108 protein-coding genes, 1 tRNA gene and 3 pseudogenes (2 of these 112 cut by a window edge) are annotated in these 111,489 nt (G+C 69.5%); 46 read left to right on the top strand and 66 right to left on the bottom strand.

Annotated elements, in window-relative coordinates:
• The 18 genes and pseudogenes from ftsZ to ACOFKS_RS14625 form a co-directional block, all read right to left on the bottom strand.
• A pseudogene (ftsZ, locus tag ACOFKS_RS14710) lies at positions 1-1,019 on the bottom strand (cell division protein FtsZ); it reaches 440 nt to the left of the window's first position.
• A gap of 100 nt (positions 1,020-1,119) precedes the next feature.
• Positions 1,120-2,373 carry a cell division protein FtsA gene (ftsA, locus tag ACOFKS_RS14705; protein ID WP_419810008.1) on the bottom strand — a complete coding sequence of 418 codons (1,254 nt, stop codon included), beginning with the start codon at positions 2,371-2,373 and terminating at the stop codon, positions 1,120-1,122.
• A 1-nt stretch (position 2,374) separates the two neighbouring features.
• Complete coding sequence (locus tag ACOFKS_RS14700) at positions 2,375-3,319, bottom strand: cell division protein FtsQ/DivIB (protein ID WP_419810007.1); 945 nt, start codon at positions 3,317-3,319, stop codon at positions 2,375-2,377.
• Positions 3,316-4,248 (bottom strand): D-alanine--D-alanine ligase, encoded by a 933-nt coding sequence (locus ACOFKS_RS14695; RefSeq protein WP_419810006.1) that lies wholly within the window; start codon positions 4,246-4,248, stop codon positions 3,316-3,318. Before ACOFKS_RS14695 ends, ACOFKS_RS14700 begins: the two co-directional genes overlap by 4 nt.
• Entirely contained in the window at positions 4,245-5,150 is a 906-nt protein-coding gene (murB, locus tag ACOFKS_RS14690; protein WP_419810005.1) for a UDP-N-acetylmuramate dehydrogenase, read from the bottom strand. Before murB ends, ACOFKS_RS14695 begins: the two co-directional genes overlap by 4 nt.
• A 71-nt stretch (positions 5,151-5,221) precedes the next feature.
• Positions 5,222-6,634 carry a UDP-N-acetylmuramate--L-alanine ligase gene (murC, locus tag ACOFKS_RS14685; RefSeq protein ID WP_419810004.1) on the bottom strand — a complete coding sequence of 471 codons (1,413 nt, stop codon included), beginning with the start codon at positions 6,632-6,634 and terminating at the stop codon, positions 5,222-5,224.
• Between the two features lie 157 nt (positions 6,635-6,791).
• Entirely contained in the window at positions 6,792-7,949 is a 1,158-nt protein-coding gene (gene murG, locus ACOFKS_RS14680) for an undecaprenyldiphospho-muramoylpentapeptide beta-N-acetylglucosaminyltransferase (protein WP_419810003.1), read from the bottom strand.
• Positions 7,934-9,151: an FtsW/RodA/SpoVE family cell cycle protein gene (locus ACOFKS_RS14675; protein WP_419810002.1), complete on the bottom strand. Its 1,218-nt coding sequence runs from the start codon at positions 9,149-9,151 to the stop codon at positions 7,934-7,936. The genes murG and ACOFKS_RS14675 overlap by 16 nt, the downstream gene beginning before the upstream one ends.
• A complete protein-coding gene (gene murD / locus ACOFKS_RS14670) occupies positions 9,148-10,452 on the bottom strand; it encodes a UDP-N-acetylmuramoyl-L-alanine--D-glutamate ligase (RefSeq protein ID WP_419810001.1) in 1,305 nt (434 codons plus the stop codon). Before murD ends, ACOFKS_RS14675 begins: the two co-directional genes overlap by 4 nt.
• Complete coding sequence (gene mraY, locus ACOFKS_RS14665; RefSeq protein ID WP_419810000.1) at positions 10,449-11,519, bottom strand: phospho-N-acetylmuramoyl-pentapeptide-transferase; 1,071 nt, start codon at positions 11,517-11,519, stop codon at positions 10,449-10,451. The genes murD and mraY overlap by 4 nt, the downstream gene beginning before the upstream one ends.
• Entirely contained in the window at positions 11,519-12,895 is a 1,377-nt protein-coding gene (locus tag ACOFKS_RS14660) for a UDP-N-acetylmuramoyl-tripeptide--D-alanyl-D-alanine ligase (protein ID WP_419809999.1), read from the bottom strand. Before ACOFKS_RS14660 ends, mraY begins: the two co-directional genes overlap by 1 nt.
• Positions 12,896-13,046: 151 nt before the next feature.
• Positions 13,047-14,462 (bottom strand): UDP-N-acetylmuramoyl-L-alanyl-D-glutamate--2,6-diaminopimelate ligase, encoded by a 1,416-nt coding sequence (locus tag ACOFKS_RS14655; RefSeq protein ID WP_419809998.1) that lies wholly within the window; start codon positions 14,460-14,462, stop codon positions 13,047-13,049.
• The gene (locus tag ACOFKS_RS14650) at positions 14,459-16,174 is read right to left on the bottom strand and encodes a peptidoglycan D,D-transpeptidase FtsI family protein (protein ID WP_419809997.1); all 1,716 of its coding nucleotides are present in this window, start codon (positions 16,172-16,174) and stop codon (positions 14,459-14,461) included. Before ACOFKS_RS14650 ends, ACOFKS_RS14655 begins: the two co-directional genes overlap by 4 nt.
• Before the next feature lie 5 nt (positions 16,175-16,179).
• Positions 16,180-16,806, bottom strand: a complete 627-nt coding sequence (locus ACOFKS_RS14645) for a hypothetical protein (RefSeq protein ID WP_419809996.1) — start codon at positions 16,804-16,806, stop codon at positions 16,180-16,182.
• A gap of 1 nt (position 16,807) precedes the next feature.
• Entirely contained in the window at positions 16,808-17,740 is a 933-nt protein-coding gene (gene rsmH / locus ACOFKS_RS14640; protein ID WP_419809995.1) for a 16S rRNA (cytosine(1402)-N(4))-methyltransferase RsmH, read from the bottom strand.
• Complete coding sequence (locus tag ACOFKS_RS14635) at positions 17,737-18,237, bottom strand: division/cell wall cluster transcriptional repressor MraZ (protein ID WP_419809994.1); 501 nt, start codon at positions 18,235-18,237, stop codon at positions 17,737-17,739. The genes rsmH and ACOFKS_RS14635 overlap by 4 nt, the downstream gene beginning before the upstream one ends.
• Before the next feature lie 405 nt (positions 18,238-18,642).
• A complete protein-coding gene (locus ACOFKS_RS14630) occupies positions 18,643-18,918 on the bottom strand; it encodes a hypothetical protein (protein WP_419809993.1) in 276 nt (91 codons plus the stop codon).
• 42 nt (positions 18,919-18,960) lie between these two features.
• The gene (locus ACOFKS_RS14625) at positions 18,961-19,929 is read right to left on the bottom strand and encodes a cysteine synthase A (protein WP_419809992.1); all 969 of its coding nucleotides are present in this window, start codon (positions 19,927-19,929) and stop codon (positions 18,961-18,963) included.
• A gap of 99 nt (positions 19,930-20,028) precedes the next feature.
• Here ACOFKS_RS14625 and ACOFKS_RS14620 point away from each other — a divergent pair, with 99 nt between their 5' ends.
• The gene (locus tag ACOFKS_RS14620; RefSeq protein WP_419809991.1) at positions 20,029-20,304 is read left to right on the top strand and encodes a type II toxin-antitoxin system VapB family antitoxin; all 276 of its coding nucleotides are present in this window, start codon (positions 20,029-20,031) and stop codon (positions 20,302-20,304) included.
• A complete protein-coding gene (locus tag ACOFKS_RS14615; RefSeq protein WP_419809990.1) occupies positions 20,301-20,702 on the top strand; it encodes a type II toxin-antitoxin system VapC family toxin in 402 nt (133 codons plus the stop codon). The genes ACOFKS_RS14620 and ACOFKS_RS14615 overlap by 4 nt, the downstream gene beginning before the upstream one ends.
• On the opposite strand, the gene ACOFKS_RS14610 is transcribed toward ACOFKS_RS14615, so the two are convergent.
• Positions 20,699-20,992, bottom strand: coding sequence for a metal-sensitive transcriptional regulator (locus ACOFKS_RS14610; RefSeq protein ID WP_419809989.1), 294 nt, complete (start codon positions 20,990-20,992; stop codon positions 20,699-20,701). The two genes, ACOFKS_RS14615 and ACOFKS_RS14610, sit on opposite strands and share 4 nt — an antisense overlap.
• A 64-nt stretch (positions 20,993-21,056) precedes the next feature.
• On the opposite strand from ACOFKS_RS14610, the gene ACOFKS_RS14605 reads away from it, so the two are divergent.
• The 4 genes from ACOFKS_RS14605 (at position 21,057) to aat (ending at position 25,232) form a co-directional block, all read left to right on the top strand.
• Positions 21,057-22,496: a hypothetical protein gene (locus ACOFKS_RS14605; protein ID WP_419809988.1), complete on the top strand. Its 1,440-nt coding sequence runs from the start codon at positions 21,057-21,059 to the stop codon at positions 22,494-22,496.
• Between the two features lie 112 nt (positions 22,497-22,608).
• Complete coding sequence (locus tag ACOFKS_RS14600) at positions 22,609-23,916, top strand: type VI secretion protein ImpB (protein WP_419809987.1); 1,308 nt, start codon at positions 22,609-22,611, stop codon at positions 23,914-23,916.
• Between the two features lie 55 nt (positions 23,917-23,971).
• Entirely contained in the window at positions 23,972-24,358 is a 387-nt protein-coding gene (locus ACOFKS_RS14595) for a hypothetical protein (RefSeq protein ID WP_419809986.1), read from the top strand.
• Between the two features lie 163 nt (positions 24,359-24,521).
• Positions 24,522-25,232, top strand: a complete 711-nt coding sequence (gene aat, locus ACOFKS_RS14590) for a leucyl/phenylalanyl-tRNA--protein transferase (RefSeq protein ID WP_419809985.1) — start codon at positions 24,522-24,524, stop codon at positions 25,230-25,232.
• 35 nt (positions 25,233-25,267) lie between these two features.
• On the opposite strand, the pseudogene ACOFKS_RS14585 reads toward aat, so the two are convergent.
• The 5 genes and pseudogenes from ACOFKS_RS14585 to ACOFKS_RS14565 form a co-directional block, all read right to left on the bottom strand.
• A pseudogene (locus tag ACOFKS_RS14585) lies at positions 25,268-25,501 on the bottom strand (DUF2155 domain-containing protein); the annotation flags it as partial.
• A gap of 197 nt (positions 25,502-25,698) precedes the next feature.
• The gene (locus tag ACOFKS_RS14580; protein ID WP_419809984.1) at positions 25,699-26,091 is read right to left on the bottom strand and encodes an NADH:ubiquinone oxidoreductase subunit NDUFA12; all 393 of its coding nucleotides are present in this window, start codon (positions 26,089-26,091) and stop codon (positions 25,699-25,701) included.
• Between the two features lie 235 nt (positions 26,092-26,326).
• Entirely contained in the window at positions 26,327-26,815 is a 489-nt protein-coding gene (locus ACOFKS_RS14575; protein ID WP_419809983.1) for a DUF192 domain-containing protein, read from the bottom strand.
• The gene (locus ACOFKS_RS14570; RefSeq protein ID WP_419809982.1) at positions 26,812-27,372 is read right to left on the bottom strand and encodes a cold-shock protein; all 561 of its coding nucleotides are present in this window, start codon (positions 27,370-27,372) and stop codon (positions 26,812-26,814) included. The genes ACOFKS_RS14575 and ACOFKS_RS14570 overlap by 4 nt, the downstream gene beginning before the upstream one ends.
• 69 nt (positions 27,373-27,441) lie before the next feature.
• Entirely contained in the window at positions 27,442-27,993 is a 552-nt protein-coding gene (locus tag ACOFKS_RS14565; protein WP_419809981.1) for a RecX family transcriptional regulator, read from the bottom strand.
• Between the two features lie 97 nt (positions 27,994-28,090).
• Between ACOFKS_RS14565 and ACOFKS_RS14560 the strand changes: the two genes are divergently transcribed.
• Together ACOFKS_RS14560 and ACOFKS_RS14555 are read left to right on the top strand one after the other, a co-directional pair.
• On the top strand, positions 28,091-29,875 hold the full coding sequence (locus ACOFKS_RS14560; RefSeq protein WP_419809980.1) for a fatty acyl-AMP ligase: 1,785 nt from the start codon (positions 28,091-28,093) through the stop codon (positions 29,873-29,875).
• A 101-nt stretch (positions 29,876-29,976) separates the two neighbouring features.
• Positions 29,977-32,343 (top strand): putative bifunctional diguanylate cyclase/phosphodiesterase, encoded by a 2,367-nt coding sequence (locus ACOFKS_RS14555; RefSeq protein WP_419809979.1) that lies wholly within the window; start codon positions 29,977-29,979, stop codon positions 32,341-32,343.
• A 14-nt stretch (positions 32,344-32,357) separates the two neighbouring features.
• On the opposite strand, the gene ACOFKS_RS14550 is transcribed toward ACOFKS_RS14555, so the two are convergent.
• The 3 genes from ACOFKS_RS14550 to ACOFKS_RS14540 all read right to left on the bottom strand — a co-directional run bounded on the left by ACOFKS_RS14550 (position 32,358) and on the right by ACOFKS_RS14540 (position 36,011).
• Positions 32,358-32,702 carry a DUF3140 domain-containing protein gene (locus ACOFKS_RS14550; protein WP_419809978.1) on the bottom strand — a complete coding sequence of 115 codons (345 nt, stop codon included), beginning with the start codon at positions 32,700-32,702 and terminating at the stop codon, positions 32,358-32,360.
• A 161-nt stretch (positions 32,703-32,863) separates the two neighbouring features.
• On the bottom strand, positions 32,864-34,258 hold the full coding sequence (lpdA, locus tag ACOFKS_RS14545; protein ID WP_419809977.1) for a dihydrolipoyl dehydrogenase: 1,395 nt from the start codon (positions 34,256-34,258) through the stop codon (positions 32,864-32,866).
• Between the two features lie 418 nt (positions 34,259-34,676).
• Positions 34,677-36,011, bottom strand: a complete 1,335-nt coding sequence (locus tag ACOFKS_RS14540; protein ID WP_419809976.1) for a pyruvate dehydrogenase complex dihydrolipoamide acetyltransferase — start codon at positions 36,009-36,011, stop codon at positions 34,677-34,679.
• A 105-nt stretch (positions 36,012-36,116) separates the two neighbouring features.
• On the opposite strand from ACOFKS_RS14540, the gene ACOFKS_RS14535 reads away from it, so the two are divergent.
• Both ACOFKS_RS14535 and ACOFKS_RS14530 read left to right on the top strand, forming a co-directional pair.
• Positions 36,117-36,572: a universal stress protein gene (locus ACOFKS_RS14535; RefSeq protein ID WP_419809975.1), complete on the top strand. Its 456-nt coding sequence runs from the start codon at positions 36,117-36,119 to the stop codon at positions 36,570-36,572.
• A gap of 116 nt (positions 36,573-36,688) precedes the next feature.
• Positions 36,689-37,990, top strand: coding sequence for a M20/M25/M40 family metallo-hydrolase (locus ACOFKS_RS14530; RefSeq protein ID WP_419809974.1), 1,302 nt, complete (start codon positions 36,689-36,691; stop codon positions 37,988-37,990).
• A gap of 39 nt (positions 37,991-38,029) precedes the next feature.
• Here ACOFKS_RS14530 and ACOFKS_RS14525 read toward each other — a convergent pair whose 3' ends face one another.
• The 5 genes from ACOFKS_RS14525 to ACOFKS_RS14505 form a co-directional block, all read right to left on the bottom strand.
• Entirely contained in the window at positions 38,030-39,130 is a 1,101-nt protein-coding gene (locus ACOFKS_RS14525) for an RcnB family protein (protein ID WP_419809973.1), read from the bottom strand.
• 101 nt (positions 39,131-39,231) lie between these two features.
• Positions 39,232-39,774 (bottom strand): GAF domain-containing protein, encoded by a 543-nt coding sequence (locus ACOFKS_RS14520; protein ID WP_419809972.1) that lies wholly within the window; start codon positions 39,772-39,774, stop codon positions 39,232-39,234.
• Positions 39,775-39,784: 10 nt separating this feature from the next.
• Positions 39,785-40,150, bottom strand: a complete 366-nt coding sequence (locus tag ACOFKS_RS14515; RefSeq protein ID WP_419809971.1) for a DUF2809 domain-containing protein — start codon at positions 40,148-40,150, stop codon at positions 39,785-39,787.
• Positions 40,147-40,545 carry an alternative ribosome rescue aminoacyl-tRNA hydrolase ArfB gene (gene arfB, locus ACOFKS_RS14510; protein WP_419809970.1) on the bottom strand — a complete coding sequence of 133 codons (399 nt, stop codon included), beginning with the start codon at positions 40,543-40,545 and terminating at the stop codon, positions 40,147-40,149. The genes ACOFKS_RS14515 and arfB overlap by 4 nt, the downstream gene beginning before the upstream one ends.
• The gene (locus ACOFKS_RS14505) at positions 40,538-41,200 is read right to left on the bottom strand and encodes an RluA family pseudouridine synthase (RefSeq protein WP_419810172.1); all 663 of its coding nucleotides are present in this window, start codon (positions 41,198-41,200) and stop codon (positions 40,538-40,540) included. The genes arfB and ACOFKS_RS14505 overlap by 8 nt, the downstream gene beginning before the upstream one ends.
• Positions 41,201-41,249: 49 nt before the next feature.
• Between ACOFKS_RS14505 and ACOFKS_RS14500 the strand changes: the two genes are divergently transcribed.
• Entirely contained in the window at positions 41,250-41,924 is a 675-nt protein-coding gene (locus ACOFKS_RS14500) for a M15 family metallopeptidase (RefSeq protein WP_419809969.1), read from the top strand.
• Between the two features lie 111 nt (positions 41,925-42,035).
• Here ACOFKS_RS14500 and wrbA read toward each other — a convergent pair whose 3' ends face one another.
• Together wrbA and ACOFKS_RS14490 are read right to left on the bottom strand one after the other, a co-directional pair.
• Positions 42,036-42,638, bottom strand: a complete 603-nt coding sequence (wrbA, locus tag ACOFKS_RS14495) for an NAD(P)H:quinone oxidoreductase (protein WP_419809968.1) — start codon at positions 42,636-42,638, stop codon at positions 42,036-42,038.
• Positions 42,639-42,671: 33 nt separating this feature from the next.
• Positions 42,672-43,388 (bottom strand): pirin family protein, encoded by a 717-nt coding sequence (locus ACOFKS_RS14490; RefSeq protein WP_419809967.1) that lies wholly within the window; start codon positions 43,386-43,388, stop codon positions 42,672-42,674.
• Between the two features lie 119 nt (positions 43,389-43,507).
• On the opposite strand from ACOFKS_RS14490, the gene ACOFKS_RS14485 reads away from it, so the two are divergent.
• The 4 genes from ACOFKS_RS14485 (at position 43,508) to ACOFKS_RS14470 (ending at position 47,366) form a co-directional block, all read left to right on the top strand.
• Entirely contained in the window at positions 43,508-44,422 is a 915-nt protein-coding gene (locus ACOFKS_RS14485) for a LysR family transcriptional regulator (protein ID WP_419809966.1), read from the top strand.
• Positions 44,423-44,632: 210 nt separating this feature from the next.
• Positions 44,633-45,814 carry an AI-2E family transporter gene (locus tag ACOFKS_RS14480; protein WP_419809965.1) on the top strand — a complete coding sequence of 394 codons (1,182 nt, stop codon included), beginning with the start codon at positions 44,633-44,635 and terminating at the stop codon, positions 45,812-45,814.
• A 98-nt stretch (positions 45,815-45,912) separates the two neighbouring features.
• Positions 45,913-46,614 carry a response regulator transcription factor CtrA gene (ctrA, locus tag ACOFKS_RS14475; protein WP_419809964.1) on the top strand — a complete coding sequence of 234 codons (702 nt, stop codon included), beginning with the start codon at positions 45,913-45,915 and terminating at the stop codon, positions 46,612-46,614.
• Between the two features lie 122 nt (positions 46,615-46,736).
• The gene (locus ACOFKS_RS14470) at positions 46,737-47,366 is read left to right on the top strand and encodes a PEPxxWA-CTERM sorting domain-containing protein (RefSeq protein ID WP_419809963.1); all 630 of its coding nucleotides are present in this window, start codon (positions 46,737-46,739) and stop codon (positions 47,364-47,366) included.
• 7 nt (positions 47,367-47,373) lie between these two features.
• Here the strand turns inward: ACOFKS_RS14470 and ACOFKS_RS14465 are convergent, their stop codons facing one another.
• Both ACOFKS_RS14465 and ACOFKS_RS14460 read right to left on the bottom strand, forming a co-directional pair.
• Entirely contained in the window at positions 47,374-47,670 is a 297-nt protein-coding gene (locus ACOFKS_RS14465) for a putative quinol monooxygenase (RefSeq protein ID WP_419809962.1), read from the bottom strand.
• A complete protein-coding gene (locus tag ACOFKS_RS14460; protein WP_419809961.1) occupies positions 47,667-49,319 on the bottom strand; it encodes an amidohydrolase in 1,653 nt (550 codons plus the stop codon). Before ACOFKS_RS14460 ends, ACOFKS_RS14465 begins: the two co-directional genes overlap by 4 nt.
• Positions 49,320-49,374: 55 nt before the next feature.
• Here ACOFKS_RS14460 and ACOFKS_RS14455 point away from each other — a divergent pair, with 55 nt between their 5' ends.
• Positions 49,375-50,637 carry a threonine ammonia-lyase gene (locus tag ACOFKS_RS14455; protein WP_419809960.1) on the top strand — a complete coding sequence of 421 codons (1,263 nt, stop codon included), beginning with the start codon at positions 49,375-49,377 and terminating at the stop codon, positions 50,635-50,637.
• 37 nt (positions 50,638-50,674) lie between these two features.
• Here the strand turns inward: ACOFKS_RS14455 and ACOFKS_RS14450 are convergent, their stop codons facing one another.
• The gene (locus tag ACOFKS_RS14450) at positions 50,675-50,929 is read right to left on the bottom strand and encodes a hypothetical protein (RefSeq protein ID WP_419809959.1); all 255 of its coding nucleotides are present in this window, start codon (positions 50,927-50,929) and stop codon (positions 50,675-50,677) included.
• A 183-nt stretch (positions 50,930-51,112) separates the two neighbouring features.
• Here ACOFKS_RS14450 and ACOFKS_RS14445 point away from each other — a divergent pair, with 183 nt between their 5' ends.
• Positions 51,113-51,886 (top strand): arginyltransferase, encoded by a 774-nt coding sequence (locus ACOFKS_RS14445; protein WP_419809958.1) that lies wholly within the window; start codon positions 51,113-51,115, stop codon positions 51,884-51,886.
• 129 nt (positions 51,887-52,015) lie between these two features.
• Here ACOFKS_RS14445 and ACOFKS_RS14440 read toward each other — a convergent pair whose 3' ends face one another.
• The 4 genes from ACOFKS_RS14440 to ACOFKS_RS14425 all read right to left on the bottom strand — a co-directional run bounded on the left by ACOFKS_RS14440 (position 52,016) and on the right by ACOFKS_RS14425 (position 57,245).
• On the bottom strand, positions 52,016-52,822 hold the full coding sequence (locus ACOFKS_RS14440) for a transglutaminase family protein (RefSeq protein WP_419809957.1): 807 nt from the start codon (positions 52,820-52,822) through the stop codon (positions 52,016-52,018).
• A complete protein-coding gene (locus ACOFKS_RS14435) occupies positions 52,822-53,757 on the bottom strand; it encodes an alpha-E domain-containing protein (protein ID WP_419809956.1) in 936 nt (311 codons plus the stop codon). Before ACOFKS_RS14435 ends, ACOFKS_RS14440 begins: the two co-directional genes overlap by 1 nt.
• Positions 53,750-55,246, bottom strand: coding sequence for a circularly permuted type 2 ATP-grasp protein (locus ACOFKS_RS14430; protein WP_419809955.1), 1,497 nt, complete (start codon positions 55,244-55,246; stop codon positions 53,750-53,752). Before ACOFKS_RS14430 ends, ACOFKS_RS14435 begins: the two co-directional genes overlap by 8 nt.
• A 70-nt stretch (positions 55,247-55,316) precedes the next feature.
• Complete coding sequence (locus tag ACOFKS_RS14425) at positions 55,317-57,245, bottom strand: protein-disulfide reductase DsbD family protein (RefSeq protein ID WP_419809954.1); 1,929 nt, start codon at positions 57,243-57,245, stop codon at positions 55,317-55,319.
• A gap of 81 nt (positions 57,246-57,326) precedes the next feature.
• Between ACOFKS_RS14425 and ACOFKS_RS14420 the strand changes: the two genes are divergently transcribed.
• The gene (locus ACOFKS_RS14420; protein ID WP_419809953.1) at positions 57,327-59,012 is read left to right on the top strand and encodes an alkaline phosphatase family protein; all 1,686 of its coding nucleotides are present in this window, start codon (positions 57,327-57,329) and stop codon (positions 59,010-59,012) included.
• Positions 59,013-59,193: 181 nt separating this feature from the next.
• Positions 59,194-60,099, top strand: a complete 906-nt coding sequence (locus tag ACOFKS_RS14415) for a PEPxxWA-CTERM sorting domain-containing protein (RefSeq protein ID WP_419809952.1) — start codon at positions 59,194-59,196, stop codon at positions 60,097-60,099.
• Between the two features lie 50 nt (positions 60,100-60,149).
• Here the strand turns inward: ACOFKS_RS14415 and metH are convergent, their stop codons facing one another.
• The 4 genes from metH to ACOFKS_RS14395 form a co-directional block, all read right to left on the bottom strand.
• Complete coding sequence (metH, locus tag ACOFKS_RS14410) at positions 60,150-62,735, bottom strand: methionine synthase (RefSeq protein ID WP_419809951.1); 2,586 nt, start codon at positions 62,733-62,735, stop codon at positions 60,150-60,152.
• A 151-nt stretch (positions 62,736-62,886) separates the two neighbouring features.
• Positions 62,887-63,933, bottom strand: coding sequence for a homocysteine S-methyltransferase family protein (locus tag ACOFKS_RS14405; protein WP_419809950.1), 1,047 nt, complete (start codon positions 63,931-63,933; stop codon positions 62,887-62,889).
• 145 nt (positions 63,934-64,078) lie between these two features.
• Positions 64,079-65,020, bottom strand: coding sequence for a methylenetetrahydrofolate reductase [NAD(P)H] (gene metF, locus ACOFKS_RS14400; protein ID WP_419809949.1), 942 nt, complete (start codon positions 65,018-65,020; stop codon positions 64,079-64,081).
• Positions 65,017-65,964: an ArsR/SmtB family transcription factor gene (locus ACOFKS_RS14395; RefSeq protein WP_419809948.1), complete on the bottom strand. Its 948-nt coding sequence runs from the start codon at positions 65,962-65,964 to the stop codon at positions 65,017-65,019. The genes metF and ACOFKS_RS14395 overlap by 4 nt, the downstream gene beginning before the upstream one ends.
• Before the next feature lie 103 nt (positions 65,965-66,067).
• On the opposite strand from ACOFKS_RS14395, the gene ACOFKS_RS14390 reads away from it, so the two are divergent.
• The 6 genes from ACOFKS_RS14390 (at position 66,068) to ACOFKS_RS14365 (ending at position 69,606) form a co-directional block, all read left to right on the top strand.
• Complete coding sequence (locus tag ACOFKS_RS14390) at positions 66,068-66,445, top strand: hypothetical protein (protein ID WP_419809947.1); 378 nt, start codon at positions 66,068-66,070, stop codon at positions 66,443-66,445.
• A 47-nt stretch (positions 66,446-66,492) separates the two neighbouring features.
• Positions 66,493-66,663, top strand: coding sequence for a hypothetical protein (locus ACOFKS_RS14385; protein WP_419809946.1), 171 nt, complete (start codon positions 66,493-66,495; stop codon positions 66,661-66,663).
• Positions 66,660-67,613: an aldo/keto reductase gene (locus ACOFKS_RS14380; protein ID WP_419809945.1), complete on the top strand. Its 954-nt coding sequence runs from the start codon at positions 66,660-66,662 to the stop codon at positions 67,611-67,613. The genes ACOFKS_RS14385 and ACOFKS_RS14380 overlap by 4 nt, the downstream gene beginning before the upstream one ends.
• Before the next feature lie 95 nt (positions 67,614-67,708).
• A complete protein-coding gene (locus tag ACOFKS_RS14375; protein WP_419809944.1) occupies positions 67,709-67,864 on the top strand; it encodes a hypothetical protein in 156 nt (51 codons plus the stop codon).
• Between the two features lie 103 nt (positions 67,865-67,967).
• On the top strand, positions 67,968-68,936 hold the full coding sequence (locus tag ACOFKS_RS14370; RefSeq protein WP_419809943.1) for a cation diffusion facilitator family transporter: 969 nt from the start codon (positions 67,968-67,970) through the stop codon (positions 68,934-68,936).
• Positions 68,937-68,967: 31 nt separating this feature from the next.
• On the top strand, positions 68,968-69,606 hold the full coding sequence (locus tag ACOFKS_RS14365) for a hypothetical protein (protein ID WP_419809942.1): 639 nt from the start codon (positions 68,968-68,970) through the stop codon (positions 69,604-69,606).
• Here the strand turns inward: ACOFKS_RS14365 and ACOFKS_RS14360 are convergent.
• Positions 69,603-70,370 carry a 3-hydroxybutyrate dehydrogenase gene (locus ACOFKS_RS14360; RefSeq protein ID WP_419809941.1) on the bottom strand — a complete coding sequence of 256 codons (768 nt, stop codon included), beginning with the start codon at positions 70,368-70,370 and terminating at the stop codon, positions 69,603-69,605. The genes ACOFKS_RS14365 and ACOFKS_RS14360 overlap by 4 nt on opposite strands.
• Before the next feature lie 101 nt (positions 70,371-70,471).
• On the opposite strand from ACOFKS_RS14360, the gene ACOFKS_RS14355 reads away from it, so the two are divergent.
• Positions 70,472-71,368 (top strand): neutral zinc metallopeptidase, encoded by an 897-nt coding sequence (locus ACOFKS_RS14355; RefSeq protein ID WP_419809940.1) that lies wholly within the window; start codon positions 70,472-70,474, stop codon positions 71,366-71,368.
• Positions 71,369-71,439: 71 nt separating this feature from the next.
• Here the strand turns inward: ACOFKS_RS14355 and ACOFKS_RS14350 are convergent, their stop codons facing one another.
• Positions 71,440-72,465, bottom strand: a complete 1,026-nt coding sequence (locus ACOFKS_RS14350) for a DUF2171 domain-containing protein (protein ID WP_419809939.1) — start codon at positions 72,463-72,465, stop codon at positions 71,440-71,442.
• Between the two features lie 184 nt (positions 72,466-72,649).
• Positions 72,650-72,725, bottom strand: a tRNA-Ala gene (locus tag ACOFKS_RS14345).
• Positions 72,726-72,842: 117 nt separating this feature from the next.
• On the opposite strand from ACOFKS_RS14345, the gene ACOFKS_RS14340 reads away from it, so the two are divergent.
• From ACOFKS_RS14340 to ACOFKS_RS14330, 3 genes and pseudogenes are all read left to right on the top strand, one after another.
• Positions 72,843-73,601, top strand: a complete 759-nt coding sequence (locus ACOFKS_RS14340; RefSeq protein WP_419809938.1) for an NUDIX hydrolase — start codon at positions 72,843-72,845, stop codon at positions 73,599-73,601.
• Positions 73,601-74,302 (top strand): extensin family protein, encoded by a 702-nt coding sequence (locus ACOFKS_RS14335; RefSeq protein WP_419809937.1) that lies wholly within the window; start codon positions 73,601-73,603, stop codon positions 74,300-74,302. The genes ACOFKS_RS14340 and ACOFKS_RS14335 overlap by 1 nt, the downstream gene beginning before the upstream one ends.
• A gap of 79 nt (positions 74,303-74,381) precedes the next feature.
• Positions 74,382-75,361, top strand: a pseudogene (locus ACOFKS_RS14330) (IS481 family transposase).
• Between the two features lie 56 nt (positions 75,362-75,417).
• Here ACOFKS_RS14330 and ACOFKS_RS14325 read toward each other — a convergent pair.
• From ACOFKS_RS14325 to ACOFKS_RS14305, 5 genes are all read right to left on the bottom strand, one after another.
• Positions 75,418-75,633: a hypothetical protein gene (locus ACOFKS_RS14325; protein WP_419809936.1), complete on the bottom strand. Its 216-nt coding sequence runs from the start codon at positions 75,631-75,633 to the stop codon at positions 75,418-75,420.
• A 116-nt stretch (positions 75,634-75,749) separates the two neighbouring features.
• Positions 75,750-76,292 (bottom strand): hypothetical protein, encoded by a 543-nt coding sequence (locus tag ACOFKS_RS14320; protein ID WP_419810171.1) that lies wholly within the window; start codon positions 76,290-76,292, stop codon positions 75,750-75,752.
• A gap of 204 nt (positions 76,293-76,496) precedes the next feature.
• Positions 76,497-76,778: a hypothetical protein gene (locus ACOFKS_RS14315; protein ID WP_419809935.1), complete on the bottom strand. Its 282-nt coding sequence runs from the start codon at positions 76,776-76,778 to the stop codon at positions 76,497-76,499.
• Between the two features lie 54 nt (positions 76,779-76,832).
• Positions 76,833-77,612, bottom strand: coding sequence for a transglutaminase-like domain-containing protein (locus ACOFKS_RS14310; protein WP_419809934.1), 780 nt, complete (start codon positions 77,610-77,612; stop codon positions 76,833-76,835).
• Between the two features lie 69 nt (positions 77,613-77,681).
• Positions 77,682-78,428, bottom strand: coding sequence for a Bax inhibitor-1/YccA family protein (locus ACOFKS_RS14305; protein WP_419809933.1), 747 nt, complete (start codon positions 78,426-78,428; stop codon positions 77,682-77,684).
• A gap of 121 nt (positions 78,429-78,549) precedes the next feature.
• On the opposite strand from ACOFKS_RS14305, the gene thpR reads away from it, so the two are divergent.
• Both thpR and ACOFKS_RS14295 read left to right on the top strand, forming a co-directional pair.
• The gene (thpR, locus tag ACOFKS_RS14300; protein ID WP_419809932.1) at positions 78,550-79,116 is read left to right on the top strand and encodes an RNA 2',3'-cyclic phosphodiesterase; all 567 of its coding nucleotides are present in this window, start codon (positions 78,550-78,552) and stop codon (positions 79,114-79,116) included.
• On the top strand, positions 79,116-79,643 hold the full coding sequence (locus ACOFKS_RS14295; protein ID WP_419809931.1) for a superoxide dismutase family protein: 528 nt from the start codon (positions 79,116-79,118) through the stop codon (positions 79,641-79,643). The genes thpR and ACOFKS_RS14295 overlap by 1 nt, the downstream gene beginning before the upstream one ends.
• A gap of 166 nt (positions 79,644-79,809) precedes the next feature.
• On the opposite strand, the gene ACOFKS_RS14290 is transcribed toward ACOFKS_RS14295, so the two are convergent.
• Positions 79,810-80,451: a hypothetical protein gene (locus ACOFKS_RS14290; RefSeq protein WP_419809930.1), complete on the bottom strand. Its 642-nt coding sequence runs from the start codon at positions 80,449-80,451 to the stop codon at positions 79,810-79,812.
• Positions 80,424-81,644 (bottom strand): TIGR04063 family PEP-CTERM/XrtA system glycosyltransferase, encoded by a 1,221-nt coding sequence (locus ACOFKS_RS14285; protein WP_419809929.1) that lies wholly within the window; start codon positions 81,642-81,644, stop codon positions 80,424-80,426. The genes ACOFKS_RS14290 and ACOFKS_RS14285 overlap by 28 nt, the downstream gene beginning before the upstream one ends.
• 105 nt (positions 81,645-81,749) lie before the next feature.
• On the opposite strand from ACOFKS_RS14285, the gene ACOFKS_RS14280 reads away from it, so the two are divergent.
• From ACOFKS_RS14280 to ACOFKS_RS14265, 4 genes are all read left to right on the top strand, one after another.
• Positions 81,750-82,922: a PPC domain-containing protein gene (locus ACOFKS_RS14280; RefSeq protein WP_419809928.1), complete on the top strand. Its 1,173-nt coding sequence runs from the start codon at positions 81,750-81,752 to the stop codon at positions 82,920-82,922.
• 81 nt (positions 82,923-83,003) lie between these two features.
• Positions 83,004-83,132: a hypothetical protein gene (locus ACOFKS_RS14275; RefSeq protein WP_419809927.1), complete on the top strand. Its 129-nt coding sequence runs from the start codon at positions 83,004-83,006 to the stop codon at positions 83,130-83,132.
• Positions 83,125-84,501 (top strand): DUF5935 domain-containing protein, encoded by a 1,377-nt coding sequence (locus ACOFKS_RS14270; RefSeq protein ID WP_419809926.1) that lies wholly within the window; start codon positions 83,125-83,127, stop codon positions 84,499-84,501. The genes ACOFKS_RS14275 and ACOFKS_RS14270 overlap by 8 nt, the downstream gene beginning before the upstream one ends.
• The gene (locus ACOFKS_RS14265; protein WP_419809925.1) at positions 84,501-86,246 is read left to right on the top strand and encodes a hypothetical protein; all 1,746 of its coding nucleotides are present in this window, start codon (positions 84,501-84,503) and stop codon (positions 86,244-86,246) included. Before ACOFKS_RS14270 ends, ACOFKS_RS14265 begins: the two co-directional genes overlap by 1 nt.
• Here the strand turns inward: ACOFKS_RS14265 and ACOFKS_RS14260 are convergent.
• Positions 86,243-87,166 (bottom strand): right-handed parallel beta-helix repeat-containing protein, encoded by a 924-nt coding sequence (locus ACOFKS_RS14260; protein WP_419809924.1) that lies wholly within the window; start codon positions 87,164-87,166, stop codon positions 86,243-86,245. The genes ACOFKS_RS14265 and ACOFKS_RS14260 overlap by 4 nt on opposite strands.
• Positions 87,167-87,328: 162 nt before the next feature.
• Between ACOFKS_RS14260 and ACOFKS_RS14255 the strand changes: the two genes are divergently transcribed.
• A complete protein-coding gene (locus ACOFKS_RS14255; protein ID WP_419809923.1) occupies positions 87,329-88,348 on the top strand; it encodes a DNA topoisomerase IB in 1,020 nt (339 codons plus the stop codon).
• Between the two features lie 18 nt (positions 88,349-88,366).
• Positions 88,367-89,566, top strand: coding sequence for a mechanosensitive ion channel family protein (locus ACOFKS_RS14250; protein ID WP_419809922.1), 1,200 nt, complete (start codon positions 88,367-88,369; stop codon positions 89,564-89,566).
• A 6-nt stretch (positions 89,567-89,572) separates the two neighbouring features.
• Here ACOFKS_RS14250 and ACOFKS_RS14245 read toward each other — a convergent pair whose 3' ends face one another.
• On the bottom strand, positions 89,573-90,481 hold the full coding sequence (locus tag ACOFKS_RS14245; protein ID WP_419809921.1) for a DUF2167 domain-containing protein: 909 nt from the start codon (positions 90,479-90,481) through the stop codon (positions 89,573-89,575).
• 260 nt (positions 90,482-90,741) lie between these two features.
• Between ACOFKS_RS14245 and ACOFKS_RS14240 the strand changes: the two genes are divergently transcribed.
• The 4 genes from ACOFKS_RS14240 to ACOFKS_RS14225 all read left to right on the top strand — a co-directional run bounded on the left by ACOFKS_RS14240 (position 90,742) and on the right by ACOFKS_RS14225 (position 94,261).
• Positions 90,742-91,200, top strand: coding sequence for a MaoC family dehydratase (locus ACOFKS_RS14240; protein ID WP_419809920.1), 459 nt, complete (start codon positions 90,742-90,744; stop codon positions 91,198-91,200).
• 84 nt (positions 91,201-91,284) lie between these two features.
• A complete protein-coding gene (locus tag ACOFKS_RS14235; protein ID WP_419809919.1) occupies positions 91,285-92,460 on the top strand; it encodes an acetyl-CoA C-acyltransferase in 1,176 nt (391 codons plus the stop codon).
• 78 nt (positions 92,461-92,538) lie between these two features.
• Positions 92,539-93,279: a PEPxxWA-CTERM sorting domain-containing protein gene (locus ACOFKS_RS14230; RefSeq protein WP_419809918.1), complete on the top strand. Its 741-nt coding sequence runs from the start codon at positions 92,539-92,541 to the stop codon at positions 93,277-93,279.
• A 505-nt stretch (positions 93,280-93,784) separates the two neighbouring features.
• On the top strand, positions 93,785-94,261 hold the full coding sequence (locus ACOFKS_RS14225) for a pyridoxamine 5'-phosphate oxidase family protein (protein WP_419809917.1): 477 nt from the start codon (positions 93,785-93,787) through the stop codon (positions 94,259-94,261).
• A gap of 109 nt (positions 94,262-94,370) precedes the next feature.
• On the opposite strand, the gene ACOFKS_RS14220 is transcribed toward ACOFKS_RS14225, so the two are convergent.
• Positions 94,371-95,603, bottom strand: a complete 1,233-nt coding sequence (locus tag ACOFKS_RS14220) for a polyhydroxyalkanoate depolymerase (RefSeq protein ID WP_419810170.1) — start codon at positions 95,601-95,603, stop codon at positions 94,371-94,373.
• Between the two features lie 96 nt (positions 95,604-95,699).
• Between ACOFKS_RS14220 and ACOFKS_RS14215 the strand changes: the two genes are divergently transcribed.
• The gene (locus tag ACOFKS_RS14215) at positions 95,700-97,490 is read left to right on the top strand and encodes an ABC transporter transmembrane domain-containing protein (protein ID WP_419809916.1); all 1,791 of its coding nucleotides are present in this window, start codon (positions 95,700-95,702) and stop codon (positions 97,488-97,490) included.
• Between the two features lie 102 nt (positions 97,491-97,592).
• On the top strand, positions 97,593-98,750 hold the full coding sequence (locus ACOFKS_RS14210; protein WP_419809915.1) for a saccharopine dehydrogenase family protein: 1,158 nt from the start codon (positions 97,593-97,595) through the stop codon (positions 98,748-98,750).
• 196 nt (positions 98,751-98,946) lie between these two features.
• Here ACOFKS_RS14210 and ACOFKS_RS14205 read toward each other — a convergent pair whose 3' ends face one another.
• Complete coding sequence (locus ACOFKS_RS14205; protein ID WP_419809914.1) at positions 98,947-101,475, bottom strand: ribonuclease R family protein; 2,529 nt, start codon at positions 101,473-101,475, stop codon at positions 98,947-98,949.
• A gap of 161 nt (positions 101,476-101,636) precedes the next feature.
• On the opposite strand from ACOFKS_RS14205, the gene glpD reads away from it, so the two are divergent.
• Complete coding sequence (glpD, locus tag ACOFKS_RS14200; protein WP_419809913.1) at positions 101,637-103,109, top strand: glycerol-3-phosphate dehydrogenase; 1,473 nt, start codon at positions 101,637-101,639, stop codon at positions 103,107-103,109.
• A gap of 62 nt (positions 103,110-103,171) precedes the next feature.
• On the opposite strand, the gene ACOFKS_RS14195 is transcribed toward glpD, so the two are convergent.
• Both ACOFKS_RS14195 and ACOFKS_RS14190 read right to left on the bottom strand, forming a co-directional pair.
• Positions 103,172-104,254: a potassium channel family protein gene (locus tag ACOFKS_RS14195; protein ID WP_419809912.1), complete on the bottom strand. Its 1,083-nt coding sequence runs from the start codon at positions 104,252-104,254 to the stop codon at positions 103,172-103,174.
• Positions 104,254-105,786 (bottom strand): aminoacyl--tRNA ligase-related protein, encoded by a 1,533-nt coding sequence (locus ACOFKS_RS14190; protein WP_419809911.1) that lies wholly within the window; start codon positions 105,784-105,786, stop codon positions 104,254-104,256. The genes ACOFKS_RS14195 and ACOFKS_RS14190 overlap by 1 nt, the downstream gene beginning before the upstream one ends.
• 112 nt (positions 105,787-105,898) lie before the next feature.
• On the opposite strand from ACOFKS_RS14190, the gene ACOFKS_RS14185 reads away from it, so the two are divergent.
• Complete coding sequence (locus tag ACOFKS_RS14185; protein WP_419809910.1) at positions 105,899-106,810, top strand: DMT family transporter; 912 nt, start codon at positions 105,899-105,901, stop codon at positions 106,808-106,810.
• A gap of 10 nt (positions 106,811-106,820) precedes the next feature.
• Here the strand turns inward: ACOFKS_RS14185 and ACOFKS_RS14180 are convergent, their stop codons facing one another.
• On the bottom strand, positions 106,821-107,351 hold the full coding sequence (locus ACOFKS_RS14180) for a CcdC protein domain-containing protein (RefSeq protein ID WP_419809909.1): 531 nt from the start codon (positions 107,349-107,351) through the stop codon (positions 106,821-106,823).
• Positions 107,352-107,464: 113 nt separating this feature from the next.
• Between ACOFKS_RS14180 and ACOFKS_RS14175 the strand changes: the two genes are divergently transcribed.
• Positions 107,465-107,890, top strand: coding sequence for an organic hydroperoxide resistance protein (locus ACOFKS_RS14175; RefSeq protein WP_419809908.1), 426 nt, complete (start codon positions 107,465-107,467; stop codon positions 107,888-107,890).
• Here the strand turns inward: ACOFKS_RS14175 and ACOFKS_RS14170 are convergent.
• The 4 genes from ACOFKS_RS14170 to gcvH all read right to left on the bottom strand — a co-directional run.
• The gene (locus ACOFKS_RS14170) at positions 107,887-108,324 is read right to left on the bottom strand and encodes an ABA4-like family protein (protein WP_419809907.1); all 438 of its coding nucleotides are present in this window, start codon (positions 108,322-108,324) and stop codon (positions 107,887-107,889) included. The two genes, ACOFKS_RS14175 and ACOFKS_RS14170, sit on opposite strands and share 4 nt — an antisense overlap.
• A 67-nt stretch (positions 108,325-108,391) precedes the next feature.
• Positions 108,392-109,981, bottom strand: coding sequence for an aminomethyl-transferring glycine dehydrogenase subunit GcvPB (gcvPB, locus tag ACOFKS_RS14165; protein ID WP_419809906.1), 1,590 nt, complete (start codon positions 109,979-109,981; stop codon positions 108,392-108,394).
• Positions 109,978-111,348, bottom strand: coding sequence for an aminomethyl-transferring glycine dehydrogenase subunit GcvPA (gcvPA, locus tag ACOFKS_RS14160; protein WP_419809905.1), 1,371 nt, complete (start codon positions 111,346-111,348; stop codon positions 109,978-109,980). Before gcvPA ends, gcvPB begins: the two co-directional genes overlap by 4 nt.
• A 102-nt stretch (positions 111,349-111,450) precedes the next feature.
• Positions 111,451-111,489 carry the end of a glycine cleavage system protein GcvH gene (gene gcvH, locus ACOFKS_RS14155; protein ID WP_419809904.1) on the bottom strand. It continues 333 nt past the right edge of the window, so only the last 39 of its 372 coding nucleotides appear in the window; its start codon lies off the right edge, out of view — the gene reads right to left on this strand; it ends in the stop codon at positions 111,451-111,453.

Raw genomic sequence — 111,489 nt, 5'->3', positions numbered from 1 at the left:
AGAAACCGCGCGCGCCGACATCGGCCTGCACCGGCGCCTGCCCGGTGCGCGGCTGCGCCTCGATCCCGGTGGCGACCACCGACACGCGGATCTTGCCCTCCAGGTCCGGGTTGAACGCGGAGCCCCAGATGATGTTGGCGTCGGGATCGACCAGGTCGCGGATGTGGTTCGCCGCCTCGTCGACCTCCAGCAGGCGCATGTCGTCGCCGCCGGTGATCGAGATGATGACGCCCTTCGCGCCCTGCATCGACACGCCGTCGAGCAGCGGGTTGGCGATCGCCTTTTGCGCCGCCTCCAGCGCGCGGTTGTCACCGCTCGCCTCGCCGGTGCCCATCATCGCCTTGCCCATCTCCTGCATCACCGAACGGACGTCGGCGAAGTCGAGGTTGATGAGGCCGGGCATGACCATCAGGTCGGTGATGCCGCGTACGCCCTGCTGCAGCACCTCGTCCGCCATCTGGAACGCTTCGCGGAAGGTGGTGTTGGCGTTGGCGATCAGGAACAGGTTCTGGTTGGGGAATGACGATCAGCGTATCGACATACTTCTGCAGCTCTTCGATGCCCTGATCCGCCGCCTTGGCGCGGCGGTTGCCCTCGAACGCGAAGGGCTTGGTCACGACACCGACGGTCAGGATGCCCATGTCGCGCGCCGCCTTGGCGATGACGGGGGCCGCGCCGGTGCCGGTGCCGCCGCCCATGCCGGCGGCGATGAAGCACATGTGCGCGCCCTCCAGCCGCTTGGCGAGGTCGTCGATCGTCTCCTCGGCCGCCGCGCGCCCGATCTCCGGCCGCGCGCCCGCGCCCAGACCCTGCGTGATCTTGGCGCCCAGCTGGATGCGCGTCGGCGCGGTCGACTGTTTCAGCGACTGCGCGTCGGTGTTCGCGACCAGGAAGTCGACCCCCTGCACGTCGGCGTTCATCATGTTGGCGATGGCGTTGCCGCCCGCGCCGCCGACGCCGATCACCGCGATGCGCGGGGTCAGCTCGTCCACTTCCGGTGCCAGGAACTCGATGCTCATACGCTGTAACTCCGCCCCCGAACGTCACCGCCGCAGTGACTTGATTAACCTTTTTGCACCATCGATTCCGGTCATTCCAGCCGAAAAGCGAATCGCCGCATTAATAGTTCGCGCGCGCCGCCTGGATCAGCTTGCGGACCAGGCCCGCGCCCTTGGGCCGATGCACCGTCTGCACCGGCGCCACCGTCCGCAGGTCGACCGGATCGGCCGCGGCATAGAAGGCGAGACCCGCTAGAGTGGCGAACGCCGGCCCGCTATGCGCCTCCGGCAGGCCGGTCAGCCCGCGCGGCCGGCCGAGCCGGACCGAACGGCCCAGCGCCGCCTGGGCATAGTCGGCGACGCCCTTCAGCTCCGCACCGCCGCCGGTCAGCACCACCTGCCGCCCGATCGGCCCCTCGAACTTCAGCTGCGCCAGCGCCTTGCGGACCTCCGCCATCTGATGCTCCAGCCGTTGGCGGATCACGCCGATCAGCTGCGCCTTGGTGATCTGCGAGCCGTCGGCCTCGTCTTCGCCGACGCTCGCGAGCGGGATCATCTCGTGATTGTCGCGGGGGCTCGCGTTGGCGGAGCCGTGGAAGCACTTCATCCGCTCCGCCTGCTGACGCCGCGTGCCGAACGCCGATGCGATGTCGTCGGTGATGTCCGCCGCGCCGAACGGCAGAGAGGTCAGTCCGACCAGCATCCCGCCCGCGAACAGCGATACGTTGGTGATGCCCGCGCCCAGCTCGACCAGCGCCACGCCCAGCTCGCGCTCCTCGTCGGACAGGCACGCCAGCCCGGTCGCGACCGGCGCGGCGATGATCGACTTCACCTCCAGATGCGCCGACCGGACGCACAGGTCCAGGTTGCGGACCGGCGAGCCGTCGGCGGCGACGACGTGGATGTGGACGCCCAGCCGGTCGGCATGGAGGCCGAGCGGCTTCTTGACCCCGGTCAGCCCGTCCAGCGTGTAGAGCGCCGGTTGCGCGTGCAGCACCATCCGCCCCTGCGGGTCGATCGCGTTGCGCCCCGCCGACAGCAGCGCGTCGATGTCGCCCTGTTCGACGCGATGGCCGCCCAGCTCGAACTCGACCTCGGCGACGTCGCTGACCAGCCCGCCGGCGGAGAAGCCTACCCAGACATTCTCGATGTTGAGGCCCGCGATCCGTTCCGCCTGCTCCACCGCCTCGCGCACGGCGGCTTCGGTCGCGCCCATGTCGGCGATGTAGCCGCGCTTGACGCCGCGGCTCTCGCGCTGGCCGGTGCCGAGCACGATCAGCTCGCCACCGTCGCCGGGCTGCGCGATCATCGCCGACACCTTGGACGAGCCGATGTCGAGCGCGGTGATGAGTCCCTCGGGTGCCGCCTTGGCCATGTCAGCCCTCCAAACCACGGTTGTCGTTACGCGCGCCAACCGGCTGGTCGCGGGGTAGTTCGCGGGGCGGATCGCCGGGATCGGCGACCTGCCGCTCGGCGCCGGTCTCAGGCTTTCGCACCACCATCCGCCCCGGATTGCGCAGGTCGAAGCCGAGCCAGCCACGCCCCAGCAACGGGTGCGCGCCGTCGCGCTTGGCGAAATCGAGCAGCGCCGCCTCCGCGCCTTCCTCGGGCAGCTTCAGCGTCTCGCCCGAATCGAAGCGCAGATCCCAGCGGCGATTGCCGACCCAGGTCGCCGCCACCACGCGCGGCTTCAGCGCGGGCGCGGCGGCGAGCAGCCGCTGATAGCCCGGCGCCTGCATGTTCGCGCCCGGCCCGATCACCAGCGGCAGCTCCGGCATCGCATCGCGGCTGACATTGTCGAGCAGCACGCCGTCGGCGTCGATCAGCGTCAGCTCGCCGTTGTTCTGCCACACCGCGGCGGCGGCGCGTTCGGTGATGCGGACCAGGATCTTGTTGGGATAGCGACGCGACACCGCCGCGTCCTTGACCCAGCCATACGCCATCAGCCGCTGACGGATCCGATCCAGATCGATCAGCGGCAGCGCGCGGGTGGGCTGTTCCAGCACCACCGCGTTCACCGTCATGAAGTCCATGTGGTTGAGGCCGGGTGCCTGCACCTCGTCGACGCGGAACCCCGCGCGCCCCGCCGCTTCGCCCAGCCCGGTGCCGACGATCGCGGGCACGCCCGCCCACGCCGCCGCCGACAGCACGGCCGCGCCGCCGATCGCGAGAAAGCCGCGCGTCGCCCAGCGCTTGAGCGTCGCCTCCTCGACCGGGATGCGATGCACCAGCCGGTCGAGCCGCGACTGTTTGGGTGCCGTGCGGCGCTTCACCGTCGGGCGGCGGGCGGGCTGACCACGCTTGATCGTCCGCGTCGTCATTGCGATGCCTCCCCGTCCAGGGCTTCGTCGACGATCATCTGCACCAGCGTCGGATAGTCGATACCGTTGTGCCGCGCCTGTTCCGGGACGAGGCTGAGCGGCGTCATGCCGGGTTGCGTGTTGACCTCCAGCAGGAACAGCCCGTCGACGCCGCGCTCGTCGTCCCAGCGGAAGTCGGCGCGGCTGGCACCCCGGCACCCGAGCAGGCGGTGCGCCTCCAGCGCGACGTTCTCGCATGCGCGCGCGACGTCGTCGGGGATCGGCGCGGGATAGAGATGCTCGGTCATTCCCTCGGTATATTTCGCGTCGTAGTCGTAGAAGCCTGAGCGCGGGCGCAACTCGGTAACCCCGAACGCGCGTCCGCCGAGCACCGCGGTGGTCAGCTCGCGCCCACGGATGAACGGCTCGGCCAGCAGCTCGTCGAAATCCTGCCACGGCCCCGCCACGTCGCGCCCGATCGGATCGCCGTAATTGCCGTCCGCGGTGACGATCGCGACGCCGACCGACGACCCCTCGTTGACGGGCTTGAGCACATAGGGCCGCGCCAGCGGATCGCCCTCGAACAGGTCGGCCGAGCGCACCATCCGCCCGCCCGGCATCGGGATGCCGTGCGGCACCAACACCTGCTTGGTCAGCTGCTTGTCGACCGCGATCACCGAGGTCGCCATGCCGCTATGCGTATAGCGCAGCCCCATCAGGTCCATCATGCCCTGAATGCTGCCGTCCTCGCCGGGCGTCCCGTGCAGCGCATTGAACACCAAGTCGGGCTTCGCCTCGGTAAGCAGCGCCGCGATGTCGGGCGCCATGTCGATCCGGGTGACGCGATGCCCGCGCGATTCGAGCGCATCGGCGACGCCCGCCCCAGACATCAACGACACCTCGCGCTCGGCGGACCAGCCGCCCATCAGGACGACGATGTGGAGGCTCATGCTCCCTCTCCCCTCTGGGGTGCAGGCAGAGGGTTGCCCACGCGCTGTATCTCCCATTCCAATTCGATCCCGCTCGCGGCCTTCACCTTCGCCCGCACTTCCTCGCCCAACCCCTCGATGTCGGCGCTCGTCGCCGCGCCCAGGTTGAGCAGGAAGTTGCAATGCTTCTCGCTCACCTGCGCCCCGCCCCGCCGCAAGCTACGACAACCGGCGGCATCGACCAGCGACCAGGCCTTCTCACCCGGCGGGTTCTTGAAGGTCGATCCGCCCGTCTTCGACCGCAACGGCTGCGACGCCTCGCGCGCGGCGGCGATGCGGTCCATCTCCGCGCCGATCGCATCGGGGTCACCGGGAGATCCACGGAACACCGCCTCCACGACCACCGCACCCTCGGGCAACGCGGAGTGGCGATAGGTGTAGGCGAGCCTGGCGGCGGACCAGGTCTCGACCGCGCCGTCACGCGTCACCACCGTCGCCTCGAGCAGCATGTCGGCGACCTCGCGCCCGTAAGCGCCGCCGTTCATTCGCACGAAGCCGCCGACCGTGCCGGGGATCGAGCGGAGGAACTCGACACCCGCAATGCCGGCATCGCGGGCGGTGGACGAGACGAGGATGCCGCTCGCTCCGCCGCCGCAGCGCAGCGTCGTCGCGTCGATCCGCTCGACCATCGCGAATGCTTTGCCGAGCCGCACCACCACGCCCGGCATGCCGCCGTCGCGCACGATCAGGTTGGAGCCGAGCCCGAGCGGATAGATCGGAACGGCGGGGTCGAGCGCGCGGAGGAACGCGACGAGGTCGTCGCGATCGGCAGGCTCGAACAGCCATTCGGCCGAACCGCCCGACTTGAACCAGACCAGCGGCGCGAGCGGCGCGTCGGGCGTTAGGCGGCCACGGACCGCCATGTGCTCCCGCGAAGGCGGGAGCCCAGCCTGGGCTCCCGCCTTCGCGGGAGCACATGGAACGGCCAAGCTGCTCACGCGGACACCTGCCGCGCGGCGATCGCGTCCGCCAGCCCGGCCGCCCATTTCGTGATGTCGCCGGCACCCAGGCAAACCACCTGATCGCCCGCACCCAGCGTCCCCGCCAGCATGTCCGCCAGCGCGTCGGCGTCCGCCACCGTCGTCGCCTGCCGATGCCCGCGCCGCTTCAGCCCCTCGACCAGCGCGTCGGCGGACACGCCCTCGACCGGCGCCTCGCCCGCCGGATAGACCGGCGTCACCAGCACCCGGTCGGCGTCGTTGAACGCGGTCTGAAAGTCTTCCATCAGATTGCCGAGCCGCGAATAGCGATGCGGCTGCACCACCGCGATCACCTGGCCAGTCGCTCCCTCGCGCGCCGCCGCCAGCACCGCGCGAATCTCGACCGGATGGTGCCCGTAATCGTCGATCACCGTCGCGCCACCTACCTCGCCGACCTTGGTGAAGCGCCGCTTGACCCCCCCGAACGCATGGAAGCCGCGCTGGATCGTCGCGTCGTCGATGCCCAGCTCCAGCGCCACGCCGATCGCGGCCAGTGCGTTCTGGACGTTGTGGCGGCCGGGCATCGGCAGCTCGATGCCCTCGATCGAGCGTGTGCGCCCGTCGCGCTCGCGCACGATCACCTCGAACGTGTTGCCGCCGCCGTTCGGCTGGACGTTGACGCCACGCACGTCCGCCTGCGCGGAAAAGCCATAGGTGACGATCCGCCGGTCGCGCAGCCGCGGCAGGATGCCCTGCACCTCCGGGTGATCGAGACACAGCAACGCCGCGCCATAGAAGGGCACGTTCTCGACGAACTCGACGAACGCATCCTTGACCGCATCGAACGAGCCGTAATGGTCGAGGTGCTCGGGATCGATGTTGGTCACCACCGCGACCGTGCCGTCCAGCCGCAGGAAGCTGCCGTCGCTCTCGTCCGCCTCGACCACCATCCAGTCGCTGGCGCCCAGCCGAGCGTTCGAGCCGTAGCTGTTGATGATGCCGCCGTTGATGACCGTCGGATCGACTCCGCCCGCGTCGAGCAGGGCGGCGATCATGCTGGTTGTCGTCGTCTTGCCATGCGTGCCCGCGACCGCGACGGTGGACTTGAGCCGCATCAGCTCGGCGAGCATCTCCGCGCGCCGTACGACCGGGATGCGGCGTTCCAGCGCGCTCTCCACCTCCGGGTTCGACCGCACGATCGCGGTGGAGGTGACGACCACCGCCGCGTCGCCGAGGTTCGCGGCGTCATGCCCGATCGCGACCGCGATGCCCCGATCGCGCAAGCCCTGCACGACATAGCCCTCCGCCACGTCGGAGCCCTGCACGCGATAGCCGAGATTGTGCATCACCTCCGCGATCCCGGACATGCCTATGCCGCCGATGCCGACGAAGTGGATCGTGCCGATATCGGTCTGCAGCGATTTCATCGCACATTCCTCCCCGCTTGCGGGGAGGGGGACCGCCGCGCTTGCGCGGTGGTGGAGGGGGCGGGCCGCGCACGATATCGCCCGAGGAGAGCCCCCTCCGTCAGCCGCTTCGCGCCTGCCACCTCCCCGCTAGCGGGGAGGATCGGAACGAACCCCCTCACGCCCAAGCCTCCGTCGCCTTGACCGGCGCCACCACCGGCAGCCGCGACACCGGTGCGTCCAGGCTCTCGACCAGATCGGCCAGGTCGCCCACCGCGTTCGGCTTGCCGACGCTCTTCGCCCGTCCCGCCGCGTTCTCCAGCGCCGCCGGGTCCAGCCCCAGCTTCTGCATCTGCTTGGCCAGCTCGACGGCGGTGAACCGATCCTGCGGGATCGTCCGCGCGCCGCCCGCCGCCGTGATCTCGCGCGCGTTCGCGGTCTGGTGGTCGTCGGTGGCACCCGGCAGCGGCACCAGGATCGCGGGGCGACCGGCGGCGGTCAGTTCCGCGATCGTCGACGCACCCGCGCGCGCGATCACCAGATGCGCCCAGCCGAGCTGCTCGGGCAGGTCGGGCAGATAGGTGGCGAGGTCGGCCGCGATCTGATGCGCGGCATAGCTGGCGCGCGCCGCGTCGATATCCTCGATCCGCGCCTGATGCGTGACCTGCAACCGGCGGCGGAACTGGATGGGCAGCATCGCCAGTCCGTCGGGCACGACCTGCGACAGCACGCTCGCGCCCTGCGATCCGCCGGTGACGAGCACGCGGAAGATGCCGTCTTCCTCCAGCAGCGGGAAGGGCTTGGCGCGCAGCCCCAGCACCGATTCACGTACCGGATTGCCGACGACATGGACCTTGCCTGCCAGCCTGGCCGACAGCCGCGTGGTCGCGTCATAGGAAGTCGCGATCGCGTCGACCCGGCGCGCCACCAGCCGGTTGACGCGCCCCAGCACCGCGTTCTGCTCGTGGACGGCGGTCGGGATGTCGTCGGCGAATGCGGCGAGCAGCGCCGGCATCGCGGGATAGCCGCCGAACCCGATCACGGCGGCGGGCCGAAACGTCCGATACAGCTCGCGCGCCATCGCCCGCCCGCGCCACATCTCGCGCGCGGCGGGCGCCCAGCCGAGCGGCCGCTTCACCTGAAACCGCCCGGCCGGCAGGACATGCGTCTGGATGCCCTCGAAGAGCCCCGGAAACCGCACCCCGCGCGCATCGGAGATCAGCGCCACGCGATGCCCGCGCCTGGTCAGCTCGGCGGCGAGCGCGGCGGCCGGCACCATGTGCCCGCCGGTCCCGCCGGCGGCGAGGACGTAGTGCTTGCTCACCCCTGCCCCCATTTCACAACGTATGGGCTGCGCGTCAGGAACGGGTTGCGCCGGGTGAACGCCAGCAACAGCCCCATGCCGATCGACAGCGCGATCATCGACGACCCGCCATAGGAGATGAAGGGCAGCGTCATCCCCTTCGACGGTGCCAGCCCGGTGTTGACCGCCATGCTGACCAGCGCCTGCGCCCCGAACTGCACCGCCAGGCCGGACGCGGCGAGCAGCTTGAACTCGTCCTGCTCGTCCAGCAGCTTGACGAAGACGCGCACCACGATCGCCAGGAACACCATCGCGACGACCATGCACGCGATCAGCCCGAACTCCTCGCCGATGACAGAGAAGATATAGTCGGTGTGCGCCTCGGGCAGCCCGAACTTGGCGTGGCCGCCGCCCGGCCCCGTACCGGTCCAGCCGCCCGCGGTCAGCGTCGCGTGCGCGGCGTCGGTCTGGAAATGGTCGGCAGCGCCCTCGCCCTCGACGCCGGGAAACAGAAAGGCGTCGATCCGCTGCCGCGCGGTCGAATAGAACAGATAGGCCGCGACCAGCCCGGCGGGCGCGCAGGCGGCGAGGCCGACCAGCACCCGCGTCGGCGTACCGGCGATGCAGAGCAGCGCGAACCAGACGACGCAGAAGATGATCGTCTGCCCGAAATCGGGCTGCATCATCAGCAGCCCGGCGACCGTGCCGGTCAGCGCCAGCGTGATCGGCACCACCGGCAGCTCCTCGTCCCGGCCCCGCAGCGACAACAACCAGGCGACCGCGACGATGAAGAAGGGCTTGAGGAACTCGGACGGCTGGAACTCGGCGAGGCCGACGCCGATCCAGCGCCGCGCGCCGTTATGCACCGCGCCGATGAACGGCGTCACCGCGAGGAGCGCCAGGAACACCGCCGCGCCGATCAGCGCCAGCCGTCGCGCGGTCGCCACCGGCAGCATCGAGACGCCGATCAGCACCGGCAGCGACACGCCGACCCAGATCAGCTGGCGCCAGAAATAATGCAGCGGCGCCAAATGATGCGTGGCGCCCGAATAGCGCGTCGCCGTCGCCGGGCTCGCCGCCGCCACCGCGACCAGCCCGATCAGGATCAGGAACAACGCCAGTCCGAGCAACATCCGGTCGATGTCCCAGAACCAGGTGCCGAGCGGCGACCGGTCGCCCCGCCCGCCACGCCGCTTCACCTTGGCGACGAAACTCGCGCGCGCCGTATCACTCATGGCAGCGCCTCCACCAGCCGGCGAAAAGTGTTGCCGCGTTCCTCGTAATCGCGGAACTGGTCGAAGCTGGCGGCGGCGGGGCTGAGCAGGACCGTATCTCCCTGTGTCGCGTTCGCGACGGCGCTGGTGACGGCGTTGTCGAGCGTGCCCACCTCCTCGACCGGCACCTTGCCGGCGAGCGCGCGGGCGAACACCGCCCCCGCCTCGCCGATCGTATAGGCGCGCGCGATGCGGCCGAAATGCGGGGCGCAGGCGTCCAGGTCGTCGCCCTTCGCGCGCCCGCCGACGATCCAGTGCACCCGCCCATTGCCTTCGGCGAACGCGGCGAGCGCCGGGGCGGTGCTCTCCGGATTGGTCGCTTTGCTGTCGTCGACGAATGCCACGCCGCGGCGCGTCGCGACACGCTCCATCCGGTGCGGCAGCCCGGCGAAGCTCGCCAGCCCGCGATCGATGTCCTGCTCGGCCACACCCAACGCCTTGGCGACCGCGATCGCGGCAAGCGCGTTCTGCGCGTTGTGCGGCCCCTGCAACGCCGGCCATTTCCGCTGGTCGAGGCACACGCCCGGCGCGATCTTGGTCAGATGCTCGGCGCGGCCGGCGAGCCCGCGCGCGATCTTCGCGGACGCGATGTCACCGATCCCGATCACCGCCTCGTGCCCGGCGGACTGCATAGCGAACAGCCGCGCCTTCGACGCCGCATACGCCTCGAACCCGTCATAGCGGTCGAGATGATCGGGCGTGACGTTGAGCAGCACCGCGACCTCACAATCGAGGCTCTGCGTCAGGTCGAGCTGATAGGAGGACAGCTCCAGCACATAGACGCCACCCGCCAGCAAAGGCTTCTGCGCCAGGATCGGCAGCCCGATATTGCCGCCCATCAGCGTCGGCACACCCGCTGTCGTGAGGATGTGGTGGACCAGCGCGGTCGTGGTCGACTTGCCGTTGGTGCCGGTGATGCCGACGACCTTGTGCGCCGGCAGCTCGGCGCGCGCCTGCGCGAACAGCTCGATGTCGCCGATCACCGGCACGCCCGCGTCGCGCGCCATCGCTGCCAGCGGATGCGTGTTGAGGGGCACGCCCGGTGTCACGACCAGCCCGGCGGCGCCGCCCAGCCGCAGCTGCGCCGGATCGTGGACGACCACGCCGTCGATCGGCTCGGCCTCGGCGCGCGCCGCCGGGCTCGCGTCCCACGCGACGACATGCGCGCCCACCGCCGCCAGCGCGCGCACCGTCGCCAGCCCGGACCGCGCCAGCCCCAGCACCGCGTAGCGCTTGTTCGCCCAGGTGCGCGAGGTAATCACCGTAGCTTCAACGTCGACAGCCCCGCCAGCGCCAACACCAGCGACACGATCCAGAACCGGATCACCACCGTCGGCTCGCTCCAGCCCAGCTGCTCGAAATGGTGATGGATCGGCGCCATCCGGAACACGCGCCTGCCCGTACGCTTGTACCAGAACACCTGCACGATCACCGACAGCGCCTCGACCACGAACAGCCCGCCGATGATGCCGAGCACGATCTCGTGGTGCGCGACAACCGAGATCGTGCCCAGCGCGCCGCCCAACGCAAGGCTGCCGGTATCCCCCATGAACACCGCCGCCGGCGGCGCGTTATACCACAGGAATGCGAGGCCGGCGCCCACCACCGCCCCGCACAGGATCGCCAGCTCGCCCGCGTGCGGCACGTGCGGGATGCCGAGGTAGTGCGCGAAACGCGCATTGCCGACGAGATAGACGATGACCATGAACGCCACCGACGCGATGATGACCGGCATCGTCGCCAGCCCGTCGAGCCCATCGGTCAGGTTCACCGCATTGCCGAACGCCACGATCGTAAAGGCGGCGAAGATCGGGTACACCCAGCCGATCTCGTAATATTCGCGCGACGTGAACGGCAGGTACAGGTGCGCGCCGTTCTGGCCCATGATGATCCACGCCGCGATCCCGGCGATGACGAATTCCAGCAGCAACCGCACGCGCGCCGGTACGCCCGCCGTGGTCGCTTTGCGCACCTTATCGTAATCGTCGAGGAACCCGATCGCGCCGAACCCCAGCGTCACGAACAGGCATGCCCAGACATAGGGGTTGGACAGGTCCATCCACAGCAGGATCGACAGCGTCATCGCGGTCAGGATCATCAACCCGCCCATCGTCGGCGTCCCGCGCTTGGCGAGGTGGCTCTGCGGCCCGTCGGTGCGGATCGGTTGGCCCTTCCCCTGCCGCACGCGCAGCCAGCCGATGAACTTCGGCCCGATCACCAGCCCGATGAACAGCGCCGTCGCCACCGCGGCACCGGTGCGGAAGCTCTGATAGCGGATCAGGTTCAGGAGCCCCGTGAACCCCAGATGCTCGGCGAACCAATAGAGCATCAGGAACCCCGCAGCGCCGAGACGACGCGCGAAAGGCCGACCGAATTGGAACCCTTGACCAGCACCGCGTCCCCCGGCCGGACCAATGCGTCCAGCGATGCGACCGCCGTCGCCGCATCCGGCACATGCACGACGTTAACCTTTCGCTCAAGCGCCCCCTCGAGCGCAAGCACGAGCGGCGCCATCGCCTCGCCGACCAGCAGCACCGCCTCGACCTTCGCGTCGAGTACCGGGCCGGCCAGGTCGGCGTGATAGGCGGGGCCGTCCTCGCCCAATTCGCCCATCTGTCCCAGCACCGCAACATGGCGGCCCGGCTCGTCGGCGAGCACCGCCAGCGTCGCGCGCATCGACGCCGGATTGGCGTTGTAGCTCTCGTCGAGCACCAGCGCCGTGCCGCCCACGACCGTCGTCTCGAACCGCGCGCCGCGCCCGTCGAGCCCACCCAGCTCGGCCAGCGCCAGCCCCGCCAGCCCGACATCGCCGTCCACCGCCGCGACCGCCGCCAGCACCGCCAGCGCGTTCGACATATGGTGCGCGCCGGGCTGGGCGAGCGTGAACGACAGCTCGCGGTCACCCAGCCGGGCATGGACGAAGCTGCCGCCGGTAGCGGTCCGCATCGTCTCGACCGCGCGAACGTCCGCACCCTCGCCGCTGCCGAACGTCACGACGGTTGCGCCATGGCGCGCGGCGGCGGCGGCGAGCCGATCGCGATGCGGGCTGTCGAAGGGGACGACGGCGGTCCCGTCCGTTTCCAGCCCCTCGAAGATCTCCGCCTTGGCGTCGGCGATCCCCGCCTCGTCGGCGAAGAACTCGATATGGACGGGTGCGACCGCGGTGACGACCGCGACGTGCGGGCGGACGAGGCGGGTCAGCGCCGCGATCTCGCCCGCGTGGTTCATCCCCATCTCGAACACCGCGAACCGGCTGTCGCGCGGCATCCGGGCGAGGCTGAGCGGCACGCCGATATGATTGTTGTAGCTCTTGACGGAGCGATGCACCTGGCCCGGACACGCCCGGTCGAGCGCCGCGAACAGCGCCTCCTTGGCGCTGGTCTTACCGACCGAACCGGTGACGCCGATCACGCGCGCGTCGGTCCGCGTCCGCGCCGCGCGGCCCAACGCATCCAGTGCGGCGGCGGTATCGGCGACGAGGACGTGCGGGTGGTCGCACGGCGCGGAGACGACCGCGCCCGCCGCCCCTTGCGCGAACGCCTGCGCGACAAAACGATGCCCGTCGGTCGCCTCTCCCCGCAGCGCTAGGAAGAGGTCGCCCGGCCCGACCTCCCGCGAGTCGAACGCGACGCCGTCGACCGCAAAGTCCCCTGACGCAATCCCGCCCGTCGCGGCCGCGATCTCCGCGGCGGTCCAGAGGCTCATCAACTCCTCCCCGGCACGGGGAGGTTGACCGCCCGGCACAGCCGGGTGGTGGAGGGGGCGGGCCGCAGGCGATTCGCTCGCGGCGAGCCCCCTTCGTCACGCGTTTCGCGCGGGCCACCTCCCCGTACCGGGGAAGATGTCAGCGTCCCCCTCATCCCGCGCACTCCCGCGCTACGGCGACATCGTCGAACGGCAGCACCAGGTCGCCGACCACCTGGCCCTGCTCGTGTCCCTTGCCCGCGATCAAGACGATGTCCTCCGGTCCGGCACCCGCCACCGCCGCCGCGATCGCTTCACGCCGGTCACCGATCTCCACGGCGCCCGCCGCCCCCTTCAGCACCGCGGCGCGGATCGCCGCCGGGTCCTCGCTGCGCGGGTTGTCGTCGGTGACGATGACGCGGTCGGCATTGGCGGCGGCCACCTGCCCCATCGCCTCGCGCTTGCCCGGATCGCGGTCGCCGCCCGCGCCCAGCACCAGGATCAGCTGCCCGCCGGCATGCGGCTTCAACGCCGCCGCCGCCGCCTCGATCGCGTCGGGGGTGTGGGCATAGTCGACATAGACCGGCGCACCCGACTGCGCGATCGCGGCGCGCTCCAGCCGCCCGCGCACCGGCTGCAACCGCGCCAGGTCCGCCAGCGTCGCCGCGACCTCGCCGCCGGTCGCGATCACCAGCCCCGCCGCGACCAGTGCGTTCGCCGCCTGATAGCCGCCGATCAGCGGCAGGCGGACGCGGTGGACCTGCCCCTCCGCCTCGATCGTCAGCGTCTGGCCCAACAGCGTCGGATCGCGCTCGACCAGCGTCAGCGTCGCGCCGCGCGTGCCCACCGTGAGCAGCCGGTTGCCCCGCTCGCGCGCCAGGTCGATCACCCGCCCGGCCTCGGGATCGTCCGCCCACACCACCGCCGCGCCGTCGTCGCCCAGGACCTCGGAGAACAGCCGCAACTTGGCGGTCAGATAGGCGCCCATGTCGCCGTGATAGTCGAGGTGATCGCGCGACAGGTTGGTGAACGCCGCCGCCGCCACCGCCAGTCCCTCGGTACGATATTGGTGCAGCCCGTGGCTTGACGCCTCGAACGCGAGGTGGGTCACGCCCTCGCGCGCCAGCCCGGCGGCGTTGGACAGGAACGTCACGACGTCGGGCGTGGTCAGCCCGGTCGTCACCCGCTCGTCCGCCGTGGTCACGCCCAGCGTACCGATCGACGCGGCATGATGCCCCGCCATCCGCCACAGCTGGCGCGTCATCTCGACGGTGGAGGTCTTGCCGTTGGTGCCTGTGACCGCGACGCAGGTCGCCGGAAAGGGCGTGAAGAACCGCGCCGCCAGCGACGCGAACAGCTGGCGCGGCTCGTCCGCCGCTAGATGCGCCGCTCCCTCGACGTGCGCCGCCGGCCGCGCCACCACCGCCACCGCACCGGCGCGGATCGCGGCCTTGATGAAGTCCTCGCCGTTGACGCGCGCACCGGGGAAGGCGCCGAACACCGTGCCGGGCGCGACCTTGCGATGGTCGATCGCGAAACCGGTGACCGTGGCCTCCTCGCCGCCGCCGGTCAGCGTGCCGAGCCTCATCGCGCCGCCGCCTGCCGCGCGCCCGGCTCCTCCCACAGGAACGGGATCAGGTCGCTCTCGTCGATGTCGCGATTGTCGTCGGGGGTAACGCCCAGCATCGCGCCGACGCGCGAGACGACGCGCCCGACCACCGGCGCGGCGTTCCAGGCGGCGGTCTTCCACCCGCCCGTCTCCTTGGTGCCGATCGGCGAGTCGAGCATCGACAGCACGACATAGCGCGGCTGGTCGATCGGAAAAACGCCGACGAAGGTCGCGACGTTGCGGCTGCGGTCATAGCCGCCCATCGATGCGGCCTCCGCGCTGCCGGTCTTGCCGCCGACCCGATAGCCCGGTGCCTCCGCCGACCGGCCGGTGCCGCGCAACACGATCAGCCGCAGCAGCTGGCGCATCCGCGCGCTGGTCGCCTCGCTGATGACGCGGCGACCGGCCGGCGCCTGATGCCCCGGCCCGACCTTCAGCAGCGTCGTCGGCCGCCACATGCCGCCGTTGACCAACGTCGCATAGGCGTTGGCGAGTTGCAGCGGCGTAATTGCGATGCCGTGGCCATAGGCCGTCGTCATCGTCGTGGTCCGCGCCCAGTATCGCGGCCACAACGGCCGCCCGCGCTCGCGCAGCTCGATGTCGGGCTTGGTGTCGAAGCCCATCTTCCGGAACATCGGTTCCAGCCGCTCCCGGCCCATCAGGTCGGCGATGCGGGCGGTGGCGACGTTGGACGAATAGATCAACGTCTCGGGAATGTTGAGCCAGCGCGCGGGATCGCCCGCCGCGTCGTGGATCGTGAAGCCGCCGACATGCAGTGGCGCGGTCGCGTCGAAGCGGCGGCTCATGTCGGTCACCGTGCCGGTCTCGATCGCCGCCGCCATCGTGATCGGCTTGAACGTCGAGCCCAGCTCATAGACGTTTTGCGTCGTCGCGTTCCGCAGCTCGTCGGCGCCCGACATGCCGACCCGGTTGGGGTTGAACGTCGGCAGCGACACCATCGCGATCACTTCGCCGGTGTGGACGTCCAGCACCAGCCCGGCGGCGGCACGCGCCTGATAGGTGGTCTTGGCGCGGCTCAGTTCGGACTCCATCGCCGCCTGCACGCGCGTGTCGATCGACAGCGCGACCGGCTGCCCGTTGGTGCGCGGATCGAGCAGCTGCGTGTCCAGCACGCGCTCCATCCCGCTCATCCCATGCCCGTCGGGCGACAGGAAGCCCAGCGCGTGCGCCGCCAGCGACGATTGCGGGTACAGCCGCTGCGTCTCGCGGGCGAACACGATCGCGGGCTCGCCCAGCGCGTTGACCTGCTCCACCAGCTGCGGCGAGGCGCGCCGCTCCAGATAGGTAAACGACACGTCCTTGGTCAGCTGCTGATAGAACCACGCTTCGCCGCGTTCGGGCATCAGCGCGGCGAGGCGCGCGGCGATCGCCTGCTTATCGCCCATCAGCGCGCGCGGGTGAACCGCGATCGTCCAGCTGGCGATGGTGCGCGCCAGCGGCTGGCCGTTGCGGTCGACGATGTCGCCGCGCGCCGCCAGCGTCGCGACGGTCGCGCGCGCCTCCGCCCCGCCGAACGCGGCGAGCATCGCCAGCCGGCCGATCACCAGCGTCACCGCCGCCGCGAACAGCAGCATCAGCATCATCAGCCGCATGTGCGCCAGCGCGACCAGCTGGCCGCGCGCCTGCGCGCGCCGCGACGGCGCAGGGCGGGCGACGAGGACGGTCCCCACCACCTCTAGCGCCGGGATTCGCGCCGGGCGCCGCTCATGATGTCGCCAAAAGTAGTGTCCGATAGCAGCTGTCGGTCCAGCATCGCCACCGCCTGCGGCCGCACCCGCGCCACCGCGGCGACACCGCGCTCGGCCTCCACCGCGCGGGCGATCGCGGGTGCCGCGCGCCCGGTCGGCACCGCGATCGTGGTCGCAGCGACCGGTGCGATCCGGACCGGCGCGGCGCTGGCGAGCGCGACTGACACTTGCGGCGTCGGCGCTTGTGGCGTCGGCGCGACGACCGGGCCGAGCGCCGGCACGACCAGCGCGGCGGTGCGGACCTGCGCGCCCGGTGCCGCATTGGGATCGAGCGCCGCCAGCGCCGCCTCGTCGGTCACGAACTGCGCGGCGGTCGGCGCGGCCAGCGCCAGCGTGTCGCCGTTCCAGCGCTCCAGCTGGGTCAGGTTGGCGCGCGTGTCGAACTCGGTCTCCAGTGCGCGGAGGTCGTTCTGCGCGCCTGCTACCCGCAGCGTCGCGTCGTCGAGCTTCTTGCGCTCGGCCGCGACCTGCAGCGAGATAAGGTAGAAGCCGAGGATCACGCCGGCCAAGACCGCGAACCAGCCGATGCCCTTCAGACGATGCGTTGCCGCCATCTCAGCTCTCCACCGTAACTGCTTGGTCCCACGCCGGCGCGCCCGTGCGCCGCGCGGTCCGCAACGTCGCCGACCGTGCACGCGGGTTGCGCGCCAGCTCCGCCTCGCCCGCGCGTACCGCCTTGCCGACGCCCTCGAAGCTCGGCGTGCGCGCATCGCTCGCCGCCGGCAGATGCCGCGACCCGCCGGGCGCCGCGCCCGACCGGTCGCGCAGGAAGCGCTTGACCAGCCGGTCCTCCAGCGAGTGGAACGTCACCACGGCCAGCCGCCCGCCGGGCTTCAGCACCCGCTCCGCCGCCGCCAGCCCGTCGGACAGCTCGTCCAGCTCGCGGTTCACGTGGATGCGGATCGCCTGAAAGGTCCGCGTCGCGGGGTCCTTCTTGTCGTGCGGACGATGACCGAGCGCGCGGCGCACCACCATCGCCAGCTCGCTCGTGCGCGTCAGCGGGCGTGCGGCGACGATCGCGCGGGCGATGCGGCGCGACTTGGGCTCGTCGCCATAACGATAGAGGACGTCGGCGATGTCCTCCTCGTCGGCCTCGTTGAGGAAGTCCGCGGCACTCGGGCCGCTCTGCGCCATCCGCATGTCGAGCGGCCCGTCGGCCTGGAAGGAAAAGCCGCGCTCTGCCCGGTCGAGCTGCATCGACGACACGCCGACGTCCATCGTCAGCCCGTCGACGTCCGAGTCTACCGAGTCTTCCAGCCGCGAGAACTCGCCCTCGACGAGCGTCAGATCGTCATGGGCAAGAGCGCGGCCGGCGGCGATCGCATCGGGATCGCGATCGAAGGCGATCACGCGGGCGCCCCCGGCAAGGAGCGCCCGCGTGTACCCGCCCGCCCCGAACGTCGCGTCCACCATCAGCTCGCCGGGGGAAGGAGCGAGTGCGGACACGACCTCGTCGAGGAGGACAGGAAGGTGATGGGGCGCGGTCACAGCTGCACCCCTTTTTCGGCCATGTAGAAGCGGGCCATGTCCTTGACGACGTCGGGATACCCGTCCGTCTCGACCAGCTTCGCAGGGTTCCAGATCTCGATGTAATCGAGCGTGCCGTAGAAAAAGGCATGCTCCTTGATGCCGGCGTAGAAGCGCGAAAAGGCGGGCATGATGAAGCGGCCGGAGCCGTCGAACGGCACCGCTTCGCCCACCGCCGCACGGCGCTTGATGTTGTAGTCGGTCTCGCCGTCCTCGTTGGGATGCGCGGCCTCCCGGCTTTCCAGCTTGCCGGCGAGCACGTCCAGATAGCCCGGATCATAGGCGACGAGGCAACGGTGCTTCTGATGCGCGCCGACGATGACGGTGCCGCCGTCCTTGCCATTCGCCTTGGGCCAGTTGAGGCTGAGCGTCTGGCGGAGTGCCGCAGGGATCGAGACCCGGCCCTTGTCGTCGACAAGACCGATGCCGTCCCCCTGATACCAGCCCCGGTTGGACACGCCTGCACTCACCCCAAAGTGGCGCATGCCTCCCCGTCACGAAAGGCGACCTTCACCGCCTCCCGTCGCGCCTACCAACGCCGACGAAGATCATACCCCTGATGTTGATCGACATTACGTCACAGCTTTCGGGGACGCAACGGGATTTTTGGGGAAATCACGGGAAGTGGAGCAGCGCTGGCGGGAGATTGGTGTAGGACATTGATCCGATCCCAGATCGGAGTGGGACAGGAGGTTTCGGCGCTGCTGTCGTAACAGTCTGGAGCACGGCACCCACTACGACGGACTACGTTGCGCCGTGACGCGGTAAGGCCGGGTGCCGCGCTCGCGATGCATCTGGGGTTGGTTCGCTCGACTCCGACGGGCGAGTCGGCTGTCGCGGTCGGGCGCAGGAGCGCCAAGCGTTCAGCGGCGCGCAGCGCTCTCGTTCTTGACGCCCGGCGTGACGCCCATGTCGGACAGCGGTGCGGTGTCGGCGGCGACCTCGTTGCCCAGCGCCATATTGGCGACGATGTCGGGCTTTGCCCCGCCCGGCGCCATCACCGGGACCTCACGCGTAACGGAGCGCAACACGATGCTGGCGAGCGCGATCAGCAGCAGGACGAGGCCTAATCCGACCGCACCGACCATCGCGCGGTGCCTTGCCTGGGCCGGATTGGCGGGAGGGTTCACTGTCCGCAAGCCGCGCATCCTATAGGGCCGCTCCGGTATTGTCCAATCGCCTCACGCCAGCCCCTTCGCCGCGCGCCATTCGGGGTTGTGGAGCGTCGAGAGATACCGGAAGCCGGTGTCGCACAGGATCGTCGCAACCCGGCTGCCCGCGCCCAGCCGCTGCGCCAGTCGTACCGCGCCCGCGACGTTGATCCCCGACGACAGGCCCAGGCACAGCCCCTCCTCGTCGAGCAGCCGCTCAACCCAGTGCCAGCCCTCCACGTCGCCGATCCGGAACTGCGTGTCGATTGGCGCGCCCTCCAGATTGGCGGTGATCCGCCCCTGCCCGATCCCCTCCGCCACCGACGAACCCTCGCTGCGTAGCTCGCCACACGCATAATAATCGTACAGCGCAGCGCCGTCGGGGTCGCTCAGCGCGATCGTCACCCGGTCGTCCTTCGCCTTCAGCCCCAGGCCGACGCCCGCCAGCGTGCCGCCGGTCCCGACCGCGCAGGTGAAGCCATCGATCCGCCCCTCCATCTGCTCCCAGATCTCCTCCGCCGTGCCGGTGATGTGCGCGCGGCGATTGGCGACGTTGTCGAACTGGTTCGCCCACACCGCGCCGGGTGTCTCCTCCGCAATCCGGCGCGACTGATGGACGAAATGGCAGGGCGACGAATAGGGCGCGGCCGGCACCAGCACCAGCTCGGCGCCGAGCGCGCGCAACGTGTCCATCTTCTCGCGCGATTGGGTTTCGGGCATGACGATAACGGTCTTGTAGCCCTTGGCGTTGCACACCAGCGCCAGCCCGATCCCGGTGTTGCCCGCCGTGCCCTCGACGATCGTCCCGCCCGGCTGCAACGACCCGCGCGCCTCGTAATCCTCGACGATCGCCAGCGCCGCGCGATCCTTTACGCTGGCACCCGGATTGGTGAATTCGCACTTCCCGAAGATATCGCCCCCCGCGGCCTCGCTCGGCCCCTTGAGGCGGACCAGCGGCGTGTTGCCGATCAGGGCGAGCGTGTCGGACATCGTCGGCATGACGGCGATGTAGGATGGTCGCGCGCCGGGGGGAAGCGAGCTTGGCTGCGTTGTGGCAAAGACGTGCTGATGGTAGAAGGGATCGGGTCGGAGGTAGAAATGGCGAGCCAGCTTAATATCAAGAGCGACACGGCGCGCTCGCTGGCGGAAGAAGCGGCGAGGCTGCACGGCGTGAGCATCACGGAAGCGGTGACGCTGGCGCTCCGGCGAGAAGTCGGTGTGTTGCGTGACGCCCGGTCCACCGCAGAGCACGCGACCGAGCGGGAGAACGGGTTCCACGATCTGATTGCCGGATCTCGTGATCTTTGGAAAGGCGCGATGTTGTCGCTCGACCATGCCGACCTGCTCTACGACGAGTGCGGTCTGCCCCGGTGATCGTCGACACCTCCGTGCTGGTCAGCCTGCTTCGGGAAGAGCCGGAAAGCACGCGGTTCGTGCCGGCCATGTCGCGCTCCCGTGACGGGCTGAAGATGTCGGTCGTTAATTATGTGGAAACCGGCATTGTGATCGATGACAACGACAGCAAGTTGCTCAGCGAGCGGCTCGACTCGGTGATCGATTACTGGAACATCGAGCTCGTTGCCGTGTCCGCGCATCATGCTCGGCTGGCCCGCGAGGCATATCGTCGGTTCGGCAAAGGGCACCATCCCGCCAAGCTCAACTTCGGCGATTGCTTTTCCTATGCGCTCGCCTCGGCGACCGGCGAGGCATTGCTGTTCAAGGGCGACGACTTCAGCAAGACCGACATAGAGGCTGTGTCGACACCCACCTAACGCAGCGCGCGGCGCAGCAGTTCGGTCAGCTCCGCCATCTTGGCCTGCTGCGCCGCCGGGTCGGAGGCCGCCGCGGCGACGCAGGCATGGGCATGATCGTCTAGGATGTCGCGCTCGATCCCCGCCAGCGCCGCGCGTGCCGCCTGCAACTGCGTCAGGATGTCGATGCAATAGCGGCCATCCTCGATCATCGCCGCGATGCCGCGCACCTGTCCTTCGACGCGGCGCAGACGGCCGAGCCGTTTGCGGTGATCGGGATGGTCGACAGGTGCTGGATAGGCGTCGCTCATGCGCTTGGCATATACCCCCCACCCGTATAAGCAAGCACCGCCTCTCGAAACCGGACGTGCGCAGATGAACGACATGACCAAGGCACTCGGCGGGATGCGATGGTCGCTACTCCTCGCCACCGCCTGCCCCACCGCCGCGCTCGCCCAGACGATGCCCGGTATGTCGATGCCTGCCACCCCCGCCCCGACCCAGCAGCCCGCGTCCGATCCCCACGCCGGCCACGACATGCCCAATCACGACATGCCCAATCACGACATGCCAAGCCACGACATGGCGGCGATGCCCGGCATGGATCATGATGACATGGGTAGCATGACCATGCCCGCCGCATTCGGCCCTTACGCCATGACCCGCGAGGCGTCGGGCACCGCGTGGCAGCCCGACGCCAGCCCCATGCAGGGCGTGATGCGGATGACAGGCGGCTGGTCGCTGATGGGTCAGGCGATCCTCAACGGCGTCTATGACCGGCAGTCCGGCCCGCGCGGCGCCGACAAGGCGTTCGTATCGGGCATGGTGATGGGCATGGCGACGCGCCAACTGACCGCACGCGACACGGTCGCGTTCCGGGTGATGCTCGCCCCCGACCCACTGATGGGCCCGCGCGGGTATCCGCTGCTGCTCGCGGCGGGCGAGACCGCGGACGGCCGCACCCAGCTAATCGACCGCCAGCACCCGCACGACCTCTTCATGGAGCTGTCCGCCTCCTACAGTCGGCGTCTCGGCGACCGCGCGTCGGCCTTCATATATGCCGGCCTGCCGGGTGAGCCGGCGTTCGGGCCGGGGTCGTTCATGCACCGCCTGTCGATCATCGACTCGCCCGAGGCACCGATCACGCACCATTGGTTCGACTCGACGCACATCACCTTCGGGGTGGTGACCGTCGGTGTCGTCGTCGGCTTCGCTAAAATTGAGGCGTCGCGGTTCAAGGGCCGCGAACCCGACCGGCACCGCTATGACATCGAAGCCCCCCGCCTCGATTCGACCGCGGTCCGCGCCAGCCTCAATCCGACGCAGACACTGGCATTGCAGGCGTCGTGGGCGCGCCTCCAAAGCCCCGAGGCGCTGTCGCCCGACGAGGATCAGGAACGCTGGTCCGCCAGCGCGATCTGGACGCGCCCGGTCGGGGCGTACGGCGGCTATCTGTCGGCGACGGCGGCATGGGGCCGCAAGACCGGGATCGAGGCGGACGGCCATCGCGGCCCCGGCCTCGACGCGTATCTGCTGGAGGCGACCGCTCGGCCCGACGACCGCTGGACCGTTTTCGCGCGCGCCGAGCGGATCGACACCGACGAGCTGCTGTCCGCGCCCGGTGACGTCCACGGCCCCGTCTTCACCGTCGGCAAGGCGTCGGTCGGCGCGATCCGCGACTTCCGCCTGACGCCGGAGGTGCGGATCGGCATCGGCGGCTTGGTGGCGCGCTCGCTGACGCCGGGCGGGCTCGACCCGGTGTATGGCGGCGACCGCACCAGCGGCATGGCCTTCGTGCGGCTGCGGCTGGGTTAGGACAAGCCGCCCCAGGCGGTCCTCCAGTCGTCGCGTCGACCTGGTTCGGCATAAGCTGCGGGCGCCCACGCAACCTGCTGTGCTACAGCTTTTGTTCTGCTAATGTTCCGGTATGCATTCGCCCGAGTCGCCGCTCGACCTGCCGCCGCGCCCGCTCCGCTGGCTGTTCCTCGACCTCAACTCCTACTTCGCGTCGGTCGAGCAGCAGCTCCAGCCGTCGCTGCGCGGCAAGCCGGTGATCGTCGCGCCGGTCGGGTCGGACACCACCGTCGCGATCGCCGCCTCAATCGAGGCGAAGCGCTATGGGATCAAGACCGGCACGCCCGTCTGGGAGGCCCGGCAGAAATGCCGCGACGTGATCGTCACCCCCGCGCGCCACGGCCGCTATGTCGAGTTCCACGAGGCGATCGTCGCGGAGGTGTGGCGCCACGTGCCGGTGACGCAGGTCTGCTCGATCGACGAGATGGCGTGCCGGCTGCTCGACAACGAGAACGATCGCGACGCCGCCGTCGCACTCGCGCATCGCATCAAGGCCGGCATCCAGGCCCATGTCGGCGAGCGGCTGACCAGTTCGGTCGGGATCGCCCCCAACCGGCTCCTCGCGAAGCTCGCCAGCGATCTGCAAAAGCCCGACGGGCTGGTGGTGTTCGAGGCGCACGACCTGCCCCACGCGCTCTATCCGCTGGCGCTGCGGGAGATCGCGGGCATCGGCGCGAAGATGGAGGCCCGGCTGGCGCGCGACGGCGTCAACGACATCCGCCAGCTGCTCGCCCGTCGCCCGCGCGACGCGGGCCACGCCTGGGGTGGGCGCGACGGCGACCGGCTGTGGTTCCTGCTCCACGGCGTCGACCTGCCGAACAAGCCCACCCAAAGTCGCACGATCGGCCACAGCCATGTCCTTTCGCCGTCGAAGCGCGGGCCGGAGCCCGCCCGCCTCACCGCCCGCCGCCTCGCGCTGAAGGCGGGCAGCCGCCTGCGCCGCAAGGGTTACCGCGCCCGGCTGCTGGTGCTGCACGGCCGGTTCGAGGACGACAAGTCGAGCTGGCGCGCGTCGATCCGCCTGCCCGCGACGCAGGACAGCTTCGTCATCCTCGCCCGCCTCGACGCGCTGTTCCCGAGACTGCGCGAGGCGGGGCGGGCGCGACCCGGCGGCTTCCGTCTGCGGATGGTCGGCGTCACACTCGCCGAGATCGAGCCGGCCGACCACGAACAGGCGTCGCTGTGGGCACATCTTGATCCCGAAGACCCCCTGGCGCGGGAGACGCGAGGGCTCCAGCTCAGCCGCGCGATGGACCGGATCAACGAGCGGTTCGGGCGCAACGCGGTCAGCGTCGGGCCGCTGAACGGCGGCCGGCTCGACCGGGTCGGCGCGAAGATCGCGTTCGGACGCATCCCGGAGCTGAGCGAGTTCCACGAATGACGGCTACATGACGGCCTTGACGACCTATGCTGCATGCGCGAAGCGCTCGGCCGCCATGAAAACCCTCTCCCTGATCGTCGCCGCGGCCGCCCTGCTGCCGCTGGCCGCCTGCAACCAGCCGTCCGCCCAGGATCGTGCCAACGCCACCGCCATGAACGAAGCGGTCGCCGCCAACGAAGCCGCCGCCGTCGCGCCGCTCCCCCCCGTCGTCCGCGCCGACAAGAGCTTCCGTTGCAAGGACAACAGCCTCGCCTTCGTCACCTTCTTCGAGGGCGACACGCAGGCGGTGGTCAAGGACAAGCAGGACGGCCCCGCCACCGTCCTCACCGCCGCCAAGGCCGGCGACCCGCTGACCGCCACCGGCGGTTGGTCGATGACCGGCGACGAGAAGGCGATCATGCTGACCCGGCCCGGCAAGGGCGCGGTTTCCTGCCACGTCTGAGCCGGAGCGAGGCGCGCCCGCGCGGCGGTCGCGCAACGACGCGACCGGCCGGCCGGGGCGGCGAAGCTATCGTCGACGTCACGGGCGTTGCCGGTGACGGTGGCGTTTCGCGCTGAACTCGATGGTCGGCTCCCTCTCGCGAACGCGAGAGGGGGCTGATCCCATGCCCCCCCTCTCCCTCGACCTCGTACTCGGCGCCTATTCGGTCGGGGTCTTTCCGATGGCCGACGCCCGCGACGCCGACGAGGTCTATTGGGTCGAGCCGCCGCGCCGCGCGATCCTGCCGCTCGACGGCTTCCATCTCGGCCGGTCGCTGCGCCGTACGGTCGCCGCCGACCGCTTCCGCGTCACCGCCGACCAGGCGTTCGCCGCCGTCATCCAGCTCTGCGCCGAGTCCGCCGCCGACCGCCCCGACACCTGGATCAGCGGCGAGATCGAGCGGGTCTTCGTCGACCTCCACGCCCGCGGCTTCGCGCATTCGGTCGAATGCTGGGACGGCGACCGCCTCGTCGGCGGGCTCTACGGCCTGGCACTCGGCCGCGCCTTTTTCGGCGAGAGCATGGTCAGCCGCGCCACCGACGCCTCGAAGGTCGCGCTCGCCTGGCTGGTCGCGCGGCTGCGGGTGGGCGGCTTCACCCTGCTCGACTGCCAGTTCCAGACCACCCATCTCGCCACGCTGGGCGCGGTGGAGATCGACCGCGCCGACTATCTGGCGCTGCTATCCGCCGCGTTGGCGGGGGCGGTCGGGGACGCATCGGCGGCGGGTGACTGGGCCGCCCTCGACCGGGTGGGCGCGACGCGCGGCGACACCCGCTCGGTATCCGGGCCCGTCGCGGGGAAGGACATCGCACAGCTCTTGGTCCAGACGTCGTAGATCGGATGCTGGACGACGTTGAGGTTCGGCCGCTCCTTGTAGAGCCACCCCGCGAACGGCCGACGCCACTGGCCGTCGATGCCCCGGATGTCGACCTGGACGAAGGCGCCGGTCAGCTGCTCCTGCTCCCACGGCGCGGTCCGCTCGCAGGCGCGCAGGCGCAGCCGCACGTCGCCGATCTCCATCGCCTGACCGGGCTTCAGCGTCACGTCGCGCGACCGCCCGTTGCGCTTGTTGAGCAGCCCCAGCACCGCCACGCGCTGCGCCATCGGCGTGGTGCCGGCGATCGCGATCGTCGGCTGATCGACCTGCACCGTTTCGACGGTCTCGGGCGCCCCGGCGATCTCGGGCAGTTCCTGCACCGCCACCGCCTGGCCCGCATCGCGCGCCTGCCAGGCACGCCAGCCGAACCATCCGCCCGCCGCCAGCGCCACGGCGGCGAGCGCGGCGGCCAGCCAGCGCCACCTCATCCTTCCGGCGTCCACGCCTCGTAGTCGCCCGTCGCCGCCGCGCGCTTGCCGCCCTTTTCCAGCGCGCCGGACGGCCGATAGGCGAGTGCGGTGCCCGTCATGTTCGGCACCGCCGGCTTCTGCCACGCCCTAGGCGCGGGCAGCGCGCGGTCGGGCACCGCGTCGATCTGGTGATGCAGCCACGCGAACCAGTCGGGCGGCACGCGGCTGCCGTCATTCGCGCCCTGATAGATCACCCAGCGCCGCGGGTTGCCGGCGGTATCGCGCCCGCCCTCCCAATAGGCGTTGCCGAGCGCGTCCTCCCCCACCCGCGTCTTGCCACGCAGCCCCAGCATCGTCCCCCACGACGCGCCGTTCCACCAGGTAAAGGGATTGAGGTTGATGCCCATGCGAAGATGCTTAGCGGGGCGGGGGCGACGGTTCAACGGCGGCGCGCCCGTCTTTGCGGATGGGACTGACGAGAGCAGACGGCCGGTACGAGCCGGGAAGTTACGTATTGCCGGTCCGCGCTACTTGTCACGATCCGAACGATTTGACCCCGTAAACACCGGCCAACATCAGCAACGGGCCAATCGACGACCAAGCCAACTGCATCCTGCCCTCCTCACAAGCTGTGGAGAGCCGCTACCGCCCAGGCCAGCTCACCTTGTCGCCCTCGCTCACCCCCGTCTCCGCGGCGCGCCCACCGACCAGTTCCAGGACCGCTGCGATCGGCTCGCCGGACGGAATCATCGTCTCCGAGAACGGGATGGTGTTCTCCGCGATGTGCGCGATCGTGCCGTCGGCGCGGATGAAGACGATGTCGAGCGGGGTCGGCGTGTTCTTCATCCAGAAGTTCGCCGCCTGCGGTGCCCCCCCGGCGGGCGGATAGGGCGCGAAGAGCATTGCGAAGTCGGGTTTCAGACCGGTGCGGTACATCAGGCCCCGCTCCTGCGCGGCGACCGTGTCGGCAACCTCCGCCTGAAAGACGTGGCGCCCGCCCGGCCCGGCGATGGTGACCGGCACCACCCGCACCGCCGCCGCCGTCGCGCCGTTCGCCGTCGCCGACGACTCCTCGCCGCGCCCGCAACCCAGCAGCGCAAGCGCGAGCAGCGCGGCCACCACCGCCCTCATCGCGGCAGCTCCACCACCACGGCGAGCGGTCCCTTGCGGCCGTCGACCACCCGCGCGCTCACCGGCTGGTCGGGTTCCACGGTGTCGATGCCGCCGCGCCGCAGGGTTTCCATATGTACGAACACGTCCGCTCCATCCGCCTCCCTGACCAGGAAGCCATAGCCTTTCAGCCGGTTGAACCACTTCACCGCCGCCGGCTCCATCGGCCCCGCGGCTTCGATCAGCGCGACCGGATCGACCCGGTCGGCCTCGCGTCGCGCGCGGGGCGGCGGCTCGGGCACGGCGTCGGACAGGTCGATCGAGCGGATCTCGCGCGCCTGAAAGCCGCGTCCACGCTGCACCGCGACCGTCTCCACCCGCGCGCCTTCGGGCAGCGAGCGGCGGCCATGCGGCTGCAGCACCGAAAAGTGTATCAGGATGTCGCCGATCGCCGCGTCGTCCGCGACCGCGAAGCCGAAGCCGCGCGTCACGTCGAACCATTTGACGACGCCGGCGACCGCCACGCCGTCCTCCGGCGCGTCGGTGTCGTCGTCCGCACCTGACGCCTCACCACGCATCGCATCAAACCCCTGCCGCACCTTGCTAGAGCGCAGGGACCACCCCCGCAATCGGTAGTCTGACAAAACCTAGCGCAGATCGTCCCGAAGCAGGTCGGCATCCGGCTCATCGCCCGGCGGCAGCGCGACGATCCTGCGGGCGAGATCGGTCGGGTGACCGGCGCGCATCATCGCCGCGAACGCCTTGTCGCGCGCCGCTCGGTCGCCCTCGGCGCGTGCCCACGGCCCCAGCCGCTTACGCCGGGCAAAGGCGAGCGCGGCATCGACCGCGCGCGCCGCCACGTCGGGGGCGACCGCCGCGCGGTCGTCCTCGTCGACGCGCGCCGCCTGCAACGCGCCGCTCACCCGCCGCGCGCCCAGCCCGCGCCGGCCCAGCGCCGCCGCCTTCGCCTCCGCCCAGGCACGGTCGTCGACATAACCCAGCTCCGCCATCCGCGCGGCGATGGCGTCGGGCTCGGCGGGCGCCCCGTCCCAGCCGCGTTCGCGCACCTTGCGGCGCAGATAGTCGGCCAGCTTGCCCCGCGTCGTCGCGAACCGCTCCACGTAACGCAGCGCCAGCCGCTCCAGCGCGGCGCTGTCGAGCGGCGGCGGCGGGCTGCGAGGAGGGCGCGGTGACGTCATGCGCCCTGTTTGTGCCACATTACGCCCCGAAAACGAACCGGACGGTCGCTATGTCGGCTTTCCGGGTGTCCCCCACGCCCGTCAGGAAAGGATTTCCATGGCGAGCGACCCGAACACGGCCGACACCGCCCTCACGCCGACGGTCACCGACGACAGCCTCCCGCGCCGCTTCGCCGACTTCGCCACCTTGGGCGAAGCGCTGGATTACGCGGCGACGGGCGCGCGCGGACTGAACTTCCACGACGCGCGCGGGGCGCTGACGCGGCCGTATCCGTTCGCGGAGCTGCGCGTCGATGCGCTCGCCGCCGCGCGTCGCTTCGTCGCTGCGGGCCTGGTGCCGGAGGACCGTGTCGCCCTGGTGGCGGAGACCGGACCTGAGTTCGCCGCTTTGTTCTTCGGCGCGATCTATGCCGGCGCCTGGCCGGTGCCGCTGCCGCTGCCGACTTCGTTCGGCGGGCGCGATTCCTATGTCGAACAGCTTCGCGTCCAGCTCGCCAGCTGCGACCCCAAGATGCTCGTCTTCCCGCCCGAACTCGCCGACTTCGCCGGCGAGGCGGCGCGGCAGGCGGGGACGGAGCCGGTCGACTGGGCGGCCTTCGCCGCCCGCCCCGACTCCGAGGTGGCGCTGCCGGCGGCGCGGGGCGACGCGATCGCCTACCTTCAATATTCCAGTGGCTCGACCCGCTTCCCGCACGGCGTCGCGATCACGCATCACGCCCTGCTCAACAATCTCGCCGCGCACGGCCACGGCATGAAGCTGCAATCGTCGGATCGCTGCGTGTCGTGGCTGCCATGGTATCATGACATGGGGCTGGTCGGCTGTTTCCTGTCGCCGGTCGCCAACCAGGTTTCGACCGATTACCTGAAGACCGAGGATTTCGCGCGACGTCCCCTCGCCTGGCTCGACCTCATCACCCGCAATGAGGGCACGTCGCTCTCCTATTCGCCGACCTTCGGCTACGACATCTGCGCGCGGCGCATGTCGTCGCAGACGAAGGCGTCGGATCGCTTCGACCTGTCGCGCTGGCGAATCGCGGGCAACGGCGCGGACATGATCCGCCCGGACGTGATGCAGGCGTTCGTCGACGCCTTCGCCGACGCCGGGTTCAAGGCGAGTGCTTTTCTGCCGTCCTACGGGCTGGCCGAGGCGACGCTGGCGGTCACGATCATGCCGCCGGGCGAGGGCATCCGCGTCGAGCTGGTCGAAGAGACGCAGCTGTCGGGCGGTGGCGACCTCGGTGCGAACGACGGCCCCCGCCCGCCCCGCTTCCGCGCCATCGTCAATTGCGGCAAGCCGGTGCGCGACATGGCGGTCGAGGTTCGCGAGGAGGACGGCACACCGCTGCCCGACGGGGCGATCGGCAAGCTGTGGTGCAAGGGTCCGTCGGTCATGGTCGGCTATTTCCGCGACCCCGACGCGACCGCCGCGTGCATGGCCCCCGATCCTTCCGGCGAAGGCACCTGGCTCGACACCGGCGACATGGGCTACATATCCGAAGGTTACATCTATATCGTCGGCCGTGCCAAGGACATGATCATAGTCAACGGCCGCAACCACTGGCCGCAGGATATCGAGTGGGCGGTGGAACAGCTGCCCGGCTTCAAGGCGGGCGACATCGCCGCCTTCGCGATCACCACGCCGTCGGGGGAGGAAACGCCGGCCGTGCTGGTCCAGTGCCGCAGCCTCGACGACTCGGAGCGTCAGCGTCTGCGCGACGAGATCCGCGAGCGCGTCCGCTCGGTGACCGGCATGAACTGCGTGATCGAGCTGATCCCGCCCCGCACGCTGCCGCGCACCAGCTCGGGCAAGCTCAGCCGGGCCAAGGCGCGCAACCTGTATTTGAACGGCGACATCAAACCTTACGAGTTGAAGGCGGCCTGACGCGAAAAAATCGTTCGGTTCATCGCGTTAACCACCTTTACCGACGCTTCCGACCGCAAACGGAAACCAAGCGATAACCAGCGGTCGCTACCAGATCGTCCGTGCAGTCGCCTACGTCCTCTCCCTCCGTCCCGCTGCCTGTCCGGCTGTCGACACTGCTCGGGTTGAACGAAGGAGCCGACGCGGCCGAATGGGGCCGGGTTCGTGCATCGCAACTTCATGCCTCGCGCGAGCTGGCGCTGTTCCTGCTGGGCGCGAACCTGATCGGCGCGGTCACGATCGATCTGCTGCTCGCGCACCTTCTCCCCTGGTGGTCGATCGCGGGCTGGTCGGCGCTGACGGGTGTGATCGCCACCGTCGTCACGGTTCGCCGCCTCGCCTCGCACCATCGCATGGATGGCTATGCGGACGCGAAGGACCTCCGCGGCACGGTATGGGGCGGCATTGCGCTCGCGCTGGCCTGGGCGGTCGTGCCCGTCCTGTTCTGCCGGACGGTCGACGCAGGCACGTCGGGGGGCGTCGGGCTGATCCTGATGGTGCTGATGAGTGCGGCGGCGGTAGCGATGGCACCGTTGGCGTTGGCCACGCTGGCCTTCCTGCTCGGGCTCGGCGCCGCGATGGCGGCGGCGCTGGCCATGCACCACGCCTATGCCGCCGCCGCCGGCATCGGGCTGTTCACCGCGATCATGGCGATGGTCTGCATCGGCCGCGCCCGCTCGCTGGTCGTGATCCGCTCCAGCCAGATGGCGCTGGAGGAGCGCGACGAGACGGTTAGCCTGTTGCTGCGCGAGTTTCAGGACAAGGACGCCGACTGGCTGTGGGAGACCGACGGCGCACGACGGGTCGTCAAGGCTTCGCCCCGGTTCGCGGTCGCGTGCGGGCTCGACCCGGTCTCGATCAACGGCATGCCGTTCCTGCAGGTCCTGGCCGGACCGACGTGGGAATCGGGTCAGTTCGCCCCGGCGCTGCGCGGGCTCGCCGACAAGCTGAAGGCGCGCGACAGTTTCCGCGACTTGCGCCTGCCGGTTTATATCGATGGCGAGGAACGTTGGTGGGAGCTGTCGGCCAGCCCGCGCTACGACGAGCGCGGCGCCTATGTCGGGTTCAAGGGCGTCGGCTCCGACGTCACCGAACAGCGCGCGTCCGCCGACAAGATCAACCGCATGGCGCGGTTCGACACGCTGACCGGCCTCCCCAACCGACTGATGATCAACGAGACGCTGGTCCGCGCGATCGGCGAGGCGGAGAAATGGAGCCGCCGCTGCGCCTTCATGATGATCGATCTCGATCGGTTCAAGGCGGTCAACGACACGCTCGGCCATCCGGTCGGCGACCGTCTGCTCGGCCGCGTGTCGGAGCGGCTCCAGCACCTGATGTCGCCCAACGAGCTGTGCGGCCGACTCGGCGGCGACGAGTTCGCCGTGGTGATCCGCGACGCCAGCGACACGGCGGCGGTGGAAAAACTGGCCAGCGCCATCATCGAGTCGCTGTCCCGCCCCTATGAGCTCGATCAGCACACGCTCTATATCGGCGCGTCGGTCGGCGTCGCCACCGGCCCGCGCGACGGCCGGACTGCGGAGATGCTGATCCGCTCCGCCGACCTGGCGCTGTACCGCGCCAAGGATGCCGGGCGTGGTGTCTTCCAGACCTACGAACCCGCGCTTCACGTCCAGGCGGAGGAGCGCCGGGTGCTGGAGATCGCGTTGCGCGGTGCGCTCGAAAAGGGCGAGATGCACCTCCACTATCAGCCCGTCGTCGACGCGGCGGAGGGCAAGCTCACCGGCTTCGAGGCATTGCTGCGCTGGCAGTCGCCGCAATTCGGCAACGTCAGCCCCGCCAAATTCATACCTCTCGCCGAAGAGGCGCGGCTGATCGAGCCGATCGGCGAGTGGGTACTCCGCACCGCCTGCGCCGAAGCCGCGAAATGGCCCAACGCGATCCGAGTCGCGGTTAACGTGTCCGCCGAGCAGCTCCAGAACCCGCAGTTCGTCGCCACCGTCACCAGCGCGCTCGCCAACAGCGGCCTCCCCGCCGAGCGGCTGGAGCTGGAAGTCACCGAGAGCGTGTTCATGCACGAGGAGCTGGGCGCGACCAAGGTGCTGGACCGTGTCATCGACCTCGGCATCAAGCTCAGCCTCGACGACTTCGGCACCGGATACTCGTCGCTAGGCTATCTGTCGCGGACTCGCTTCTCGTCGATCAAGATCGATCGCAGCTTCGTCAAAAGTGCGTCCAAGGGCGTGCGCGAAGCGCTGGCGATCATCCGCGCCGTGGTCGCCCTCGCCGAAAGCCTCGACATGGCGACAACCGCCGAGGGCGTCGAGACCGAAGCCGAGCACGAGCTGGTGCAGGCCCTCGGCTGCTCCAAGGTCCAGGGCTATTATTTCGGCCGCCCCCTCCCCGTCGAGGAAGCCCGCGCCCTCGCCGACCGCCAGCGCACCAGCTTCGAGCGTGCCCAGGCGGCGTAATCGCCGCGATCGGGTCACTTCGCCGGGTCATGTCCCCAGTTCATCAGCGAGTAGCGCCAGCGCGAATGCTCGCTGTCCGTCGCCGGCCCGCCCTGCGCGAGGTGCCGGTGCACATAGCCCGTCACCTTCTTCATGTCGGCGAAGTCGGCATCGGTCAGGTCCGCCTTCTTCTTCCGCAGGATCGCGACGATCCGCGCGCCCTCCTTGTGCCCGACGCTCTCGCCCGTGCCCTTGCCGTCCGCACCCTTCCAGCCGACTTCCTTACTATCGGGCGTGTCCAGCCACTTCTCCAGCGCGGCGGGCGTCATGTTGACCGCCTCGTGGAAATCCTTGGCAATCTGGTCTTGATCGTCGGCCACGAACGAACTCCTCTCTCGGCTGGAACGAGCGCAGCCTGACCGGGTTTCCGGCCATCACGTCCGCGCGCAGCATAGGTTGCCGACCGAAGCGACGCTCACTGTCCGCTCAGGCTGTCACGACCGACTCTCACCCAAGCGCCATCACGCGCCGCAAGCTGCCGTCAGAAGTGGATTGCCCGCCCGTACGCGCCGAGCACGCTCTCGTGCATCATCTCGCTCAAGGTCGGATGCGCGAACACCGTCTCCATCAGCTCGGCCTCCGTCGTCTCCAGCTGACGCGCGACGACATAGCCCTGGATAAGCTCGGTCACCTCCGCGCCGACCATGTGCGCGCCCAGCAGCGCGCCGGTCGTCGCGTCGAACACCGTCTTCACGAAGCCGTCCGCCTCGCCCAGCGCGATCGCCTTGCCGTTGCCGATGAAGGGGAACTTGCCGACCTTGACCTCGTGCCCGGCTTCCTTCGCCTTGGCCTCGGTCAGCCCGACGCTGGCGACCTGCGGGCGTGAATAGGTGCAGCCGGGGATATTCCAAGTCTCGAACGGGTGCGGGTTCTCGCCTGCGATCTTCTCGATGCAGACGATGCCCTCGTGGCTCGCCTTGTGCGCCAGCCACGGCGCGCCCGTCACATCGCCGATCGCGTAGACGCCGTCGACGTTGGTGCGGCCGAAGCCGTCGACCTTGATCTGCCCGCGCTCGGTTTCGACGCCCAGCGCCTCCAGCCCGATCGCCTCGGTGTTGGGCACGATCCCGATCGCGACGATGACGTGGCTGTAATCCTCGCTCGCGACCTTGCCGTCCTTCCCCTTGATCGCCGCCTTCACACCCGATCCGGACACGTCGATCTTCTCGACGCCTGCATTCGTGACGATGCGGATGCCGTCCTTGGTCAGGCGCTTCTCCATGAAGGCGCTGACCTCCTCGTCCTCTACCGGCAGGATGCGGGGCAGCATCTCGACGATCGTCACGTCGGCGCCCATGTCGTTGTAGAAGCTAGCGAACTCCACCCCGATCGCGCCGGAGCCGATGACCAGCAGCCGGGTCGGCATCTCGGCCGGGGTCATCGCGTGGCGATAGGTCCAGATGCGCTTGCCGTCCGCCTTGGCGAACGGCAGGTCGCGTGCCCGCGCCCCGGTCGCGATCAGAACGTGCTTGGCCTGTAGCTCGATGGATTGATCGCCCTGCGTCACCGTCAGCTTGCCCGGCGCGGTCAGCTTGCCGACGCCCTCATGCACGGCGATCTTGTTCTTCTTCATCAATCCCTTGACGCCGGCGTTCAGCTGCCCCGCCACCTTGCGGCTGCGCTGCACCACCGCGTCGAGATCGAACCCGACCTTCTCCACCTTTAGCCCATAGTCGGACGCATGCTGCATATAATGGTAGATTTCCGAGGTCCGCAGCAGCGCCTTGGTCGGGATGCACCCCCAGTTGAGGCAGATTCCTCCCAACCGCTCGCGCTCGACGATCGCGACGGACATCCCCAGCTGCGCCGCACGGATCGCGGCGACATAGCCGCCGGGACCGGAGCCGAGGACGATGAGGTCATAGGTGTCGGTCATGCTCAACCCGCAACTAAATGGACATACTCGGACGACACCCACCCGCTGCGGCATGGCCCGCGATATGGACGGGGCGAAACGACTGGAGTGGCTACGCCGCAGCCGGCCGACAGGCGGCCGCCGGGCGCGAAGACGATCGCGGTCCAGGCGCCGCCTGCCGTCGTGCCGCAGATGTAAAAGCTCGAGCTCGGCACAAGTCGGTCAGTCCGACGGGCGCGAAGCGACGGCGCCGCCTTCACCGAAAGGAAATTGTCGCCCTTAGGATTCAGCCCGCGCGGTCGACCCGTACTGCCGCACGCGTCGAACTCGGGGCCATCCTGCCCGACTTGCACCGGCCGGGCGGCATCACGCTGCGCCATGGCAGGTGCCTGTCCCAGCATTGCCGACGCGACTAGGGCCACCATGTTTGCCGACCACCTCAAGCGAGCAACCCTAGCGGCTTCTCCACCAGCGCCTTGAACGCCTGCATCAGTTGCGCCCCGTCCGCGCCGTCGATCGCGCGGTGGTCGAAGCTGCCGGTCGCCGACATGATCGTCCGCACGCCCAGCGTTCCGTCCGCGAGCACCCAGGGCCGCTTCTCACCCGCGCCGACCGCCAGGATCATCCCCTGCGGCGGGTTGATGACCGCGTCGAACTGCTTGATCCCGTACATGCCCATGTTGCTGATCGACGCGGTGCCGCCCTGATACTCCTCGGGCTTCAGCTTGCCTTCGCGTGCCCGGCCGGCAAGCTCCTTAACTTCCGCAGAGATGACCGACACCGTCTTGGTGTCCGCCGCCGTGACGATCGGGGTGATGAGGCCGGTGTCGGTGGATACCGCGACCGAGATGTCGGCGCGGCTGAAGGAGATCAGCTGGTCCGGCGTGAACATGACGTTGCACTTGGGCACCTGCATCAGCGACGCGGCGAGCGCCTTTACCAGCAGGTCGTTGACCGACAGCTTGAGCCCGCGTGCCGCCAGCGACGCGTTGAGGTCCGCGCGCAGCCCGAGCAGCGCGTCCAGCTCCACGTCTACCGTCAGATAGATGTGCGGCACCGTCTGCTTCGCCTCGGTCAGGCGCCGCGCGATCGTCTTGCGGATGTTGGAGAGCTTGGTCGCCTCGTGCGGGATGTCCGGAATGACGGCAGGCTTCGGCGCGGGGATGGCCGGCGTGGCCGCAGCGACGCCTTCTCCGGCAACCGGCGCGGCCGATCGCGGCGGGGCGGTGCCTGTATTGGCCCCCTCGACGTCCGCCTTGACGATCCGCCCGTTCGGACCCGAGCCGCTGAGCGATGCGAGATCGACGCCCTGCTGCGCGGCGATCCGCCGTGCCAGCGGACTCGCCTTGATCCGCTCGCCCTTGTCGCCGGCGGGTTCCTCGCCCGGCGTCGGCGGCAAGCCGTGGTCCTCCGCCTGCGCCTCGGTTCGAGCTGGCGGCGTCGCGCTGGTCTTCGACTCACTCTTGGTCGGCTCCGCGGCAACCGGCGCAGGCGCGGCTTCTGCCTTCGGCGCCGGCGCACTCGGCTCCTCGTCGTCGCCGGTGATCGTCGCGATCACCGTGCCGACCTTTACGCCGTCGGTGCCCTCGGCAACCGCGATGCTCGCGATCGTGCCTTCGTCGACCGCCTCGAACTCCATCGTCGCCTTGTCGGTTTCGATCTCGGCGAGGATGTCGCCCGACTTCACGACGTCGCCTTCCTTCACCAGCCATTTGGCGAGCGTGCCCTCTTCCATCGTCGGAGAGAGCGCGGGCATCTTGATCTCGATCGCCATGGGGGTTCCCGTTGCTGGACCCGCGTTCTCTCGCGCCGACCCCGCGAACGGTCAACCTCCTTCGACGGGCTTGCGCGTCGGCACGCGACCGCGCACGATGCCCAAATGCGGACCTACCTGGTGGTGATCGACGATACGCCCGAAGCCGGCATCGCGCTCCGCTTCGCCGCGCGGCGTGCGGTTAAGACCGGGGGCGGGGTCGAAATCCTGTCGCTGGTCGAGCCGCAGGAGTTCATCGCGTTCGGCGGCGTGCAGGCGACGATCGAGGAGGAAGCGCTCCTTCATGCGGAGGGGCTGGTCGCCGCGGCGGCAGGCACGCTGATCGAGGAGTCGGGGCTGCGTCCCGCCATCACCGTCCGCTCGGGCGAGGGGCCGAAGGTGATCGGCGAGCTGATCGCCGCCAATCCCGACATCGCCGCACTGGTGCTCGGCGCGGCGGCGACGGGCGCGCCCGGCCCGCTCATCACCCATTTCGCCGGCACCGACGCGGGCGCGCTGCCCGTGCCGGTCATGATCGTGCCCGGTTCACTGACCGCGGAGCAGATCGACCGGCTCAGCTAGGGCCACCTCTGACAGTCGGGAATCGTCGGGGAGGTCGGTCCGGCCCGCGCCTGGCGGCGACTCCGGTGGCGCAATCCCCGCTTGAGCGCGGCACCGAACCGCGCGACGATCAGGCCATGCTTCCGCTTCTTCTCGCCGCCCCGGTCGTTCTCGCCGCAGCCGCTCCGGCGCTACCCGCACCTTCACCGCAGCGGCTGCGCCGCTCGGTGACGGCGCTGGGCGGCTTCGGTACGCGCCACACGCTGTCGACCACGACCGACCCGAAGCGCGGCATCGGTGCCGCACGCGATTGGACCGCGACGCAGTTCCGGGCGATCGGCGCGGACTGCGGCGGCTGCATCGCCGTCGAACGCATCGCCCGCCGGTTCACCGGCCCGCGCGCACCGGACGGCGTCGTCGTCGAGGACGTGCTCGGCATCCAGCGGGGACGCGGCGCGCACGGTGACGATCTCGGCCGCGTCGTCATCGTCGGCGCGCATATCGACAGCCGCGTCACCGACGTGATGAACGCCACCGCCGACGCTCCCGGCGCCAACGACAACGCCTCGGGCGTGGCGCTGGTGCTGGAGGCGGCGCAGCTGCTCTCCCGCCGACGATATGACGCGACGATCGTCTATGCCGTGTTCTCCGGTGAGGAGCAGGGGCTGTGGGGCGCCGAACTCCTCGCCGACACCGCCAAGGCGCGCGGTTGGCCGGTGACCGCGATGCTCAACGACGACATCGTCGGCAACACGATCGGCCAGGGCGGCAAGCGCGTCGGCGACTATGTCCGCGTCTTTTCCGAAGGCATCCGCGCCGCCGAGCCGCTCGCCGATCAGCTCGACCGCCGCGCCGAGGGTGGCGAGGACGACGGTCCCAGCCGCGCGCTGGCGAAGGCGATCGCCGGCATCGCCGCCGACCGTCATGGGCTGGAGGTGTTCCTGGATCGCCGCCCCGATCGCTTCGGGCGCGGCGGCGATCATGAGCCATTCCTGCGACTCGGCTATCCCGCCGTGCGGTTTTCGGTCGCGGTCGAAAATTGGGACCGCCAGCATCAGGATCTCCGCACCGAGGGCGGGCGCGTCTATGGCGACACGATCGAAGGCATGGACTTCGACTATCTCGCCGGGGTCACCGCGATCAACGTCGCGACGCTCGACCGACTGGCGCGCGCGCCGGCGGCACCGGCGGTCGCGGCAGTCAGCGGCGCGCTGTCCCGCGACACGACGGTGACCTGGGCCGCCGTCCCCGGTGCCGCCCGCTATCGCATCCGCTGGCGCCGCACCGACGGCCGGGACTGGACCGCCGCGCGCGACGTGACCGGCACCAGCGCGGTGCTGACCGAGGTGCCGATCGACGACACTTACATCGGCGTCAGCGCGCTGGCGGCGGACGGCAGCGAGAGCCTGGTCACCTTAGCGGGCCGGGAACGCCGATAGCCCAGCCGGCGAAGTCAGCACCCCCGCCCCGTCGCGCGACTAGCTCCCGCAGACGCACCTTGGCCGCGGCCGGGGCCGCCACACCCGTCGATGCGCCACCCGCCGCACCACCGGCCGCGTCCACGTCACGCGATCCTCGATGATCTCGGTCGTGGTCGTCGTCACCACCGGCGCGCTCTGGATCGTCACGGTCGTGACCGATCCGCCATAGCCGTAGCCATAGCCCCCGCCGCTGACGATCACCGGCGGCGGCGCATAGCCCCCGCTCGTGGTCGTGGTCACCGTCGTCCGCCCGTCACCGGACACCCAGTTCGACGGTGCCTGCGGATAGGATGCCGAGCCCGGATAGCCGCGCATGTCGGAAGGCGGCGGCGGCGGACCGTCGGGTGCCATCGGCGGCTCGCCATAGCCGTCATAGCCCGGCGGCGGTCCGCGCCGATCCCGGTCCCGCCCGTGCTCGCGCCCATGCTCTCGGTCGATCGCATAACCCGCCGCCGCGCCGACCCCGGCGCCGATCAGCGTGCCGCCGAGCCGGTTGCCGCGCCCGGCGATCACATTGCCCGCGACGCCGCCGACCACCGCGCCCGCGACCGCGCCGTCGACCCCGTTGCTGCCCCGGTCGCCGCGCCTCTCGTCATAGGCATAGTCGCCGCCCGGACCGACGCCGTCCCAGTCGATCCCGCCGCGCACATCGTAGACCAACCCGCCGCGATCGATCAGCACCGCGTCGTCGTAATACCGTACCCAGTTATACCCGGCCCAGGGCTGCGTCAGGCCATAGTCCTGCCAGTCGGTGACGTAGAAGCGCGGGGCCACCCAATAGGGCGGGACGCGATAGCCGCGATAGGGCTGGCGATACGCGGCCCAGCCGCCCGGCGCGTTCGATCCGCCCCACCAGCGCCCGTCGACCCGGCTGCCCCAGCGGCCCGGCCCCTGCGGCCCGCGCGACGTGACGATCGGCGGCCGCGCCGTCGGGGGCTGCGTCATCGGCGGCTGCGGCAACGGCGGATAGTGCACGCCCGGCCCCGGCACGACCTGCCGCCCCGGCATCGGATAGGGCGCGCCCGGCCCGCGCTGCGCCTCGGCACCGCCCGCTGTCATCAACGCCGCGCCCACGCCCAGCAACATGCTCACTCGCATGGTTCAACCTCCCTGTTTGCCGCCGAACGAGTCCGCAGCTTAAGGGGTTGCTTACCAAAGCGCCGGTCGAGTCGCCACGACCGGCCGTGTCCCGATCCGGGTCAACCGAGGCGGCCCTGATCGAGGCGGCCCTGATCGAGGCGGCCCTGATCGAGGCGGCCCTGATCGAGGCGGGTCGCCAACAGCGCGGCGAGCGCCTCGCACCCCGCCTGATCCGTCGCATCGAACCGTGCCGGCATCGGACTGTCGAGGTCGAGCACCCCGATCACGCGGTCGCCCGCGACCAGCGGCACCACCAGCTCCGACCGGCTCGCCGCGTCGCAGGCGATATGGCCGGGAAAGGCGTGGACGTCGTCGACCCGCTGCGTCGCGCCCGTCGCGGCGGCGGTGCCGCACACGCCCTTGCCCATCGCGATGCGGATACACGCCGCCTTGCCCTGAAACGGCCCGAGCACCAGTTCGTCGCCGATCACCCGATAGAAGCCCGCCCAGTTGAGGTCGGGCAGATACTGCCAGATCGCCGCCGCCGCGTTGGCCATGTTGGCGACCGCGTCCGCCTCCCCCGTCGTTAGCGCATCCAGCGCGGCGAGGAGGTCGCGATACAGTTCGGCCTTCGATCCGGCCGCGATGTCGAACTGGTACATGCCTCTTCCCTTACCGCGCCCGCCGCCATTCGATGGCAGCAATCACGGCTCCGCCCAGCGCATAGGCGACGAAGTCGCGCGGATCGAACCCGCTGCCCAGCACGACGCGCGCCACCGGCACGTCCGCCAGCCCGAGCAGCCGCAGCACGCCGACCAGTTGTCCCAACTCGACCAGCACCGCCATCGTCAGCGCCGCCGCCAGTGCGAACGGCCAGCGCCACCGCGTCACCGCGCGGAACCCGCAATAGACCAGCATCACCGCGATCGCGTCGCCGCCGAATGGCCGCACCACGCGGTCGCGGACCCACAGCGCGATCGCGATCTCGATCAGCAGCAGCACGACCGTCGCCACCGCATAGCCTCGCCGCGACCTCATTCGTCCCGCACCCGCCCGCGCCCGGCCTTGACCACCGCGCGACCCTTCTTGGCATCGACACGGCGCGCCTTGGCCGCGCGGCTCGGCTTGGTCTTGACGCGGCGCGCCTCGCGCTCCTCCGCCCCGGCGAGCAGCGCCGCCAGTCGCGCGCGCGCGTCGGCCCGGTTCTGCTCCTGCGTCCGATAGCGCCGCGCGGTGATGATAAGCTCGCCGCCCGCCGTCATCCGGCTGCCCGCGAGCAGCTTCAGCCGCCGGAAGCTCTCGGGATGGAGTCCCAGCCGGAACACGTCCAGGCGCAGCTGGCACGCGGTCGCGACCTTGTTGACGTTCTGTCCGCCCGGCCCGGTGGCGGCGAGGAACTTCTCCTCCAGCGCCGCCTCGGGCACCTCAACCACCGGCGTCGACCGCCGCGGCGAAGACCCCGAACCGCGCCGGCACCGGCGCCTGTGCGACGACCGGCTCCTTGCCCGCGCGCGGCAGCGTCAGCGCACGCGCGTGGAGCAGCATCCCCGCCTTGTCGGCGCGGCCATAGACGGGATCGCCGACCACCGCCGCGCCCAGCCCGGTCGCCGCATGCACGCGGATCTGATGCGTCCGGCCGGTCGTCGGCCGGAACTCGACCAGCGCGCGGCCGTCCTCGACCCGGACCACCCGCCACGCCGTCCGCGACGCCTTGCCTTTCGGGTCCGCGACGATCCGCCAGCCCTGCTCGCGGCTCGACACCTTGGCGAGCGGCAGGTCGATCGTCCCCGCTTCGCCATCCGGCACGCCGTCGAGCACCGCGAGATACAGCTTCTCCACCTCGCCCGCCTCGAACGCGCGCTGGAACCGCGCCCCCGCTTTGGGATTGCGCGCCAGCAACAGGCAGCCGCTGGTGTCGCGATCCAGTCGATGCACCGGCACCGGCCAGCGGTGAAAGCCCAGGCGCAAGCCCTCCATATGGTTGTCGAGACTGAGCGAGCCGTCGCGCGGCGGATCGACGGGTAGCCCGGCAGGCTTGTCGATCACCAACGCTTCGCCGTCGATAAAGAGGATGCGGTCGGGATCCATGATGCCACCGCCTTGCCACCCCGCGCGCGCGCGTGCCAGTGCTGCCGCCATGCTGATTCCGTGCCGTCGTGCCGTCCTGCTCCTGCTGCTCGCGCCCGCCATGGCGCAGGCTCAGGCGCAGCGTTGCATCCCGACCGCCGCGATCGCGCCCGACGGCCGCGTCCTCGGCCACCTGCCCTATGGCGACACCGCGCCGGGCACGCTGGTCGAGGCACCCGCCGGCTTCGCGCTGCGCGCCGCCTGCCGCATCCGCCCGGAAGTCGCCGCAGACCTCGCCCGCCTGCTCGCCGCCGCCGGCGCGGACCCCGCCACCGCCGGCACGCTGCGCGGCGCATCGTGCCACCGCACCTTGACCTGGCAGGAGAGCGTGTTTTGCGCGGAGGCGCATGACGACCCGTCGCTGCGCGCGATCTCGGTAGCACCGCCGGGGCACAGCGAGCACGCGACCGGCTATGCGATCGACTTCGCGGTCCGCCCCTCGCCCAACTGCCCCGACGTGGAGGGCTGCATGGCCGCGCTGCCGGCCGCCCGCTGGCTGTTCGCCAACGCCGCGCGCTTCGGGTTCGAACAGAGCTTTCCGGGCGGCAACAAGCAGAACGTCAAATGGGAGCCGTGGCACTGGCGCTGGGTCGGCACCTCGGCCGACGCACCCGGCGCGGCGAGAGCCCGATTCCTCTTCGCTCGCGCCAGACGGGAGTTCCCCGCCAAGCCGATGGTCCCCTGATCGGTCCCGGCACGGGGAAGCGGTGGAGGGAGCCGTCTCGAACGACCCGCGCGCGACCGCCCCCTCCTTTACCCGCGTCGCGAGCGCCACCTCCCCAAGCCGGAGAGGACTTTACGCCGCCAGCTTCGCCGCCAACGCCGCGATCCGCCGCCCCTGGTAGCGCGCGCCCTCCAGTTCCTCCGGATGCGGCTGCCGCGACCCGTCGCCCGCCGCCATCGTCGTCGCGCCATAGGGCGAGCCGCCGACGATCTCGTCCATCTTCATCTGCCCTTGGAAGCCATAGTCCAGCCCGACGATCGTCAGCCCGTGGTGGAGCAGGTTGGTGATGATCGAGAACAGCGTCGTCTCCTGCCCGCCATGCTGCGACGCGGTCGAGGTGAAGGCACCGCCGACCTTGCCGATCAATGCCCCCTTCGCCCATAGCCCGCCGGTCGTGTCCCAGAACGCCGCCATCTGCGCGGGCATCCGGCCAAAGCGGGTGGGCGCACCGACGATGATGGCGTCATAGTCGGCCAGCTGGTCGGGGCTCTCGATCACCGGATGCGCGGTGTCGGTCTTGAAGTGCGCCGCCGCGATCACCTCGGCAGGCGCGGTCTCGGCGACGCGGCGGATGTCCACCTCGGCACCGGCCCCGCGCGCGCCCTCGGCGACCGCATCAGCCATCTGCTCGAGATGGCCGTAGGACGAGTAATAGAGCACCAAAACCTTGGTCATGTCGTTCTCCTTGGGTCGGAAATAGGTGTAAGGTCAGGCGGCATCCACCAGCACGATCTCCGCGCTTTCCAACGCCTCGATCGCGTAATCGCCCCCGCTCAGCGCCACGCCGTCGCGCGCATCGACCCGCTCGCCGTTGATCGTCAGCGCACCCGTCGCGGGCACCAGATAGGCGTGCCGCCCGTCCTCGACGCGATGCGACAGCGTTTCCCCTGCCGGCAGCGTCGCCGCCATTACCCGCGCCTCGGCCCGGATCGTCAGCGCGTCGCCGTCGTCGGCGAAGCCGCTCGCCAGCACCGTCCAGCGCCCGCTGCGACCGTCCTTGGGGAACGGCTTCGCGCCCCAGCTCGGGGTGCCGCCCTGCGTGGTCGGCTCGATCCAGATCTGGAACAGCGTCGTCGTCTCGTCCTCGCGGTTGAACTCCGCGTGGCGCACGCCGCTGCCCGCACTCATCACCTGCACGTCGCCGGCGGCAGTGCGCCCGCGATTGCCCAGCGAGTCCTCGTGGCTGATCGCGCCGGTGCGGACATAGGTGATGATCTCCATGTCGCGGTGCGGGTGCGGCGGGAAACCGCTGTTGGCGGCGATCGCGTCGTCGTTCCACACCCGGATCGCGCCCCAACCCATCCGCGCCGGATCGTGATAGTTCGCGAACGAGAAATGATGCCGCGCGTCCAGCCAGCCATGATCGGCATGGCCGAGACTGGCGAAGGGGCGGCGGTCGATACGGGTCAGTGTCTCGGTGGTCATGTTGAACCTCCTGTTCGGTCCAGGCCGATATGGGGGCAGGCGAAAGGCTCGTAAACGGCAACCTTGGCAACGCATCGTTGCCTGTTCTAAGCTCCTCCCCGGCACGGGGAGGAATGACGATGCTACCCGATCTCGAAGCCTGGGCCGTCTTCGCTGCCGTCGTCGAGCACCGCTCCTTCTCCGCCGCCGCGCAGGCGATCGGCGTCAACAAGGCGACGGTCTCGAAAGCGGTCGCCCGGCTGGAGGCCCGGCTCGGCCAGGCGCTGTTCCACCGCACCTCGCGCCGGCTTGCGCTGACCGAGGCCGGCAAGCCGCTCGCCGAACACGCCCGCCTGATCCTCGCGCAAGCGGTCGCCGCCGAGGAAGCCGCGCGCGATGGCGGCACGACGCTCGCCGGGCGCATCCGCGTCGCCGCGCCGCTCGGCTTCGGCATCGCCAACGTCGCGCCGCTGATCGCGCGGTTCCTCGGCGACCACCCCGCCATCGCCATCGACCTGCAACTGTCCGACGCGCGCGCCGACATCGTCGCCGACGGCATCGATGTCGGTCTCCGCATCGCCGACCTGCCCGACAGCTCGCTGCGCGCGCGCCGCCTCGGCGACATCCGCACCCATCTGGTCGCCACGCCCGCCTACCTCGCCGCACAGGGCGAGCCGCGCCGTCCGGGCGACCTCGCCGGCCACCGCCTGCTCGGCTACAGCAATCTCCCCGGCCCATGGCGCTTCCGCGGCGCAGACGGCGAGCCGATATCGGTGACCGCCGCCGGTCCGCTGACCGCCAACTCGGGCGAGGCGCTGCTGCCGGCGCTGCTCGCGGGCCTCGGCATCGCGCGCTTGCCCGGTTTCATCGTCGGCCCCTCGCTGGAAAGCGGCGCCCTCGTCGAGATGCTCCCCGCCTGGGCACCACCCGCGACGGGCCTCTACCTCCTGACGCCGCCGAGCCCGCTCCGCCCCGCCCGCGTCGAAGCGCTGATCGCCTTTCTCGCCGAACACCTCCGCGACCCCTGCGCCGACCCTCCCCGGCACGGGAGGTAGCGCGCGGCGACGCCGCGTGACGGAGGTGGCGCTCCGCGAGCAAACCACCTCGGCAAGCCCGCATCCAGCGGATTGTCTGTCCTATACGCCACCGATCTGCCACCACCCGCCGATGCTCCCACCGATCCTTCACGGCGCCCGACCCACCCGATCCACGTCCCGCCCCTCACTCCGCCGTGTACGTCCCGTGAGGATCGCGAAGTTCCGCGCATGACCGACACCTCCCGCGAGCCCCATCCCGAGTCCGCCGAGGACACGCCGCGCCACCGCGCCCGCATGGCGCCGGACGAAGCCGATCAGCGCTTCCTGCGCCGCGTCGTCCTGCTCGTCCTGCTCGCCGCGCTCGTCGCCGCGCTGATCCGCGCCGGCGACCTGCTGATCCTCGCGTTCGGCTCGATCCTCGGCGCGATCGTCATCCATGCCGTCGCGGAACTCTACCGAACCCACTTCCGCCTGCCCACGAAGCCTGCGCTCGTGACCTCGATGGCGACGGTGCTCGGCGTCATCGGCTTTCTCGGCTGGCTGTTCGGCGTGCAGTTCCGCACCCAGGTCAACCAGCTCGTCACCGCGCTGCCCGCGCTGCTGGACCAGCTCGCCGCCTGGGCGCGGACCAGCCCGGTCGGCGCCAAACTCGCCGACGCCGTCGAGGCCGCGTTCGCCGGCAGCCGGGTCGCGCAGGACGCGGGGGGGCTGGTCCAGGGCGCGGGCGAGCTGGTGCTCAACGCGATCATCGTCCTGATCGGCGCGCTGTTCTTCGCCGCCGATCCCAAGGTCTACGAGCGCGGCTTCCTCTATCTGATGCCGCGCCGCTATCGCCCCGCGATCGAGGACGCGCTGTTCGACGCGGGCAGCATCCTCAAACTGTGGCTGCGCGCCGAGCTGATCCTGATGACCAGCATGGGCGTGCTCGTGGGCGTCGGCCTGTGGCTCGCCGGCGTGCCGTCCGCCGCCGCGCTCGGGCTGCTCACCGGCCTGTCGGAGTTCATCCCCTATGTCGGCCCGATCGCGGCGATGGTGCCCGCACTCGGGCTCGCCGCGACGGCGGGCACCAGCCAGGTGCTGTGGACGCTGGCGGTGTTCGCGATCGTGCGGCTGATCCAGACCAATTTCGTGACGCCGTTCGTCACCGCGCGCGTGGTCGCGATCCCGCCGGCGATGACGGTCTTCGCGATCATCGGCATCGGCTATGTGTTCGGCATCTTCGGCCTGTTCTTCTCGGGCGCGCTGCTGACCGTGATCTACAGCCTGACGCGCAGCCTGTATCTGCGCGAGGTGCTGGGTGAGGACATTCCCCGCGCCCGGCACAGGACGCTGCTCGGCCCCGACCACGACATCGCCGGCGGCGAACCCGAGCGCCCGGCGGACGATCCCACCCCTCGCGACTCGCGGTGAGTCCTCGATTAATGCCAAATTAACCTTTTGCCTTCAGAGGTTCTTTGGTTAATGAATCCGGCTGCCCGACGCTTCGGGAGCATACGGGGGAGTGTCGCATGCGTGTGCTGCTGATCGAGGACGAGCCGTCGACCGCCAAGGCCATCGAGCTGATGCTGACGACCGAGGGGTTCAACGTCTACAATACCGACCTCGGCGAAGAGGGCTTGGACCTCGGCAAGCTCTACGATTACGACATCATCCTGCTCGACCTGCACCTACCCGACATGCATGGCTACGACGTGCTCAAGAAGCTGCGCGTCGCCCGCGTCGCCACCCCGGTACTGATCCTGTCCGGCGTCAACGAGATGGATTCGAAGGTCCGCAGCTTCGGCTTCGGCGCCGACGACTACGTCACCAAGCCGTTCCACCGCGAGGAACTGGTCGCCCGCATCCACGCCGTCGTCCGCCGGTCGAAGGGCCATTCGCAATCGGTCATCAAGACCGGTAAGCTCGCGGTCAATCTCGATGCCAAGACGGTCGAGGTAGACGGTGCCCGCGTCCATCTGACGGGCAAGGAATATGCGATGCTGGAGCTGCTCTCGCTCCGCAAGGGCACGACGCTGACCAAGGAAATGTTCCTCAACCACCTCTACGGCGGCATGGACGAGCCCGAGTTGAAGATCATCGACGTCTTCATCTGCAAGCTTCGCAAAAAGCTCAGCCTGGCCTGCGAGGGCGAGAACTACATCGAAACCGTCTGGGGCCGCGGCTACGTCCTGCGTGAACCGGACGAGGTTCAGGCCGCAAAGGTAGCGTGAAGCGCTTTTGTCACAGCCTGGGACAATCGATCTGACGGCTTGCGGGCCGGCACCTTTAACGGCACGGAAAGGTTGATGGCGGTGTCCGACTTAACGGGCGCCCCGATTCGACAGGTATCGCCATGAAGAAGCTTCTCCTCCTCGCCGCCGCCGTGACCGCGGTCACCGCCACGGCGCCTGCCTCGGCACAGTCGTTCACCTCGACGTTCGAGAGCGTTCCCGGCGGCCCCGGCTTCGGTGGCTTCACCACGGTCGCCTTCGCTGACGGCTGGACCGGCGGCGATCGCGGGATCGAGCTGCAGAACCATGCCGCCGGCAATCCCGCTCTGACGGGCGGCGACGTGTTCGTCGAGCTCGACACCAACGGCAACAGCTTCATGACCCGCGAACTCGCCCGCGGCACCTATGACCTCAGCTTCCTCTACTCGGCGCGCCCCGGCTTCGCCGCGAGCACGCAGGGCATCGAGGTGCTGCTCGGCTCGACCCTGCTCGGCAGCTTCGCCGAAGACGGACAGGGCACCACCGCTTGGTCGACCAAGACGCTCTCTCCCTTCACCGTCGGGGTCGGCGGCGGCTTGCTGACCTTCCGCGCGGTCGGCACCAGCGATGGCGTCGGCGGCTATGTCGACAACATCACCGCAGCGTTCGCAGGGGTGCCGGAGCCGTCGACTTGGGCGCTGATGATCCTCGGCTTCGGTGCGGTGGGCGGCGCGATGCGTCGTCGTCGGGTCGGCGCGCTCTCGGTCGCCTGAATCGCGATCAGCGAATTACTGGCGTCGCGTCGAGCAGGGTCGGTCCATCCGACGCGACGGCATAGTTCCTGATAGCCGCCATGACCTTGGGCGTGTCGGGATGGGCGAAATGCGCCTCGACCGCCGCCATGTCTCGCCACTCCTCGTAAAAGAACAGCCGCGCCGGCGCCTCCGCGTCGACATAGCAACGGTGCGACAGGCATCCATCCTCCGCCCGTGAGCGCATCGAGTGTGCCAGCCCCTCGGCCCTGAGCGCTTCGATCGAGCCTGCCCTCGCAGTGACGCTGCCGGTGATGACGATCACCTGCCCTTCTCCCACATCTTCTCGCCGCCGACCCAGGTCTCCAGCACCTGCGTCTGCCGGAGGTCGCTTGGGCTCGCGAGCAGCGGATCGCGATCGACGACGATGAAGTCCGCACGTTGGCCGACCGCGAGCAGACCGAACCGCTCCTCTGCGAATCCGGCGTAAGCGGCACCACCCGTATACGCCCACCACGCCTGCTCGCGACTGACCCGCTCCTCGGGTCGCCAGCCGCCGAACGGCTGTCCGTCCGCATCCTCCCGCGTGAACGCCGCCGCCCAGCCCGCCCACGGATCGGGCCGCTCGACCGGCGCGTCGGAACCGAACGCCAGCCTGCTCCCGTTCTTCAGCATCGACGCCCAGGCATAGGCACCCGCCAGCCGCGCCTCGCCCAGCCGCGCCTCCGCCATCGTCCGGTCGCTGGTCTGGTGCACCGGCTGCATCGAGGCGATCACGCCGTTCCTGCCGAACCGCGGCAGGTCGACCGGATCGACGATCTGCGCGTGTTCGATCCGCCAGCGCCGATCGCCCTTGTAGGTCTCGGCAAGCACATCGATCGCGTCGAGCACCTGCGCGTTGGCGCGATCGCCGATCGCATGCACCGCGACCTGCCACCCGTCCATCGCCGCCCGGCTCATCCGGTTCTGCATCTGGTCGTCGGTCATGAACCCCGCGCCGGACTGCGTCGGCATGTCGGTATAGGGCCGCTTCAGCCACGCCCCGCGCGATCCCAGCGCACCGTCGGCGTACAGCTTGACCCCGCCCATCCGCAGCCGGTCGGCGTACAGCCACGGCGTCGGCCCCGCACCGCCGACCTGCAACGCCGTGTCGACCCCAAGCCCATAGCTCATCACCCGGATACGCAGCGCCCCCCGGTCGCCCATGCGCCGGTAGGACAGCCAGTCGTCGACGCTAGTGCCCATGTCGGCGATCGCGGTGACGCCGTAGCGGAGCAGGATCTGCTGCGCCTGCAGGAACGCCGCGTCACGATCCTTGGGCAGCGGCGCGGGGACGACATGCTGGACCAGCGCCTGCGCCGCATCGACGAAGACGCCCGACGGCACCCCGCCCGCGCCGCGCTCGATCCGACCGCCCGCCGGCGTGACGCTGCGTGCGGTCACGCCCGCCGTCCTGAGCGCCAGCGTATTGCCCCAGCTCGCATGCCCGTCCGCCCGCGCCAGCCACACCGGTCGATCGCCCACCGCGGCGTCGAGTTCGGCGGCGGTCGGGAAGCGGCCGAGCTGCCATTTCTCCTGATTCCACCCGAACCCCAGGATCCATCGCCGATCGGGGTAGCGTCCGGCATAGTCCCTGATCCTAGCCTGCGCGTCGGCGAGCGAGGTCGTGTCGGACAGGTCGAGCGTCAGCGCCTGGAAGCCCAGTTCCATGACATGCCCGTGCGCGTCAATCATGCCGGGCAGCAGCACGCGCCCCTTCAGGTCCACGCGCCAGTCCGCCCGCGCCGGCCGCCTGTCCTCGCGCCCGAGCAGCGCCGTCACCTTACCGTCGGCCGACAGCGTCAGACCGGTGAACCGCACCACCCGCCCCTGCTTGTCGAGTGTGACGCCGTTGACGTTGTCGATCAGCGCGTCGGCCAGCGCGGGTGCGGCAAGCAAGCAGGCGGCGAACGCCGCGACCATCTTCGTAAGCATGGCTGCCGGAATAGGCCCTGTTCCCCCGCCGCGCCAGATGGCCTAGGGGCGGCACATGGCCACTCTCGCCCGTCAAACCGCGCCCGCCTCTCAAGACACGGACGTGCTGCCCGTCACGCTCGCCGACATTCATGCCGCCCACGCGCGCATCGCCGACGCGATCGTCCGCACGCCGACGCTGATCAGCCGGACGCTGTCGGAGCTGACCGGCGCGACGGTCTATCTCAAGTTCGAAAACCTCCAGTTCACCGCCGCCTACAAGGAGCGCGGTGCGCTCAACACGCTGCTGCTGTTGTCGGACGAGGCAAAGGCGAAGGGTGTGATCGCCGCGTCGGCGGGCAACCACGCGCAGGGCCTCGCCTACCACGCGCATCGCCTGGGCGTGCCCGCCACTATCGTCATGCCGACCAACACGCCGACGGTGAAGGTCACGCAGACGCAAGGCCACGGCGCCGACGTCATTCTGGAGGGCGATACGTTCGACGCCGCCTATGCCCATGCCCGCGTGCTGGAGGCGCAACGCGGCTTCACCTTCGTCCATCCGTTCGACGATCCGCGCATCATCGCCGGCGCAGGGACCACGGCGGTGGAGATGTTCGAGGACGTGCCTGCGATCGATACGCTGGTGACACCGATCGGTGGCGGCGGGCTGATCTCCGGCATGGCGACGGTCGCGCGGGCGCAACCGCGCCCGATACGGGTCGTCGGCGTCGAGGCCGAGCTGTTTCCGTCGATGTACAACCGGATCAACGGCACGCACTTGCCCTGCGCGGGCGACACGCTGGCGGAGGGCATCGCCGTCAAGGAGCCTGGCGGCATCACCGCCAGGATGGTCCGCGCGCTGGTCGACGACATCCTGCTGGTCCCGGAACGTCGGCTCGAAGAGGCCGTCGCACTCCTGCTGCAGATCGAAAAGACGGTGGTCGAGGGTGCGGGGGCCGCCGGTCTCGCCGCGCTGCTCGCCTATCCCGAGCAGTTCGCCGGGCGAACGGTCGGTGTCGTCTTGTGCGGAGGGAACATCGACACTCGGCTGCTCGCCAACGTTCTGCTGCGCGATCTCGCCCGCTCGGGGCGGCTGGCGCGACTACGGATCCGGCTACAGGATCAACCGGGCGCACTGTTCAACGTCGCCCGGATATTCGACCAAGAGCGTGTCAACATCATCGAAGTATATCACCAGCGCGTCTTCACAACGCTGCCGGCAAAGGGCCTCATCACCGACATCGAGTGTGAGGCGCGTGATCGCAACCACCTCGAACGCCTGATACGAGCATTAGCCACCGCTGGCTACGAGGTGTCCACGGTCGAACTGGCCTGAACCGCCGCCACCAGGCAGCGATCCAGGCCAGCCTAGCTTAATTGCTGTCGGAATCGTCGCTATCGTTGACGATCGCGATCACGCCGATGGCGGCGATGCCGGCCACGATGATCGCCGCCAGAATGCCGCCGCCGAACAGATTGCTGTCCTTGGAAGTCGCGGCCGACCCGCGGACACTCTTCACGACCGACAGGCTGGCGGCCGGATTGGCTGCCGGTGCCGCGCTGGCAGCCACCGGGGCCAGCGCCAGACCGGCGGCGGCGATCGACGAAAGAACAGAATTTATACGCATGAAACTTCCTCCCTTTGCGAGAAACCTTGCAACAGCCTCAGCGCGGATGAGTTCCGCAGCATATCGCAAACCATCGATTTCCTTAGCTTTGTTCTACGTTAACCCTCTTTCGTGGTAAAGCCGCTTTTCAGCATGCGCGGCACCCTCCATAACGGCTTTACCTGTTCAGGAGTATCGCCGCCGGTGACTGCGCCCTTCCGTTTCCCGCGCTTCTTCGTCACCAGCCCCTCGCCGTGCCCGTATCTGCCGGGCAAGCAGGAGCGCAAGGTGTTCACCGAATTGGTCGGCGTGCATGCGACCGAACTAAACGACGCGCTCGGCCGGATCGGGTTCCGTCGGTCGCAGGGCGTCGCCTATCGTCCAAGCTGTGCCGGCTGCACCGCCTGCGTGTCGGTTCGCGTCGTCACGCCCGAATTCCGGCCCAACGCGACGCAACGCAAGCTGCTCAAGCGTCACGCGGATATTGAGGTCACGCCCTGCCGCCCGTGGGCGACGGACGAGCAGTTTCAGCTACTGCGCCGCTATCTCGTGTCGCGTCACCCGGGCGGTGGCATGGCGATGATGGACGAGGACGATTTCGCCGCCATGGTCGAGCACTCGCCGGTCAACTCGCTGGTGATGGAATATCGCGCGCCGGCCAAATACGGACGCAGAGGGCGATTGCTCGGCGCTTGCCTCACCGATCGTCAGGCCGACGGGTTGTCGATGATTTACAGCTTCTTCGCCGCCGATGAGGAGGACGAAAGACCGGGGCTCGGCAACTTCATCATCATGGATCATATCCTGCGCGCACGCGAGGCGGGCTTGCCCTATGTCTATCTCGGCTATTGGGTGAAGGGCTCGCGCCGGATGGCGTACAAGGTTCGCTATCGCCCGCTCGAAGTTCTCGGCCCCACCGGCTGGCGACCCCTTGGCGACCGCGAGCTGGAAACGCAGGATCTTCGCGAACTGGCCTGATCGCGGCACGTGGCAATGCCATTCGTCATGCCGCGACAACGCAACCTCCGCCTGCTCACGACCTGACCGCTACCGAGCGAGCAACGGGTAACCGTCGAACGCTCGCTATGGCGGGATCGCGCAGCTGACCTACTCCCCACGCGTCACGCTGACGTCGACGTCCAGCTCTTCCGCGCCCTGGCCCAGCCGCGACCCGGCTACCGGCGCCGCCCCCGCGGCGTCCAGCGCCACCGCGACCCTGACATACTCCTCCTCGGGCGACATGCCGTTGGTAGGATCGAACCCGATCCAGCCCAGCCCCACGACGTGCGCCTCCGCCCAGCCATGCGGCGCCGGGCGGTGCTCGCCGTCGACCTCCCACAGGTGATAGCCCGACACGAACCGCGCCGGTATGCCCAGCGACCGCGCCGCAACGCAGAACAGCTGCGCCAGATCGCGCGGCGTCACGCTTTCGCGCGCGAATGCCTCGCCGGCGGTCAGGCCCGGATCGCCCCGACCACGGTCGACCCCGAACCGGTCGTGCAGCGCCCGATTGAGCGCGTGCAGCCGCTCGACCATATTGGTCCCCTCGGCAACCTCGCCCGCCCATCGCGCGACCGTCGCGTCGGGCGCGGTCGCGGCGGTCGCGCGCAGGAACAAAGGCGGCGGCAGCGGCTCGGCGACCCCAAGCACGCACCCCGCCGAGTGGCTGGTCAGCACCTCGCCATGCACCGCGATCACGATTTCGGTCAGCGGGCCCTCGGCGTAGAGCATCGTCACCGCGTTGCCGAACCCGTCCAGGCCATCGCGCATCCGCGCGTCGCAATCGATGTGGATGCGCCATGACGCGACTGTCTGGTCGTGCGTGTTGCCGGGCGTCAGCCGCAGCAGCTGCACCACGCGCGCCTGCGGAACGGTGAAGCGATAGGTCGTGCGGTGATCGACGGTCAACCGCATCAGATGAAGGTGAACTGACGGCCGATCGCGGAGTGCAGTTGCGCATTCTCCTCGATAAACGCCCGCAGATACTGGTGCAGCCCATTCGCGATCACCTCGCCCGATCGCGTGCGCGTCATCCGGCTCGCGCGCAGGCGTGCCATGCGATCCGCCTCACCATGCCGACCGGTATGCTTCGCGAGCAGCCCGAGCAGGTCGACTACCTCCTCCGCCGACGCCGCCAGGCTACGCGGCATCTCCGATCGCGCGAGCAGCAGGTCGACGACGTTGCCGACGGTCAGTCCGTCCGAATACAGCCAGCGATACGCGGTCACCGCGGATACGGTCTGCAGGATCGTGGTCCACTGGTCGCGATCCAGCGACCCGCCGACCTTCTCGCCCTCAGGCAAAAGAAGGTGGTATTTCACGTCGACCAACCGCGCGGTGTTGTCCGCGCGCTCCACCGCTTGCCCCAGCCGTACGAACCACGTCGCCTGATTGCGGAGCATGCGCTGCACGGCCCCCTCGAAGCCGCGGCACTCATTCTGGACCGATGCGACCATCCGCAACGTGTCCGACAGCTCGCATTGGTCCGGTCCTCGCTCGAACGACAGCCACGCGCGATTGATCGCCGTCCACGCCTCGCGGGTCAGGGCCGTCCGGACCGCCTTGGCATTCGTTCGCGCCATGTCGAGGCAACGGACGACCGACCCCGGATGCCCGGTGTCCAGCGTCAGAAAGCACGCCACTTCGGTCTGGCCCGGATGCGCGCCCGTGGCGGCAAAGGCCTCATCGTTTTCCGTCACCGCCAGCGCCGACGCCCATGCCGCCTCGCCCGCCGGCCGCGAGGACAAGGTATCGAGCCGCGCCGTCGCCTCGACCAGCCGCGCCACGAAGTCGGCCCGCTCGAAATAGCGTCCGAGCCAGTAGAGCGAAGAGGCGGTGCGGCTAAGCACGAGCACCCCCTATGCCTTGTGATTGCGTCATCCCGCCCATCGACTGCGATTGCATCATTCGCGGCTCGTCCATCAGCACGAAGCTGTCCTTCGTCCCGCCGCCCTGGCTCGAATTGACCACCAACGACCCCTCGCGCAGCGCGACGCGCGTCAGCCCGCCGGGCACCACCTGCACGCCCTTCGCGCCGCTCAGCACGAACGGCCGGAAGTCGACGTGTCGCGGCGCGAGCCCCGCGTTCGCTCCGGATTCGCTCAAGGTCGGCACCGTCGACAGCGCGAGAGTAGGCTGCGCGATGTACCGCTCCGGCTCCGCCACCAGCGCGCGACGAAACGCCTCGATCTCCGCCTTCGACGCGGTCGGCCCGACCAACATGCCATAGCCGCCCGATCCGTCGACCAGCTTCACCACCACTTCGTCGAGATGATCGAGCACATAGCGCAGCGCTTCGGGTTCGCGGCACCGCCACGTCTCGACATTGGGCAGCTTCGCCTCGCCGCCCGAATAATAGCGCACGATCTCGGGCATGTAGCTATAGATCGCCTTGTCGTCGGCGATGCCGTTGCCCGGCGCGTTGATGATCGCGACGTTGCCCGCCGCATAGGCCGCGATCAAGCCCGGCACGCCCAGCGCCGAGTCGGGCCGGAATACCAGCGGATCGAGGAAGTCGTCGTCGATACGGCGATAGATCACGTCCACGCGCACCCGCCCGGCGGTGGTCCGCATCCAGACCACGTCGTCGTCGACCAGCAGATCCGCCGCCTCGACCAGCTCGATCCCCATCGAGTCGGCAAGAAAGCTGTGCTCGTAATAGGCGGAATTATAATGCCCCGGCGTCAGCACCACGCATACCGGGTTGCTGTGCCCCTTCGGCGATACCGACCGCATCGTCTGCAACAACACATCGGGATAGCTGTCCACCGCCGCCACGCGCAGCGACCGGAACAACTCGGGGCACAGGCGCAGCATCGCCTCGCGGTTCTCCAGCATATAGCTGACACCCGACGGCGTCCGCGCATTGTCCTCCAGCACCCAAAAATCGTCCGGCCCGGTCCTGACCAGGTCGATGCCGCAGATATGCGCGCGCACCCCGTGCGGCGCGCGGATACCGTGCACCTCCGGGCGGAACTGCGGATTGCCGAGCACCAGATCCGTTGGTAGCACGCCGTCCGCCAGGATCTTCTGCGCGCCGTAGATGTCGTCGAGAAAGGCGTTGATTGCCTCGACCCGCTGCACCAGTCCGTCGGACAGTCGCGACCACTCGGCCGGCAGGAACACGCGCGGGACGATGTCGAACGGAATGATCCGCTCCGCCGCGTCGGTGTCGCCGTATACGGCGAAGGTAATGCCCAGCTGGCGGAACGTCGCCTCCGCCGCCGCCTGCCGCCGCCGCAGCTCGTCGGACGGGGTGCCGTCCAGCCAGTTGGCCAGCGCGTCGAACCCGGACCCTTGGCGGCCCCTGATCTCATCGAACGCTGGTCGTTGCTGCATCGAACCGATCAAGGCTCCGTGAGGGATGAAGGTTCCATGCTGATCGGGTTTGCCGCGCTGCACAAGAGGCTCAGAGGGTGGACAGCATTCCCGCCGTCAACACCTGTGGCAGAACGCGGGCGTCCCGCTTTGGCGCATAGTAGAGATACAGCGGCACCCCGGCCCGATTATGCGCCTCGATGAAGCGCCCCATCGCCGGGTCGCCATCGGTCCAGTCGCCGACCAGCACCGCCACCCCTCGCTTTCGCATCGCCTCGCGCGCGGGCTCGATCGCTACCCGTTCGTTGACCTTGCACGTCAGGCACCAGTCGGCGGTGAAATAGACGAAGATCGGCCGCCCCGTCTGGCGCAGCTGCGTCAACCGTGCCTCGCTGAACGCCTCCGAGCCCAGCTCTGATGCCGCCGACCGGGCCGCGACCTTGCCCGGCAGCAGCGTCGCCGCCAGCGCGCCGAGCACGATCAGCGCCGCGGCGAGCAACAGCCCCGTCGCCAGCCCGCGCCGCTGCCGCGCGCCGGCAACCCACAGCACCACCGCCAGCGCCAGCGTCGCCAGCAACGCAAAGGTCAGCCCGTCGACGCCGGTCTGCCTGCCCAGCACCCAGCCGAGCGCGATCGCGGTGAGGAACATCGGCACCGCCAGCACCCGCCGCGCGGTCTCCATCCACCCGCCCGGTCGTGGCAACAGGCGCCGCAACGCCGGCACGAAGCCGATTAGTAGAAACGGCAGCGCCAACCCCAGCCCCAGCCCCGCGAAGATCGCCAGCGCCGCCGGCCAGGGCAGCACCAGCGCGACGCCCAGTGCCGCGCCCATGAACGGCCCCGTGCACGGTGTCGCGATCACCGCCGCCAGCGCGCCGGTAGCGAACGCGCCGCCGCTGCCCGCCAACTCGCCGAGCGGCGGCGTCGGCACCTCGAACAACCCAGCCAGATTGAACCCGATCGCGGCGCTCAGCAGCAGCAGCACGACCACCAGCCGCGGCTCCTGCAACTGGAATGCCCAGCCGACGCTCGCGCCGCCGGCGCGCAACGCCAGCATCGCGCCGCCGAGCGCCACGAGCACGCAGACGACGCCCGCCGTATAGGCCAGCGCCTCCTGCCGCGCATGCCGCTCGCTCACCCCCGACCGCGCGAGGCTCAGTGCCTTCAGCGACAGGATCGGGAAGACACAGGGCATGACGTTGAGGATCAACCCGCCCAGCACCGCTAGCCCGAACGCGGCCAGCGCGGCGCCGAGCCAATCGGCGGCCCGCCCGCCCGGCACCTCGCCGGGCGTTGCCGTCAAGCGCAGTCCCCGGCCGCCACCGACCCGCAGCACGCCGGCGATCGCGCCGCTCGGCTTGCCCGCCGTTTCGATCAACAGCCGGTCGCCGTCGCGCGTCACCCGCTGCGGCGCGGCGTAGTCGATCGCGCCGGCGGTGCTCGGGAAGAAATACGCATCGGTCAGCACCGCCCCCGCCGGATAGGGCACCGCGATCCGCACCCGCCTCGCCGTTACCGCGTAGGTCGCCGTCGCGCCGAGCGGCCGAGGCAGCATCGCCCGCCATCGGTCGAGCGCCCCATCGGTGCCCACCCCCGCCATCGGCACCGACACATCCTGCGCCTCCGGCACGCACAGCGTCGTCGTACAGACCAGATAGCTCAGGTGCAGCGTCACCACCGGCTTCCGGCCGTCGTCGGGCAGGCGCACCCGCACCATCGGCGCGAAGGGCTGCTCGTAGACATAATTCATCAGCCCGGCGATCAGCAGCGTCGTCGGCACCGGCCAGCGCCACGCGCCCACCTGCGTTCCCGCCGGTGCGTGCCAGTCGATCTTCGGCGGAAAGCCCGCATCGCCGGGGTTCTCGCCCCAATAGCCGTGCCAGCCGGGTTCAGGCGTCGTGACCAGCGCCAGATCGAAACTGCCGTCCGCCGCCACCGCACCCACCAGCGGCTCGATCCGCAGGTGCTGGCCCTGCGCCCCACCCTGCGCGAGCGTCGGCGCGGCCCAAAGCACCGTCATCAGCAAGCAAAAAAGCGAGGCTATTGTTCGGGTCATCGACGCGGCCCATAGCCGTCTCGCCCCCCGGACCCAAGGACCGCCATGAAGCCGTTGCCGATCGCCATGCTGGCCGCCGTGTCGCTGCTCGCCGCCGGCCCCGCGTCGGCGCAACAGGCCGCACCGCCCGCCGCGCCCGCCGCGCCTGCGACCCGACCGAAGCTGATCGTCGCGATCTCGGTCGATCAGTTCTCCGCCGATCTCTTCGCGCAATACCGCAGCCACTTCACGCGCGGCTTCGCGCGGCTGGCGAACGGCGTCGTCTTCCCCTCCGCCTATCAAAGCCATGCCGCGACCGAGACCTGCCCCGGCCATTCGACGATCCTGACCGGCATGCGCCCCGCCCGTACCGGCATCATCGCCAATCAATGGGTCGATCAGGGCGCGGCGCGCGGCGACAAGACGATCTATTGCGCGGAGGACGAGACCGTTCCCGGCTCGACCCATGACAACTACACCGCGTCCGACCGCCACCTCCGCGTGCCGACGCTGGGCGAGCGGATGAAGACCGCCGACCCACGCACCCGCGTCGTCTCGGTCGCCGGCAAGGACCGTGCCGCGATCATGATGGGCGGGCATCGCGTCGACGAGCTGTGGTGGTGGAACGGCAAGGACTTCGTCACCTATGCCGGCCGCGCGACCCCGCCCGTCGTCGCCCGCGCCAAGGCCGCGGTCGCCGCACTGATCGCCGCGCCGCAGGACGCGCTGCCGCTGCCCGCGTGGTGCGCCGGACAGGACCGCGCGATCGTCGCGGGCACCGCCACCGTCGGCCAGGGCCGCTTCGCACGCACGGCGGGCGACGTCGTCGGCTTCCGCGCCTCTCCCGCGTCGGATGCGGCGGTGCTCTCGCTCGCCGCCGGGCTGATCCAGGACATGAAGCTGGGCAAGGGACCGCAGACCGACATCATCTCGATCGGCGCGTCGGCGACCGATTATATCGGCCATTCCTTCGGCACGCAGGGCACCGAGATGTGCATTCAGATGGATCAGCTCGATCAGTCGCTGGGTGCGTTCTTCGACCTGCTCGATCGCTGGAACCTCGATTACGAGGTGATGTTGACCGCCGATCACGGCGCGCACGACCTGACCGAGCGCCAGCAGCAGCACGCCATGCCGATGGAAACGCGCCTGACCGCCGACGCATCGGTCGCCGCGATCGGCAAGGAAATCGGCGTCTCGCTCGGCCTCGCCGGCCCCGTCCTGCTCGCCGCCGAAAGCGACGTCGTCATCGACCGCGCGCTGCCCGCCCCGGCGCGCGCGAAGGTGCTCGCGGCGGCGCTCGCGCGCTTTCGTGCTATGCCGCAGGTCGCCGCCGCCCTGCCGCGCGCCGCGATCGCCGCGACGCCGATGCCGTCCGGCCCGCCCGAGACCTGGACGCTGATGCAGCGCGCGCGCGCCTCGTACGACCCGGAGCGGTCGGGCGACTTCCTGCTGCTATTCAATCCGCGCGTCACCCCGATCCCGACGCCCCGCCCCGGCTATGTCGAGACGCACGGCAGCCCCTGGGACTATGACCGCCGCGTGCCGCTGCTGTTCTGGCGCAAGGGCATGGTGGGCTTCGAACAGCCACTGTCGGTGGAGACGGTCGACATCATGCCCACGCTGGCCGCCGCAATCGGACTGAACGTCGTCGGCGTCGATGGGCGCTGCCTCGACCTGGATCCGGGCCCAGGAGATAATTGCCCGATCATCGTCCGGGAAATGCCCGCGAGCGGCGCGCCAAGACCCTGATCCCGCGCACCTCGGCCCCGAACGGACGCCGCGCGACGGCCGATGCGGAAAAGGGCGGGTACGTAGAGGTCGTGCCGATCCGGGACAGGCACCGGCGATCCGTCGCAATTCCGTCAGTCCTGCTTGCCGCTTGGTCATCTTTCGTGAAGGACGCGGCCACGCATTCACACGGGAAATCACGATGAAGCTTGCTTATCTCGCGGCCTTCGCCGCCACCGCCCTGTTTGCCGGCACCGCCTCGGCTCAGACCGTCACCAACACCAGCCTGCAGGACCTGAACGGCCCGGTCGGCGTCAGCGGCAACAGCGTCGCGACCACGACTGACGCGACCGGAACCCGCACCACCGTGTCCGGCCCGAACATGGGGTCGGGCGGCCGCGCGTCGGGCACGCCGGGCGCCTGGGTGCAGTCGAACGTCGGCTCGGGCGGCACGGTCGGCATCACCAAGGATTATGCGCGCAGCGGCAACGGCTCCGCCTATTTCGCCAGCACCGGCACCGCCGGCAAGGCCGACCTGGAGACGGTGTTCGCGCCCGTCGCGCTGTCGACGCTCACCAGCTATTCCTATGATTATTTCCGCAGCGCCGCCGGCACCACCAGCAACACGCTGGCACCGGTGCTGCGCCTCGACATGCTGAAGGACGGCAGGTTCGCGGGCCAGCTGGTCTGGGAGAACGCCTATCAGGTGCCGGGCTCGCCGCCCGCCGCCATCCCCGGCGACACCTGGCTGACGGGCGCGGGCGATCTCAACACCGGCATCTGGTACGCCAGCAACGCGGCGCTCGGGATCACGTCCGCCGCCGTCGGTGGCACCAAGACGCTGAACGAGTGGATCGCGGGCAACAGCGGCTCGACGCTGACGGTCTATGGCATCAACCTCGGCATCGGCTCGGGATGGACCGGTAACTTCAGCGGCGCGGCCGACAATGTCGCGGTGAACTTCGCGGGCAAGTCCGTCCTCGCGAACTTCGAGGTCGCAGCGGCCGGGGTGCCGGAGCCGGCGACCTGGGCGATCATGATCGCGGGCTTCGGCCTGGCCGGTGGCGCGATGCGCCGCCGCCGCAGCGCGACGCTCGCCACCGCTTGATTCAGAAAACCGGGGGCGCGTGGCCGACCGGCCACGCGCCCCTCGTCACGTCAGTCGAGGTTCGGTCTCAGCCACCGCTCCGCCTGTTCGCGACTGACGCCGCGCCGCGCGGCATAGTCGGCGACCTGATCCTGACCGATCCGCGCCACGCCGAAATACGCCGCCTCGGCATGCCCGAAATAGAAGCCGCTAACCGCCGCGGTCGGCAACATCGCGAAGCTCTCGGTCAGCTCCAGCCCGGTCGCCTCTGCATCCAGCAGCTCGAACAGCGTGGTCTTGAGGCTGTGCTCGGGACACGCCGGATAGCCGGGCGCCGGGCGGATGCCGCGATACTGCTCCTTGATGAGCGCCTCGTTGGTCAACTGCTCGCCCTGAGCATACCCCCATAGTGTCGTCCGGACATGCTGATGCAAACGCTCGGCGAACGCCTCCGCCAGCCGGTCCGCCAGCGCCTTGAGCAGGATGTCGTTGTAATCGTCGTGCGCGGCCTTAAAGCCGGCCAGATGCGGCTCGATGCCGTGGATGCCGACCGCGAACCCGCCGAGCCAGTCGCCTGCCGGATCGACGAAGTCGGCGAGGCACATGTTCGCCCGCCCCTCCCGCTTCGCGATCTGCTGGCGGAGGAAGGGAAGACGGACGCCGTCATCCAGCATCACGTCGTCGCCCTCGCGCCGACACGGCCACAGCCCGACGACGCCCCGCGCGGTCAACCACCGCTCCGCGACGATCCGGTCGAGCATCGCCTGCGCGTCCGCGAACAGCCCGCGCGCGCTCTCGCCGACGATGCGGTCGTCCAGGATCGCCGGGTACGTGCCCGCCAGCTCCCACGCGCGAAAGAACGGGGTCCAGTCGATCGCGTCGCGCAGATCGCCCAGATCCCAGCCATCGAACGCATGCCGCCCCGGCTGCAACGGTGCCGTCGCCTTAAGCGCCATGTCGACCGCCAGTCCTCGCGTGCGCGCCTCCGCCAGCGGCAGCAGGTCGTTTTGCCCTTTGCCCGCCCGCGCATCGCGCACCTTCTGATAATCCTCCGCGACGCCGGCGACATACGCGTCGCGCCCGGTATCGCTGACCAAGGTCGTCGCCACCCCGACCGCGCGGCTGGCGTCGAGCACATGCACGATCGGGCCGTCATAGGCCGGCGAGATACGCAGCGCGGTGTGGACCTTCGACGTCGTCGCGCCACCGATCAGCAGCGGCATCGTGAAGCCGGCGCGCTTCATCTCCTCGGCGACCGTCACCATCTCGTCCAGCGACGGGGTGATGAGGCCCGACAGCCCGATCATGTCCGCATCGTTCTCGTTCGCCGCTTCGAGGATGCGGCTCCACGGCACCATCACGCCCAAATCGACCACGTCGAAGCCGTTGCACTGGAGCACCACGCCGACGATGTTCTTGCCGATGTCGTGGACGTCGCCCTTGACGGTCGCCATCACGATCTTGCCCTTGCCCTTCGATCCCGGCTCCTTCGACGCCTCGATGAAGGGCAGCAGGTGCGCGACCGCCTTTTTCATGACGCGCGCGGATTTCACGACTTGCGGCAGGAACATCTTGCCGCTGCCGAACAGGTCGCCGACCACGTTCATGCCGTCCATCAGCGGCCCCTCGATCACCTCGATCGGGCGTGCGAACTGCTGGCGGCATTCCTCGGTATCGTCGACGACGTGCATGTCGATGCCCTTGACCAGCGCGTATTCCAGCCGCTTTGTCACGGGCAGGCCGCGCCACTCCGCCGCCGCCTTTTCCGAGACCGCGTCGGTGCCGCGATACTTCTCCGCCAACGCGACCAGCCGGTCGCCGGCCTCCGGATCGCGGTTGAGCACCACGTCCTCGCATGCGTTTCTCAGCTCGGGGTCGATGGTGTCGTAGACGTCGAGCTGTCCGGCGTTGACGATCGCCATGTCGAGCCCGGCGGGGATGGCGTAGTAGAGGAACACCGAGTGCATCGCGCGGCGCACCGGCTCGTTGCCGCGGAAGCTGAATGACAGGTTGGACAGTCCGCCCGAATAATGCGCGTGTGGACAGCGCAGCTTGAGCACCTTCAGCGCTTCGATGAAGTCGACCGCATAATTGTTGTGCTCCTCGATACCGGTCGCCACCGCGAAGACGTTGGGATCGAAGATGATATCCTCGGGCGGAAAGCCGATGCCGACCAGCAGGTCATAGGCGCGCCCGCAGATCTCGATCTTGCGCGCCTGCGTGTCGGCCTGACCCGTCTCGTCGAACGCCATGACCACGGCGGCGGCGCCATAGGCCATGCACTTGCGCGCGGCATCCAGGAACGGCGCCTCGCCTTCCTTCATGCTGATGGAGTTGACGATCGGCTTGCCCGACACGCACTTCAGCCCCGCCTCGATCACGCTCCATTTCGAGCTGTCGATCATCACCGGCACGCGCGCGATGTCCGGCTCGGCGGCGATCAACTTGAGAAACGTGGTCATGGCGTGCTCGGCGTCGAGCAGCCCTTCGTCCATGTTGACGTCGACCACCTGCGCGCCGTTCTCGACCTGTTGGCGCGCGACCTCGACCGCCTTGGCATAGTCGCCGGCGAGGATCAGCTTCTTGAACGCGGCCGACCCGGTGACGTTGGTGCGCTCGCCGATGTTGACGAACTGGGCGGAGGAACTGACGGTCATGTAAATCACCCAATCCTCCCCGCTTTGCGGGGAGGGGGACCGCTCGCGAAGCGAGTGGTGGAGGGGGCTCTCCACATTCGGTCCGCTGGTGGAGAGCCCCCTCCACCAGCCTGCGATTGGTCCCCCTCCCCGCTAGCGGGGAGGAGTTAAGCTACGCCGCCATCGTCATTGGCTCCAGCCCCGCGAGCCTGGTCCTGACCGCCGGCATCGGCACCTTGCGCGGCGTCAGTCCCCGCACCCGCTCGGCCATCGCCGCGATGTGCGCGGGCGTCGAGCCGCAGCAGCCGCCCAGCGCGTTGACCTGTCCGGCATCGGCCCACTCGCCGACCAGCCCGGCGGTGGTCGGCGGCATCTCGTCATACTCGCCCAGCTCATTGGGCAGCCCGGCATTTGGATAGACCATGATGAGCGTGTCGCAGGTCTCGCTCAGCACCTTGACGTGCGGGCGCAGCTGCTCCGCGCCGAACGAGCAGTTCAGCCCGACCGTGAGCGGTCGCGCATGGCGCACCGCGTGCCAGAACGCCTCCACCGTGTGCCCCGACAGGTTGCGGCCCGACAGGTCGGTCAGCGTCATCGACACCATGATCGGCAGGTCGCGCCCCAGCGCGACCCCCGCCTCGATCGCCGCCATGATCCCCGCCTTGGCGTTGAGCGTGTCGAAGATCGTCTCGATCAGCACGAAGTCGACGCCGCCCTCGACCAGCGCGTCGATCTGTTCGCGATAAACGTCCTTCAGAAAGTCGAAGTCGATCTCGCGATAGCCGGGATCGTTGACGTCGGGGCTGAGCGACAGCGTCTTGTTGGTCGGCCCCAGCGCCCCCGCGACGAAACGCGGCCGGCCGTCGCGCGCCGCGAACTCGTCGGCGATCGTCCGCGCCATCCGCGCGCTCTCGACATTGATGTCGCGCACCAGATGCTCGGCGCCGTAATCGGCCTGGCTGATCCGATTGGCGGAAAAGGTGTTGGTCTCGGCGATGTCGGCGCCCGCCTCGAAATAGGCGCGGTGGATCGACGCCGGCACATGCGGCGCGGTCAGCGCCAGGATGTCGTTGTTGCCCTTCTGGTCATGCCCGAGGCCGAGCGCGCCCGCATAGGCAGCCTTGTCCAGCTTCCAGTTCTGGATTTCCGTCCCGAACGCCCCGTCGGTGATGAGGATGCGCTTGGCGGCTTCGGCGTTGAACTGTTCGCGTGCAGTCATCTCTACCTCAGTCCTCCCCGCTGCGCGGGGAGGGGGACCGCTCGCGAAGCGAGTGGTGGAGGGGGCTCTCCACATTCGGTTCCGCTGGTGGAGAGCCCCCTCCACCAGCCTTCGGCTGGTCCCCCTCCCCGCGAGCGGGGAGGATTTAAGCAGCCGCCTCCTGCGCCAACGCGCGCGGCCTGACGCCGAGCAGGTGACAGATCGCATAGGCCAGATCGGCGCGATTGAGCGTATAGAAGTGGAGCTGCTTGACGCCGCCGGCGTAAAGCCGACGCGACAGCTCGGCCGCCACCGTCGCCGCGACCAGCTGGCGTGCTGCCGGGCGATCGTCCAATCCCTCGAACAGCCGCGCCATCCAGTCAGGCACGGCGGTGCCGCACATCGCGCTCATCCGCTTGACGCTGGCGAAGTTCATCACCGGCATGATGCCGGGCACGATCTCCGCATCGACCCCCGCCGCCGCCAGCGCGTCGCGATAACGGAAGAAGGTTTCCGGCTCGAAGAAGAACTGCGTGATCGCCCGGTTCGCGCCGGCGTCCAGCTTGCGCTTGAGATTGTCGAGATCGGCGCTCGCATCCGCCGAGTCCGGATGGCATTCGGGATAGGCGGACACCGACACCTCGAACGGATGCAGCCGCTTCAGCCCGGCGACCAGATCTGCGGCGTTCTCGTACCCGCCCGGATGCGAGGCATAGGCCGCACCCTTGGTCGGCGGATCGCCGCGCAGCGCCACGATATGCCGCACGCCCGCCGCCCAATATTCGTGCGCGACCGCGTCGATCTCCTCGCGGGTCGCCTCGACGCAGGTCAGATGCGCCGCCGCCGCCAGGCTGGTTTCGCGCTGGATGCGTGCCACCGTCGAATGCGTGCGCTCGCGCGTGGAGCCGCCCGCGCCATAGGTGACCGACACGAAACGCGGCCCCAGCGGCTCCAGCGTCCGCACCGCGTCCCACAATTGCGCCTCCATCGCCTCGTTCTTGGGCGGGAAGAACTCGAACGAGACCGCAAGATCGCCGCCGACATCCGCGTATAGCGGCGTCGCCAACGCGCGGCGCGCTTCCTCCAGCTGGTTGACCGACAGTGTCATGCCGCTTTCACCTCTTTCAGCCGGACGCCGTCCCTGCGCCCGAGCCACAATTTCACCGTCAACTCGCCGCCCTCGAGCGTCTCCTGCCGAGCGACCTTCAAGCCGGCCGCAGCAAACCATGCCGCGATCTGCGCGTCGTCGAAGCCGAGCCGCACATGCGCGTCACGCACGCGCAGCTCCTCGCGGTCGTGCGCCGCGAAGTCGGCGATCAGCAGCCGCCCACCCGGCCCCAGCACCCGCGCGGCTTCCGCGATCGCGGCGGCCGGGTCCTCGGCAAAGTGCAGGACATGGTGCAGGATCGCGACATCCGCCGCGCCATCCGTGAGCGGCAGCGCATAGAGGTTCGCCTGCCTGAGCTCGGTGTTCGCGCGCCCCTGCAGCTTGGCGCGCGCCAGCCGCAGCATTTCCGAGGATCGATCGATTCCCAGCGCCTGCCCCGCCTGCGCCCCGAACAGCTCCAGCATCCGCCCGGTGCCGGTGCCGATGTCGACCAGCGTGCCGAGCGGGCCTTCGCCGAGCACCGCCGCGATCGCCGCCTCGACCTGACTCTCCGCGACATGGAGCGAGCGGATCGCGTCCCATTCACCGGCATGGCCCTCGAACCACGCCGCCGCGGCCGCCGCGCGATCGGCCCGCACCGCCTGCAACCGCGCCGCGTCCGCGACCGCCCAGTGATCCTCCCCGGCCCAATCGTCGAGCAACGCCGCCACCGGCGGCACCGCATCGGGCAGCCCGAGCGTCACGAACACCCAGCTGCCTTCCTTGCGCCGCGCCAGCAATCCGGCATCGCACAGGATCTTGACGTGGCGCGACACCCGCGGCTGGCTCTGCCCCAGCACCTGCGCCAGCTCGCCGACCGACAGCTCCATGCGCCGCACCAGCTGCACGATCCGCAGCCGGGTCGCGTCGCCGAGCGCGCGAAAGATGTCCAAGGCACGGGTCACCTGACATGATATAAAGAAATCTTTATATGAGGTCAATCGACGACGGGGAGCCGAACCGCTCCCTTCCGCGTTGAGCGCCCGAACCGTATCGGAGTATCGACCCATGAAGCTTGCCCTCGCGCTCACTGCCGCTGCCCTATCGCTGACCGCGTGCCAGGTGTCGGTCGACAACAAGACCGCCGCCGACGCCAATGCCGCCGCGGCGGACGTGTCCGCCACCACGCGCAACGCGATGGACGATGTCGGCACCGCTACCGAACGTGCGCTGGGCTCCGCCGAGAACGGCATCGATCGCGCCGGCGATGCCATCGACAACAGCGGCACCAGCGTCGATCGCGCCGGGGACCATCTCGACAATGCCGGTGATCGCGCCGGTGCCGCGCTGGATCGCGCGGGCGATTCAATCGGCAACACCGCCGATCGCGCGCGACGTGCGACCGGGCGCGGCCTGCGCGATCTGGGCAACGAGATGGACCGGTAACCCCCTGCACCTCGCCTGACCGGCAAGGACGCGCTACGTCCCATCCGATGCGCCGCCTCCTTCCCGCCTTGCTCCTGCTCGCCGCCTGCGCGCGGGAGGACCCGCAGCCTGCGGGCCTGACCGCCGACGATCAGGCGCAGCTCAACGATGCCGCCGCGATGCTCGACGCCGACAGCGTCGACATCAACGCCGTCCAAACCAACGAGGCCGACCGATGACCGCACCGCTACGACGCCTGGGCAGCACCGATCTCAAGATCACGCCGCTAGTGTTGGGGGGCAACGTCTTCGGCTGGACCGCCGATCAGGCGCGCAGCTTCGCCGTCCTCGACGCCTTCGCCGCCGGGGGCGGGGTGATGATCGACACCGCCGACGTCTATTCCGCCTGGGTGCCCGGCCACAAAGGCGGCGAGTCCGAGACCGTCATCGGCGAATGGCTGAAGTCGTCGGGCAAACGCGACGACGTGCTGATCGCGACCAAGGTCGGCATGTTGCCGGGCGAAGGCGGCGCGAAACTCGCCCCGGCCCGCATCGCCGCCGCCTGCGAGGCTTCGCTGAAGCGTCTCGGCACGGACCGGATCGACGTCTATTTCGCGCATCAGGACGATGAGGACGTCGCGCAGGACGATTACCTCGCCGCGTTCGGCAAGCTGGTGGAAGCCGGCAAGGTCCGCGTGCTCGGCGCGTCCAACTTCACCGCCGCGCGGCTGAAGTCCGCCGTCGACGCCGCGCACGGCACCGACCTGCCCCGCGTCCATGTCCTTCAGCCCGAGTACAACCTCGTCAGCCGCCACAAGTTCGAGGGCGAGTTGCAGGACTTTTGCATCACCGAAAACGTCGCGGTGGTGCCCTATTACGGCCTCGCCTCCGGCTTCCTGACGGGCAAGTATCGGTCCGAGGCCGACCTCGGCAAGTCGGTGCGCGGTAGCCGCATGACCGACCTGCTCGCCGGCAAGGGCGCCGCCGTTCTCGCCGCGATGGACCAGGTCGCTGCCGAGACCGACGCGACGCTAGCGCAGATCGCGCTCGCCTGGCTCGCCGCGCAACCCGGCGTCACCGCCCCGATCGCCAGCGCGACATCCGTCGAGCAACTGGAGGAGCTGCTTCCCGCGATGACGTTGAACCTCGACGAGGACCAGCTCGCCCGGTTGACCAACGCCGGCACCTGATGCCGGTGCATGTCGCACGCCCGTAACAGAATCGCGCTAGAGCGAGTGCCTATCCACTCCGCCCCGGCAACCGGGCGCGAACAAGGAGACGGGCGATGTTGCAGCAACGGACCGACGATCGCGACACGATCGCTACCCTGACCCCGCACAAGCGCGAGGAGATCGTGCGGCGCTACTGGATGAACGGCGATCTGACGCCGCTCGCCGTGGCGAACTCGCTGGCGGGTCAGAAGGTGGCCGAGGCGGCGTAAGTCGCGCTTCCGGCGCCGGCTCGCTCGTCGGCGCCGGCTCGTCCTCGCCGTGCAGGACGAGTGGCGCTTGCTACCTCCGACACGCGCGGTCATGGCGCGGACCATGGCCGACACCCTTCTCGCCCGCATCCGCAAGGACGTCGTCCTCTATGCGGCGCTCGCTGCCAATATCGGCATCGGTATCGCGAAGTTCGTCGCTGCCGGGATCACCGGTTCCTCCTCGATGCTGTCGGAGGGCTTCCACTCCTGCGTCGACAGCCTCAATCAGATCCTCCTCCTCTACGGCCAACATCGCGCCAAACGTCCCGCTGACGCCGCCCACCCCTTCGGCTACGGCCGCGAGTTGTATTTCTGGGCGTTCGTCGTCGCGTTGCTGATCTTCGCGGTCGGCGCGGGCGTATCCTTCTATGAGGGCTGGCAGCATATCCGGCATCCGGAGCCGATGGGCGATCCGCTGGTCAACTACATCGTCCTGGGCGTCAGTCTGGCGCTGGAGGGCAGCAGCTGGGCGCTTGCCCTGCGCGAGTTCGGGCACACGCGCGGCGAGCTGTCGTGGTGGCAGGCGGTGCGGCAGTCCAAGGACCCGGCCGGCTTCATCGTCCTGTTCGAGGATTCGGCCGCGATCGCCGGGCTGCTGATCGCCGGCGCCGGCGTGTTCGCCAGCCATGCGCTCAATCGTCCCGACCTGGACGGCTGGGCCTCGATCGCGATCGGCTGCGTGCTCGCGATCGTCGCGGGGTTCCTGGCGCGCGAGGCCAAGGGGCTGCTGATCGGCGAGCGCGCCGACCCGGCCGTGATCGCCGAGGTCTACAAGCTGGTCGACGGCCACCCCGCCATCGCCTCGGTCAACCACGTCCGCACCATCCACACCGCGCCGGAGAGCGTCTTCGTCGCGATCAGCGCCGACTTCCACGATGACGTGACGATGGGGGAGGGCGAGCGGCTGATCGAAGAGATGGAGCGCAAGCTCAAGGCGGCAGTGCCGATCCTGTCGTCGATCTACATCCGTCCCGAAAAAGCCGAGGACGCGGTGATCTATGGCCCTCCTTCGACCGAGCCGCCAGCCGGTTGAGGCGAGCGCACGGGCGCGGTAGGCTCGGCCCATGACCCGCGTGTTCCACCTGCTCGCCGCCCTGCTCCTCTGGCTCGGTGCCGCGCTGCCCGCTCAGGCATCGGTGACGATCACCTTCTGGAGCCACGAGTTCGGCAACAGCTTTCCCCACGCCTTCATCACGTTGCGCGGCATACCCGACGCGGGCGGGACGGCGGTGAACCAGGACTATGGCTTCACCGCCAAGACGGTCTCCCCCGCCATCCTGTTCGGCTCGGTGCCCGGCCGGGTCGAGCCCGCCAAGCCGCCCTACATCGCGTCCAGCGACGCGCAGTTCTCCGTCGTCCTCACCGACGCACAGTACGCGCAGGTGCTGGCGCTGATCGCCGGGTGGAGCGAGGGCACGGGCGACGCGCACTACAACCTCAACAACCGCAACTGCATCCACTTCGTCAAGGAAGCGGCAAGGATAGCGGGATTGAGCGGGCTCGACCTGCCACAGCTGATGAAGAAGCCGCGCTCCTATCTGCTCGCGGTCGAGCAGGCGAACGAGGGCCGTGTCACCGCGATCAACCGACCGGGCAAGGAGTACCTCCCGACGCTGCCGCCGGTCGACGCCGCGCCCGCACCGACCGCTGACCAGCCGACGGCGCCGGCCCCGGTCTCGCCGCTGCCGGCCCCGATCGGCTAGGCGGCGGTCCAGCCGCCGTCCACCGACAGATTCGCACCGGTGATCGACCGCGCCTCGTCGCGGCACAGGAAAATCACCAGCGCCGCGACCTCGTCGGGCGTGACGAAGCGCTTGGTCGGCTGCGCGGCGAGCAGCACGTCGTTCATCACCTGCTCGCGCGTCAGCCCGCGCGCGCGCATCGTGTCGGGGATCTGGTTCTCCACCAGCGGTGTCCAGACATAGCCCGGCGACACCATGTTGACGGTGACGCCGTCCGTCGCCGCCTCCAGCGCCACCGCCTTGGTCATGCCGGCGAGGCCGTGCTTCGCCATGACGTAAGCCGACTTGTTGGGGCTCGCGACCAGGCTGTGCGCCGAGCCGGTGCTGATGATCCGCCCCCACCCGTGCTGCCGCATGTGAGGCAGCGCCGCGCGCGCGAGGTGCCAGGCGGACGACATCACGATCGCGACGATCGCGTCGTAACGATCGACGGGAAAGTCGGCGATCGGCGCGACATGCTGGATGCCGGCATTGTTGACGACGATGTCGACCGAGCCGGTCGCCGCCACCGTCCGCTCGACCATCGCGGCGATCTCGTCGGGCTTGGTCATGTCGGCGGCGTCATAGATCGCGTCTAGTTCGGCGCGCACCGCCTCGATCTCGGCGGTGTCGCCGAAGCCGTTGAGCACGACCGTCGCACCTTCGCCCGCCAGCGCACGCGCCATCGCCAGCCCGATGCCGGAGGTGGAGCCGGTGACGATCGCCGTCTTGCCTTGCAGGAACATGAAGCCTCCTCTTCGCTGTCCGCGCATGGCCGTCGACGCCCCCGGTTGCAACCGGGGGGCAGGCCTGGCTATTCCACCATCGACACAAACAGGATGCCGCCATGCGCCTCGACGATTTCGATCCCAACATCAACGTGGGCTCGCAGGACAACCGCGGCGGCGGGTTCGGCGGCGGGGGTGGCGGCGGCGGCCTGCTGTTCGGCCTGTTGCCGCTGATCGGCAGCCGGTTCGGCTGCGGCGGCATCGTCGTCGTGCTGATCCTGATGGCGGTGTTCAGCGGCGGGCTAGGCGGCATCCTCGGCGGCGGCTCGACCACCGCGCCCCAGACCCGATCGGCCCCGGCCGGCGGCGGCAACGCGACGCAGATCTGCAGCGCCGACCCCGCCCGGCGTGCGGCGTGCAACGCCTTCAGCTCGGCCGAGCATACCTGGGAAAAGCTGATGCCCGGTCGTTTCCAGGCACCGTCGTTGCAGTTCTTCGACCAGAACGGCCAGTCGGGGTGCGGCGCGGCGCAGGCGGCGATGGGACCGTTCTACTGCCCGACCGATCAGGGCATCTACCTCGACACCAGCTTCTTCAACGAGCTGACCAACCGCTTTCACGCCGCGGGCGATTTCGCCCAATATTACGTCGTCGCGCACGAGTTCGGTCATCACATCCAGCGGCTCACCGGCGACTCCGAACGAGTACAGCAAATCCAGCGTTCCTCCGGCCGTACCGAGGGCAACGCCGCGTCGGTCCGCCTCGAACTGCAGGCCGATTGTTACGCGGGCGTCTGGGCGGCGCAGAACCGTGACCGGCTGGAGCCCGGCGATATCGAGGAGGGGATGCGCGCGGCGCAGGCGATCGGCGACGACACGCTGCAACGCGAGGCGGGCGGCAACGTCAATCAGGAGAGCTTCACCCACGGCAGCTCGGCGCAGCGGATGAAATGGCTCAAGGTCGGACTCGACAGCGGCGATCCCGCGAAGTGCGACACGTTCAGCGGCACGCCGTAAGGCGATCCGACCATAACGAAAAAGGCCCGGGCGTCGCCGCCCGGGCCTCCATCGGTCGATCGGTATTCCGATCAGTAGGTGCCGGAGAAGCTCCGGTTCAGATTGGTGCCGCCCGTCGACTCACCGCTTTCGTTACGCCGACCGTTCTCGCTCTGCCGACCCTCGTCCTGGCCGAACATCGCGGCGCTGCGCTCCTCGTCGCGCCAATGCGCCTTGGCCTCCGCAGCCGTCTTTCGCAGCGTGATCCGGTTGGCCTCGGCCGACTGTAGCCACCGCGACGGGATCGAGTGGTGTTGCCCGCCCGCATCCGCGTCGCTCTTGGTCAGGATGATGCGGTCGCCGCGCACCTTGTCCACCGTGCCGACATGCTCGCCGTCCGAACCGAGCACCTCGGCATGCTCCTCGACCTTGTCGAGCAGGTCGCGCTGACCCTGCCGCTCGGTACGGAAGCTGGCGAACTCGTTGTGGAACTTGGACTGATTCTCCTGACGATACTCGTGATAGTCGCGGTCGAACGCGGCGATCTGCTTGTTGCGCCAGTCATGGTAATGCTCGTCGCGACCCTGATTGCCGCGTTCGTCGTCGCGCGCGTCACGCTCACGGCGGCGCTCCGCATCCTCGTCGCCGAACCACGAGCGGACCTCGTCGCCCGCCCGCGCCATGAAGCCGCGATCATCGTCGCCGCGATTGGACTGCGACTGGTAGGACTGGGACTGGTACGACTGCGGCTGGCGATCATAGATGCCGCGTTGCTGGCGATAGGTGTCGTTGCCGTACCGCTGACCCTGGCTCTGCTCGCGCTGACCGTTATCACCACGATAATAGTCGCGTCCGCCGGCGACGTCGCGCTGACCGTAGCTCTGGCCACCGGCGTCCTGCCCACGCCAGTCGCTCTGCGCCCCGGCGCCGTAGCCACCCGCGCGCTGCCCGTCGCGACGGCCGTCATCGTCACGCCCATCGTTGCCGGCGCCATAGCCGCGCTGGGTCGACGCGCCGTATCGGTCGTCGCCGCCGCGGTCGCGTCCATAGCCGGACAGGTCGTTGCGGTCGTTATAGCCGCCACGGTCGCCCGTGCGGGGGTCTCGGTCGTAAGCCATGCTCGTCCTCCTGGCTGATGCCATCCTGCGGTCGCGCGCGGCGTTGGTGCGCCGTCACGCGGTCCGTCCGATCAAGGCGCGAAGCGCGGAATTGTTCCGCCTTTTCAGCGGCGTCGGCGACGAACCGGTTCCGGCGAGTGAGCGCCTGCGGCATGGGGGACGAGCGCAGGCTGGACCGGGTGCGTGGTGGAGCTGAGCGGGATCGAACCGCTGACCTCTGCAGTGCGATTGCAGCGCTCTCCCATCTGAGCTACAGCCCCGCACACCCGGCCGGAGGGCGTCGCCCCCGGAGGAAGGTCGCCCTTAGCTGGCGTTACAATCGCCCGCAAGCCTTGATCCGATGCTGACTTGTCGCTGTTCCGCGCTACACCGACGCGATGTCCGAGATCCAGCAAGCCATCCCCGCCGCAACGCTGGTGATCTTCCGCGAGACCGGTGTCGGCGCGCCGGAGTTGCTGATGGTCGAACGCGCCAAACAGATGGCGTTCGCCGCCGGGGCGCTGGTGTTTCCCGGCGGCCGCATCGACCCCGGCGACCGCGAGCTGGCGGAGCGGTTCGGCGGCGAGCCCGACGACATCGCCGCGCGCATCGCCGCGATCCGGGAGACGGTGGAGGAGGCGGGCCTGCCGGTCGGCCTCGGCCCGATGCCCTCCCCGGCCATGCTCGCGGAACTCCGCCGCGCGCTCCACGCCGGCGCGCCGTTCGCCGACGCGCTCGCCGACGCCGGGACCGGGCTCGACCTCGACCGGCTGGTGCCGTTCGCGCGCTGGCTGCCGCAGCATGCCGGGATGCGGATCTTCGACACGCGCTTCTATCTCGCCCGGCTGCCCGCCGATGCGCCGGAGGCCAGCGTCGACCGGACGGAGAACGTCCGCCTGCTCTGGGCGACCGCCGCGCAGGTGCTCGCCGACGCCGACGCGGGCACCGCCACGATCATCTATCCGACGCGGCGCAACCTCGAACGGCTGGCGCAGTTCGCGAGCTTCGACACTGCCGCCGCACAGGCGCACGCGATCCCCGTCACCACGATCACCCCGTTCGAGGAGGAGCGCGACGGCCGCGCGCATCTCTGCATCCCGGAAGGGCTCGGCTACCCGATCACCGCCGAGCCGATGGGCGCGGTCCGGCGCCAGTGATGCGCGGGCTGCGTCGCCTGCTCGGCGTGACGGCGCTGCTGGTCGTGGTCGGGCTCGGCTGGATCGTCTGGGCGCACACCGGCGATCGGCCATTCGATCTGGGGGAGCCGCCCGGCCCGCTCACCGGCCGCGAGCTGGTGGCGCTCGGCCGCAAGCCCGACGAGTGCCGCGCGCTGCTCGACCGCGCCGGCATCCGCTACGCCCGGCTGGAGCCACGCCTGGAAGGCGCGGCGTGCGGCTGGGGCGACGGGATGAAACTGACCGACGGCGGTGCGCTCGGCATCACGCTGGTGCCCGACGCGCCGCCGCTGACCTGTCCGGTCGCCGCCGGGCTGGCGATGTGGGAGTGGTCGATCGTCCAGCCGGCGGCGCAACGCTACCTCGGCACCTCGGTGGTCGGCTTCGATCAGCTCGGCACCTATAACTGCCGCCGCATCGCGGGCAGCGCCTCGTGGAGCGAGCACGCGACCGCCAACGCGATCGATATCGCCGGCTTTCGCTTGGCCGACGGGCGGCGACTGACGATCCTGGCGGACTGGCCGGGCAAGGGGCCGGAGGCGATGTTCCTGCGTCAGGTCCGCACCGGTGCCTGCAAGGTCTATGCGACCGTGCTCAGCCCCGATTACAACGCCGCGCACCGCGACCACCTCCATTTGGATCAGGCGGCGCGCGGCGCGACCGGTTGGCGGGTGTGCCACTAGTGGCGACGCAGCGCGACGATCCTCAATCCCGACGTTTCGGTCGGTGCGTTTCCGCCTAGTTGTTTGATCCCACGGTTTGATGGTGCGATCCTTTCGTTTGAATGGAAGGAAGCCATATGGGACAGAGGTTCGTCACGGGAGCGCCACGACCACGCACGCCGTCCGAGCAGCAATACAGCGATCGCAAGCTTCGCTCGCGACGCTGAGCCGGGAGCTGGGGATCAACCCGAAGACGGTAGCGAAGTGGCGCAAGCGGGCGACGGTCGAGGATCTGAAGACCGGGCCGAAGGCCCCTCATCCAACGACCCTGGCAGAAGCCGAGGAAGCGGCAGTCGTGGCGTTCCGGCGGCACACGCTGCTGCCGCTGGACGACTGCCTCTATGCATTGCAGCCGTCGATCCGCTGCACCGATGCCTCCAGCGGCACGGCATCTCACGGTTGCCGGATGTCGAGGGCGACAAGCCGAAGCGGCAATCCTGCAAGCGCTACCCGATCGGGTTCTTCCACATCGATATCGCCGAGGTGCAGACCGCCGAAGGCAAGCTCTACCTGTTCGTCGGCATCGACCGCACCAGCAAGTTCGCGGTCACCCAGCTGGTCGACAAGGCCGATCGACGAACGGCGTGGGAGTTCCTCGAACACCTGCTGGAAGCCGTGCCTTACCGGATCCACACGATCCTGACCGACAACGGCATCCAGTTCGCCGAGCAGCCGCGCAACCGTAACACCGCCTGGTCGCGTCAGATGCGCTTCGACATGATCTGCAAGGCGAACGACATCGAGCACCGGCTCACCAGGCCGAACCATCCCTGGACCAACGGTCAGGTCGAGCGGATGAACCGCACCATCAAGGAAGCCACCGTCAAACGCTTCCACCATGAGAGCCACGACCAGCTCCGGACGCACCTCGCCGACTTCATGGCCGCCTGTAACTTTGCCCGCCGGCTCAAGACGCTCAGCGCCCTCACACCCTACGAATACCTAGCCAAGATCTGGACGGCAGAGCCAGACCGGTTCATCGTCAACCCGATCCACCAGATGCCGGGACTAAACACCTAGTGCCCAGCGCGCGCCGGCGTCGTAGACCTCCGGTTCCAGCGGCATGCCGTCGTAGATCAGCGCCTGCCCCCGCGCCGCACGAACACGACAGCATAACCGGTCACCGGGGCCGCTCCGCGCGTCGACCGGCGCCATCGAGCAGGCGTCATCCGGATCAGCTTCAGCGCCGCCGGGCGCCGGGAAGCACCATCGTTCAGATACTCGGCATAATCGGCGTAAGCCTCCGACCCACGATCGGCGGCCGATGGCACGAGCGGCGCGATGACGATCATCGCCGGTCCCGCGAGACGGGTTTTCGGCCGCCGCGCCGCGACAGGGCACGTCGCCCCGATCAACGCCAGTGTCATGCATGCGCGAACCAGCCGTCGCATCGGCATTCGTCGGATAATCAGACCGGCAGCGCGCCGCTCGCGTCGACCTTTTCGACCCAATAGGGAAAGAACGCCGGCTGCCGCGCCGACCAGCCCGACGCGGTCGCCGCCGCCTCGCTGATCGACTGGAGTAGTTTGCGACGGAGTTCGGGGTGCAGGTGCGGCAGAGCAGCGGCGGCGCAGAAGGCGGACGGCAGCCAAGGCCGCGCCTCGGCCCCGATCAGGCGTTCGTAGAGGAAACGATAAGCGGCGAAGCTGATGAGCCGCCCCTGCCCCAGGTCGAACGCGGTCAGCGTCACCAGCCGCGCCACGAACGACTCGATCGCGTCGAGGCCGCTATCCTCCGGTACGCTCTCACGCAGGTCGGGCAGCGCCCGGTAGTGACGGGCCTGGGCGCGGATCGACGCTGCCTCGACCACGTCGCGCGACCAGCGTTCCAGCGCATCGTCGCGGTCCAGACCGATGTCGAGCGAGCGCCGGATATAGCGTTGCGTCGCCGCACCGAAGCTCGCGAATTCCTTCATCTCGGCCAGCGTCATCACGCCCTCGGCCTGCTTCATCTTCGTCATTCCGCCACCCCGTCCTTCGAAGCCACGAACGGCGGAAGATATGCGCTCAGATGGTTAACGAACCGCTGAACGCCGCCTTCAGCCGGCGGTCATCAAAGGGGCACGGATGATTCCGCACCGCAACATGATTTGCGATGAGTGGAGTCGGGGCTGGTGGATATGTCTGGTGGTGCGACGTTTTGGTGACAGCGGTCGCTATCCGCCCTGCTGCAACTTCTTCTCCGCTTCCTCGTCATAGCCGGAGGACGCGGCCGGGCCGGTGTTGTGGACAGGCTGGGTGGACGCGGGCGGGTCGCTGGCGTCCATCGATTCGTCGAGCGCGTTGTCGAGCCGTGCCTCCTTGCTCTCCGGATCGCGCTCCAATCGGCGGGTGATCGAGGCGTCCTGCCCGGCATCCTGGCGCGGATCGCGCTCCTGGTTGCCGGCGTTCGGCGCGACCGAGAGCGTATCGAGGGGTGCGTCTTCGGTGGCGTCCATGATGAGGCTCCTCAAAAGTGTCGCGGTCGAAACGAGCGACCCGCTACCTCGTTCCTACGCCAGCCGCGCGACCCGCACCGACTGCCGCAGGAAGTCCGCGCGACCGAAGATCGTCATGAACGCGATATCGATCGCATCGCGCCCGACCGCGACCCGCGCCAGCTCGTCCGCGCGCGCCATCCCGGTCGCGTCGACCAGGTGCCAGGCGCCGTCGAGCCACAGTTCCGCGACCGCGTGAAAGTCGGGCGGGTCGACGCCGGGTGCGTAGGCGGACACGCAACGAGCGGGGATGTCGCCCGCGCGCGCCAGTGTAACCAGCAGATGGGCGAAGTCCCGGCACACGCCCGCGCGGTTGCCGAACGTGTCGAGCGCCGTCGTCTCACCGGCGGAGGAGCCGACCTGATAGCTGATCTCCGCCTCCACCCACGCCGCCAGCGCCGCCGCGAGCCGCCCGCCGCTCAGCCCGGCGAACCGCCGCTGGACGAAGCCGTAGAGCTTGTCGACGGGGCAATAGCGGCTCGGCAGCAGATAAGCCGTAAGTCCCGCCGGCACCTCGCGCGGCGGTGTCGCGCCCAGCGCCTCCAGCTGCACCGGCGCGCGCGCAACCTCCACGGTCGCGCGATACTCGGCCTGCACGTCGTGCATGCCCCGCACCCAGCAGCGTTGGCCAACGCCGTCCTCTCCCGTCGCTGCGCGGACCGGGTGGTCGGACCAGATCGTCAGCCGCTCCGCCTCGATTCGCTGGTCGGCCATCGCTGCTGCCTCGATCTGTAACAGCACGTCGGCGGGCGCGGGCAGCGCATAGTGGAGATCGACTTCGATCGAGAGCCGCACGCCTTTTTTCCCCAAACGAATGGGCCCGGCGGTCACCCGCCGAGCCCATCTTGTTTCGTCGATCGACGGCTAGTTGCGCGAGCTACCGAACAGCCGCAACACGAACAGGAACATGTTGATGAAGTCGAGGTAGAGGTTCAGCGCCGACATCACCACGGTGCGCCCGACCTGATCGGTCCCGGCGACATAATCATACATGCCCTTGATACGCTGCGTGTCGTAGGCGGTCAGACCCGCGAAGATCAGCACGCCGACGATGGAGATGACGGGGTTCAGCCCCGGCAGCCAGATCGCGAGCAGGCTAGCGACCAGCAGGCCGATCAGCCCGACGAGCAGGAAGGTACCCATCGGCGACAGGTCACGCTCGGTCGTATAGCCCCACAGGCTCAGGCCCGCAAAACCTGCCGCCGTGGCGAAGAACGCGCCAGCGATCGAGGTGCCGGTATAGGCGACGAAGATCGTCGACAGCGACAGGCCCATCAGCACCGCGTAGGCCCAGTAAAGTGCCTTCAGCGTGCCCGTCGCCATCCGCTGCTGACCAAAGCTCATCGCGAAGACGATGCCCAGCGGCGCCAGCGTGACGATCCAGCCGAGCAGGCTCGGCTTGCCGGTCACCGGATTGAACAGCGTCGCGAAGAACGAGCTGGCCGCGAAGGCCATCGCGATGATGCCCGTCAGAAGGACGCCGGACGCCATGTAGTTGTAGACGGACAGCATATAGGACCGCAGGCCCGCGTCATACGTCGCCGTCCGGGTCGGGCTCGCGGTCCCGGTGAACGGGGCGGCGCCGGACCGAGGGTCAGACCAGTTAGCCATTCGAAACTCCTTTGCCCGGCGTGACAGGACATGCCGGATAGCGGTAATATCGTTCCGAACCGGAAATGGTTCAAGTCATCCCTGTAACGCGCCGTCTCTGCGGCAACAAAAGATTACGTCCATGAGCCTGCGCCTGTTCGTCGCCCTGCGTCCGCCGCCCGCGATCCGGGTGCAGTTGAGCGACTGCATGGACGGCGTGCCGGACGCGCGCTGGCAGGACGACGAACAGCTGCACCTGACGTTGCGCTTCATCGGTGCGGTCGAACGCGCGCAGGGAGAGGACGTCGCCGCCGCACTGGCGCAGGTCCACGCCCCCGCTCCGACCGTGCGGCTGGCGGGCGTCGGTCGGTTCGAGCGGCGCGGGCGCACCGACGCACTGTGGGCGGGCGTGGCGCCGCACGACGCGCTGGCGGGGCTCCACCGCAAGGTCGATGCCGCGTGCATCCGCGCCGGTCTCGACCCGGAACGCCGCGCCTACCTGCCGCACATCACGCTTGCACGCCTCTCGCCGAGCGCAGGCCGCGCGCCCGAGATCGAAGACTGGCTCGCCGACACGGCGGGGCTCGCCAGCGCCGCCTTCACCCTGCCCCACCTCGTCCTCTACCAGAGCAGGCTCGGCCGCGACGGTGCCACTTACGAGCCGGTCGCGCGTTGGCCCCTGCATACCGATCAACCCGGAGACTCCTGATGCGCCCCTCACTCCTGCTGCTTGCCCTCGTGCCCCTCGCCGCCTGTGCCGAGCACCGGGCCGACACCGGCGCCGTACTCCCCGGCGGGCGGGTCGCGACGGCGGCGCTGGCGGACGCGACCGGCCGTCCGGTGGGCCGCGCTACGGCGCGCGAGGTGACGGGCGGCGTCCGCGTCACGCTGGATGTCCGAGGCATGCTGCCGGGGACCCACGGCGCGCACCTCCACACCGTCGGCTCGTGCGTCGCCCCCGACTTTGCCAGCGCCGGTGGGCACTGGAACCCGGCGGGCACCAAGCATGGCAGCATGAACCCGCAGGGGCCGCATGCCGGCGACCTGCCCAACCTGATCGTCGGCACCGACGGACGCGGCACACTGGGCATCGTCCTCGCCGGGGCGACGATCGGCGGAATGCTCGACGCGGACGGCACCGCGATCGTCGTCCACGCGTCTGCCGACGACCTGATGACCGACCCCTCGGGCAACAGCGGCGGTCGGATCGCATGCGGGGTACTGAGGGCCGGGTGAGCCTGTTTCCCTCGTGTTCTAAAGGGAACGGGGCGGGCTACCGAACGCAGCGGCCAGGACTGATCTTTCCTGCGGTTCACTACCCTCGTCATAAAGACGGCAGCCGCGCCGTTCAGGTCGTGCCGGAGGCGGGACCGCCGTAATGCGCCTGTGAAGAGGGGAGGCGTTAGGCGACCACCCTCCGCCTCGCGCCCTGTTCCAGCCGGCGCAGCAAGGCGTCGATGCTGGGTGTCTGCTCGGCGCGCACGCCCGTTACGACCGGCGGCGGGGGCGTCAGCACGAATGTCTCCAGCCGCTCGCCTGGCGCCAGCGCCGGCGCGAGCGACTTGACCGGGCGCGCCGGCGTGCGCGGCACGTCGGGCAGCGCGGCCGGATCGAACGCCGCGAGCGGCACGTCCAGGTCGCGCGGCAGCGCCAGTTCCACGGTCGCGGCGGTCAGCTCCGCCGCCGTGACCGGCCGCCGTGGCGGCGCGTCGGGATGGGCATCGGCGCGGCGCACGGCCGGGCCGTCGCCCGTCCGGTATATCCGCCGCGCGAACGGCGCGCCCGGACCGAAGACGAGATACAGCGCCGCCCAGACGATCGCCGCCACCCCGACCCCGCCACCCAGCGCCAGCACGGCGCGCGCGGTCAGTCCCAGCGGTGGTGCCGCAACCGGTAGCACGGCGGCGATGCCGCTCAGCTCGACCCCGCGCTCCAGCCAGTGCGTCGGCAACAGCCCAAAGACGATCGCCACGACCGCGCCGGCGCTCGCACCACCAATCAGCGGCACGGAGGGGATCACGCCTGAACGGGCTGTCTGGACCATGGGTTCGCCTTACGCGCGGCACCGATCAGCCGCTGGTAAACGGGGTCGTAACGAGCAATGTTTGACGACCAGTTACGTTCTGTTTCAACGAATTGCCGTGCCCGCGCCCGCCGCGCGTCCCACCCGCCCCGCTCGGCGAGCAGCCCCGCCAACGCGCCTGCCAGAGCCACCGGGTCGCCGGGTGGGAACAGCGTGCCGGTCTCGCCGTCCCGGATCAGTTCGCGATGCCCACCGACATCGGATGCGGCCACCAGTCGGCCCTGCGCCATCGCCTCCAGCGGCTTCAGCGGCGTCACCAGTTCAGTCAGCCGCATCGCCTTGCGCGGATAGGCGAGGATGTCGACCACGCCGTAATAGCGCTCCACCTCGCCGTGCGGCATGCGACCCGTGAAGCGGATGCGGTCGGCGACCGGCGACGCCGCCGCCTGCGCTCGCAAGTCGCGCTCCGCCGGGCCGCCGCCGACCAGCAGCAGCGTCGCATCCGGCCGTGCCGCGACCAGCATCGGCATCGCCGCGATCAGATCGTCTAGTCCTTCATAAGGATAGAAGCTGCCGATGAACCCGATCACGTCGCCGCTCAGCCCCAGCGTCGCGGCCAAGGCTTCATCGCGCGGCGCGGGGGTCCCGAACAGTGCCATGTCGACGCCATTGGGTGACACGACCAGTTTCTCTGCCGCCACGCCGCGCGCGAGCAGATCGCCCTTCAGTCCGTCGCAGATCACCGCCACCGCGTCGGCCCGCGCCACTGCCCAGTTCTCCAGCGCCCGCGTCGCGCGATACCGCCACGATCCCTCGACTCCGGTGCCGTTGCCGACCGCCGCATCTTCCCAGAACGCCCTGATCTCGTAGACCAGCGGCAACCGATGCAGCGCCGCCACCGGCCACGCCGCCAGCGCATCGAGCGCGGGCGAGTGGGCATGGAGCACGTCCGGCCGGAATGCGCGTACCGCCGCCGCGATTCCGCGAGCGAACCCGACGAGCCCGCGCAGTTCGCCGCCGGCCGAACCGGGCGACCGGTAGAAGGATAGGCCATCGCTCTCTTCCCACCCGCTCGCGCCGGTCCGCTGCCGCGCGCCCGTGACGCCTGCCACCTGCCACCCCCGCGCCTGCGACGCCTTCATGATCGCGCGCGTGCGGAACGTGTAGCCGCTCTGCAGCGGCAGGCTGTGGTCGAGAATGTGGAGGATACGCACCGCCACACCCTGCGCCGCCCGCGCTTAAGGACCCGTCAATCGCCCGCACGGGCTTGCATCCGCCACCTGCACGCCTAGGCTTCGGCGCGATACACAGGGGGACTGATGCGAAATACTACCGGCCGGATGGCCATGATCGCCGCGTTGACACTCGCGACCGCCGCACACGCGCAGAACCGGGCACCGAACCGGGCCGGATCGCAGGCCGTCCAGATCGGGCGGGTCACGGAAGGACGACTGAACGGTGCGGAGACCCGGCACGCGCTGCGGCTCGCCGCCGGTCAGACGGTGCGGATCACCGCCCGCGGTCGCGACTTCGACGCGCAACTCAAGCTCTACGGCCCGACCGGCGCCGAGCCGCTCGCCGACGACGACGACAGCGGCGGCGGCACGGTCGCGGAACTCGTCTTCCAGGCCGAACGCGCCGGGCTCTACCAGATTGGCGTCAGCCGGAGCGGATCGAGCGACGTGCCGTCCGACGGCGAGCAGGGCGAAGGGGCGATGACGGAGAGCAGCGCCGCCGTCGGCGACGTTGCCTACGACCTCACGGTCGTCGCGGCCCCCGCCCCCGTCGTGCCGCCGATCCGGCCGATCGTGCCGAACGCCGGTCAGCCGACGCCGGTCGACATGGCGCAGTGCGGCACCGGTTGCCGCTTCACCTTTCAGGCGACCGAAGGCGACCGGCTGATCGCCGAGACCTCCGCCGACGACGCCGAAGCCGACCCCGTGCTCGAATTGCGGATGGGCGGCGAGAAGATCGCCGAGGACGACGATGGCGGCGAGAGCGTCAACGCGCGGATCGTCCGCCGCATCGCGCGCACCGGCACGTACACGCTGGTCGCGCGGACGCTGGGCGGCAAGGGCAAGTTCGCGCTCGCGGTATCGTTGCGCCAGACCGTCGCGCGCCCGGCGGTGCCGATCGCGGTGGGAATGCCGGTGACGGGGCGTCTCGGTGCCGACGCGGAGATGAACGACGAGGGTCGCCTCTACGATGGGTACACGCTGCACGGGCGGGCCGGGCAGCGGGTGGTGATCGACATGGCGTCGACCGACTTCGATTCGCTGCTGCTGGTCATGGGCGATACGGTGCTGGGTCCGGTGCAGATCGCCACCAACGACGATGCCGAGCCGGAAGCGGCGAACCGCACGCGGCCGCAGTCGCTCAACTCGCGTCTGGCGCTCACCTTCGCGAAGGAGGGCACGGTCGAGATCCGCGCCGCCAGCCTGACCGATCAGGGCGCGTACACGTTGCGGGTCAGCGAGGCGCCGGCCCGGTAAGCGATAGCGGCGCGGCAGCTTCGGCTTAACCGCGCCGCAACCCCGCCCCGCTAAGCGCCCCGTCATGCGGGGCGTGCGGACATGATCGACGATTTCGCGCTGGCGGTCAGCCACGGTCTGCTGCTGCTCGTGGCGTGGCGGCTGATGCGCCGGCCCGATCTCGATCGCGAGGACACGCTGCCGCCGAAGAAGGTCCCGCCGGTTGCGTGACCTCGCCTTTCTGGCCTTTTTGGGCGCGCTGTTCGGGCTGGGCTTCCGGCGACCGTTCGTGCTGGTGCTCGTCTATATCTATATCGACATCGTCTCGCCGCAGCGGCTGACCTATTACCTCCTCAACGCGATCCCGATCTCGCTGATCGCGGTAGTGCTGGCGGTCGGCGGCTGGCTGCTCACCGACGACAAGCGCGACGTCCGGTTCGCCCCGCGCCAGGCCGCGATCCTGCTGCTGCTGCTGTACTGCGGCGCCACCACACTGACCGCCGACTTCCCGATCGAGGCAGCGGACAAATGGGCGTGGGTGTGGAAGTCGCTGGCGTTCGGCGCCTTCCTGCCGCTGACGCTGCGGACGCGCCTGCGGATCGAGTCGCTGCTGCTGTTCATGACGCTGTCGGTGTCGTCGATCGTGATCGTCGGCGGCATCAAGACGCTGGCGTCGGGCGGCGGCTATGGCGAGCTCAACCTGATGGTGAGCGACAATACCGGCCTGTACGAGGGCAGCATCATCTCCGCCGTGGCGGTGGCGATGATCCCCGTCGTGCTGTGGCTGGCGCGGTTCGGGACGGTGTTCGGCACCGACTGGCGGGTGCGGGTGTTCGCGGGCGCGCTGGCGTTCGCGTGCCTCTTGATCCCGGTCGGCACCTCGGCGCGCACCGGGCTGCTCTGTATCGGTTTGCTCGCGGTGCTGATGCTGCGCGACGTGAAGCGACGCTTCCTCTACATCGGCGCGCTGGGCGCGGCGGCGCTGGTCGTCGTGCCGCTGCTGCCGTCCGCCTACACCGCGCGGATGAACACGATCCGCACCTATCAGGGCGACGAGTCCGCCTCGACACGCCTCGCGGTGTGGGCGTGGACGCTCGACTATGTCGGCCAGCACCCGTTCGGCGGCGGCTTCAACGCCTATCTTCAGAACAACCTGCGATACGACACCGTCGCGGTGGCGTCGGCGGGCAACGTCGCCACCGTCGAGCGCAAGCTGACGGTCGACAAGGCGCGCGCGTATCATTCCAGCTATTTCGAGCTGCTAGGCGAACAGGGCTGGCCCGGCCTGTTCCTGTGGCTCGCCATCAACCTGGCCGGCGTGGTGCGGATGGAGGTGCTGCGCCGCCGTCATCGCGCGGCAGACGACCCGCTGCGCTGGGGCGGCGCGCTGGCGGGTTCGTTGCAGCACGCACAGCTCATTTACCTGCTCGGCGGCGCGTTCGTCGGTATCGGCTTCAACCCGTTCCTGTATCAGCTGCTGGCGGTACAGATCGGCCTCGACACCTATCTGACACGCCGCGCGCGCGAGGGCCGCGCGGAGAGTTTCGCCGGCCGCGTCCGCGCGCGTCCGACGCTGATGCCCGCCGGGCAAGCGGGCTGATGGGCGGCCTCTTCCTCGCCTCGACGACCGCGCCGGACCTGACCGCCGATGCGCTGCCCCGCGCCGTCGCGCAGTTCACCGCGCACGGCTTTTCCGCGACGACGCCGATCGCGCTGCCGGGCTGGCAGGGGCTGCACGCGCCGTTCATCCTAGGCGGGCCGGACGGCTTCCTCGCGCGCGGCGACGATCTGTGCGCGGTGGCGGGAACGATCGTCGTTGACCGGCTGATGGGGAGAGCCGCATTGGAGCGGCTGATCGACGACATCGACCCGCTGCGGCTCGACTGGAGCCGTCTCGGCGGCCAGTTCGCGGTGCTGCTGCGGCGCGCCGGACGGACCTTCTTGTTCACCGACTATTTCGGCGCGTTCCAGCTGCTCCACGACAGCGGCCGCCGGCTGTTCTCGACCTCGCTGCTGTCGGCGCTCCACGCCCTGCCCCGCGTCGCGTTCGATCCGCAGGGTGTCTACGAGTTCGCGTTCAACGTCGCGCCGATCGGCGGCGACACGGTGTTCGCGGGGCTGCACGCGCTCGGCCCCGACCGTATCGCCGAGCTGCTGCCCGACGGCGTCCGCTATCACGCGGTCGCCAAGCCGCTGCCCCGCACCGCCGACACGTTGCCGATGCCCGAACGAACCGAGCGAGCGCGCGCGCGGCTGCACGCGATCGTCGCGCCGCATGTCGCGGCGTTCGGCGACCGCATTCAATGTCCGCTGTCGGGCGGTCTCGATTCACGCCTGCTGCTCGCGGCGTTGCGTGCGGCGGGCGCGTCGCCGTCGCTCTATGTCTACGGCCCGCCCGGCAGCGCCGACGTCGCCATCGCGCAGGCGATCGGCGCGGCGGAGGGCACGCCCGTCGAGTGGATCGAAAAGGGCCGCGCGCCGCTCTCCCCCGATGCCTTTCCCGCGCACGTCGCCGCCGAGTTCGACCGGGGGGACGCGCTGCCAAACTACGGCAACATCTTCGACAACGGCGGCAACACCGCCGCGCTGGAGGCACGTCATGCCGGCGGAAGGCTGGCGGCGTCGGGCGGATGCGGCGAGATCTATCGCGACTTCTTCTACCTCGCCGACCGGCCACGCACCGCGCGCGCGGTGGCGGCGACCTTCTTCGCGCGCTTCGTCGCCGGTGACGCCACCGCGATGTTCGACGGCCGCGTGTTCCTCGACCGGCTGGCGGCGAAGATCGCGCACGCGGTCGATCTGCCCGTCGACCGCCCGATCCCGCGCCAGGTGATCGAACAGATCTATCCCCGTATCCGCTGCGGCGCGCTGTTCGGGCGGGAGATCAGCATGGAGGCGCGGCACGGCGCCTATCTGATGCCGTTCCTCGATCACGGCGTCGTCGCCGACGCGATGACGCTGCCGGTCGGGCTCAAGCGCGCCGGGCGGTTCGAGGCGCAGCTGCTTGCCGCGATCGACCCTGCGCTCGCCGCGCATCCGTCCGCCTATGGTCACGACTTCGCCGGCTCGCCCTCGCGGCGGCACCGGTTGCAGGAATGGTCGACGCGCATCCGCCCGATCTGGCTGCGGCAGCGCAGCTACGCGATCCAGCGCCGGCTGCGGCCACTGGGCGACGAGCATGGCGGGTTGCTCTCTCCCGACTATATGCACCGCGTGATCGACCCTGACTTCCCCGCGATGCGCCGCTATTTTCGCATGGATCACGTCACCGACAGCGGCCTCTACCGCCGCATCGCGTGCCTGGAATACCTCGCCGCGCGGCTGGGCTCGCGTCTCGCCGCCTAGAGCCAGCGCCGCGCGGTCGGGGTGATGCCGGCGCCGAGCTGATTGCCGCGGATCACCACCGCCTCGCCCGACCAGTTGCCGACCAGAACGGGGCGATAATCCACCCCCGGTGCCAGTCGCGCGCGGTTGTTCTCCACCACCAGCCCCGTTGAATCGTTCGTCGCCCCCTCCGGCGCGACGGTGATGAGCGTCGAATGGTTGTCCTTGTTCGCCCCGACCACGAACTCGTTGCCCGCGATCCGCCCGAGCGCGCCGTTCGACAGGTCGATCATGTAGTTGGTATGCTGCCCCGCGGTATCGTCGAAGCTGTTGTCGAGCACCTCCACGCGCAGCGCCCGCGCCTTGAGATAATGGCCGCCGGTGCCGCGCTCGAAGCGGCAGGCGACGACGCGCAGAGCGCCGTAATGACCGATGTAAAGCGCATGCGCGCCGTTGCCGGTCGGGTCCTTGCCGAGCCCGGAGAAAGTGGAATGGTCGACGCTGATCGTGCCGGTCGCGTCGTCCGCCGACAGGATGCCCGACTGGCTGTCGAGGAACATCGCGCGCGTAACCGCCAGCGACCCTTTTTCCAGCCGGATGCCCGCGCCGTTGCCGTCCTGGACCTCCAGATGGCTGAAGACGATGCCGTCGACCGACGCGCCGCGCCCGCGCAGCACCAGCGCCGCCTTGCCCTCGCACGGCACGCGGGTGAAGACGACGGTGCCGGGCTGGTCCGCGACATAGGCGATCCGTCCCTTTTCCTGTGTCGCGCACTGGCGATAGGTGCCCGGCGCGATGCGGATCGTGCCCTCGCCGTCGCCGATCGCGCCCACCGCCTCCTGCAACGTCGCGAAGCCGCGTCCGCCGACGCTGAACGGCGCCGCCGATTCTTGCGCGGCGCCGATGGCAGGGATCAGGGCGAGCAGCAGCAAAGCGCGCATGAGCGGAACTCCGGACGACGATCCGACCCCGCTGCCACCGTGACATGGCGGACGCGACGCCGCGCAGCGTCCCGGATCGGGACGTCCCGATCCGGATCGTTAACCGCTTCCCGCCGCCCCTGCCCATCGGAACGATTCCGCCGGTCCGCGCATTGCCCGGCCATGGCCACCAAAATCGTCTACTCGGATGACAGCAAGCCCGGCATCACGCGCAAGAAGGTCCGCAACGGCTGGGGCTATTGGACCGCGAAGTCCGAGCGCGTCACCGATCGCGAGGAGATCGACCGGCTCAACGCGATCGGCCTCCCACCCGCCTACAAGGACGCCTGGTTCAACCCCAAGACGAACGGCCATATCCAGGCGGTCGGCTGGGACGAGAAGGGCCGCAAACAATATCGCTACCACGTCGGCTACCGCGAGCAGCAGGAGGCCGCGAAATACGAAAAGACCGCCGAGTTCGGCCACGTCCTGCCCAAGCTCCGCAAGCGCGTGGGAGCCGACATCGCCAAGCGCGGACTGACGAAGGAGCGCGCCGTCGCCGCTGTCGTCAGACTGCTCGACACCACGCACATCCGCGTCGGCAATGAGGAATATGCCGAAACAAACGAGAGCTACGGCGCGACGACGTTGCGGATGGAGCATGGCAAGGTGCGCGGCGACACGCTGAAGCTCCAGTTCAAGGCAAAGTCGGGCAAGCTCTGCAACACCGCCGTCACCGACAAGGGGCTGGCGCGCTTCGTCAAGGCGGCGGGCGACCTCGACGAACAGCATCTGTTCGCCTGGCTGGACGACATGGGCGAGGCGCACCCCGTCACCTCGTCCGACGTCAACGCCTATATCAAGGAGGCGACCGGCGGCGATTTCACCGCCAAGAACTTCCGCACCTGGGGCGCCAGCCTCCTCGCCTACGAGGCGCTGGCGGGGGCCGACGCGACGCTGACGCTGAAGCAGGTACTCGAACCCGTGACCGCCGACCTCGGCAACACGCCTGCGATCGCGCGCAAATCCTATGTCCATCCCGACCTGATCGATCTGGTCAAGCAGGATCAGGCTGCGTTCAGGCGCGCGCTGCAACTGCCACGCCGGATCGAAGGGCTTTCGCGCGAAGAGCGGGGCCTGATCGCGTTCCTGGAGCGCGACGTGGTGCCGGCGGCCAAGGAGGCCGCCGAAGCCGCCGCCTGACCGAACAGAATTGGACGTATGAACATCAGCAACACCGCGGCCATCGCCGCCGCCACGCGCAAACCGATCTTCAAGGCCGACGACGTCGGTCACCAGGCACAGAGCTTCTTTGCCGCCACCGCCGCCTGGCTGACCAGCCACTGGCTGCAGATCATCATCGCTACCGCGATCGCGACCGTCATCGTCGTCGGCCTGCACGCGCTGCGCCGCTGGGCACGGCGGCTGTGCGACCGCAACCCCGGCTCGGTCGACTGGCGCGTCGTGATCGGCCGCGCGCTGGTCCGCACCAACAACTTCTTCATCGTCATGCTCGCCGCCAAGCTGGTCGGCGACACCTTCGCCTTTGCAGCACCCCCGGCGGAGGTCGCAAAGACGATCAACTTCCTGTGGACCGTCGCGTCGGTGTTCCAGGTCGCGATCTGGGTCCGCGAGCTGGTGCTTGGCGGGATCGAGCACCGCACCTCCGCCGAGAACTATCATGGCGAGGCGCTGACCAGTGCGATGGGGATCATCCGCCTGCTCGTCACCTTCGCGCTGTTCGCGATCGCGCTGGTGGTGGTGCTCGACAATCTCGGCGTCAACGTCACCGGTCTGGTGGCGGGGCTGGGCGTCGGCGGCATTGCGATCGGTCTGGCGGCGCAAGGCATCTTCGCGGACCTGTTTGCAGCACTCGCGATCATCTTCGACCGCCCGTTCCGGCGCGGCGATACGATCGCCTACGACACGACGACGGGCACGGTGGAATCGATCGGCCTGAAGAGCACCCGCATCCGCTCGGCGACGGGCGAGGAGCGGATCATCTCCAACAAGAACCTGCTCGACAAGGAAATCCAGAACATCACCCGGCGCGACTATCGCCGCGTCAAGTTCACGCTCGGTGTCGTGCAGTGGACCCCGGTCGAGCAGCTGCAGGCGATCCCACAGATGATGAAGGAGGCGGTCGAGTCCGACGGCCGCAGCTTCGTGCGCGCGGGCTTCATGGCGTTCGGCGCGTCGTCCTACGATTTCGACGTCGAGTTCGATTCCCCCACCGCCGCCTTCGCCGACTTCTTCGACGCGCGGCACACGGTCGGCATTGCGATCATCAAGCGGCTGAACGATGAAGGTATCGCGTTGGCCTATCCGACCCAGACCGAGTTCTCGGCGCCACGCGATGCGGTCGCCACCTCCGGATGGCCGGCCCCGACCAGCCCGGCGGCTACGCCACCATCGGCATGACGAAGCTCACGAAGAGGCGGCGTCCCGGCCCTCGTCCTTCTTCCCGAACAGCTTCTTGAAGAACCGCGAGATCGCCGCGCCGGCGATGGCGAACAGCACCAGGAACTTCTTGCCGAAGCCGAGCGCCAGCGCGATCAGCCCCAGCTTCTTCGCCGCCACGACGCCGACGCCCGCCGCGACCAGCCCGGCGAGGCCGTAGCCAGCGCGCTTGTCACCCTTCGCCTCGTCGAAATCGGTATAGGCCTGCCCGCTCGTGAACTGCGCGGTCCGCCCGAACGTCGCCGCCGCGGTCCTGACCTCGGCCAGATGCGGCATGTCCCACAGCATGTTGAGGCTCAGCACGCCTTTTCGCCCCAGCACGCGCACGTCGTAGTTGAGGCTGTCGGCCGACGCGCCGTCGATCTTCAGGTCGCGCGCCCAGATCACCGCATGCGTCGCACGATCATAGGACGGCGGCTGCGCCCATCCCATCAGGTGCATGCCCGGATAGCCCTGCGCGCGCCGCTGCTCGTTCTCCTCGGCCTCGCCCTCGCGCAGCTGGGTCAGGATCTTGTCATAGTCGGCGGTGCTCGCATCGTCGTCGGTGACGTAGCCCGAGTCCTGAAACGTCACCACCGCGCCCCAGGTCTCGTCCATCACCGACTTGCCCGCCGGCATCACCAGCCCCAGCACACCGTCGGCGGTCGAGGGCGGATTGCCCCACAGCTCCGTCAGCACCTGGCGCGCCTGCGCGGCGTCGAGAAAATAGAAGTCCTTGCCCAGATGCAGCGTCGCGCCCGCCTGCGGGAGCGCGATGTCGCCCGACTGCGGGCGCAGGCCATGCTCGATCGTCGCAACCTGCGCTTGGCTCGGCCGATGCTGCGCGAGTGCCGGCGTGGCCGTAAGCAGCAGCAGAGCCGTCAACGTAAGTCGCATGTCATCACCCCCCGGTTGGTCCACCGACGCTGCCCCGAGGGAAACGGCAACGCAATCCCTCCCTACGGAAATGCGACGCCCGATAGGGCCTTCATCCAAGCGTGAGGGCGGGTTTAGAACATCGGGTTCGGGCTGCACGCGGGTGCCTACATCGACAGTAACCGCTGCTAAGCGCCGTGTTGGAGGTTTCGGTTTAGCTTGCGGTGTTGGATTTGACGTGGCTAGAGGGCGGGAGAAACGCTTGCCGGAAGGACTGCTCCGTGACCACGATCACCGTCGAGGAAATGAAGGGCCGCGTGGGCCAGGAGACGGTCAGCGAGTGGGTCGAGGTCACGCAGGCGATGATCGACAAGTTCGCCGACGCGACCGGCGATCACCAGTTCATCCACATCGATCCCGAGGCGGCGAAGATGACGCCGTTCGGCGGCACGATCGCGCACGGCTTCCTGACGCTGTCGCTGATGCCGCTGCTGTCGTCCAAGGTCGCCGACGCGCCCAGGCTCGAAGGCGTGAAGATGGGCGTCAATTACGGGGGCAACAAGGTTCGCTTCCTCACCCCCGTCCGCTCCGGATCGAAGGTGCGCGGCCGCTTCAAGCTGATCGAGTTCGACGAGAAGCGGCCCGGCCAGTTCCAGCAGACCAACGAGTTTACCGTCGAGATCGAGGGGCAGGACAAGCCCGCGATGATCGCCGAATGGATCAACCAGATTTTCGTATGACCGACCGCCCCCGCGATCGTGCGCGTGTACGGGCGCGGGGGCGTTACCTTTCGTTACCTTTGGCCTGAAAAGGACTGCCACCCCATGCGTTCCGCCGTCATCGTCTCCACCGCCCGCACCCCCATCGGCCGCGCCTATCGCGGCGCGTTCAACGCGTTGCCGTCTCCCACGCTCGCCAGCCATGCGATCAGGGCCGCAGTAGAGCGCGCCGGGATCGACGGCGCAGAGGTGCAGGACGTGGTACTCGGCGCCGCGCTTCAGCAAGGCGTTCAGGGCGGTAACATCGCGCGCACCGCGCTGCTCCGCGCCGGCCTGCCGAGCTCGGTCGCCGGCCAGTCGATCGACCGGCAGTGCTCGTCCGGCATGATGGCGATCGCGACGGCGGCCAAGCAGATCATCGTCGACGGCATGGATGTGGCGATCGGCGGCGGCGTCGAGAGTATCTCGATGGTGCAGACGCCGCAGATGCGCGTCGGCGGCGACCCCGAGCTGCTGGCTATGCAGCCCAACATCTACATGCCGATGCTGCAGACCGCCGAAGTGGTCGCGAAGCGCTATGGCATCGGCCGCGACGTGTGCGACGCCTATGGCCTCCAGTCGCAACAGCGCACCGCCGCCGCGCAGGCGGCCGGAAAATTCGACGACGAGATCGTGCCCGTCACCGCGACGATGAACGTCGTGAACAAGGAAACCAAGGAGGTCACCCAAAAGGAGGTGACGCTCGCCAAGGACGAGGGCAACCGCGCCGACACGACGCTGGAAGGGCTGCAGAGCCTCAAGCCCGTGCTCGAAGGCGGCACCGTGACCGCCGGCAACGCGTCGCAGCTGTCGGACGGCGCGTCCGCGAGCGTGCTGATGGAGGAAAAGCTCGCCGCCAGCCGCGGCCTGACCCCGCTTGGCCGCTATGTCGGCATGGCGGTGGCGGGCACCGAGCCGGACGAGATGGGCATCGGCCCCGTCTTTGCGATCCCCAAGCTGCTGGAGCGCAACGGTCTGACGATGGCCGACATCGGGCTGTGGGAGCTGAACGAGGCGTTCGCGGTGCAGGTGCTGTACTGCCGCGACAAGCTCGGCATCCCCGACGAGCTGCTCAACGTCAACGGCGGCTCCATCTCGATCGGCCACCCCTATGGCATGACGGGCGCGCGCTGCACCGGCCACGCGCTGATCGAGGGCAAGCGCCGTGGCGCGAAATATGTCGTCGTGACGATGTGCGTCGGCGGCGGCATGGGCGCGGCGGGGCTGTTCGAGGTCCTCTGACCTAGCGGATTCGTCAGCTAGCCGTCGACTGTTCCTGGGCCGATGGACACTCCCGTAATCGCGACGGGAGTGTCGAGCATGAAGATCCTGGGAATGGCGGCGGCGGCCGCATTGCTGATGACGGCGCCGGCCGGGGCGCAGGTGTTCGGCACCAACTTGGTCGTCAACGGCGGGGCGGAGGCCTCGGTCGGGGGCAGAGGAGAAGCGACCGGCGCACCGGGGTTCACCACCACGGCAGGGGGCGTCGCCGTCGTCCGCTACGACGCCGGCGACGGCTATCCGGGCCCGAGCGATCTCGGGGTGACGGCCGCCAATGGCCTCAACTTCTTCAGCGGCGGCAATGTCGGTCTGACCACCGTCACGCAGCGGATCGGGCTGGGCGGCGGCGCGACCGCCATCGACGCGGGCGGCACCACCTACGACCTCAGCGCCCTGCTCGGCGGCTATTCGAGCCAAGGTGATTTCACCACGGTCGCGCTCGCCTTCCTGAGCGGGGCCGAAGCGACGCTGGGCGCGGGATCGCTGACCACCGTGACGCCGGGCGATCGCACCGACCGGACCGGCTTTCTGTTCCGCGACGCTTCCGGCCTGGTGCCGATCGGCAGCCGGTTCGCCGACCTGACCGTGTCGTTCACCCGGACGGCCGGCACCGCCAACGACGGTTACCTCGACAATCTGTCGCTGATCCTGTCGCCCGGCACGCTCAGCGGCGTGCCGGAGCCGTCGAGCTGGGCGTTCATGATCGCCGGCTTCGGCCTGGCGGGCGGCGCGATGCGGCGGCGGCGCGTCGCGGGACGGGTGGGTCTGGCCGCCGCCTGACCCCCGGCGCGCGGGCCCGCTCCGGGGGGAGGCGGACCCGCGCTGCCGGCTCAGTCTAACCCTAACCGGGCACGGTTTCGCGCCACCGCAGGGCACGGTTGCCGGCACCCGACTTGCGACGGGTCTTATCGATGTGGATCGCCGCGCTCCCGAAGCGCCCCGATCATCGACGTAGCGGTGGCGTAGCGGCGCGCGAGGTCGGCTAGGCGCTGGCGGGTCCGATGCTGATTGATCCGCATTGCGCAGCGGATCGCAGCCGACGCGGATGTCTCGGAAGCCGCTGCTCCCGGCCGATTTGTCATTCGCCGGCCCGATGGCTGGCACCGACTATCCCTTTCATGGTTTGCACCGCCGTCGACGCTTTGCTCCCGCGATTGCTGCGGCGGTGATGCCGCACGACCGAACCGACACCGGCTCCTTGACCCGGCTCGGTCCCCCTCCAGAGCCGCAACCAAGTCCAATCTGCGTCGTTACGTGACGGACCCAATCAAAGGAGTACCGATCGATGGCCGACAAGGACACGCCCCAGGAAGTCGCCGACAAGTTCCTGGCCAAGCTGAAGGACAGCCCCTTCATCATGATCGGGCTGGAAGACGGGCAGCATTCGGAGCCGATGAACGTCAAGACCGACGACGATCAGCCCAACACGCTGTTCATCTTCTCCGGCAAGGACAACCGCATCGCCGCCGGCGGCGAGGCGATGGCGCAGTTCGTCGGCAAAGGTCACGACTTCTTCGCCTGCCTGATGGGCACCGTCAGCGAGGAGACCGACATGGCGACCTTCGACAAGCTGTGGGACAATCGCGTCGACGCCTGGTTCCCCAACGGCAAGGCGGACGCGCGGCTCAACCGCTTCGACATCAGTTCGGCAGAGCTGTGGGAGACCGACGTCTCGATTTCGGGCCGCCTGAAGATGCTGTTCGGCGGCACGATCAAGGGCGAGGAATCGTCGAGCCACGCAGTGGTGGACTCGGTCGCCTGAACCAACGCCTCTCTCCCGCCGGGGGGGGGGAGGCGTCAGCATGATGGGCGGTGGGTGTGATGCCCACCGCCTACTGACTATTAGAGAAAGCAACCTTCGCAGGCAGCGATCAGGCGTGCGTCGCGATCCAGTCCTCGACCACGGGGGCGATCTTGTCCCGCCAACGCGAGCCGTTGAAGATGCCGTAATGGCCGGCACCCTCCGCCATGAAATATCGCTTCTTCTCGTCCGACAAGCCGGTCGCCAGCGTCAGCGCCGCGCGGGTCTGGCCCAGCCCGGAAATATCGTCGCGCTCGCCCTCGATCGCGAGCAGCGCCACGTCGGTGATCGCGCCCGCGTCGACCAGCCGCCCGCGATGCCGCATCGTGCCGTTGGGCAGCGCGTGCGTCTGGAACACCACGTCGATCGTCTGCAAATAAAAGTCCGCCGTCATGTCGCAGACAGAACGATATTCCTCGTAGAAGTCCTTGGTCATGTCCGCGCTCTCGCCGTCGCCGCGGACAAGATGTTTGAACATCTCCCAATGGCTGACCATGTGATTACCGAGGTTCATCGACATGAACCCGGCGAGCTGCAGGAACCCCGGATAGACCTTTCGCCCCGCGCCCGGATAGCTCATCGGCACGGTGACGATCACGTTCTGCTCGAACCAGGCATGGGGCCGCTTCGTCGCCAGCGTGTTGACCGCGGTCGGCGCTTCGCGGGTGTCGACCGGGCCGCCCATCATCGTCAGCGTCTTCGGCCGGCACGGATTGCGGTCGGCGCTCATCAGCGCGACGGCGGCGTAGCAGGGCACCGACGGCTGACAGACCGCGAGCATATGGCTGCCCCCCTGCCCCTCGTTCGGTCCCATCGCTTCCAGGAAGGCGACGAGGTAGTCGATGTAATCATCGAGGTCGAAGCGGCCGTCGCTCAGCGGCACCAGCTTGGCGTCGGCCCAGTCGGTGATGTGGACGTCGGCGGTCGGCAACATGCGCTCGACCGTGCCGCGCAACAGCGTCGCGTAGTGCCCGGACATCGGCGCGACGATCAGCAGCTTCGGCCCGCCCTCGATGCCTTCCCGGCGGAAGCGTTTCAGGTTGCCGAAGGGACGCGCGAGCACGATCTCTTCGGTCACCGCGACGGTGCGGCCATCGACCACCGTCTCGTCCAGCCCGAAGGCCGGCTTGCCGCGCGGCGCGGCGGCATGGGCGAACACCTCCAGCGCGCTGGCGGTGACGTTGCCGCCGCCGAGATAGGCGAACGGATTGGCCGGGTTGTTGAGCATGTCCGCGCCCCAGCCCGCCATCGTGCCTGCATTGGCCAGCATCGAGCGCTGGAAATCATAGATATCGTAGAGCATGGCCGACGACATACCGCGTTCCTGATTGAAACCTAGCTAATCCTTCGCACGCGCAGCAATGTTGAGGCGTCATCGGCCGCCTGCTAGGCGCGGGTCATGCCCGATGTCGCCACCGATCCCGTCCCGCCTCGCGAGCCACGGCGACGACTAGGCAGCCTCGGCATCGTCTGGCGCTTCGCGTCGCGCTATCCGGGGCAGCTGGCGATCGCGATGGGGGCGTTGGTCGTCACGTCGGCGACGACGCTGGCGATTCCGTGGACCTTCCGCTCGGTGATCGATCAGGGCTTCGCGCACGGCACCAACACCTCGCACATCGACCGCGCCTTTTACGGGCTGTTCGGGCTGGTCGCGGTGTTGGCGGTGGCGACGGCGCTGCGCTTCTATTTCGTGTCGTGGCTGGGCGAGCGTACCGTCGCCGACGTACGGATGGCGGTGCAGGCCAATCTGCTCCGGCTGGCGCCACGCTGGTTCGAGGAGAACCGCCCGTCGGAGGTCGCCTCACGACTGACGGCCGATACCGCGCAGATCGAGATCGCGGTCGGCACCACCGTCTCCGTCGCGCTCCGCAACCTGTTGATGGGGATCGGCGGCATCGCGTCGCTGTTCGCGCTGGCGCCGAAGCTGGCGGGGTCGCTGCTGCTGGGCATCCCGATCGTGGTGTTGCCGATGGTGCTGCTCGGGCGGCGGGTGCGGACCCACTCGCGGTCCAGCCAGGACCGCATCGCCGACATCGGCGCGATGGCGGTCGAAACGCTGGGCGCGATGAAGGTCGTCCAGGCGTTCGGACAGGAAGGCCGCGAGCAGGCGCGCTTCGCCGACGCTGTCGATCGCAGCTTCGAGGCCGCCAAGAGCCGCATCCGCATCCGTGCGGGGATGACGGCGCTGGTCATCGGCCTGCTCTTCGGGGCGGTGACTTTGTTGCTGTGGAGCACCGTCGCCGACGTCGCGGCGGGGCGGCTGTCGGGCGGGTCGCTGACCGCGTTCATCTTCACCGCCGGGCTGGTGACGGGCGCGTTCGGCGCGCTGACCGAGGTGTACGGCGACCTGCTGCGCGCGGCGGGGGCGGCCGACCGGCTGGCCGAGCTGCTCGCCGAGACGCCGGAGATCGCCGCGCCCGCACGGCCGGTGGCGCTGCCCGAGCCGGCGCGTGGCAGCCTGGCGTTCGAGGATGTGACGTTCCGCTATCCGTCACGGCCCGAAGTATCGGCGCTTCACAAGCTGTCGCTCGGCGTCGCGCCCGGCGAGACGGTGGCGGTGGTCGGGCCGTCGGGGGCGGGCAAGTCGACGCTGTTCCAGCTTGCCGAGCGGTTCTACGACCCGGAGGGCGGGCGGGTGACGCTGGACGGCGTCGACCTGCGCGATGCCGACCCGGCGGCGGTCCGCGCGCGGATCGCGCTGGTGCCGCAGGAGACGGTGATCTTCGCCGCGTCGGCGCGCGACAATCTGCGCTATGGGCGGTGGGACGCGACCGACGACGAGGTGTGGGCGGCGGCGGAGGCGGCCAACGCGGCGGGCTTCCTGCGGGCGCTGCCGCAGGGGCTCGACACCTTCATGGGCGAGGGCGGCGCGCGGCTGTCGGGGGGGCAGCGCCAGCGGCTGACGATCGCGCGCGCGCTGCTGCGCGACGCACCGATCCTGCTGCTCGACGAGGCGACCAGTGCGCTGGATGCGGAGAGCGAGCGGCTGGTGCAGGCGGCGCTGGAGCGGCTGATGGCGAACCGCACGACGCTGGTGATCGCGCACCGGCTGGCGACGGTGCGCGCGGCGGACCGGATCGTGGTGATGGACGGCGGCCGGATCGTGGAGGAGGGCACCCACGCGCAGCTGATCGGCCGCGGCGGGCTGTACCAGCGGCTCGCCAGCCTGCAGTTCAACGAGGCGGCATAGCGCTTCGTCACCCCAGGCTTGACCCGAGGTCCCGCTTCTTCTCCAACCTCGACAAGACAGCGGGATTCCGGCTCAAGGCCGGGATGACGAGGGAGAGTAAAGATGGCCAGGGACTTCGACGTGATCGTGTACGGCGCGACCGGGTTCACCGGGCGGCTGGTGGCCGAGTATCTGACGCAGACCGGCGCCACCCGCTGGGCGATGGCGGGGCGGTCGGCGGCGAAGCTGGCCGAGGTCCGCGACCTGATCGGCGCGCCCGCCGACCTGGCGCTGATCGTCGCCGATGCCGACGACCTTGCCTCGCTCAAGGCGATGGCGGCGCGCGCCGAGGTGGTGCTGACCACCGTCGGCCCGTATCAGCTCTATGGCTCGGCCCTCGTCGGCGCCTGCGCCGCGGCGGGGACCGCCTATGTCGACCTGTGCGGCGAGCCGGCATGGATGCGCCACATGATCGACGCGCATCATCAGGAGGCGCAGCGGACGGGCGCGCGGATCGTGTTCTCGTGCGGGTTCGACTCGATCCCGTTCGATCTGGGCGTGCTCAAGCTGCAGGAGGCCGCAAAGGTCCGGTTCGGCAAGCCCGCGGCGCGCGTGAAGGGCCGCGTCCGCAAGATGCAGGGCGGTTTCTCCGGCGGCACGGCGGCGAGCCTGAAGGCGACGCTGGCGGCGGCGGCGAAGGAGCCGAGCCTGCTCAAGCTGCTCGCCAGCCCCTTCGCGCTGACGCCGGGCTTCAGCGGGCCGCACCAGCCGACGGGGCTGATCCCCGAATACGACTCGACGCTCGGCGCCTGGGTGGCGCCGTTCGTGATGGCGCCGATCAACACCAAGAACGTCCATCGCACCAACTTCCTGCTCGGCCATCCCTATGGCGAGGACTTCCGCTACGACGAGATGATGGTGGCGCCGGGCGTCGGCGACATGGCCAAGGCGGCGGCGGAGGCGATCGCGAAGATCAACCCCTTCGCCGGTGACAAGGGGCCGAAGCCGGGCGAGGGACCGAGCAAGGAAGATCGCGACAACGGCTCCTACGACCTGCTGTTCGTCGGGCTGGAAGGCGAGCAGCGGATCGACTGCGTCGTCACCGGCGACCGCGATCCGGGCTATGGCTCGACCAGCAAGATGATCGCCGAGACCGCGCTGGCGCTGGCCGAGGGCGGCGGTACCGGGCGGGGCGGCGTATGGACCGCCGGCGCGCTGCTCGGGACGGGACTTGCCGACCGGTTGCAGGCGAAGGCGGGGCTGACCTTTACGGTCGGCTGACCGCCAAAGGTGACCAAAGGTTACACCAAAGCGCATCGTCGCGATCGGGCGGCGAGGCGCGACGGGTATTCGGGCGATGAGAAGGAGCGGCACCGGTCGGACCCGGCCGAGTGGTCGAGCCGGCCTATCGTGATTGGACGCCTGTAGGACAGCCGGATCGGTCCTGCGACCAACCGTCGACGGCGTTGGAGCGAGCCTATCTCCGCTTGCTCTGATGGCGGATGTTGGCCGGTCGGCCACGCCGCTTCACCACGCGCGCGCGGCCATGTGCGGGCGGGTCGGCGTGGCTGCGTCCCTCCGGCAGCTCGAAGCGCAGCGCGCCCGATACCGGGTTCGCTTCCGCGAGGCGCAGGCGCAGGCGCTGGCCGAGGACGAACTGGTCGCCGCTATGCTCGCCCGTCAGCGTGCGCGTGGTTTCGTCGAAGCGGAAATATTCGGGGCCGAGATCGCGGACGGGGACGAGGCCGTCGCCGCCGATCCCCTCCACCGTCGCGAAGAAGCCGAAGTTGGTCACGCCGGTGATGCGTGCGTCCAGCTCTTCGCCGACGCGCTCGGCGAGGAAGGCGGCGACGTAGCGGTCGACGGTGTCGCGCTCCGCCTCCATCGCGCGGCGTTCGAGCGCGCTGATGCTGGTGCCCAATACCTCGAAATCCTCGTTGCCGCCGAGCCCGCCGGCACCGAGGCCATAGGCGCTGACCAGCGACCGGTGGACGAGCAGGTCGGCGTAGCGCCGTATCGGCGAGGTGAAATGCCCGTAGGAGCCGAGCGCGAGGCCGAAATGGCCGTGGTTGCCGGGGCCGTAATAGGCCTGCGTCTGCGTGCGGAGCACCTGTTCCATCACCTGCGGGCGGAAATCGGCGTCACCGACGCGGTCGATGAGGTGGTTGAAGGTCGCCGGCCGGATGACCTGACCAAGCGCGAAAGGGATGCCGAAGGTCTCCAGATAGTCCTTGAGCGCGACCAGCTTCTCGCGCGCGGGCGGCTCGTGGATGCGGTACATCACGGGTGCCTTCCTCGCCTCCAGCGCCTTGGCGGCAGCGACGTTCGCGGCGATCATATAGTCCTCGATCAGCCGCATCGAATCGAGCCGTTCGCGGGGCGCGACGGAGAGGATGCGGCCCTTTTCGTCGAGCACGACGCGGCGTTCGGGGAGGTCGAGTTCGAGCGGCGCGCGCGCGGCGCGGGCGGCCGCGAGCGCGCGCCAGCAGGACCAGAGGTGTTGAAGTGGTTGCTTCAGATCCTCCCCCGCACGGGGAGAGGAACCAGCCACAGGCTGGCGGAGGGGGGGCGCCGCGAGAGCACCGCCAGTGGCGCCCCCCCCTCCACCACCGGCTTCGCCGGCGGTCCCCAGCGCCGGGTCGGATCGTCCCCCGGACGATCCTTGACCATGCGGGGCATGGTCAACCCGGTGCTCCGTGCCGGTGAGGAACTGATCGGCGATCGCCTGCGCGTCCTCATAGGCGATATTGGCCGCGATCCGCACCACGGCGCGGGTGAAGCGCCAGCTCTTGAGTGCGCCGGCCTTGCCGACCTGCAGGTGACAGACCAGCGCGGCACGGTCCTCACCTTCCTTTAGCGAGCAGACATCCGCCGACAGCAGTTCGGGCAGCATCGGCACGACACGGTCGGGGAAATAGACCGAATTGCCCCGCTTGCGCGCCTCGCGGTCGATCTCCGATCCGGGGCGGACATAGAAGCTGACGTCGGCGATCGCGACCAGCGCGCGCCAGCCGCCCACGTTGGCCGGATCGTCGTCGGGCGCGGCCCAGACCGCGTCGTCATGGTCGCGCGCGTCGGCGGGGTCGATCGCGACGATCGGCAGATGGCGGAGGTCTTCTCTTTCCAATCCTCCTCGGGACGGGGAGGTGGGGGACGGGGAGGTGGCGACCGCGTCAGCGGGTGACGGAGGGGGCTCTCCATCAGCAGTGCCGCTCGTGGCAGCGCCCCCTCCCCCACCGGCTGCGCCGGCGGTCCCCCTCCCCGTGCCGGGGAGGATTTGAAGCGTCGCCACCCTTTCCGCCTCATCCAGCGCTTCCTGCGCGAAGCGATCGGGGATGCCGAGCTTGTGGATCGCGATCAGGCTGAACGAGCGCGGGGCGAAGGGGTCGCCGAGGCGCTGCACCACGCGCGCGGTGATGCGCGGCGGGCGACCGGCCTTTTCGGCCAGCACCAGATCGCCGGGCGCGGCATCGCCCGCGTCGGACACGAGCACCTCACGGCGCTCCTTCTTGTCGACCGCGGTCAGCCAGAGGCGGTCGCCGTCGCGTCGCAGCACGCCCAGCATCTGTTCGGATGCGGGCGCGAGCGTCTTCATCGGGTGCGCGATCCAGCCGTTGCCGGCTTCCTCCGTGCGCGCGAGGATACGCTCGCCGACGCCGAGTGCGCCGCGCTTGCGCTCGCGTACCCGCAGGCGCGGCGGCGGCGCCTCGGCCTCCCAGCGCTCGGGCACCGCCCAGACGTTGCCGCCCTCGTCCACATCGGCGACGCGGAGCACGGTGACCTTGGGCAGCCCGCCCATCTGATGAAACGCACGGCCGGGGGCGCTGTCGATCAGCCCCTCGTCCGCCATGTCGTGGAGCAGCGCCTTGAGCGCGATCTTGTCCTGTGCGTGCAGGCCGAAGGCGCGCGCGATCTCGCGCTTGCCGGCGGGCACCTCGGACGAGGCGATGAAGTCGAGGATCTGCTGGCGGGTGGGGAGGCCGGGGGGCTGTTTCGTCTTTGGCACGGTACGGATGTAGGCGGTCGCCCTTCCCCCGTCATGCTGAACCTTTCGACAGGCTCAACGCATGCTTGTTTCGGCATTCACGCGATGCCATCGACGTCAGGCCTGACGCAGACCGTCTCGCATCCCTGAAACAAGTTCGGGGCGACGGGGTATTAGCACTCGTGACCTACGACCTGCTCATCATCGGCGGCGGCATCAACGGCTGTGCGATCGCGCGCGAGGCGGCGCTGAACGGGCTGTCGGTGCTGCTGGTCGAGCGCGACGACCTGGCGAGCCATACCTCGTCCGCGTCGACCGGGCTGATCCACGGCGGGCTGCGCTATCTGGAGCAATATGATTTCCGGCTGGTCGCCGAAGCCTTGCTGGAACGCGAACGGCTGTTGAAGGCGGCGCCGCACCTGATCGCGCCGATGCTGTTCGTCCTGCCGCACGAGAATGCGGTCCGGCCGTGGTGGATGGTCCGCGCGGGGCTGGTCCTCTACGACCTACTCGGCGGGCGCATCAGCCTGCCGCGATCGCGCGGGCTGCGGAAGAGCGACGTCGCGTTTACCGCCCCGCTGAAGGGCGGCGGGCGCGGCTTCGTCTATTCGGACGCGAAGGTCGACGATGCGCGGCTGACGCTCGCCAACGCGCTGGACGCGGCGGCGAACGGCGCGGCGATCGCGACGCGGACGGCGCTGGAGAGCGCACGGCGCGAGGGGGATGTGTGGCGCGCGCATTTGTCCGACGGGCGTGACGTGACCGCGCGCGCGCTGGTCAACGCGGCCGGGCCGTGGGCGGGCGAGGCGCTGGGCAAGCTCGGGATCAACGCCGTCGGGCACGTCCGGTTGGTCAAGGGCAGCCACATCGTCGTGCCCCGACTGTACGATGGCGAACACGCCTATATGCTCCAGCAACCCGACCGGCGCATCGTCTTCGCGATCCCGTACCGGGGACTGACCGAGATCGGCACCACCGACGTACCGGTCGAGCGGCCCGAGGACGCGCGGATCGCGGACGAGGAGATCGCCTATCTGTGCGATGCCGCGAACCGGCATTTCACGAAGCAGATCACGCCGGGCGATGTGGTGGCGACGTGGTCGGGCGTGCGGCCGCTCTACGACGACGGCGCGAGCGAGGCGCAGGTGGTGAGCCGCGATTACGTGCTGGAAATGGACCAGCACGGCCCGGCGCTGCTGAGCGTGTTCGGGGGCAAGATCACCACCGCGCGGCATCTGGCGGAGGAGGCGCTGGCGAAGCTCGGGCCGGCGCTGGGCGCGACGGTGCGGCGGGTGACGCGCGATCGGGTGTTTCCGGGGGGCGACATCGGCGATCGGGCGGCGTTGCTGGCGAAGGTGGAGGCGCGCTGGCCGTGGCTGGGGCACGAGCGGGCGGCGCGGATGGCGCAGGCTTATGGCTCGGCGCTGTTCGAGATGCTGCCAGACGACGAGGCGGCGATGGGCCGTGGCTTCGGCGCGGGACTGAGCGAGGTCGAGGCGCGGTGGATGCACGATCGGGAGTGGGCGCGGACGGCGGACGACGTGCTGACGCGGCGGTCGAAGCTGGGGCTGGCGATGACGGCGGACGAGCGGGGGGCGTTCGAGGGGTGGTGGGATGAGACGTTCAGCCCGCTCCCGCCTTCGCGCGAGAATTAGGTCCGGGATTTGCCGGTATTCGCCGCGGTGAGGGCTTCTAAATTAGCCGCACGCGCGTGCCCTCACCCTGGCGGCTTCGCCGCCTGTCCCTCTCCCGCAAAAGCGGGAGAGGGCTCTTTTCGCCCTACCACCTCGATCACCACGTCGCCCGCTTCCAGCCGCCGCGCTTCGGGCTGATCCAGCGTCACGCAACGCTCGCCGCGATACAGCCGCAGCACCTGTCCCGTCGTCAGGTCCTCCGGCGCGCGGCCGACCTCCGCCGCCGTCACCACCCGCTCGTGCAGGTCGGCACGGCCGCCGCGCGTCACCAGATCGGCGACGTAATCGGCGAGGTGAGGACCGACCGTCGAGCCGGCGAGCAGCTGCCCGCCGAACGAGATCGGGTTGACGATCACGTCCGCCCCCGCGTCGCGCGCCATCGGCTCGTTCTCGACCGCCGCGATCGAGCAGCTGACGCGGACGTCGGGCGCGAGGCGGCGGATGGTCAGCATCACCAGCACCGCGGTATCGTCACGGCCGGTGACGACGATCGCCGCCGCCGCGTGGCGGATACCGGCGCTCTGCAGCACCGCGTTGTGCGTCGCGTCGCCCTCGACCGTCGCGACGCCCAGCGCCTCGACCTCGCGCAGGCGGTGCGCGGCCTGATCGACCACGACGATGCAGTCGGGCGCGTGCCCGCGCGCGAGCAGCTCCGTCACCGCCGCCTCGCCCGTCGCGCCATAGCCGCAGATCACGGTGTGGCCCTTCAGCCGCCCCTGGATCAAACCCATCCGCCACCGCTCCCAACCCTGCCGCAGCATGAAGCTGTAGGCGGAACCCAGAAAGATCAGAAACACGAAGATGCGGATCGGCGTGACGACGAAGGTGTCGAACAGCCGCGCCGAGTCCGTCACCGGGATGATGTCGCCATAGCCGACCGTGGTGACGGTGATGACGGTGAAATAGACCACGTCGAGGAACGAGACGTGCCCGTCGGTATTGTCGCGCAGCCCCTCGCGGTCGATCCAGTGGCCGCCCAGCGCGATGCCGACCAGCACGACCACCGCCAGCACGCGCAGCAACAGCAGCGTGCGGACGCCCAGCCGCCCCCGCCGGAAGAAGCGCGGCCGGTCGCCGCCGGGGCGATAGGGCGGCGGCACCCGCATCAATAGGCGCGGCCGACCAGCACCCGCTCGACCGCTGTCCCGCCGGTGAAGATGCACACGTCGTCGGGGTGGCCGGTCTGTCCCATCGGCGCGTTGCGGATGGTGAGCTTGAGCGCCTTCAGCCGCTCGACCACCGCATCCAGTGCCGCGCCGGTCGGCTTCGACCAGGCGACGTCGACCCAGCCGGGGTTCTTCCGGCCGTCCGCGAAGGCGGCTTCGAGTGCGGTCCAGTCGTGGAGCGGCACGATGTTGGCGCGCAGGTTGTCGGTCGACTGGCAGTGCAGTGCGGTCTGGATCGACTCCAGCATCGCGCCCGCATTTGCGATCAGGTCACCGCGCGGCATGACGCGGCTGTCGAGCTTGCCGTCCTCACGGTACAATTCGTCGCGGCGGATCACCGAGACGTTGCCGCCCGCCACGTCGCGCCCGCCGACCTCGATCACGATCGGCGCACCCTTCTTGACCCAGCCCCAGCGTTTGGTCGCCGCCTTGGCGGGCTTGAGGTCGAGCAGGGCGCGGACGGACTCGCCCAGCGCGGACTGTTTCGCCAGCTCGGCCTGCAGTTCGCGACAATAGGTCACGATCGCCTCGTCCTCGGGCACGTCGCGCAGCATCGGCACGATCACCACCTGCCACGGCGCGATCGCGGGCGGGCAGCGCAGGCCGTCGTCGTCGCCATGAACCATGATGACGCCGCCGATCATCCGTGTCGACACGCCCCAGCTGGTGGTGTTGGCCAGCTCCAGCTCGCCCGACGCGTTCTGGAAGCGGATGTTCTGCGCCGACGAGAAATTGGTGCCGAGGAAATGCGACGTGCCGGCCTGCAGCGCCTTGCCGTCCTGCATCATCGCCTCAATGCTGTAGGTCGCGACGGCGCCGGGGAAGCGCTCGTTCTCGGGCTTCTCGCCGGTGATGACGTGCAGCGCCAGGCACTCCTCCGCGAAGGCGCGATACAGCTCCAGGATCTTCAGCGTCTCCGCGCGCGCCTCGTCGGCGCTGGCGTGCGCGGTATGCCCCTCCTGCCACAGGAACTCCGACGTCCGCAGGAACATCCGCGTCCGCATCTCCCACCGCACGACGTTGGCCCACTGGTTGATGAGCACCGGCAGGTCGCGCCACGATTGCACCCAGCGCGCAAACGCGGCGCCGATCACCGTTTCCGATGTCGGCCGCACCACCAGCGGCTCCTCCAGCTTCGCGGTCGGATCGGGCACGAGGCCGCCCTTGCCGTCGCCGATCAGCCGGTGATGGGTGACCACCGCCATCTCCTTGGCGAAGCCCTCGACATGCTCCGCCTCCTTTTCGAAATAGGACAGCGGAATGAACAACGGGAAATAGCAATTCTCGTGCCCCGTCGCCTTGATGCGATCGTCGAGCAGCCGCTGGATGCGTTCCCAGATGCCATAGCCCCATGGCCGGATGACCATGCACCCACGCACGCCCGACTCCTCGGCGAGATCGGCCTCGGCGATGACGGTCTGATACCAGGCGGCGAAGTCCTGGTCGCGGGTAACGGAAAGCGCGTGTTTCATGGGGGCCGGATAGCCACTTCGACATCCGCGCGAAAGCGGGGAGCCCCCGGATCGGACAAGAAGCGTCGTCCCCGCTTTCGCGGGCACGACGGCAGGGTTAGGGCCATGGCCCTTGGATCAGGACCGCCTCCCCGCCGCGATCGCGCTTCGCCTGACGTCCGTGGCGCTGTTCGCGGTGATGAACCTCTGCATCAAGCTCGCCGAGGCGGGCGGCGCGCAACTGGGCGAGATCCTGTTCTTTCGGCAGGCGGGCGCCGCCCTGATGATGATCGGGGTGGTGCTGGCCGGGCCGGGGGTCGCGTCGCTGCGGAGCGAACGGATGGGGGCGCATGTCCTGCGCGCGGTGGTCGGGCTGTCGACGATGGCGGTGACGTTCGGTGGCATCCTGCGGCTGCAACTCGCGGAAGCGACGACGATCGGGTTTTCGATGCCGATCTTCGCCACCGTGCTCGGCGCGCTGGTGCTGGGCGAGCCGACCGGCTGGCGACGCTGGGCGGCGGTGCTGGCGGGGTTCGCCGGCGTGCTGATCGTGACGCGGCCGGGTGGGTTCGCCGGAGGTGGCGGCCTGCCGCTGGTCGGGGCGGCGATGGGGCTGGCAGGTGCGTTCGGCACCGCCTGCGTGTCGATCCTGCTGCGCCAGATCGGCCGCACCGAAAGTGCGATGACGACGGTGTTCTGGTTCTCGACGCTGTCGATCCCGCCGCTCGCCATCGTCTATCTGTTCGCGTTCCAGCCGCATGGGCCCTCGCTCTGGGCGATGCTGCTCGCGATCGGGCTGCTCGGCGGGGGCGCGCAGCTGGCCATGACGGCGAGCCTCGCGCGCGGGCCGGTGTCGGTGGTGGTGCCGATGGACTATACCTCGCTGCTGTGGGCGACCGCGCTGGGCTGGCTGGCATTCGGCACGCTGCCCGCGCCGCAGGTCTGGATCGGCGCGCCGCTGATCGTCGGCAGCGGCCTGTTCATCGTCTGGCGCGAGCATGTCCGCCGCCGCACCGCGACGCGCCAGGCGCTGCCGCAGGAGTGATTTGCGCGGGTCAGCCGGACGCGGCGGGCCGCCGCGCCTCGTCCAGCATCCGCTTCGCTCGCAGATACATCTCGACGCGGGTCGCCGTGAACAGCCCGAGCGCCAGTGCCACCAGCATGTCGGTGACCGCCAGCGCATTCAGGTGCAGCGCGTTGTCGCCGCTCAGCGCCGCGCGCGCGCCGCTGCGGACCACGACCAGCACCAGCAGGAACAGCAACGCCGCCGGCGACCCCGCCTGATTGAGCGCATGGGTGTCGGGATCGATGGTGATCCGCATCAGCTTGCCGCGTTGCCACCCCAGCGCCGCGCCGAACACGAGCGCGCCCGCGCAGAACGCCCAGCCCCAGCCGATCGGCGGCGTCGCGACGAACAACCCCACCGCGACCACCGCATAGACGGCGGGGAAAATCCACAATCGCTCCAGCCGCAGCGGCGTCGGCCGGCTCATCCGGCGCCAGCGCAGCGCGAACACGACGGCGATGACGACGGCGCTGATCGCGTAGGAGACGAGCGGGTTGGGCTGGACGGCTTGTGCGTGCATCGGGCGACCTCCTGACGACGGCGGGATCGCACGCCGACCGTTAGGCGTAAAGCGGGCAACGCCCTCCGTTCGAGGGGCGGCGTCCCCATCTATAACGGCGAAGGAGAAACGATATGGCAGTCAACGTGATCTACAGGACCAGCGCCACCGCGACCGGCGGGCGTGACGGCTCGGCGCGCTCGGACGACGGGTCGGTCGACGTCAAGCTGGTCGTGCCCAAGGAAATGGGCGGCCCCGGCGGCGACGGCGCCAACCCGGAGAAGCTGTTCGCGGCGGGCTATGCCGCCTGCTTTCTGGGCGCGATGAAGGCGGTCAGCGGCAAGGTCGGCGTCAGCGTGCCCGCCGATGCGACGGTCAAAGCGGAGGTCGGCTTCGGCCCTCGCGCGGAAGGCGGTTACGGCGTCACCGCGGACCTGACGGCGACGCTGCCCGGTGTCGATCGGGCGGATGCGGAACGGCTGATGAAGGCGGCGCACGAGGTGTGTCCGTACTCCAACGCGACGCGCAACAATCTGGATGTCGGGCTGAGCGTCGCCTAACGTCCGCGCAAGGCGGTCCGGCGGAGCAGCATCCATGCGAGCGGCCCCGCCGGACCGGCCATGAGGGTCAGCAACAGCACCGGCGCCTGCGCGATCCGGCCGACGCCCCGACGGTCGGCGTCATCGGCGATCCAGCAGCCGACGAACAGGTCGAACGCCAGATAGTGCGTCCAGCCGACGACGATGCCGCCGTCGCTCGCGAACAGCGATCGCAGACCGCGCACCGAATAGTCGGTCAGCGGCGCCGCCGGCCCGTCGCGCACCGGATCGATCCAGCCCGCCAGCAGCGCCACGAGCAGCGCGACATAGACGGTGCACAGAAAGCCGACGACCGCATAGCGGACCACCGGCACCCACCGGCGCGGCCCCAGCAGCAGCACCGCCCAGCCGACCAGCGCGGCGGCGTTGGTCAGGCCGAACAGCTGCTGCCACATGATTGATCCCCTCCCTATCCGTCCGTGCCAGCCCTTCGACGTCGCTCAGGGCGAACGGAGGCCAGCGTTACTCCGCCGCCGCCTGCACGGGCGCGGATTCCTTCCACACCAGCACGGGCTTGCGCGCCGCCTGCGTCTCGTCCAGGCGGCTGCGCGGGGCGAAATGCGGCGCGGTCTTGAGGTCCGTATCGCCGGCCTTGGCCCGTTCCGCCACGCTGCGGAGCGCACCGATGAACTGGTCGAGCGCCGCCTTCGACTCGGTCTCGGTCGGCTCGACCAGCATCGCGCCATGGACGACGAGCGGGAAATACACCGTCATCGGATGGAAGCCCTCGTCGATCAGCCCCTTGGCAATGTCGATCGTCGAGAAGCCGTCGGGCAACCCGTCGTCGGAGAACAGCGCCTCGTGCATGCACGGGCCGCTGGCGGCGAACGGCGCGTCCAGCGTGCCTTCCAGCGAGCGCAGGACGTAATTGGCGTTGAGCACCGCGTCCTCCGCGACCTGCTTCAGCCCGTCGGCGCCGTGGCTGAGGATATAGGTCAACGCGCGGGTGAACATCCCCATCTGGCCGTGGAAGGCGGTCATGCGGCCGAAGGTGTGGGGATGATCCTCGCCCGCCGTTTCCTCCTCGACCAGCGCGATGTGGCCGTCCGCCTGACGCGCGGTGAACGGCAGCGGGCCGAACGGCGCCAGCGCCTTCGACAGCACCACCGGCCCCGATCCCGGCCCGCCGCCGCCGTGCGGGGTGGAAAAGGTCTTGTGGAGGTTGATGTGCATCGCGTCGACGCCCAGGTCGCCCGGTCGCACCCGCCCGACGATCGCGTTGAAGTTCGCGCCGTCGCAATAGACATAGCCGCCCGCCGCGTGGACCGCGTCGGAGATGCGCTTCATATCGCGCTCGAACAGCCCGCAGGTGTTCGGGTTGGTGATCATCACCGCCGCCACGTCCGGCCCCAGCCGCGCCTCCAGCGCCGCGGTGTCGACGCGGCCTTCGGCGGTGGCGGGGATGTCCTCGACGGTGAAACCGGCGAAGGCGGCGGTGGCGGGGTTTGTGCCGTGCGCGCTTTCGGGCACCAGCACGACCTTGCGGTGTCCCTCGCCGCGCGCTTCCAACGCCGCCTTGATGCACAGGATGCCGCACAGCTCGCCATGCGCGCCCGCCTTGGGCGACATCGCGACGCCTTCCATCCCGGTCAGCGTTATCAGCCAGTGCGCGAGTTCGTTGATGACGCCGAGCGCGCCCTGCACCGTGTCGACCGGCTGTAGCGGATGGACGTCGGCGAAGCCGGGCAGTCGGGCGATCCGCTCATTGAGGCGCGGATTGTGCTTCATCGTGCACGAGCCGAGCGGAAACAGGCCGAGGTCGATCGCGTAGTTCTGCCGGCTGAGCCGCGTGTAATGCCTAACCGTCTCCGGTTCGGAGAGGCCCGGCAGGCCGATCGGCGCCTTGCGGGTGAGGCCGCCGAGCCGGTCGTGATCGACGTCGCCGTCGGCGAAATCGACGCCCGTGGTGCGATCCGACCCGATCTCGAAGATCAGCGCCTCCTCCAACATCAGCGCCTTGTTGCCGGTGAAGGTCGCGGTGCCCTCCTTTTCCATCGGGCCGGCGCCGCTCGGGCGCTCGGGGCGCCAGCCGCTCTGGTTGATCGCGCTCATGCCAGCACCTCCGTCAGCACCGTCGTCAGCGCCGTCGCCAGCGCCTCCACATCCTCGTCCGTCGTCGTCTCCGTCACCGCGACGACCAGCCCGTTCTCCAGCGCCGCCTCACCCGGATAGAGCCGCCCCAGCGACACCCCCGCGAGCACGCCCCGATCCGCCAGCGTGCGGACCACCGGCCGCGCCTCCTGCCCCAGATCGAGCGTGAACTCGTTGAAGAAGCCGTCGTTGACGACCCGCACCCCCGGCACCTGCGCCAGCCGCGCCGCCGCCCGGCACGCGCCCGCGTGGTTCAGCCCCGCCAGCCGCCGCAGCCCCGCTTCGCCCAGCAGCGTCATGTGGACGGAAAACGCCAGCGCGCAGAGGCCCGAGTTGGTGCAGATGTTGGACGTCGCCTTTTCGCGGCGGATATGCTGCTCGCGGGTCGACAGCGTCAGCACGAAGCCGCGCCGCCCGTCCGCGTCGCGCGTCTCGCCGCACAGCCGGCCGGGCATCTGGCGGACATATTTCTCCTTGCACCCGAACAGGCCGACATACGGCCCGCCGAACTGCAGCCCGACGCCGATCGACTGGCCCTCGCCGACGACGATGTCGGCGTCCATCTCGCCGGGGCTGACGAGCGCGCCCATCGCCACCGGCTCGGTCACGACCGCGATCAGCAGCGCCTTCTTCGCATGGGCGGCGTCGGCGAGCGGGCGCAGGTCGGCGATGCGGCCGAGGATGTCGGGATACTGAACGACGACGCAGCTGGTGTCGTCGTCGATCGCCGCGATCAGCCGGTCGAGATCGGTCTCGGCGGTCAGCGTCGGCGCGGCGGTGTCGAGCACGTCGCCGGTGTATTTCGCCATCGTCTTCGCGACCGAGACGTAATGCGGGTGCAGCCCCGCCGACAGGATCGCCTTACCTCGCTTCGTGATCCGCCGCGCCATGCCGATCGCCTCCCAGCAGGCGGTCGAGCCGTCGTACATCGAGGCGTTGGCGAGGTCGGTCCCGAGCAGCCGCGCGACCTGCGTCTGGAACTCGAACAACATCTGCAACGTGCCCTGCGCGATCTCGGGCTGATAGGGCGTGTAGGCGGTCAGGAACTCGCCGCGCTGGATCAGGTGATCGACGCTGGCGGGAACGTGGTGCCGATACGCGCCGCAGCCGAGGAAGAACGGCACCTCGCCCGCGACGGTGTTCCGGCGGGCGAGCGCCGTCATGTGGCGCTCGACGGACAGCTCGGAAGCATGATCCGGCAGGCCGGCGATCGCCCCGGTCAGGCGGGCGGCCTCGGGCACGTCGACGAACAGGTCGTCGATCGAATGGACCCCGATCGTGGCGAGCATTTCCTCGCGATCGTGGCCGGTCAGGGGAAGGTAGCGCATCTATTCCTCGTTTCGTCACCCCGGCCTTGAGCCGGGGTCCCGCGTCGGTCGACGGCAGGGAAGGCAGCGGGACCCCGGCTCAAGGCCGGGGTGACGAGTAGCTTACAGCTTGGCGACGAACGCCTCGTAAGCGGCCTCGTC

This window comes from Sphingomonas sp. (assembly GCF_965200135.1).
Classification (GTDB): domain Bacteria; phylum Pseudomonadota; class Alphaproteobacteria; order Sphingomonadales; family Sphingomonadaceae; genus Sphingomonas.
Note: the sequence above shows the minus strand (reverse complement) of the source record. Positions and strands in the feature narration are given on the sequence as shown.

Bases quoted from the DNA above. Each gene is read 5' to 3' on its own strand.
- ACOFKS_RS14575 (WP_419809983.1), bottom strand. From the start codon at position 26,815: ATGAGGGCGGTGGTGGCCGCGCTGCTCGCGCTTGCGCTGCTGGGTTGC.
- ACOFKS_RS14450 (WP_419809959.1), bottom strand. From the start codon at position 50,929: ATGCGTATAAATTCTGTTCTTTCGTCGATCGCCGCCGCCGGTCTGGCG.
- ACOFKS_RS14375 (WP_419809944.1), top strand. From the start codon at position 67,709: ATGTTGCAGCAACGGACCGACGATCGCGACACGATCGCTACCCTGACC.
- ACOFKS_RS14500 (WP_419809969.1), top strand. From the start codon at position 41,250: ATGCTGATTCCGTGCCGTCGTGCCGTCCTGCTCCTGCTGCTCGCGCCC.
- ctrA (WP_419809964.1), top strand. From the start codon at position 45,913: ATGCGTGTGCTGCTGATCGAGGACGAGCCGTCGACCGCCAAGGCCATC.
- ACOFKS_RS14535 (WP_419809975.1), top strand. From the start codon at position 36,117: ATGCGGACCTACCTGGTGGTGATCGACGATACGCCCGAAGCCGGCATC.
- ACOFKS_RS14180 (WP_419809909.1), bottom strand. From the start codon at position 107,351: ATGCACGCACAAGCCGTCCAGCCCAACCCGCTCGTCTCCTACGCGATC.
- ACOFKS_RS14460 (WP_419809961.1), bottom strand. From the start codon at position 49,319: ATGCTTACGAAGATGGTCGCGGCGTTCGCCGCCTGCTTGCTTGCCGCA.
- ACOFKS_RS14655 (WP_419809998.1), bottom strand. From the start codon at position 14,462: ATGAGGCTCGGCACGCTGACCGGCGGCGGCGAGGAGGCCACGGTCACC.
- ACOFKS_RS14660 (WP_419809999.1), bottom strand. From the start codon at position 12,895: ATGAGCCTCTGGACCGCCGCGGAGATCGCGGCCGCGACGGGCGGGATT.
- ACOFKS_RS14520 (WP_419809972.1), bottom strand. From the start codon at position 39,774: ATGTACCAGTTCGACATCGCGGCCGGATCGAAGGCCGAACTGTATCGC.
- ACOFKS_RS14505 (WP_419810172.1), bottom strand. From the start codon at position 41,200: ATGGATCCCGACCGCATCCTCTTTATCGACGGCGAAGCGTTGGTGATC.
- ACOFKS_RS14580 (WP_419809984.1), bottom strand. From the start codon at position 26,091: ATGGGCATCAACCTCAATCCCTTTACCTGGTGGAACGGCGCGTCGTGG.
- ACOFKS_RS14455 (WP_419809960.1), top strand. From the start codon at position 49,375: ATGGCCACTCTCGCCCGTCAAACCGCGCCCGCCTCTCAAGACACGGAC.
- ACOFKS_RS14320 (WP_419810171.1), bottom strand. From the start codon at position 76,292: ATGAAGCAGGCCGAGGGCGTGATGACGCTGGCCGAGATGAAGGAATTC.
- ACOFKS_RS14420 (WP_419809953.1), top strand. From the start codon at position 57,327: ATGAAGCCGTTGCCGATCGCCATGCTGGCCGCCGTGTCGCTGCTCGCC.
- ACOFKS_RS14425 (WP_419809954.1), bottom strand. From the start codon at position 57,245: ATGACGGTGCTTTGGGCCGCGCCGACGCTCGCGCAGGGTGGGGCGCAG.
- ACOFKS_RS14175 (WP_419809908.1), top strand. From the start codon at position 107,465: ATGGCAGTCAACGTGATCTACAGGACCAGCGCCACCGCGACCGGCGGG.
- ACOFKS_RS14290 (WP_419809930.1), bottom strand. From the start codon at position 80,451: ATGGTCCAGACAGCCCGTTCAGGCGTGATCCCCTCCGTGCCGCTGATT.
- gcvPA (WP_419809905.1), bottom strand. From the start codon at position 111,348: ATGCGCTACCTTCCCCTGACCGGCCACGATCGCGAGGAAATGCTCGCC.
- ACOFKS_RS14645 (WP_419809996.1), bottom strand. From the start codon at position 16,806: ATGGCGGCAACGCATCGTCTGAAGGGCATCGGCTGGTTCGCGGTCTTG.
- ACOFKS_RS14600 (WP_419809987.1), top strand. From the start codon at position 22,609: ATGCATTCGCCCGAGTCGCCGCTCGACCTGCCGCCGCGCCCGCTCCGC.
- ACOFKS_RS14355 (WP_419809940.1), top strand. From the start codon at position 70,472: ATGCGCCTCGACGATTTCGATCCCAACATCAACGTGGGCTCGCAGGAC.
- ACOFKS_RS14385 (WP_419809946.1), top strand. From the start codon at position 66,493: ATGCGCCGCCTCCTTCCCGCCTTGCTCCTGCTCGCCGCCTGCGCGCGG.
- aat (WP_419809985.1), top strand. From the start codon at position 24,522: ATGCCCCCCCTCTCCCTCGACCTCGTACTCGGCGCCTATTCGGTCGGG.
- ACOFKS_RS14220 (WP_419810170.1), bottom strand. From the start codon at position 95,603: ATGCTCTACGATATCTATGATTTCCAGCGCTCGATGCTGGCCAATGCA.
- ACOFKS_RS14255 (WP_419809923.1), top strand. From the start codon at position 87,329: ATGGCCACCAAAATCGTCTACTCGGATGACAGCAAGCCCGGCATCACG.
- lpdA (WP_419809977.1), bottom strand. From the start codon at position 34,258: ATGACCGACACCTATGACCTCATCGTCCTCGGCTCCGGTCCCGGCGGC.
- murG (WP_419810003.1), bottom strand. From the start codon at position 7,949: ATGGGGGCAGGGGTGAGCAAGCACTACGTCCTCGCCGCCGGCGGGACC.
- ACOFKS_RS14415 (WP_419809952.1), top strand. From the start codon at position 59,194: ATGAAGCTTGCTTATCTCGCGGCCTTCGCCGCCACCGCCCTGTTTGCC.
- ACOFKS_RS14215 (WP_419809916.1), top strand. From the start codon at position 95,700: ATGCCCGATGTCGCCACCGATCCCGTCCCGCCTCGCGAGCCACGGCGA.
- wrbA (WP_419809968.1), bottom strand. From the start codon at position 42,638: ATGACCAAGGTTTTGGTGCTCTATTACTCGTCCTACGGCCATCTCGAG.
- ACOFKS_RS14360 (WP_419809941.1), bottom strand. From the start codon at position 70,370: ATGTTCCTGCAAGGCAAGACGGCGATCGTCACCGGCTCCACCTCCGGC.
- ACOFKS_RS14440 (WP_419809957.1), bottom strand. From the start codon at position 52,822: ATGCGGTTGACCGTCGATCACCGCACGACCTATCGCTTCACCGTTCCG.
- ACOFKS_RS14605 (WP_419809988.1), top strand. From the start codon at position 21,057: ATGAACGACATGACCAAGGCACTCGGCGGGATGCGATGGTCGCTACTC.
- ACOFKS_RS14275 (WP_419809927.1), top strand. From the start codon at position 83,004: ATGATCGACGATTTCGCGCTGGCGGTCAGCCACGGTCTGCTGCTGCTC.
- ACOFKS_RS14610 (WP_419809989.1), bottom strand. From the start codon at position 20,992: ATGAGCGACGCCTATCCAGCACCTGTCGACCATCCCGATCACCGCAAA.
- ACOFKS_RS14380 (WP_419809945.1), top strand. From the start codon at position 66,660: ATGACCGCACCGCTACGACGCCTGGGCAGCACCGATCTCAAGATCACG.
- mraY (WP_419810000.1), bottom strand. From the start codon at position 11,519: ATGCTCTATTGGTTCGCCGAGCATCTGGGGTTCACGGGGCTCCTGAAC.
- gcvPB (WP_419809906.1), bottom strand. From the start codon at position 109,981: ATGAGCGCGATCAACCAGAGCGGCTGGCGCCCCGAGCGCCCGAGCGGC.
- ACOFKS_RS14245 (WP_419809921.1), bottom strand. From the start codon at position 90,481: ATGCGACTTACGTTGACGGCTCTGCTGCTGCTTACGGCCACGCCGGCA.
- ACOFKS_RS14570 (WP_419809982.1), bottom strand. From the start codon at position 27,372: ATGCGTGGTGAGGCGTCAGGTGCGGACGACGACACCGACGCGCCGGAG.
- ftsA (WP_419810008.1), bottom strand. From the start codon at position 2,373: ATGGCCAAGGCGGCACCCGAGGGACTCATCACCGCGCTCGACATCGGC.
- ACOFKS_RS14365 (WP_419809942.1), top strand. From the start codon at position 68,968: ATGACCCGCGTGTTCCACCTGCTCGCCGCCCTGCTCCTCTGGCTCGGT.
- ACOFKS_RS14530 (WP_419809974.1), top strand. From the start codon at position 36,689: ATGCTTCCGCTTCTTCTCGCCGCCCCGGTCGTTCTCGCCGCAGCCGCT.
- ACOFKS_RS14305 (WP_419809933.1), bottom strand. From the start codon at position 78,428: ATGGCTAACTGGTCTGACCCTCGGTCCGGCGCCGCCCCGTTCACCGGG.
- ACOFKS_RS14335 (WP_419809937.1), top strand. From the start codon at position 73,601: ATGCGCGGGCTGCGTCGCCTGCTCGGCGTGACGGCGCTGCTGGTCGTG.
- ACOFKS_RS14485 (WP_419809966.1), top strand. From the start codon at position 43,508: ATGCTACCCGATCTCGAAGCCTGGGCCGTCTTCGCTGCCGTCGTCGAG.
- ACOFKS_RS14480 (WP_419809965.1), top strand. From the start codon at position 44,633: ATGACCGACACCTCCCGCGAGCCCCATCCCGAGTCCGCCGAGGACACG.
- ACOFKS_RS14325 (WP_419809936.1), bottom strand. From the start codon at position 75,633: ATGATCGTCATCGCGCCGCTCGTGCCATCGGCCGCCGATCGTGGGTCG.
- ACOFKS_RS14560 (WP_419809980.1), top strand. From the start codon at position 28,091: ATGGCGAGCGACCCGAACACGGCCGACACCGCCCTCACGCCGACGGTC.
- ACOFKS_RS14430 (WP_419809955.1), bottom strand. From the start codon at position 55,246: ATGCAGCAACGACCAGCGTTCGATGAGATCAGGGGCCGCCAAGGGTCC.
- ACOFKS_RS14625 (WP_419809992.1), bottom strand. From the start codon at position 19,929: ATGCCGACGATGTCCGACACGCTCGCCCTGATCGGCAACACGCCGCTG.
- ACOFKS_RS14315 (WP_419809935.1), bottom strand. From the start codon at position 76,778: ATGGACGCCACCGAAGACGCACCCCTCGATACGCTCTCGGTCGCGCCG.
- ACOFKS_RS14515 (WP_419809971.1), bottom strand. From the start codon at position 40,150: ATGAGGTCGCGGCGAGGCTATGCGGTGGCGACGGTCGTGCTGCTGCTG.
- ACOFKS_RS14565 (WP_419809981.1), bottom strand. From the start codon at position 27,993: ATGACGTCACCGCGCCCTCCTCGCAGCCCGCCGCCGCCGCTCGACAGC.
- murC (WP_419810004.1), bottom strand. From the start codon at position 6,634: ATGAAATCGCTGCAGACCGATATCGGCACGATCCACTTCGTCGGCATC.
- ACOFKS_RS14390 (WP_419809947.1), top strand. From the start codon at position 66,068: ATGAAGCTTGCCCTCGCGCTCACTGCCGCTGCCCTATCGCTGACCGCG.
- ACOFKS_RS14230 (WP_419809918.1), top strand. From the start codon at position 92,539: ATGAAGATCCTGGGAATGGCGGCGGCGGCCGCATTGCTGATGACGGCG.
- ACOFKS_RS14470 (WP_419809963.1), top strand. From the start codon at position 46,737: ATGAAGAAGCTTCTCCTCCTCGCCGCCGCCGTGACCGCGGTCACCGCC.
- ACOFKS_RS14280 (WP_419809928.1), top strand. From the start codon at position 81,750: ATGCGAAATACTACCGGCCGGATGGCCATGATCGCCGCGTTGACACTC.
- ACOFKS_RS14350 (WP_419809939.1), bottom strand. From the start codon at position 72,465: ATGGCTTACGACCGAGACCCCCGCACGGGCGACCGTGGCGGCTATAAC.
- ACOFKS_RS14235 (WP_419809919.1), top strand. From the start codon at position 91,285: ATGCGTTCCGCCGTCATCGTCTCCACCGCCCGCACCCCCATCGGCCGC.
- ACOFKS_RS14700 (WP_419810007.1), bottom strand. From the start codon at position 3,319: ATGACGACGCGGACGATCAAGCGTGGTCAGCCCGCCCGCCGCCCGACG.
- ACOFKS_RS14370 (WP_419809943.1), top strand. From the start codon at position 67,968: ATGGCCGACACCCTTCTCGCCCGCATCCGCAAGGACGTCGTCCTCTAT.
- ACOFKS_RS14225 (WP_419809917.1), top strand. From the start codon at position 93,785: ATGGCCGACAAGGACACGCCCCAGGAAGTCGCCGACAAGTTCCTGGCC.
- ACOFKS_RS14405 (WP_419809950.1), bottom strand. From the start codon at position 63,933: ATGACTGCACGCGAACAGTTCAACGCCGAAGCCGCCAAGCGCATCCTC.
- ACOFKS_RS14190 (WP_419809911.1), bottom strand. From the start codon at position 105,786: ATGAAACACGCGCTTTCCGTTACCCGCGACCAGGACTTCGCCGCCTGG.
- murB (WP_419810005.1), bottom strand. From the start codon at position 5,150: ATGGCGGTCCGTGGCCGCCTAACGCCCGACGCGCCGCTCGCGCCGCTG.
- ACOFKS_RS14695 (WP_419810006.1), bottom strand. From the start codon at position 4,248: ATGAGCCTCCACATCGTCGTCCTGATGGGCGGCTGGTCCGCCGAGCGC.
- ACOFKS_RS14595 (WP_419809986.1), top strand. From the start codon at position 23,972: ATGAAAACCCTCTCCCTGATCGTCGCCGCGGCCGCCCTGCTGCCGCTG.
- ACOFKS_RS14260 (WP_419809924.1), bottom strand. From the start codon at position 87,166: ATGCGCGCTTTGCTGCTGCTCGCCCTGATCCCTGCCATCGGCGCCGCG.
- ACOFKS_RS14340 (WP_419809938.1), top strand. From the start codon at position 72,843: ATGTCCGAGATCCAGCAAGCCATCCCCGCCGCAACGCTGGTGATCTTC.
- ACOFKS_RS14265 (WP_419809925.1), top strand. From the start codon at position 84,501: ATGGGCGGCCTCTTCCTCGCCTCGACGACCGCGCCGGACCTGACCGCC.
- ACOFKS_RS14250 (WP_419809922.1), top strand. From the start codon at position 88,367: ATGAACATCAGCAACACCGCGGCCATCGCCGCCGCCACGCGCAAACCG.
- ACOFKS_RS14210 (WP_419809915.1), top strand. From the start codon at position 97,593: ATGGCCAGGGACTTCGACGTGATCGTGTACGGCGCGACCGGGTTCACC.
- ACOFKS_RS14540 (WP_419809976.1), bottom strand. From the start codon at position 36,011: ATGGCGATCGAGATCAAGATGCCCGCGCTCTCTCCGACGATGGAAGAG.
- metH (WP_419809951.1), bottom strand. From the start codon at position 62,735: ATGACCGTCAGTTCCTCCGCCCAGTTCGTCAACATCGGCGAGCGCACC.
- ACOFKS_RS14195 (WP_419809912.1), bottom strand. From the start codon at position 104,254: ATGCGGGTGCCGCCGCCCTATCGCCCCGGCGGCGACCGGCCGCGCTTC.
- ACOFKS_RS14170 (WP_419809907.1), bottom strand. From the start codon at position 108,324: ATGTGGCAGCAGCTGTTCGGCCTGACCAACGCCGCCGCGCTGGTCGGC.
- ACOFKS_RS14620 (WP_419809991.1), top strand. From the start codon at position 20,029: ATGGCGAGCCAGCTTAATATCAAGAGCGACACGGCGCGCTCGCTGGCG.
- thpR (WP_419809932.1), top strand. From the start codon at position 78,550: ATGAGCCTGCGCCTGTTCGTCGCCCTGCGTCCGCCGCCCGCGATCCGG.
- metF (WP_419809949.1), bottom strand. From the start codon at position 65,020: ATGACACTGTCGGTCAACCAGCTGGAGGAAGCGCGCCGCGCGTTGGCG.
- ACOFKS_RS14490 (WP_419809967.1), bottom strand. From the start codon at position 43,388: ATGACCACCGAGACACTGACCCGTATCGACCGCCGCCCCTTCGCCAGT.
- ACOFKS_RS14525 (WP_419809973.1), bottom strand. From the start codon at position 39,130: ATGCGAGTGAGCATGTTGCTGGGCGTGGGCGCGGCGTTGATGACAGCG.
- ACOFKS_RS14675 (WP_419810002.1), bottom strand. From the start codon at position 9,151: ATGAGTGATACGGCGCGCGCGAGTTTCGTCGCCAAGGTGAAGCGGCGT.
- ACOFKS_RS14295 (WP_419809931.1), top strand. From the start codon at position 79,116: ATGCGCCCCTCACTCCTGCTGCTTGCCCTCGTGCCCCTCGCCGCCTGT.